At 67.1% G+C, this 114,480-nt stretch carries 99 protein-coding genes, 3 rRNA genes and 1 pseudogene (2 of these 103 only partly in view); 40 read left to right on the top strand and 63 right to left on the bottom strand.

What is annotated here, in order from left to right; all coding sequences use genetic code 11:
• Positions 1-1,170, bottom strand: partial view of an MFS transporter gene (locus ABDC25_RS01570; RefSeq protein ID WP_167253539.1) — the 5' portion only. 54 nt of this gene lie to the left of the window's left edge; only the first 1,170 of its 1,224 coding nucleotides appear in the window; it begins with the start codon at positions 1,168-1,170; its stop codon lies off the left edge, out of view.
• Positions 1,171-1,328: 158 nt separating this feature from the next.
• Between ABDC25_RS01570 and ABDC25_RS01565 the strand changes: the two genes are divergently transcribed.
• Entirely contained in the window at positions 1,329-2,945 is a 1,617-nt protein-coding gene (locus ABDC25_RS01565; RefSeq protein WP_347124486.1) for an SDR family oxidoreductase, read from the top strand.
• Between the two features lie 26 nt (positions 2,946-2,971).
• On the opposite strand, the gene ABDC25_RS01560 is transcribed toward ABDC25_RS01565, so the two are convergent.
• From ABDC25_RS01560 to map, 5 genes are all read right to left on the bottom strand, one after another.
• On the bottom strand, positions 2,972-4,972 hold the full coding sequence (locus ABDC25_RS01560) for a BCCT family transporter (protein WP_347124484.1): 2,001 nt from the start codon (positions 4,970-4,972) through the stop codon (positions 2,972-2,974).
• Between the two features lie 134 nt (positions 4,973-5,106).
• Positions 5,107-6,801: an AarF/UbiB family protein gene (locus tag ABDC25_RS01555; RefSeq protein ID WP_347124482.1), complete on the bottom strand. Its 1,695-nt coding sequence runs from the start codon at positions 6,799-6,801 to the stop codon at positions 5,107-5,109.
• A 45-nt stretch (positions 6,802-6,846) separates the two neighbouring features.
• Positions 6,847-7,482 carry a PadR family transcriptional regulator gene (locus ABDC25_RS01550; RefSeq protein ID WP_021198429.1) on the bottom strand — a complete coding sequence of 212 codons (636 nt, stop codon included), beginning with the start codon at positions 7,480-7,482 and terminating at the stop codon, positions 6,847-6,849.
• Between the two features lie 43 nt (positions 7,483-7,525).
• On the bottom strand, positions 7,526-8,044 hold the full coding sequence (locus ABDC25_RS01545; protein ID WP_347124479.1) for a hypothetical protein: 519 nt from the start codon (positions 8,042-8,044) through the stop codon (positions 7,526-7,528).
• 44 nt (positions 8,045-8,088) lie between these two features.
• Positions 8,089-8,862: a type I methionyl aminopeptidase gene (map, locus tag ABDC25_RS01540; protein WP_347124477.1), complete on the bottom strand. Its 774-nt coding sequence runs from the start codon at positions 8,860-8,862 to the stop codon at positions 8,089-8,091.
• A gap of 87 nt (positions 8,863-8,949) precedes the next feature.
• Here map and ABDC25_RS01535 point away from each other — a divergent pair, with 87 nt between their 5' ends.
• Both ABDC25_RS01535 and ABDC25_RS01530 read left to right on the top strand, forming a co-directional pair.
• Positions 8,950-9,228: a helix-turn-helix transcriptional regulator gene (locus ABDC25_RS01535; RefSeq protein ID WP_029260145.1), complete on the top strand. Its 279-nt coding sequence runs from the start codon at positions 8,950-8,952 to the stop codon at positions 9,226-9,228.
• Between the two features lie 187 nt (positions 9,229-9,415).
• Complete coding sequence (locus ABDC25_RS01530) at positions 9,416-11,104, top strand: glycosyltransferase family A protein (protein ID WP_347124475.1); 1,689 nt, start codon at positions 9,416-9,418, stop codon at positions 11,102-11,104.
• Between the two features lie 83 nt (positions 11,105-11,187).
• Here ABDC25_RS01530 and ABDC25_RS01525 read toward each other — a convergent pair whose 3' ends face one another.
• From ABDC25_RS01525 to ABDC25_RS01510, 4 genes are all read right to left on the bottom strand, one after another.
• Positions 11,188-12,456, bottom strand: coding sequence for a hypothetical protein (locus ABDC25_RS01525; protein ID WP_347124473.1), 1,269 nt, complete (start codon positions 12,454-12,456; stop codon positions 11,188-11,190).
• A 127-nt stretch (positions 12,457-12,583) separates the two neighbouring features.
• Positions 12,584-13,453: a 3-methyl-2-oxobutanoate hydroxymethyltransferase gene (gene panB, locus ABDC25_RS01520; RefSeq protein WP_021198435.1), complete on the bottom strand. Its 870-nt coding sequence runs from the start codon at positions 13,451-13,453 to the stop codon at positions 12,584-12,586.
• Positions 13,450-14,349, bottom strand: coding sequence for a pantoate--beta-alanine ligase (gene panC, locus ABDC25_RS01515; RefSeq protein ID WP_347124471.1), 900 nt, complete (start codon positions 14,347-14,349; stop codon positions 13,450-13,452). Before panC ends, panB begins: the two co-directional genes overlap by 4 nt.
• The gene (locus ABDC25_RS01510) at positions 14,346-15,122 is read right to left on the bottom strand and encodes a Rossmann-like and DUF2520 domain-containing protein (protein WP_021198437.1); all 777 of its coding nucleotides are present in this window, start codon (positions 15,120-15,122) and stop codon (positions 14,346-14,348) included. Before ABDC25_RS01510 ends, panC begins: the two co-directional genes overlap by 4 nt.
• A 535-nt stretch (positions 15,123-15,657) precedes the next feature.
• On the opposite strand from ABDC25_RS01510, the gene ABDC25_RS01505 reads away from it, so the two are divergent.
• A complete protein-coding gene (locus ABDC25_RS01505) occupies positions 15,658-15,786 on the top strand; it encodes a hypothetical protein (RefSeq protein ID WP_021198439.1) in 129 nt (42 codons plus the stop codon).
• A gap of 15 nt (positions 15,787-15,801) precedes the next feature.
• On the opposite strand, the gene ABDC25_RS01500 is transcribed toward ABDC25_RS01505, so the two are convergent.
• Complete coding sequence (locus tag ABDC25_RS01500) at positions 15,802-16,806, bottom strand: LacI family DNA-binding transcriptional regulator (protein WP_021198440.1); 1,005 nt, start codon at positions 16,804-16,806, stop codon at positions 15,802-15,804.
• Positions 16,807-16,956: 150 nt separating this feature from the next.
• Here ABDC25_RS01500 and ABDC25_RS01495 point away from each other — a divergent pair, with 150 nt between their 5' ends.
• From ABDC25_RS01495 to ABDC25_RS01480, 4 genes are read left to right on the top strand one after another with little or no spacing between them, the layout of a single operon-like run.
• On the top strand, positions 16,957-18,207 hold the full coding sequence (locus tag ABDC25_RS01495; protein ID WP_347124468.1) for an extracellular solute-binding protein: 1,251 nt from the start codon (positions 16,957-16,959) through the stop codon (positions 18,205-18,207).
• 2 nt (positions 18,208-18,209) lie between these two features.
• The gene (locus ABDC25_RS01490) at positions 18,210-19,319 is read left to right on the top strand and encodes a sugar ABC transporter permease (RefSeq protein WP_347124466.1); all 1,110 of its coding nucleotides are present in this window, start codon (positions 18,210-18,212) and stop codon (positions 19,317-19,319) included.
• Entirely contained in the window at positions 19,316-20,158 is an 843-nt protein-coding gene (locus tag ABDC25_RS01485; RefSeq protein ID WP_021198443.1) for a carbohydrate ABC transporter permease, read from the top strand. The genes ABDC25_RS01490 and ABDC25_RS01485 overlap by 4 nt, the downstream gene beginning before the upstream one ends.
• Positions 20,155-22,020: a glycogen debranching N-terminal domain-containing protein gene (locus ABDC25_RS01480; protein WP_347124464.1), complete on the top strand. Its 1,866-nt coding sequence runs from the start codon at positions 20,155-20,157 to the stop codon at positions 22,018-22,020. The genes ABDC25_RS01485 and ABDC25_RS01480 overlap by 4 nt, the downstream gene beginning before the upstream one ends.
• An 86-nt stretch (positions 22,021-22,106) precedes the next feature.
• On the opposite strand, the gene hutI is transcribed toward ABDC25_RS01480, so the two are convergent.
• From hutI to hutH, 3 genes are read right to left on the bottom strand one after another with little or no spacing between them, the layout of a single operon-like run.
• Positions 22,107-23,270: an imidazolonepropionase gene (hutI, locus tag ABDC25_RS01475; protein WP_347124462.1), complete on the bottom strand. Its 1,164-nt coding sequence runs from the start codon at positions 23,268-23,270 to the stop codon at positions 22,107-22,109.
• Positions 23,271-23,282: 12 nt separating this feature from the next.
• On the bottom strand, positions 23,283-24,992 hold the full coding sequence (gene hutU / locus ABDC25_RS01470; protein ID WP_347124460.1) for a urocanate hydratase: 1,710 nt from the start codon (positions 24,990-24,992) through the stop codon (positions 23,283-23,285).
• Positions 24,985-26,526 (bottom strand): histidine ammonia-lyase, encoded by a 1,542-nt coding sequence (gene hutH, locus ABDC25_RS01465; protein ID WP_347124458.1) that lies wholly within the window; start codon positions 26,524-26,526, stop codon positions 24,985-24,987. Before hutH ends, hutU begins: the two co-directional genes overlap by 8 nt.
• A gap of 163 nt (positions 26,527-26,689) precedes the next feature.
• Between hutH and ABDC25_RS01460 the strand changes: the two genes are divergently transcribed.
• Positions 26,690-27,427: an IclR family transcriptional regulator gene (locus ABDC25_RS01460; protein ID WP_292777204.1), complete on the top strand. Its 738-nt coding sequence runs from the start codon at positions 26,690-26,692 to the stop codon at positions 27,425-27,427.
• 123 nt (positions 27,428-27,550) lie between these two features.
• Here the strand turns inward: ABDC25_RS01460 and rrf are convergent.
• The 4 genes from rrf to ABDC25_RS01440 all read right to left on the bottom strand — a co-directional run bounded on the left by rrf (position 27,551) and on the right by ABDC25_RS01440 (position 33,856).
• Positions 27,551-27,667, bottom strand: a 5S ribosomal RNA gene (gene rrf / locus ABDC25_RS01455).
• Positions 27,668-27,775: 108 nt separating this feature from the next.
• Positions 27,776-30,880 (bottom strand): 23S ribosomal RNA (locus ABDC25_RS01450).
• 414 nt (positions 30,881-31,294) lie between these two features.
• Positions 31,295-32,818 (bottom strand): 16S ribosomal RNA (locus tag ABDC25_RS01445).
• Together the 16S, 23S and 5S rRNA genes form the textbook arrangement of a ribosomal RNA operon.
• A 531-nt stretch (positions 32,819-33,349) precedes the next feature.
• Positions 33,350-33,856: a hypothetical protein gene (locus ABDC25_RS01440; protein ID WP_347124456.1), complete on the bottom strand. Its 507-nt coding sequence runs from the start codon at positions 33,854-33,856 to the stop codon at positions 33,350-33,352.
• A gap of 154 nt (positions 33,857-34,010) precedes the next feature.
• Between ABDC25_RS01440 and ABDC25_RS01435 the strand changes: the two genes are divergently transcribed.
• The 3 genes and pseudogenes from ABDC25_RS01435 (at position 34,011) to ABDC25_RS01425 (ending at position 37,792) form a co-directional block, all read left to right on the top strand.
• Positions 34,011-34,949 carry a G5 domain-containing protein gene (locus tag ABDC25_RS01435; protein ID WP_347124454.1) on the top strand — a complete coding sequence of 313 codons (939 nt, stop codon included), beginning with the start codon at positions 34,011-34,013 and terminating at the stop codon, positions 34,947-34,949.
• 95 nt (positions 34,950-35,044) lie between these two features.
• Positions 35,045-36,175 (top strand): GTPase, encoded by a 1,131-nt coding sequence (locus ABDC25_RS01430; RefSeq protein WP_347124452.1) that lies wholly within the window; start codon positions 35,045-35,047, stop codon positions 36,173-36,175.
• Positions 36,176-36,287: 112 nt separating this feature from the next.
• Positions 36,288-37,792: pseudogene (locus ABDC25_RS01425) on the top strand (SulP family inorganic anion transporter).
• Positions 37,793-38,225: 433 nt separating this feature from the next.
• Here ABDC25_RS01425 and ABDC25_RS01420 read toward each other — a convergent pair.
• The 9 genes from ABDC25_RS01420 to ABDC25_RS01380 form a co-directional block, all read right to left on the bottom strand.
• On the bottom strand, positions 38,226-38,645 hold the full coding sequence (locus tag ABDC25_RS01420) for a hypothetical protein (protein WP_347124450.1): 420 nt from the start codon (positions 38,643-38,645) through the stop codon (positions 38,226-38,228).
• Entirely contained in the window at positions 38,638-39,603 is a 966-nt protein-coding gene (locus ABDC25_RS01415) for a hypothetical protein (protein ID WP_347124448.1), read from the bottom strand. Before ABDC25_RS01415 ends, ABDC25_RS01420 begins: the two co-directional genes overlap by 8 nt.
• Positions 39,604-39,681: 78 nt before the next feature.
• Entirely contained in the window at positions 39,682-41,829 is a 2,148-nt protein-coding gene (brxL, locus tag ABDC25_RS01410) for a BREX system Lon protease-like protein BrxL (protein WP_347124446.1), read from the bottom strand.
• On the bottom strand, positions 41,829-44,333 hold the full coding sequence (gene pglZ / locus ABDC25_RS01405) for a BREX-1 system phosphatase PglZ type A (protein WP_347124444.1): 2,505 nt from the start codon (positions 44,331-44,333) through the stop codon (positions 41,829-41,831). Before pglZ ends, brxL begins: the two co-directional genes overlap by 1 nt.
• An 84-nt stretch (positions 44,334-44,417) precedes the next feature.
• Positions 44,418-47,864, bottom strand: a complete 3,447-nt coding sequence (pglX, locus tag ABDC25_RS01400; RefSeq protein ID WP_347124442.1) for a BREX-1 system adenine-specific DNA-methyltransferase PglX — start codon at positions 47,862-47,864, stop codon at positions 44,418-44,420.
• Positions 47,865-47,873: 9 nt separating this feature from the next.
• On the bottom strand, positions 47,874-51,422 hold the full coding sequence (gene brxC, locus ABDC25_RS01395; protein ID WP_347124440.1) for a BREX system P-loop protein BrxC: 3,549 nt from the start codon (positions 51,420-51,422) through the stop codon (positions 47,874-47,876).
• A complete protein-coding gene (locus tag ABDC25_RS01390; RefSeq protein ID WP_347124438.1) occupies positions 51,419-52,006 on the bottom strand; it encodes a DUF1788 domain-containing protein in 588 nt (195 codons plus the stop codon). The genes brxC and ABDC25_RS01390 overlap by 4 nt, the downstream gene beginning before the upstream one ends.
• Positions 52,007-52,023: 17 nt before the next feature.
• A complete protein-coding gene (locus ABDC25_RS01385) occupies positions 52,024-52,626 on the bottom strand; it encodes a DUF1819 family protein (RefSeq protein ID WP_347124436.1) in 603 nt (200 codons plus the stop codon).
• A 225-nt stretch (positions 52,627-52,851) separates the two neighbouring features.
• A complete protein-coding gene (locus ABDC25_RS01380) occupies positions 52,852-53,466 on the bottom strand; it encodes a MerR family transcriptional regulator (RefSeq protein WP_347124434.1) in 615 nt (204 codons plus the stop codon).
• A gap of 70 nt (positions 53,467-53,536) precedes the next feature.
• On the opposite strand from ABDC25_RS01380, the gene ABDC25_RS01375 reads away from it, so the two are divergent.
• From ABDC25_RS01375 to ABDC25_RS01355, 5 genes are all read left to right on the top strand, one after another.
• A complete protein-coding gene (locus tag ABDC25_RS01375; RefSeq protein ID WP_347124432.1) occupies positions 53,537-54,052 on the top strand; it encodes a DUF4188 domain-containing protein in 516 nt (171 codons plus the stop codon).
• 212 nt (positions 54,053-54,264) lie between these two features.
• A complete protein-coding gene (locus ABDC25_RS01370; RefSeq protein WP_021200269.1) occupies positions 54,265-54,480 on the top strand; it encodes a hypothetical protein in 216 nt (71 codons plus the stop codon).
• A 37-nt stretch (positions 54,481-54,517) separates the two neighbouring features.
• Positions 54,518-54,946 carry a polynucleotide kinase gene (locus tag ABDC25_RS01365; protein WP_347124430.1) on the top strand — a complete coding sequence of 143 codons (429 nt, stop codon included), beginning with the start codon at positions 54,518-54,520 and terminating at the stop codon, positions 54,944-54,946.
• 125 nt (positions 54,947-55,071) lie between these two features.
• The gene (locus ABDC25_RS01360) at positions 55,072-55,413 is read left to right on the top strand and encodes a YciI family protein (protein WP_017202934.1); all 342 of its coding nucleotides are present in this window, start codon (positions 55,072-55,074) and stop codon (positions 55,411-55,413) included.
• A complete protein-coding gene (locus tag ABDC25_RS01355; protein WP_347124428.1) occupies positions 55,410-56,699 on the top strand; it encodes a DUF6596 domain-containing protein in 1,290 nt (429 codons plus the stop codon). Before ABDC25_RS01360 ends, ABDC25_RS01355 begins: the two co-directional genes overlap by 4 nt.
• On the opposite strand, the gene ABDC25_RS01350 is transcribed toward ABDC25_RS01355, so the two are convergent.
• From ABDC25_RS01350 to ABDC25_RS01340, 3 genes are all read right to left on the bottom strand, one after another.
• Positions 56,696-57,061 (bottom strand): hypothetical protein, encoded by a 366-nt coding sequence (locus tag ABDC25_RS01350; RefSeq protein WP_152525905.1) that lies wholly within the window; start codon positions 57,059-57,061, stop codon positions 56,696-56,698. The two genes, ABDC25_RS01355 and ABDC25_RS01350, sit on opposite strands and share 4 nt — an antisense overlap.
• 16 nt (positions 57,062-57,077) lie before the next feature.
• Complete coding sequence (locus ABDC25_RS01345; protein ID WP_347124426.1) at positions 57,078-58,010, bottom strand: hypothetical protein; 933 nt, start codon at positions 58,008-58,010, stop codon at positions 57,078-57,080.
• 193 nt (positions 58,011-58,203) lie between these two features.
• Positions 58,204-58,782: a TetR/AcrR family transcriptional regulator gene (locus tag ABDC25_RS01340; protein WP_347124424.1), complete on the bottom strand. Its 579-nt coding sequence runs from the start codon at positions 58,780-58,782 to the stop codon at positions 58,204-58,206.
• Between the two features lie 86 nt (positions 58,783-58,868).
• Here ABDC25_RS01340 and ABDC25_RS01335 point away from each other — a divergent pair, with 86 nt between their 5' ends.
• The 4 genes from ABDC25_RS01335 to ABDC25_RS01320 all read left to right on the top strand — a co-directional run bounded on the left by ABDC25_RS01335 (position 58,869) and on the right by ABDC25_RS01320 (position 61,812).
• Positions 58,869-59,870: an SDR family NAD(P)-dependent oxidoreductase gene (locus tag ABDC25_RS01335; protein WP_347124422.1), complete on the top strand. Its 1,002-nt coding sequence runs from the start codon at positions 58,869-58,871 to the stop codon at positions 59,868-59,870.
• A gap of 259 nt (positions 59,871-60,129) precedes the next feature.
• Complete coding sequence (locus ABDC25_RS01330) at positions 60,130-60,963, top strand: hypothetical protein (protein WP_347124420.1); 834 nt, start codon at positions 60,130-60,132, stop codon at positions 60,961-60,963.
• A 24-nt stretch (positions 60,964-60,987) separates the two neighbouring features.
• Positions 60,988-61,296 carry a hypothetical protein gene (locus tag ABDC25_RS01325; RefSeq protein ID WP_347124418.1) on the top strand — a complete coding sequence of 103 codons (309 nt, stop codon included), beginning with the start codon at positions 60,988-60,990 and terminating at the stop codon, positions 61,294-61,296.
• 135 nt (positions 61,297-61,431) lie between these two features.
• The gene (locus tag ABDC25_RS01320) at positions 61,432-61,812 is read left to right on the top strand and encodes a VOC family protein (RefSeq protein WP_347124416.1); all 381 of its coding nucleotides are present in this window, start codon (positions 61,432-61,434) and stop codon (positions 61,810-61,812) included.
• A gap of 52 nt (positions 61,813-61,864) precedes the next feature.
• Here ABDC25_RS01320 and ABDC25_RS01315 read toward each other — a convergent pair whose 3' ends face one another.
• Positions 61,865-62,470, bottom strand: a complete 606-nt coding sequence (locus tag ABDC25_RS01315; RefSeq protein ID WP_167256309.1) for a flavin reductase family protein — start codon at positions 62,468-62,470, stop codon at positions 61,865-61,867.
• 12 nt (positions 62,471-62,482) lie between these two features.
• Between ABDC25_RS01315 and ABDC25_RS01310 the strand changes: the two genes are divergently transcribed.
• Positions 62,483-63,226, top strand: a complete 744-nt coding sequence (locus tag ABDC25_RS01310; RefSeq protein WP_208323972.1) for a winged helix-turn-helix domain-containing protein — start codon at positions 62,483-62,485, stop codon at positions 63,224-63,226.
• 9 nt (positions 63,227-63,235) lie between these two features.
• Here ABDC25_RS01310 and ABDC25_RS01305 read toward each other — a convergent pair whose 3' ends face one another.
• From ABDC25_RS01305 to ABDC25_RS01280, 6 genes are all read right to left on the bottom strand, one after another.
• Positions 63,236-63,682: an NUDIX domain-containing protein gene (locus tag ABDC25_RS01305; protein ID WP_021200256.1), complete on the bottom strand. Its 447-nt coding sequence runs from the start codon at positions 63,680-63,682 to the stop codon at positions 63,236-63,238.
• 37 nt (positions 63,683-63,719) lie between these two features.
• Positions 63,720-63,878 carry a hypothetical protein gene (locus ABDC25_RS01300; RefSeq protein WP_021200255.1) on the bottom strand — a complete coding sequence of 53 codons (159 nt, stop codon included), beginning with the start codon at positions 63,876-63,878 and terminating at the stop codon, positions 63,720-63,722.
• 35 nt (positions 63,879-63,913) lie between these two features.
• Entirely contained in the window at positions 63,914-64,675 is a 762-nt protein-coding gene (locus ABDC25_RS01295) for a 3-keto-5-aminohexanoate cleavage protein (protein ID WP_235045232.1), read from the bottom strand.
• Between the two features lie 5 nt (positions 64,676-64,680).
• Entirely contained in the window at positions 64,681-64,911 is a 231-nt protein-coding gene (locus tag ABDC25_RS01290) for a DUF2188 domain-containing protein (RefSeq protein WP_021200253.1), read from the bottom strand.
• A gap of 96 nt (positions 64,912-65,007) precedes the next feature.
• Positions 65,008-66,204 (bottom strand): aminotransferase class I/II-fold pyridoxal phosphate-dependent enzyme, encoded by a 1,197-nt coding sequence (locus ABDC25_RS01285; protein WP_021200252.1) that lies wholly within the window; start codon positions 66,202-66,204, stop codon positions 65,008-65,010.
• A 317-nt stretch (positions 66,205-66,521) separates the two neighbouring features.
• Positions 66,522-66,860, bottom strand: a complete 339-nt coding sequence (locus ABDC25_RS01280) for a hypothetical protein (RefSeq protein ID WP_021200251.1) — start codon at positions 66,858-66,860, stop codon at positions 66,522-66,524.
• A gap of 195 nt (positions 66,861-67,055) precedes the next feature.
• Between ABDC25_RS01280 and purL the strand changes: the two genes are divergently transcribed.
• Both purL and ABDC25_RS01270 read left to right on the top strand, forming a co-directional pair.
• Entirely contained in the window at positions 67,056-69,389 is a 2,334-nt protein-coding gene (gene purL, locus ABDC25_RS01275; RefSeq protein ID WP_021200250.1) for a phosphoribosylformylglycinamidine synthase subunit PurL, read from the top strand.
• Positions 69,386-69,541 (top strand): hypothetical protein, encoded by a 156-nt coding sequence (locus ABDC25_RS01270; RefSeq protein WP_021200249.1) that lies wholly within the window; start codon positions 69,386-69,388, stop codon positions 69,539-69,541. The genes purL and ABDC25_RS01270 overlap by 4 nt, the downstream gene beginning before the upstream one ends.
• Before the next feature lie 22 nt (positions 69,542-69,563).
• On the opposite strand, the gene ABDC25_RS01265 is transcribed toward ABDC25_RS01270, so the two are convergent.
• The gene (locus ABDC25_RS01265) at positions 69,564-70,136 is read right to left on the bottom strand and encodes a TetR/AcrR family transcriptional regulator (protein WP_021200248.1); all 573 of its coding nucleotides are present in this window, start codon (positions 70,134-70,136) and stop codon (positions 69,564-69,566) included.
• 69 nt (positions 70,137-70,205) lie between these two features.
• Here ABDC25_RS01265 and ABDC25_RS01260 point away from each other — a divergent pair, with 69 nt between their 5' ends.
• From ABDC25_RS01260 to ABDC25_RS01250, 3 genes are all read left to right on the top strand, one after another.
• On the top strand, positions 70,206-72,752 hold the full coding sequence (locus ABDC25_RS01260; RefSeq protein ID WP_021200247.1) for an MMPL family transporter: 2,547 nt from the start codon (positions 70,206-70,208) through the stop codon (positions 72,750-72,752).
• 191 nt (positions 72,753-72,943) lie between these two features.
• Entirely contained in the window at positions 72,944-73,294 is a 351-nt protein-coding gene (locus ABDC25_RS01255) for a TraR/DksA C4-type zinc finger protein (RefSeq protein WP_167256318.1), read from the top strand.
• Between the two features lie 38 nt (positions 73,295-73,332).
• Positions 73,333-73,770 (top strand): VOC family protein, encoded by a 438-nt coding sequence (locus tag ABDC25_RS01250; protein WP_029263104.1) that lies wholly within the window; start codon positions 73,333-73,335, stop codon positions 73,768-73,770.
• Between the two features lie 4 nt (positions 73,771-73,774).
• Here ABDC25_RS01250 and ABDC25_RS01245 read toward each other — a convergent pair whose 3' ends face one another.
• Positions 73,775-74,137 (bottom strand): DUF4440 domain-containing protein, encoded by a 363-nt coding sequence (locus ABDC25_RS01245; RefSeq protein ID WP_021200244.1) that lies wholly within the window; start codon positions 74,135-74,137, stop codon positions 73,775-73,777.
• 58 nt (positions 74,138-74,195) lie between these two features.
• On the opposite strand from ABDC25_RS01245, the gene ABDC25_RS01240 reads away from it, so the two are divergent.
• Together ABDC25_RS01240 and ABDC25_RS01235 are read left to right on the top strand one after the other, a co-directional pair.
• On the top strand, positions 74,196-75,047 hold the full coding sequence (locus ABDC25_RS01240; RefSeq protein ID WP_021200243.1) for a hypothetical protein: 852 nt from the start codon (positions 74,196-74,198) through the stop codon (positions 75,045-75,047).
• The gene (locus ABDC25_RS01235) at positions 75,044-75,892 is read left to right on the top strand and encodes an SMP-30/gluconolactonase/LRE family protein (protein ID WP_021200242.1); all 849 of its coding nucleotides are present in this window, start codon (positions 75,044-75,046) and stop codon (positions 75,890-75,892) included. Before ABDC25_RS01240 ends, ABDC25_RS01235 begins: the two co-directional genes overlap by 4 nt.
• A 94-nt stretch (positions 75,893-75,986) precedes the next feature.
• Here ABDC25_RS01235 and ABDC25_RS01230 read toward each other — a convergent pair whose 3' ends face one another.
• Positions 75,987-76,841, bottom strand: a complete 855-nt coding sequence (locus tag ABDC25_RS01230) for a fumarylacetoacetate hydrolase family protein (protein WP_021200241.1) — start codon at positions 76,839-76,841, stop codon at positions 75,987-75,989.
• A 13-nt stretch (positions 76,842-76,854) separates the two neighbouring features.
• Complete coding sequence (locus ABDC25_RS01225; protein ID WP_021200240.1) at positions 76,855-77,829, bottom strand: C-terminal binding protein; 975 nt, start codon at positions 77,827-77,829, stop codon at positions 76,855-76,857.
• Between the two features lie 227 nt (positions 77,830-78,056).
• Here ABDC25_RS01225 and ABDC25_RS01220 point away from each other — a divergent pair, with 227 nt between their 5' ends.
• On the top strand, positions 78,057-78,803 hold the full coding sequence (locus tag ABDC25_RS01220) for an SDR family oxidoreductase (RefSeq protein WP_021200239.1): 747 nt from the start codon (positions 78,057-78,059) through the stop codon (positions 78,801-78,803).
• Positions 78,796-79,146, top strand: a complete 351-nt coding sequence (locus tag ABDC25_RS01215; protein ID WP_347124408.1) for a nuclear transport factor 2 family protein — start codon at positions 78,796-78,798, stop codon at positions 79,144-79,146. Before ABDC25_RS01220 ends, ABDC25_RS01215 begins: the two co-directional genes overlap by 8 nt.
• 98 nt (positions 79,147-79,244) lie before the next feature.
• Here ABDC25_RS01215 and dinB read toward each other — a convergent pair whose 3' ends face one another.
• Positions 79,245-80,441, bottom strand: coding sequence for a DNA polymerase IV (dinB, locus tag ABDC25_RS01210; protein ID WP_347124406.1), 1,197 nt, complete (start codon positions 80,439-80,441; stop codon positions 79,245-79,247).
• 117 nt (positions 80,442-80,558) lie between these two features.
• On the opposite strand from dinB, the gene ABDC25_RS01205 reads away from it, so the two are divergent.
• Positions 80,559-81,389 (top strand): zinc-ribbon domain-containing protein, encoded by an 831-nt coding sequence (locus ABDC25_RS01205; protein ID WP_347124404.1) that lies wholly within the window; start codon positions 80,559-80,561, stop codon positions 81,387-81,389.
• Positions 81,390-81,546: 157 nt separating this feature from the next.
• Here the strand turns inward: ABDC25_RS01205 and ABDC25_RS01200 are convergent, their stop codons facing one another.
• Genes ABDC25_RS01200 through ABDC25_RS01175 form a run of 6 tightly spaced genes read right to left on the bottom strand, consistent with a single transcriptional unit; the run spans position 81,547 to position 89,267 of the window.
• Entirely contained in the window at positions 81,547-82,398 is an 852-nt protein-coding gene (locus ABDC25_RS01200; RefSeq protein WP_347124402.1) for an SDR family oxidoreductase, read from the bottom strand.
• 1 nt (position 82,399) lies between these two features.
• A complete protein-coding gene (locus ABDC25_RS01195) occupies positions 82,400-83,476 on the bottom strand; it encodes an enolase C-terminal domain-like protein (protein WP_347124400.1) in 1,077 nt (358 codons plus the stop codon).
• Entirely contained in the window at positions 83,473-84,243 is a 771-nt protein-coding gene (locus ABDC25_RS01190) for an SDR family oxidoreductase (RefSeq protein WP_347124398.1), read from the bottom strand. Before ABDC25_RS01190 ends, ABDC25_RS01195 begins: the two co-directional genes overlap by 4 nt.
• Positions 84,244-84,293: 50 nt before the next feature.
• Positions 84,294-85,685 carry a hypothetical protein gene (locus ABDC25_RS01185; protein WP_347124396.1) on the bottom strand — a complete coding sequence of 464 codons (1,392 nt, stop codon included), beginning with the start codon at positions 85,683-85,685 and terminating at the stop codon, positions 84,294-84,296.
• Between the two features lie 34 nt (positions 85,686-85,719).
• Positions 85,720-87,903 carry a peptidase C14 gene (locus ABDC25_RS01180; RefSeq protein ID WP_347124394.1) on the bottom strand — a complete coding sequence of 728 codons (2,184 nt, stop codon included), beginning with the start codon at positions 87,901-87,903 and terminating at the stop codon, positions 85,720-85,722.
• Positions 87,903-89,267, bottom strand: a complete 1,365-nt coding sequence (locus ABDC25_RS01175; protein ID WP_347124392.1) for an MFS transporter — start codon at positions 89,265-89,267, stop codon at positions 87,903-87,905. The genes ABDC25_RS01180 and ABDC25_RS01175 overlap by 1 nt, the downstream gene beginning before the upstream one ends.
• 149 nt (positions 89,268-89,416) lie before the next feature.
• Here ABDC25_RS01175 and ABDC25_RS01170 point away from each other — a divergent pair, with 149 nt between their 5' ends.
• The 4 genes from ABDC25_RS01170 to ABDC25_RS01155 all read left to right on the top strand — a co-directional run bounded on the left by ABDC25_RS01170 (position 89,417) and on the right by ABDC25_RS01155 (position 92,489).
• A complete protein-coding gene (locus tag ABDC25_RS01170) occupies positions 89,417-90,079 on the top strand; it encodes a GntR family transcriptional regulator (RefSeq protein WP_021200229.1) in 663 nt (220 codons plus the stop codon).
• Positions 90,076-90,918: an SDR family NAD(P)-dependent oxidoreductase gene (locus ABDC25_RS01165; protein WP_347124389.1), complete on the top strand. Its 843-nt coding sequence runs from the start codon at positions 90,076-90,078 to the stop codon at positions 90,916-90,918. The genes ABDC25_RS01170 and ABDC25_RS01165 overlap by 4 nt, the downstream gene beginning before the upstream one ends.
• A 144-nt stretch (positions 90,919-91,062) precedes the next feature.
• A complete protein-coding gene (locus ABDC25_RS01160; protein WP_029258875.1) occupies positions 91,063-91,506 on the top strand; it encodes a MarR family winged helix-turn-helix transcriptional regulator in 444 nt (147 codons plus the stop codon).
• On the top strand, positions 91,503-92,489 hold the full coding sequence (locus ABDC25_RS01155; RefSeq protein ID WP_021200226.1) for a zinc-binding alcohol dehydrogenase family protein: 987 nt from the start codon (positions 91,503-91,505) through the stop codon (positions 92,487-92,489). Before ABDC25_RS01160 ends, ABDC25_RS01155 begins: the two co-directional genes overlap by 4 nt.
• Positions 92,490-92,626: 137 nt before the next feature.
• Here ABDC25_RS01155 and ABDC25_RS01150 read toward each other — a convergent pair whose 3' ends face one another.
• From ABDC25_RS01150 to ABDC25_RS01110, 9 genes are all read right to left on the bottom strand, one after another.
• Positions 92,627-94,804 (bottom strand): peptidase C14, encoded by a 2,178-nt coding sequence (locus tag ABDC25_RS01150; RefSeq protein ID WP_347124387.1) that lies wholly within the window; start codon positions 94,802-94,804, stop codon positions 92,627-92,629.
• Positions 94,805-94,911: 107 nt separating this feature from the next.
• Positions 94,912-95,832 (bottom strand): GNAT family N-acetyltransferase, encoded by a 921-nt coding sequence (locus ABDC25_RS01145; protein ID WP_347124385.1) that lies wholly within the window; start codon positions 95,830-95,832, stop codon positions 94,912-94,914.
• Positions 95,829-96,803: a hypothetical protein gene (locus ABDC25_RS01140; RefSeq protein WP_347124383.1), complete on the bottom strand. Its 975-nt coding sequence runs from the start codon at positions 96,801-96,803 to the stop codon at positions 95,829-95,831. The genes ABDC25_RS01145 and ABDC25_RS01140 overlap by 4 nt, the downstream gene beginning before the upstream one ends.
• Positions 96,800-97,801 carry a hydroxyacid dehydrogenase gene (locus ABDC25_RS01135; protein ID WP_347124381.1) on the bottom strand — a complete coding sequence of 334 codons (1,002 nt, stop codon included), beginning with the start codon at positions 97,799-97,801 and terminating at the stop codon, positions 96,800-96,802. The genes ABDC25_RS01140 and ABDC25_RS01135 overlap by 4 nt, the downstream gene beginning before the upstream one ends.
• A 32-nt stretch (positions 97,802-97,833) precedes the next feature.
• On the bottom strand, positions 97,834-98,895 hold the full coding sequence (locus ABDC25_RS01130; protein ID WP_347124380.1) for a dihydrodipicolinate synthase family protein: 1,062 nt from the start codon (positions 98,893-98,895) through the stop codon (positions 97,834-97,836).
• On the bottom strand, positions 98,895-99,929 hold the full coding sequence (locus tag ABDC25_RS01125; protein ID WP_021200220.1) for an NAD(P)-dependent oxidoreductase: 1,035 nt from the start codon (positions 99,927-99,929) through the stop codon (positions 98,895-98,897). The genes ABDC25_RS01130 and ABDC25_RS01125 overlap by 1 nt, the downstream gene beginning before the upstream one ends.
• Positions 99,930-99,948: 19 nt before the next feature.
• On the bottom strand, positions 99,949-100,854 hold the full coding sequence (locus ABDC25_RS01120; RefSeq protein WP_021200219.1) for an ABC transporter permease subunit: 906 nt from the start codon (positions 100,852-100,854) through the stop codon (positions 99,949-99,951).
• Positions 100,851-101,756 (bottom strand): sugar ABC transporter permease, encoded by a 906-nt coding sequence (locus ABDC25_RS01115; protein WP_021200218.1) that lies wholly within the window; start codon positions 101,754-101,756, stop codon positions 100,851-100,853. The genes ABDC25_RS01120 and ABDC25_RS01115 overlap by 4 nt, the downstream gene beginning before the upstream one ends.
• Positions 101,757-101,831: 75 nt before the next feature.
• The gene (locus ABDC25_RS01110) at positions 101,832-103,073 is read right to left on the bottom strand and encodes a sugar ABC transporter substrate-binding protein (RefSeq protein WP_021200217.1); all 1,242 of its coding nucleotides are present in this window, start codon (positions 103,071-103,073) and stop codon (positions 101,832-101,834) included.
• A 189-nt stretch (positions 103,074-103,262) separates the two neighbouring features.
• Between ABDC25_RS01110 and ABDC25_RS01105 the strand changes: the two genes are divergently transcribed.
• The 3 genes from ABDC25_RS01105 to ABDC25_RS01095 are packed head-to-tail and all read left to right on the top strand — an operon-like array spanning position 103,263 to position 106,491.
• Entirely contained in the window at positions 103,263-104,447 is a 1,185-nt protein-coding gene (locus ABDC25_RS01105; RefSeq protein ID WP_347124376.1) for an ROK family transcriptional regulator, read from the top strand.
• Positions 104,444-105,472, top strand: a complete 1,029-nt coding sequence (locus tag ABDC25_RS01100) for a Gfo/Idh/MocA family oxidoreductase (RefSeq protein ID WP_029258868.1) — start codon at positions 104,444-104,446, stop codon at positions 105,470-105,472. The genes ABDC25_RS01105 and ABDC25_RS01100 overlap by 4 nt, the downstream gene beginning before the upstream one ends.
• Positions 105,469-106,491 carry a Gfo/Idh/MocA family oxidoreductase gene (locus ABDC25_RS01095; RefSeq protein WP_292768266.1) on the top strand — a complete coding sequence of 341 codons (1,023 nt, stop codon included), beginning with the start codon at positions 105,469-105,471 and terminating at the stop codon, positions 106,489-106,491. Before ABDC25_RS01100 ends, ABDC25_RS01095 begins: the two co-directional genes overlap by 4 nt.
• 138 nt (positions 106,492-106,629) lie before the next feature.
• Here ABDC25_RS01095 and ABDC25_RS01090 read toward each other — a convergent pair whose 3' ends face one another.
• Together ABDC25_RS01090 and ABDC25_RS01085 are read right to left on the bottom strand one after the other, a co-directional pair.
• The gene (locus ABDC25_RS01090; RefSeq protein ID WP_347124375.1) at positions 106,630-107,085 is read right to left on the bottom strand and encodes a hypothetical protein; all 456 of its coding nucleotides are present in this window, start codon (positions 107,083-107,085) and stop codon (positions 106,630-106,632) included.
• Between the two features lie 199 nt (positions 107,086-107,284).
• Entirely contained in the window at positions 107,285-109,393 is a 2,109-nt protein-coding gene (locus ABDC25_RS01085) for a hypothetical protein (protein ID WP_347124374.1), read from the bottom strand.
• 459 nt (positions 109,394-109,852) lie between these two features.
• Here ABDC25_RS01085 and ABDC25_RS01080 point away from each other — a divergent pair, with 459 nt between their 5' ends.
• Positions 109,853-110,857: a magnesium and cobalt transport protein CorA gene (locus ABDC25_RS01080; RefSeq protein ID WP_029258864.1), complete on the top strand. Its 1,005-nt coding sequence runs from the start codon at positions 109,853-109,855 to the stop codon at positions 110,855-110,857.
• A 10-nt stretch (positions 110,858-110,867) separates the two neighbouring features.
• Here the strand turns inward: ABDC25_RS01080 and ABDC25_RS01075 are convergent, their stop codons facing one another.
• The 4 genes in view from ABDC25_RS01075 to ABDC25_RS01060 are tightly spaced (at most 55 nt apart) and all read right to left on the bottom strand, a layout consistent with a single transcriptional unit that may run on beyond the window.
• On the bottom strand, positions 110,868-111,335 hold the full coding sequence (locus ABDC25_RS01075; protein WP_021200210.1) for a hypothetical protein: 468 nt from the start codon (positions 111,333-111,335) through the stop codon (positions 110,868-110,870).
• The gene (locus tag ABDC25_RS01070; protein WP_021200209.1) at positions 111,332-112,240 is read right to left on the bottom strand and encodes an LssY C-terminal domain-containing protein; all 909 of its coding nucleotides are present in this window, start codon (positions 112,238-112,240) and stop codon (positions 111,332-111,334) included. The genes ABDC25_RS01075 and ABDC25_RS01070 overlap by 4 nt, the downstream gene beginning before the upstream one ends.
• A 55-nt stretch (positions 112,241-112,295) precedes the next feature.
• Positions 112,296-114,119, bottom strand: a complete 1,824-nt coding sequence (locus tag ABDC25_RS01065) for a glycoside hydrolase family 15 protein (RefSeq protein ID WP_021200208.1) — start codon at positions 114,117-114,119, stop codon at positions 112,296-112,298.
• Between the two features lie 6 nt (positions 114,120-114,125).
• Positions 114,126-114,480, bottom strand: partial view of a hypothetical protein gene (locus tag ABDC25_RS01060; protein ID WP_347124371.1) — the 3' portion only. It continues 995 nt past the right edge of the window; 355 of the gene's 1,350 nt are visible here — the last part of the coding sequence; its start codon lies beyond the right edge, outside the window; the stop codon is at positions 114,126-114,128.

Raw genomic sequence — 114,480 nt, 5'->3', positions numbered from 1 at the left:
AGCGGCGACCGGGGCGACGAGGAGCCCGGCGCGCAGGCTCTCGTTCTCGGCGATGTATCCCACGAACGGCGGGGACAGCAGGAAACCGAGGCGCAGCAGCCACGAGACGACCGTGAGCCCCACGCCGGGCCGCAGCCCCGGCAGCTCGTCCGCGGCATGCATGGCCGCGGGGATCAGAGTGGCGATGCCGAATCCGACGGCAGCGAAACCCAGGATCGTACCGGGCACGGTGGGGAACGCGAGCGCAAGCGTCATGCCGGCCGCGGCGATGAGACCGCCGACCCTGGCGACCCACCGCTGCCCGAAGCGATCCGTGAGCGGATCGCCGATGATCCGGCCGACGAACTGCGCGCCGACCAGGGCGATGAAGCCGAGCGGCGCGATCGCCGCGGCGGCCCCGAGCGAATCGGCGAGGTACAGCGTCGCCCACGAGTTCCCCGCATCCTCGGCGACGGCACCCGCCATCGCGATGAGGGTCAGCGCGATGATCGCGATCACGGTACGCGGGGTCACGCCGCGGCGCACCGCACCAGCGAGGTCGACGGGCTCCACTGCCGCCTCATCGGCGACCTCGTCGTCACGGCCAGGGAGGCAGAACCGCAGGGCGACGAGAGCGACCGTGGCGAAGACGGCCGTGGAGATGCCCAGGTGCACACCGAGCGGCAGCTGCAACGCGATCGCGACTGCGGCCATCGCGCCACCCAGGACCGCACCGATCGACCAGATCGCGTGGAAGCCGTTGATGATCGAGCGCCCGTAGCGCCGCTGCACCCGCAGGCCATGGGCGTTCTGCGCGACGTCGGTGATGGCGTCGGATGCTCCACCGAGGAAGAGCGCGACGGCGAACAGCACCCCGGACGGCGCGAGAGCCGCCGACAGCAACCCGAGGCTCGTGAGCACGGTGCCGATGACGGCGATGCGCGCCGACCCGAAGCGCCGGATCAGCACCGCCGCGAAGAGCCCGGCAGCGATGGCGCCGGCAGGGAAGGCGGCGATCGCGAAGCCGTAGCCGAGGTTGTCCAACCCGAGCGCGGACTTGATCTCCGGGTAACGCGGCAGGATGTTCGCGAACAGGGCCCCGTTCGTGAGGAACAGCGCGGAGACGGCGATGCGGGCGCGCCGGGACGCCTGATCCGGCACGGATCGTCGAATCGATTCGATTGAAGCCATGTCTACGATCGTACGGGGCGACGAGGGGCTCTGCCCACACGGATTCCGCGCCCGGCTCCACGGACGCCGACGGCCGCCTGCGCACCGCCCTCCTACAGACCGCCGCCGCACCCCGCAACCCCGTTCCGCGCGTCGGACGCCCGGCCTACGCTCGGGACATGCCCGAACTCACCCAGCCCACCGGTCGCGAAGAGACGCTGCGCGCCATCCCCCGCGACGACGGCTCCGCGCCGCGCGCCCTCGTCCTCGGTGCGACCGGATACATCGGAGGGCGGCTGACCCCGCGCCTGCTGAACGCCGGATACCGCGTGCGCGCGCTGGTACGGGATGCGGCGCGGGCGGCATCCTTCCCCTGGGGTCCGGACTGCGAGATCGTCGAGGGGTCGGCGGATGACGCGGACGCCGTCGCCGCGGCCATGGACGACGTCGACGTCGTGTACTACCTGATCCACTCGATGTCTGCGGGCAAGGGCTTCGAGGAGAGCGACGAGCGAGCCGCGACGACGGTCGCCGAGACGGCGGCCCGCGCGGGCGTGCGTCGGATCGTCTACCTCGGCGGCCTGCATCCGGACGACGCGAAGCTCTCACCGCACCTGCGCTCGCGCGTGCACGTGGGCGAGATCTTCCTGCGATCCGGCGTGCCGACGCTCGTGCTGCAAGCGGGCGTCGTGATCGGATCGGGCTCGGCGTCCTTCGAGATGATCCGTCATCTCACCGACGTGCTGCCGTATATGCCCGCGCCGAAGTGGGTGCGCAACCGCATCCAGCCGATCGCTGTGCGCGACGTGCTGCACTACCTGCTCGGAGCGGCGCGGGTCGACCCCGACGTGAATCGTGCGGTCGACATCGGTGGCCCCGACGTGCTGCGCTACGGACAGATGATGAACGGCTATGCGGTCGAGGCCGGGCTCCGGCAGCGTGCGATCGCAGCCCTCCCGGTGCTGACCCCCGGCCTCGCATCGCACTGGGTGAATCTGGTGACCCCGGTGCCGCGGTCGATCGCCCGCCCGCTCGTCGCGTCACTGCAGAACGAGTGCATCATGAAGGACCACGACGTCGACGAGCTCATCCCCCGCCCGGAAGGCGGGCTGACTCCCTACCGCCGCGCGGTCGATCTGGCGCTCGGTCGAGTCCGGGGCGACACGATCGAGACGAGCTGGCAGGACTCCGAGGTCTCCGGCGCGCCCAGCGACCCCCTGCCGAGTGATCCGGAATGGGCCGGACGCACGGTCTTCACCGACTCCCGCTCGGTCACCACGAGCGCCTCCCCGGCGGAGCTGTGGCGCGTGATCCTCGGCATCGGCGGCGAGAACGGCTGGTACTCCTCACCGCTGCTGTGGGCGGTGCGGGGGTGGATGGACCGCATCGTCGGCGGCGTGGGCCTCAGCCGCGGACGCCGGAGCCGCACCGCCGCCCGCGTGGGTGACGCGATCGACTTCTGGCGCGTCGAGGCCGTCGAGACGACGGATGCCGGATCGCTCCTGCGCCTGCGCGCCGAGATGAAGGTGCCGGGCGAGGCGTGGCTGGAGTTGCGTGCCGTGCCCGACGACGAAGGCGCCCGCTACGAGCAGCGCGCGATCTTCTTCCCCCGCGGCCTGACGGGTCGGCTGTACTGGCTCGCCGTCCTGCCGTTCCACGGCGCCATCTTCGCCGGCATGGCCGCACGCATCACGGCCGCTGCCGAAGAGGCGAGAGAGGCGCAGGCATCCGTCGCGGCGACCGGCGATCCCGCTGATTCCGGCCGGCCCTCTGAGAAGGTGCCTGGTCCGGCGTGATCGCCTGATCTCCGCGCCGCTCCGCTTCAGTCCGCGCGAGGCTGCTCCGAAGCGACCGCGGCATCCGGAGAGACGGGGCCGTCCTCCAGCGCCGCGTCGACGACCGCATCCACCTCGGCCGGCGGGATGATGTCGATCGCCTCGGTCGCGGCCTCGTACACCTCGGCGAGCGAGTCGTCGACGGTCGACTCGTCGATCCAGTCGAGATCGTCCTCGGAGTGGTCGTACGCGACGGGCACCAGCGCGAAGTCGTCGCCGTACTCCTCGAGTCCCGCCATGACGCTGTGCCGCACCGCGGCCTTGGCGTAGCGCTCGCGCAGGATCAGAGGATCACGCCGCAGGTCCTTCATGAACGCGACCATCATGAAGGCCATGATGATCGCGAACGGCAGCGCGGCGATGATGGTCACGTTCTGCAGAGACTTCAGACCGCTCCCCTCCTCGCCGGTCACGAGCAGCACGGCGGCGATCACACCCACCAGCACACCCCAGACCACTGCGACCCAACGCGCCGGCTCCGGCCTCCCCTGCTGCGAAAGGGTGCCCATCACGAGCGACGCGGAGTCCGCTCCGGTGACGAAGAAGATCGCGATCAGCAGGATGAGCACGACGCTGGTGATCATCGAGAACGGGAGGTTCTCGAGCACGCCGAACAGCACCTCTTCCGGCGGATCGACCGTGAGGTTCGCTCCGCCCATCTGCTGCTGGATCGCCGTGGTTCCGAAGATCGCGAACCAGACGAGCGAGATGGCGGACGGGACCACGATGACGACCGACACGAACTGGCGCAGTGTGCGTCCGCGCGAGATCTTGGCGATGAACATGCCCACGAAGGGCGACCACGAGATCCACCAGGCCCAGTAGAAGATCGTCCAGCTCGACAGGAACGTCTGAGCAGCCTCGCCCTGCGAGGCCGAGCGACCGATCATCTGCGGAAGGTCGCCGATGAACTGCACGGCCACCGAGGGGATCACATTCAGGATGAGGAGGGTCGGTCCGACGAAGAAGACGAAGAACGCCAGCAGGAGCGCCACGACGGCGTTGATGTTCGACAGCGCACGGATGCCCTTCGAGACGCCCGACACGGCGGAGGCGATGAAGCAGGCGGTGAGCACGGCGATCGCCGCGATCAGCACGCCGTTGCCGAGCGGCCCCGCGCCGCTGACGATCTCGACACCGTGTCCGATCTGCAGGGCGCCGAGTCCGAGCGATGCGGCGGTGCCGAACAGCGTCACGATGATCGAGAAGATATCGATCGTGCGTCCGAGGGGCCCGGTCGTGCGTCCTTCGCCGAGCAGCGGGGCGAAGATCGAGGAGATGAGCGGGGTGCGACCGCGACGGAAGGCCCCGTACGCGATGGCGCCGCCGACGAGCGCGTAGAACGCCCATGCCTGCGGGCCCCAGTGGTAGAGCACCTGGGTCTGGGCCGTGTGCATCGCGTCGAGGGTGTTCGCCTCGACGGTGCCGGGCGGCGGGTTCTCGAAGAAGTTCAGCGGCTCTGCGGCGCCCCAGAAGACGAGACCGATCCCCATGCCCGCGGCGAACAGCATCGAGATCCACGAGAACATCGAGAACTCGGGCTCTTCGTCGTCACGACCGAGCGGGATGCGTCCGTAGCGGCTGAAGCCGACGAACAGCATGAAGACCAGGATGACCGTGGCGATGGTCGTGAAGAAGAAGCCGAAGTACTCCACCACCCAGTCGAGCACGGTGCGGGTCGTGCCGGCGAGGTTGTCGCCCGCGAAGACTCCCCACGCGATGAAGGCGAGGGTGAGGGCGACCGCGACGCCGAACACGAGCGGGTCGGTGCGATAGGTGCGCCCGGTCTCCTCGACCGAGACACCGGGCACGAGCGCCGGGTGCACGCTGCGGGGAGGGACGGCGGCGATGTCGCGGACGATCTTCCGTGCCGTCTCGGTGGCCTTGGCGGGGAGGCGGTTCGCTCCCGTACCGACGGCATCCGTGCGGGGGCGCGGAGGATTGTGTCCTGCGGAGCGTTCGTCGGGCTTCTCGTCAGGGGTCTCCATGGCATCCCATCCTGTCACGTGAGGTGGCCACGCACGGAGGCGAAAACCCAGACGACCCTCGCGATCCGCGGCGTGTCGGCGCACGGCACGCCGGACGGATGCCGGATGACCTGGGTTTCCCGGGCGTGCCGTTTCTACCGCGAGCGGCGCCCGCCGAACACGGAGTGCAGCAGCGGAAGCGCCGAGACGCAGATCAGGGTGATGCCCAACGGCGCGATCGAGGGGACGAGCAGCGCGCCACCGATGAGCATCGCGGCGAAGAGCACTCCCGAGGCGATGCGGCGGGCGATGCCTTCGAGCCGATCGAGTCGGCGTTCCAGACGGGAGGTGTCGAACGACACATTGCCGTCGTCGATGCGCGTGATGATCTTGTCGATCCGGCCGGGCAGATTCCACGTGGTGGCCATCGTGCCCATCGCCTGGTTCGCGAAGGCCTGCACGATGTTCCCGCTCTCGTCGCGCAGCAGACGACCGGCATAGGGTTCGGCGGCATCCCAGACGTTGAAGGCGGGATCGAGCCCGCTGCACATGCCCGACGTCAGCGAGACGGCACGGATCAACAGCAGCATGTTCTCGGGCAGCTGCAGCGGAAGCGAGCGCACCATGTCGCCGAACTCCTCCGCGAAATCGCGGAACTCGCGCGGATCGACCTTGCTCAGCTCGGCGAAACCCATGCCGCCGAAGCGGGCGAACAGCGTGCTCAGAGCCCGTTCGAGTTCGGCGGTGTCGGCGGAGGGCAGCAGCACGCCGATCTCCTGAGCCGCGGCGACGAGGCCGCGACTGTCACGCCCGGCGACCGCGATCAGGAGTGTGCGCAGCCCGTCGCGGAGACTCGCCGGGATCTCGGCCATCATGCCGAAGTCGATGAACGTGAGGCGGAATCCCGGCCCCGGCTCTCCGTCGATCGACGGCGCCGGAGTGACGAAGATGTTGCCCGGGTGGGGATCGGCGTGCACGAAGCTGTGCGTGAACACCTGGTCGAACATGACCTCGGCGAACACCGCGGCGACCTGCGCCGGATCGATGCCGGCCGCGCGGAGGGCGTCGGTGTCGTTGATCTTGATGGCCGTGACATCCGACAGCGTGAGCACCCGACGGGTCGACCGCTCCCACACGATCTCCGGGGTATCGACGCGAGGGTCGTCGGCGAAGTTCTCGCGGAAGCGTTCGGCACTCGCCGCCTCGTGCAGGTAGTCGATCTCCTCGAGGCTGGTCTCGGCGAACTCCTCGACGAGCGCGGGGGCGTCCACCCGGTCGGCGACGATGCGCACGCGGGTCAACCAGCGAGCGACGCGCCGCAGCGCCGCGAGGTCGACGGCGACGATCTCGTCGATACCCGGCCGCTGCACCTTGACCACGACCGCTCCGAGACCGGTGTCGGCGGCGTCGAGGGCCGAGAGCCTGGCGCGGTGCACCTGCCCGAGCGAGGCGGCGGCGAGCGGCGTGTCATCGAACCAGGCATACGCGCGCTCGAGAGGGATGCCCAGTTCGGCTTCGGCGAGAGCGCGGATCGCCGGCGTGGGCACGGGTGGGACCTCGTCCTGCAGCCCTTCGAGTTCCTTCGTGATCTCGGGCGGCAGCACATCGAGGCGCGACGACATGAACTGGCCGACCTTGATCATGAGCCCGCCGAGCTCGACCGCGAGCACATGGAAGCGCCGTGCGAAGGTCTGCATCCGCTGGCCACGGGTGCGCTCCGCGATCCTGCTCATCCCGAAACGCGGGAGGACGAGCTCGAACCACCAGATCTTGAGGAATTCCCGGCCCGCGAACGCCAGGATGCGACGGTACCTGGCGCGGTGAACGCCCTGTGCCGCAGCATCCGTCATCGCGTGGCTCCTTCGCAGGTCCCCGCTCGATGCCGCACTGCGCGGTCAGTCCTGCGCGAGGATCGAGTACAGCCTACGGCGGGCCTCGTCGAGGACCTCGATCGTCTGCTGCACCTGCTCGGGCGAACCGCTCCGGCCGACCTGGGCTGCGGCGGCGGCGAGGTCGACGCCCGCCTTCGGCAGAGCGTTGAAACGGGCGCTGTCGCGGTGCCCGTCCTTGCCGGACGACGACTCCCACGGAGCAGGGGTCTCGGAGTTCTCCTCGGACACGGCACGGCCGGCCTCGGTGAGGGAGTATGTCTTGCGACCGTTCTGCTCTTCGGCCTCGATGAGTCCTTCATCGGCGAGCAGCTGCAACGTGGGGTACACGGAACCGGCGCTCGGCTTCCAGGTGCCGCCGCTGCGCTCGGCGATCTCGTTGATGATCTGGTAACCGTGCATCGGCTTCTCGCCGAGCAGGGAGAGCACCGCCGCGCGGACATCGCCGCGGGCCATGCGCGAGCCGCCGGAGGGGCGGGACTCGAACGACTTGCGGAGCTGGTCCATGGCTTCGAAGATCGCGGATGCCGGGCCGCCGGGGCCCGTGCCGAAGCCGGATCCGCCGAAGAGTCCGCCGGGTCCGCCGTTGCTCCCGGGGCCGCTGTTGCCGCCGAACGGGTTGGAGGGGAATGCGTTGTTCATGATGACCTCCTGCTGTGGTGAACGATACTCAACGATATATCGTTCACCCTGAGGGTGGGGTGGGAGTTTCCGATGCGTCGACCCCGTGGATGACAGCCCATGTCTTCGTCTTCGCATCGATGAGAACGGGCAGCTCGGCGTTCGGCGCTGCACGCCCGGCGGCGATGCATCGGCGGTCGCCGCACGCGTGCACCAGGTATTCGCGGCCCTGCTCGGGCTCCGGAAGACGCAGCTGCAGCTGGTACCGCACAGCTTCGTCGGTCGTCTCGAACGCCCCGACGACCGGCAGCTCGACACGGACCCCCGACTCCTTCAGTGTGACGGTCTCGTCCGCGTTCGCACTCGCGTTGATCCAGAGCCCGATGCCCAGCAGCACCATGAGCAGGCACCCGAAGCCGAGGAGGGCCAGCTCCCACCACCACGCAGACAGTGAGGGGAAGCTCAGAGCGAAGCCGATCACTCCCGACGCGACCAGCAGGCCGGCCGTGATGCGCTGACCCCAGGCGCCGCGACGGCTCGTGAGATCCACCTGAGTCCAGTCCAGAGACGCCGCGTCGCGCATGGCACCCACTGTAGGGGCCGGGCCCCCGTCAGCGCGACGGCCGGTCAGCGCGAGGGGAGGGTGAGGATCTCCGCGCCGTGCTCGGTGATCGCGATCGTGTGCTCGCTGTGGGCCGTGCGGCATCCGGTCGCACTGCGCAGAGTCCACCCGTCCGCATCCGTGCGGAGTTCGTCGGTGTCGGCCATGACCCAGGGCTCGAGGGCGAGCAGGAGCCCCGGGCGGAGCGTGTAGCCGCGGCCCGGACGCCCATCGTTCGCGACGTGCGGATCCTGATGCATGGTGGAGCCGATGCCGTGACCTCCGAACTCGAGGTTGATCGGGTAGCCCTCGGCACTCAGGACCGAGCCGATGGCGTACGAGAGATCGCCGATGCGCGCCCCCGGGCGTGCGGCGGCGATGGCTGCGGCGAGCGCGCGCTCGGTCGTCGCGATCATCGCGAGGTCTTCGACTGCGGAGCTATCGCCGACCACGAAGCTGACGGCGGCATCGGCGGAGACTCCACGGAGCGTGAGGGTCAGGTCGAGCGTGAGCAGGTCGCCGTCGGCGAGTCGATAGTCGTGAGGCATGCCGTGCAGAACGGCGTCGTTCACAGCCGTGCAGACGTAGTGCCCGAAGGGGCCCCGCCCGAACGACGGCGCGTAGTCGACGTAGCAGGATTCGGCGCCGGCCTCCTCGATCATCTCGCGGGTCCATCGGTCGAGGTCGAGCAGATTCACGCCGACCTCGGCGCGGGTCTTCAGCGCCTGCAAGATGTCGCCGACGAGCGCACCGGCGGCCCTGGCGCGGACGAGCTCCTCGGCGTTCAGGATCTCGATCATGGGTGTTCCTCCGTGTCGTTCGATGCGGCTTCGCGGATCCAATAACTATCCCGGTAATACTATCCCGGTATTAGAATGGGCGTCATGATGGTCCGCATGCCTCTGAGCCCGGCCGACGTCGAACGCGGCGAGCGTCTGGGAGCGTTGCTGCGCCGCGCACGCGGTGAACGATCGATGCTGGCGGTCGCGCTGGATGCCGGCATCTCCCCCGAGACGCTGCGGAAGATCGAGTCCGGCCGCGTGGCCACGCCGGCCTTCTCGACCATCGCGGCAGTGGCCGATGTACTGTGCCTCTCGTTGGATGCGGTGTGGGCCGAGGTCGGCTCGCGCTCCGCAGACTCGGGCGCGCAGAGAATCGCCTCCTGAGCTCCGGATGAGCACGGGCTTTCGTCCCCTCCTCTGCTCCAATTCTCCGTCGCGGCCGCCCGTCGTTCGATCCCCCTTCCTCGTGTCGCGTGAACCGCGCACACGCCCGGCCGTCGCGCAAGCCCGGTGACGCACACAGGAAGTCGTGTTTAGCTCGGGGGATTGTCGACTTGGGGGAGTGAGACGTTTGTCACAGAGTGATCGGCCGGAGAAGAGCAAGGCATCCGCGGACAACATCCGCGTGAGCGTGATCGTCCCGGTGTACCGGCCCGGGCCCTCGTTCGACGACCTCATCGCGTCGCTCGATCGACAGACCCTCGGCACAGCCTCGCTCGAGGTGCTCCTGTGCGACGACGGCTCGGGCGAGCCCACTGGTGCACGTCTGGCAGCCATCGCCCGCGACCGCCCCCATGTGCGGGTGCTGTCGCTGGAGCACTCCGGCTGGCCCGGCATGCCTCGCAACCACGGCGTCGACGCTGCTCGCGGAACGTATGTGCAGTTCGTCGACCAGGACGACTACCTGTTCGACGGTGCGCTCGAGAAGCTGTGCGATTATGCCGACCAGCACTCGTCCGATGTGATCGTGGGCAAGGAGGTGGGCATCGGGCGTCGTCTGCCGAGCCGGATCTTCAGCCACGACGTCCCCGACGCGGTCCTCGGAACCGACCCGCTCCTGGAGATGCTCACCCCGCACAAGATGTTCCGCACCTCCTTCCTCCGGGCGAACGGCATCCGCTTCCCCGAAGGAAAGGTGCGCCTCGAGGATCACCTGTTCGTGATGCAGGCGTACTTCGCCGCGTCGACGATCTCGATCCTCGCGAGCGAACCCTGCTATGCCTGGGTCAAAGAACCGGGCAGCGCGAGCTCTTCTCGCATCGACCCGGAATCGTACTTCCCCCATCTCGAGACGGTGCTCGATCTCGTCGAGGCGCACACCGAACCCGGAAAGCTCCGCGATCGGCTTCTGCGGCACTGGTTCCGCGGCAAGATCCTGAAGCGGCTCTCCGGTCGACAGATGGCCCGCTATCCGGACGACTACCGCGACCGCCTGCTCGACGTCGTCACTCCCCTGGTGCAGAAGAAGTTCGGGCCGGGCGTCGATGCCGGTCTCGGCCTGCCGCATCGGATCCGCGCGAGCCTGCTCCGGGCCGATCGACGCGAAGACCTGTTGGCGCTTGCGCAGTTCGAGGCCGGGATCACCTGTCACGCGGCGGTGACCGAGGCACGCTGGTCTCGTGGAGGCGGCCTGCACCTGACGCTGCGTGTGACCCTCACGAGCGAAGGGCATGATGCCTTCGTCTTCGAAACCACGGTCGTCGAAGTTCCTGTGGCGGAATCCCCCGACCCGGACCCCCGGGCATCCGTCTCCCAGAACTCCGTCCCCCGGAACTCCGTCTCCAAGAAGAAGAAGAAGGTGACGCGCCTGACCTCGCTTCCCGTCTCGACGATCGACGGCCTTCCGGAGACGCTTCTCGTCGCCGACCGCGAGCTTCGCAATGATCGGGTCGACCTCTTCCTCACCGACGGTGAGACCGGTGCCGAGCGCCGCATCGGAGGCCGCCACCCTCGCAACCTCGACGCCGCCCGCGTATCGATCGACCCTGTGAGGGTCTTCGGCCCGGACGACGAATCGCGTGGAGGCGCTCTGACCGTGAAGGTCCGGCGCGCGGGATGGACCTTCGAGACGCCACTCGTCGCCGCCCCGGCGGTGCTCGCCCGCGCGGGAAAGTCGCCCCTGCTTGCCGGCCGAAGCTGCACGCTCACGGCCAGGGATGACGGCACGGTCGAGCTTCGCCGCGAATGGCCGGGCGGTCGCGTCAAGGACTTCGCCGGACGCGCTGTCCGTCGGGTCCGAGCACTCGCGCAGCGCCGCTGACACCACCCCACTCCGGCGCTCTCCTTCACCATCCCCGCATCGGCGCGCCTGCCCGCCACCAGCCCTGCCCGCCACCAGCGGAGTCACCGCAGAGCCGCTCGTGCGACGACGCGCATCGCTGGAGTGATCGAGCCGAACGCTCCCGGCGATGAGAGTGCGCACAGGATCTCGATCACCCGCCCCGCCGCGTCTCGGTGATCGAAACGGCGGTCCGCACCGTCCTCCTGACGCGATCGCAGCGACCATTCGAAGCCCCATGCTCCGCCTCGTCGCCCCTCCGCTACGGCCGCCTCACCGCGTTCGATGAACTCGGGAAGCTCATCGAACGTGGCGACCGAGCCATCGGCGACGGCCAGCAGCGCCAGGGTCACCGTGCGCGGCTGCCCGCTGGGGAACATCGCCTCTCTTCCGATCGCGCGTACGGCCTCGACGATCCGCGCGAATGCACCCAGCCCGCCCTTCGCCAGTGCCTGCCCGCGGTGAGTGACCATGACGCGCCCGCGAAACCGGCGGACCGCCTTCGTGCGACGTGCGAGCAGCACCAGGGACTCCGCGGGGTCGGGCCGGCCGGGAGGCGCCGCGTCCGGCCAGCCGAGGGCCTCGACGGCGCGGGCTGCGACCGTGCGGGGCAGCCATCCGTCCGCCGCATCCTGCTCGACCCCGTCGGCACCGATCTGCGCCATCAGCGCCCGCACCCCCTCCGTCGCGGTCTCCACCGTCACCGAACCAGCCGTCACCGAATCACCCGTCACCGAATCGGGCGGTGCGGCGTCGATCAGCCCTGTGTCTTCGAGGTGCGCGAGAAGAGCCAGTCGACGCACCGGACTCAACGACTCGCACAGCGACGCCAGCGGTGAGGGGTCGCGCAGGGCGTCGCCGACCACTCCCCCCATCGACGGGTCGAGGCGCGGCTGCACGAGTCCGAAGCGCTGTGCGAGCTCGAACTCCACATGCTCCGCCCGGAACGGCGGTCGTCGCGTCTGCCAGTCCCCCGGAACCCGCTCATCCTCGTCAGCAGGGCCCGCATCGACGACGGTGACCCGCGGATCGCCCATACGGGTCTCGAACGGACCGGTGATCGTCACGTCGACCGACTCGGCGACGCCGGGGATCGACACCTGCTGCGTGCGACATCGCCAGGGCAGGAGATCGATGAGGGGTGGCGGGTCGGCTTCCTCCTCGCTCTCCGGGACGTCGGGTTCGCGCCCGAGACTGAGGCGGTACGCCTCCACGACCCAGTAGGAGGGGGCGTCGCGTGGCACGCGGATGACTCGGGTGAGTTCAGGACGATCGGCGACAGACAACCCGACGTGAAGTGCCCACGTCACGTGCACATGCTCAGAGAGGTTCATCCGCGCAACGCTAGAGCGCCACCGACTGCACTCCCCGCCCCGGAAGCACGAGGTGTCGACAACTCGTCGAACACGGAGGCTGTGCAGGAGAGCCGCAACGACGAGCAGCCGCGCGGCCGCACGCGATCTACCGTTCGGCGAGCAGTTCGACGAGACGCGCCGCCTCGCCCTCCGGCATCCGGTACCCATGCTCCGTTGCCGGGTAGATGCCAGCGCGCACCTCGGCCGTATACGCCTCGACACCCGTGATCGCGGCGGCGCGCAGATCGGCGTAGCGCTTCACGAACTTGGCGGCCCCGCCGTCGTAGAGACCGAGCAGGTCGTGGAAGACGAGTACCTGCCCATCGGCATCCGCACCGGCGCCGATGCCGATCACCGGGATGTCGAGCCGCGGCACGAGGGCGGCGGTCACCTCGGAGGGCACCGCCTCGACCACGAGCATCGAGCACCCGGCCGCCTGCAGCGCGAGGGCGTCGTCGATCACGGTCAGCGCGGTCTCGGCGGTGCGCCCCTGAGCACGGTATCCACCGAGCGCGGTGGCGGTCTGCGGCGTGAGCCCGACATGTCCGACGACCGGGATCCCCGCCTGCACGAGCGCACGCGCCCGGTCGACGGTCGTGCCGCCACGTTCGATCTTGACGAGGTCGCAGCCGGCCTCTTTGACGAAGCGCTGCGCGGTCGCGATGGCGATCTCGTCGGAGGCCTCGTACGATCCGAACGGCAGATCGCCGACGAGCAGCGGAGAAGTGAGTCCGCGCCGCACAGCCGCGGTCAGCATGAGCATCTCGTCGACCGTGACCGGCACCGTGCTGTCGTAGCCGAGCACGGTCATCGCCGCGGAGTCGCCCACGAGCACGATATCGACGCCGGCGGCCTCGACGATCTGCGCACTCGGGTGGTCGTAGGCGGTGACCATGACGATGGGTTCACGAGCCGACCTCTTCGCGGCGAGGGTCGCGAGGGTGACGCGGGGGCGGGGATCGGCGTGAGCACTCATGCGCGAGTCTCCGTCTCGGTGGGATTCGTGTCGATGGATTCCGCGGCATCGGCGACGCGCAGGACGTGGTTGTCGATCAGACGGGCGGCGCCCACGTGCGCGGCGACCGCGAGAAGGGCGTCACGGTCGACACGAGCGAGGGGGCGGAGCGTCTCGGCGTCTCGGAGTTCGAGGTACTCGGGGTCGATCTCCGCCTCGCCGAGCACGTCGCGCGCGGCGGAGAGGATGCTGCCCGCGTCGCGGTCACCCGCCTCGAGTATCGCGAGCCCGGCGTCGAGGGCGCGGTTCAGCGCCACCGCCTGTGCACGAGCGGCGGAGTCGAGGTAGACGTTCCGCGAGCTCATGGCGAGTCCGTCCGCCTCCCGCACGATGGGGCACGCCACGATCCGCACATCGAGATCGAGGTCGCGCGCGACGCGACGCACGACGAGCACCTGCTGCGCATCCTTCTGCCCGAAATAGGCGGTGTCGGGACGGACGATGCCGAACAGCTTCGTGACGACCGTGGCGACGCCGTCGAAGTGGTGCGCCCCACGGCTCGCGCCGTCGAGAACGTCGGTGAGACCTGCGACGTGGATGTTCGTCGCGAACCCGTCGGGATAGATCTCGGACGCGTCCGGAGCGAAGAGGATGTCGACCCCCTCGGCTTCGGCGAGCGCGGCATCGCGAGCCTCATCGCGCGGATACGCACCGAGGTCTTCGGTGGCGCTGAACTGGGTCGGGTTGACGAAGAGCGAGACGACGACGAGGTCAGATCCTTCGCGCGCGGTGCGCATGAGGGAGAGATGACCGTCGTGGAAGGCGCCCATGGTGGGAACGAGGCCGACCGTCTTGCTCTCGGATCTGGCGTCGCGGATCGCGGCCCGGACCTCGGGGATCGTGCGGAGGATTCTCATGCGTGCGACTCCTCGGTTTTCGTGATGGGGGTGCTGGCAGCAGGGCGCGCGGCGATCGCACGCGTGGCTGCAGCGAGCGCGTCGAACAGATCGGAGAGGTCGAGCTCTTCGGCGGCAGCGCGTTGGCGCGCGACCGTCGCCTCGTCGCCGCGGGCGATGGGCCCGGTCAGGACAGGTGCGGCGCCGTTCGTCGCCCAGTTCTCGACCGTCCGGCGGACCAGCGGGGCCAGGAGCGCCCGCGCTTCGTCGTGGGGGATGCCTGCCGCCGAGGCCAGGCCTTCCGCGGCGTCGAGCACGGTGAGGACGAAGTTCGAGGCGAAGGACGCGGCCGCGTGATAGCTCGCGCGCTGCGCGTCGTCGACCGCGAACGGACGCGCACCGAGGGCGACGGCGAGCTGTTCCCCGATGCGACGCGCTTCTGGTGTGCGGCCGGCGATCGCGGCACCGATGCCACGGAACACCTCGGGGCCCTCCGCGCCGGTGAAGGTCTGCAGCGGATGGAGGCTGAAGTCCACATCCGTGAGCGCAGTCGCGCCGGAGACGTGTCCGAGGAAGCGCGTGTGGGACCGGGCCACGGCCGCAGCCTCGGCAATGACCGCATCAGGGACGCACAGGAGCACGATATCCGCATCCGGGATCCGTTCGTCGCGTCCGATCGGGCCGAGCACCTCGATCTCCGCCGCCCGTAGAGCCCGCACGAGTACGCGTCCGAGACGGCCGGCGCCGACGATGGCGATGGTCGTCCCTGGTGCGAGAGAGGCGGATGCGTGCATGTCGATTCCCCGGCCGGATCACGCGGTTCGGGTGCCAGAAGTATCCGCCTCGCGCAGCATCCAATCCAAATCGGGGAGCAGAACGACAACACTTTCACGGAGGAAGGTTGTTCATCTGCGCGATAAATTCGCTCGAAGATTGGCTTTTCGCCCTCCGTGGGATCGACGGCGCCAGAGGCGCAGGAAGAGCGATCGCTACTTCCGGCTCCTTCGCCTCATGACGATGGAGATGGCACTGAGCACCGCGAGAAAGATCAGCGTGAACCACATGATTTCCACGGTTCCACCATACGCACGCCTCTCAATCGCGCGGCACCGAGTCGAGCAACCCGGGAAGAGCGCGTCGAGGTCGTCACGCCGCAGCGTCAGCATCCGGCCGATCCCTGCCGTTCTATCTCGTCGCGGCTGCCGTGACGGGCATGGGATTCGGCACGGCGTTCTCGGGAGTCGTGGCGTCGCTGGCACCGCGGATCCCGGCGACGCAGCGCGCCGACACGTTCGCCGTGATCTACCTGCTGGCCGCCTCGCGTTCGGAGTGCCGGCGGTCATCGCCGGCTCGCTGGTCGGAGTCGTCGGCCTCGAAACGGTGTGCGTGGGGTACGGGATCGTCGTGATCGCACTGGCCGGGATCGCCTTCGCGCTGCGTATGCGCCGCGCGGCATAGAAGCTCGGGCGCCGCTCAGCGCACGACGAGCTCGGGGGTGATCAGTGCGTGCGCCGACCCCGCCTGCAGGGTGCGCGGGGCGACGATCTCGCCCGTCGGCCCCATCAGGAGTTCGAGGACCGCCGTCGCCACATCCTCCGGACGCTGCTCGACGCTCGAGAAGCCCAGCGCCTCGGCGGTCGGCGTGTTGTCGAAGCCGATCACCGGCAGCGAGAGCCCCGCGGCGGCGACCGCCAGCAGCGCGCCCACGGCGAGCGAGTCGCTGGCGCACACCAGGGCATCCGGTGCCGGCCCCGCGGCGAGCGCCGCATCGACGACGGCGCGGGCGAACGGAACCCCCTCCTCCGCCGTCAACCGCGCGCCCTGGACTCCTGCCGCGGCCATCGCCTCGCGCCAGCCGCGCTCCCGGTCGTCACCCGTGCCCGATCCCGTCGGCCATCCGAGGAACGCGACGCTGCTGCCGTGGGTCAGCGCGTGCTCGGTCGCGGCGCGCGTTCCCGCGGCGCCGTCGACATCGACCCAGAGGTGGCGCGGGTCGGCGATGTCGTCCTCCCCCCACGGCCGACCGAACGAGATGAAGGGCAGCCCGTCCTGATCGAGGCTGCGCACGCGCGGATCGTCGCGCGAGGTGCCGGTGATGATCGCAGCGTCGATCTCCGACCCCTCCCAGAGCTCCGACAGTCTCTGGATCTCTTCTTCCCGGGTGCGTGCGGCATAGACGAGCATCCGCATCCCCCGCTCGCTCGCGCGCTCGGTGATCGCGTGCACGAAGCGGTCGAGGACGACGCCGGAGATCCCGCCGAGGTACGGATCGAGGCGGATGCCGATCGTCGAGCTGCGCCGCAACCGCAGCTGTCGCGCGGCCGCGTGACGTCGGTAGCCGAGCTCGTGGATCGCCGCGATGACACGCTCTCTGGTCGCCGGGCGGACGATGTCGGGAGTGTTGAGCACGTTCGAGACCGTCTGCCGGGAGACGCCCGCGCGCTCGGCGACGTCTTCGACGGTCGGCGCCTTCGCCATCGCACCTCCTCGTTCACGCCCGGGTTGACACTTCCCGCGACTCCCGCTTAGCCTATTCCACGCAGAGTTTGATCGTTCAAATTTCTGCGACGAACCCGCACGGTCCTCCCGAGGCCGTCGCCCGCAGTGACTCATCAAAGGAGAGAGACCATGACACGGCACACCACTCGCGCAGTCCTCGGCACCGGGGCGGTGCTGCTCACGAGCGCGCTCGTGCTCACCGGCTGCGGCTCCGGTTTCGCCGGAGACGACACCAAGGCCGACGGCGAGGGGCTCACCTCCTCCGACGACGCGCTCACGGTGCTGATCGGCTCGTCCGGTGACGCCGAGACATCCGCTGTGCAGTCCGCCGTCGACGCCTGGTCGGCCGAATCCGGCATCAAGGCGAAGGTGCAGACCGCGACCAACCTCGACCAGGAGCTGTCGCAGGGCTTCGCCGCCGGCGACCCGGCCGACCTGTTCTACCTCTCCGCCGACCAGGCCTCGGGCTACGCGGCCAACGGATCGCTCAAGGCCTACGGCGACGAACTCGCCAACAAGGACGACTTCTACCCGTCGCTCGTCGAGAACTTCACGGTCGACGGCACGTTCTACTGCGCGCCCAAGGACTTCTCCACCCTGTCGCTCATCATCAACACGCAGATGTGGACCGACGCCGGGCTCACCGACGCCGACCTCCCCAAGACCTGGGACGACCTCGCCGCGGTGGCGCAGAAGCTCACGACCGCGGATCACGTCGGTCTCGCCTTCGGCGCCGAGTACCAGCGCGTGGGCGTCTTCATGGCACAGGCGGGCGGCGGTCTCGTCGACGACGGCACGGTCATCGCCGACGATGCCGCCAACGTCGAGGCCCTGGACTACGTGAAGTCGCACCTCGTCGACGGCACGTTCGCGTACGCCAAGGATGTCGGGGCCGGATGGGGCGGCGAAGCGCTCGGCAAGCAGTCCGCCGCCATGGTGATCGAGGGCAACTGGATCACCGGAGCGCTCTCGAACGACTACAGCAGCCTGCAGTACACGGTCGCCGAGCTTCCCGAGGGCGCCGCCGGCAAGGGCACACTGCAGTTCACGAACTGCTGGGGCATGGCTGCCGACAGCCCGAACCAGCAGGCCGCCCTCGACCTGGTCGAGTACCTGACGAGCGCCGACAGCCAGCTCGCCTTCTCGAAGGCATTCGGCCCGATGCCGTCCATCAAGTCCGCCGCCGCGGACTGGACCTCGGCGAACCCCGAGCTGGAGCCGTTCCTCGCAGGCGCGGAGTACGCGCAGTTCCCGCCGAACCAGGCCGGGACCGCCGACGTCATCGCCGACTTCAACTCGCAGCTCGAGTCGCTGAAGACGTCCGACCCGAAGACGATCCTCGACTCCGTCCAGTCGAACCTCGAAGCGGTCGTCAAGTAGCCATGGCGATCAAGGCAGCGCCTCGCCGCGGCAGGGCCTCCGGGCTCCGCCGCGGCGAGGCGGCAGCCGGATGGCTGTTCACGGCGCCGGTGATCGTGATCCTCGGCGTCTTCCTCCTCATCCCCGTCCTCATGGCGCTCTGGGTGAGCGTCTCGGACTGGGGCGGTCGCGGCAGCCCCCTCTCCGGCTCGGTCTCGTTCGTCGGCGCCGACAACTTCGCTGCCGTCCTCACCGACGGCGGTCTCGCGACCAAGGATTTCGGCACGTCGCTGCGCAACAACGCCTGGTACGTGCTGCTCGTCGTCCCGCTGCAGACCGCGCTCGCACTGTTCCTTGCGATCCTCGTGAACCGCGCCATGCTCCGTGGCCGGGGATTCTTCCGCACCGCCTATTACTTCCCCTCCGTGACCAGCACCGTCGCGATCACCGTGCTGTGGATGTTCCTGTTCACCTCGAGCGGAGCCGTCAACGATGTGCTCTCCTGGTTCGGCATCAACGGCCCCAACTGGTTCAACGATCCACGCGGCATCCTGCATCTGGCGCTCGGCACGGTCGGCGTCGATGCCGGCCCCGCGGCCCTCACCCAGGGCGGCACGCTCGGAGTGTCGTGGTGGGAATGGCTCGCCGGCCCCTCTGTCGCGATGAGCGCGTACATCCTGATGGCGATCTTCACGACCTCCGGAACGTTCATGCTCATCTTCCTCGCCGGTCTTCAGAACCTCGGCGCCGACGTTGACGAGGCCGCCATGATGGACGGCGCGAACGGCTGGCAGCGGTTCTGGCGCATCACGTTGCCCCAGCTGCGCCCGACCCTGTTCACCGTGCTCACCCTCGGCCTCATCGGCTGCTGGCAGGTGTTCGACCAGATCTACACGGGCACCAGGGGAGCACCGAGCAAGACCACGCTCACCCCGGCCTACCTCTCGTACCAGACCGCGTTCCAGAACCAGGAGTGGGGGCAGGGAGCGGCTATCGCGTTCATCCTGTTCGTCATCATCGTGATCTTCACGCTCCTGCAGCGATGGGTGCTGCGTGATCGGCCGGTCTCGAAGCGTCGCATCCGCGCGTACGCGTCCTCGTCATCGTCCTCGTCGAAGGGAGCCTCGTCATGAGGCGGCTCTCGTCGAAGCAGCTGACCTGGCAGATCGCGCTCTACGCGCTGCTGATCATCCTCGCGGTCATCTACATCTATCCCTTCCTGATCCAGGTCGCGACGAGCTTCAAGACCGATGAGGATGCCGCGTCCAGTGGGATCACGCTCATCCCCGACGTGTGGACGTTCGCCGCGTACGAGCGCCTGTTCCGCAACTCCGACTTCCCCTCGTGGTTCGTGAACAGCGCGATCGTGACGATCTTCGTCACGGCCGGGCGCGTGTTCTTCAACTCGCTCGCCGGGTACGCACTGGCTCGACTCCGCTTCCGCGGGCGGGGTGTCGTCTTCGCCGCCCTGGTCGCCGTGATGTCGGTGCCGACCGTCGTGCTGCTGATCCCCAAGTTCCTCGTGATCAACCAGCTCGGCATCTTCAACTCGTATGCCGGGATGATCCTGCCGCTGCTCGTCGACGCGGCAGGGGTGTTCATCATGAAGAACTTCTTCGAGTCGATCCCCGAGTCGGTCGAGGAGCAGGCCCGCATCGACGGTGCCGGCACGTTCCGGCTGTTCTGGTCGGTGGTGCTGCCGATGGCGACGCCGGCGCTCGTGACGATTGTGATCCTGTCGTTCCAGGGCTCCTGGAACGAGCTCAGCCACTTCATCGTGTCCACCAACGACCCCGCCCTGACGACCCTGACCAAGGGCGTCGCATCCCTGGCCAGCGGCGGACTCAGCCAGGGCACCCAGTACCCGCTCAAGCTGGCGGCCGCACTCATCATGACGATCCCCGTCGCCGTGATGTTCTTCGTCTTCCAGCGCCGCATCATGAACTCCACAGAAGGAGCCGTCAAGGAATGACCCCCACCCCGCCCCTCCAGCCGCTGCTGGACGACGCCGTGATCATGCTCGAGGCACCGACCCAGGCATGGTCCGACGATGTCGGCCGCATGGGCACCGCTCCGATCCACGGCATCTACCACGGCGACGTGCGACACATCCGGAGCATCGAGACCACGGTCGACGGCACCGCGCTCGAATCCATCGGATGCACGTCGCCGGTGCCGCAGCAGGCGCTCCTGACGGATCTGCTCCGCGGGCTCGACGACGAATCGGCCGATCCGAAGGTGCGGATGGATCGCGACCGGCGGGTCGCCGCCGGTGCCTTCTCCGAGCGGATCACGGTCGCGTCGCACCTCGGCACCCCGGTTCCGATGACCCTCACCGTGCGCATGGTCCCGGGCTTCGCGCCGATGCAGCAGGTCAAGGCCGGGCTCGCCGCCGATGCGGCCTGGACCTGGGACGGATCCGTCTGCCGCGCGGGAGAGGCGTCGTTCGCGCTCACCGCCCCCGAGGCCACGGTGGCCGAGGACGGAGACGCCCTGGTGCTGCGGTGGGATGTGGTGGTCCCACCGCGAGGCTCTGCCGCCGTGGTCTGGACGGTTGACCTCGACGACCCCTCCCTCGTCGTCACCGCCGCGCTGCCGTCGCGCGCGCCGCAGCCGACCGTTCCCGCCGACTCGCGCGCGGCGCGCTGGATGAAGCAGGCGGCCGCGGATCTCTCCGCGCTCCGCCTCGCCCTGCCCGCGCACCCGGAGGACGCGTTCTACGCCGCCGGAGCGCCCTGGTTCTTCACGCTGTTCGGACGGGACTCGCTCTGGGCCGCACGGCTCGCGCTCGCGATCGACCCCGACATGGCGGCCTCCACCCTGCGCGTGCTGGCGCGCCTGCAGGGCACCGCGCACGATGCGTCGACGGCCGAGGCTCCGGGCAAGATCGCGCACGAGCTGCGGAGCGGCGCCCTCTCGCTGCCCAACGAGGGCGTGCATCTGCCGCCGCTGTACTACGGCACCGTCGACGCGACTCCGCTCTGGGTCTGCCTGCTCGCCGACGCCCATGCCGAGGGGATGTCCGAGCGCGAGGTGCGGGCATTGCTCCCGGCTCTTCGGGCGGCGCTCACCTGGATGACGGTGCACGGCGACGCGTCGGGCAGCGGCTTCATCGACTATGCGGACGAGTCGGGCCACGGCCTCGCGAACCAGGGGTGGAAGGACTCTGGCGACTCGATCCAGTGGCGCGACGGGCGCCTGGCCGAGGGCCCCATCGCGCTGAGCGAGGTGCAGGGCTACGCCTACGAAGCCGCCATCCGTGGTGCCGACCTGCTCGACACGTTCGGTGAACCCGGCGCGGCCGAGCTCCGTACGTGGGCCGCAGATCTTCGCTCACGCTTCCGCGCCGCCTACTGGGTGACCACGCCCGAGGGCCGCTACCCGGCCATCGCCCTCGACGCGCACGGCGCCCCTGTCGACACCCTCACGAGCAACATCGGACACCTGATCGGCACCGGCATCCTCGACCCGGAGGAGGAACAGGCCTGTGCGGCGCTGCTGACCGCACCGAGCATGTCGAGCGGCTACGGCATCCGCACGATGTCGACCGAAGCCGCCGGCTACTGGCCGCTGAGCTATCACGGCGGCAGCGTCTGGGCACATGACACCGCGATCGCCGTGCACGGCATGATGCGCGCCGGGCTCGACACCGACGCGCGGATGGTCGCCGAGCAGCTGCTCGACCTCGCGGAGGGCTTCGAGTACCGCGTTCCCGAGCTGCACGCGGGCGATGCCCTCGTTCCCGGTGGCGCGCCCCTTCCCTATCCCGCGGCCTGCCGCCCGCAGGCATGGTCGGCCGCAGCCGCGGTCGTCGTCGCGCAGGCTCTGGGCTAAAGCGGGTCGATCGGCTGAGCGGGGCGATCGGCTGAGCGGTCGGCGGTTGGGCGGTCGGTGGTTGGGCGGTCGGCGGGGGTTCGGTCTCAGCCGATCGTCCGGCCGTCCTTCCAGACGGTGCGCACGAGCGGCACTCCCGGACGGTAGGCGAGGTGGATGCGCGTCGGTGCGTCCAGCAGCACGAGGTCGGCCCTGGCACCGGGCGCGATCACGCCGATGTCGTCCCGACGCAGCGCCTTCGCGCCGCCGGCGGTCGCCGCCCACACGGCTTCGGCCGGGGTCATCCCCATGTCGCGCACGGCGACCGCGATGCAGAACGGCATCGATGAGGTGAAGCTCGAGCCCGGGTTCGTGTCGCACGCCAGCGCCACGGTCACTCCCGCGTCGATCAGACGGCGCGCGTCCGGATACGGCTGCCGCGTCGAGAACTCGACTCCCGGCAGCAGCGTGAGCACGGTGTCGGATCCGGCGAGGGCGTCGATGTCGGCATCCGTCAGGTACGTGCCGTGGTCGATGGATGCCGCGCCGAGCTCGACGGCCAGCCGCACGCCCTCGCCCGGGCCGAGCTGGCTCGCGTGCACGCGGGGCGCGAGTCCGCGCGCGATGCCGGCCTCCAGCACGCGCCGCGACTGCTCCACCGTGAACGCACCGGTCTCGCAGAAGACGTCGATCCACTTCGCGTACGCAGCGCAGGCGTCGAGCATGGGACCCGTGACCAGATCGACGTACTCGTCGGCGCGGTCGGCGTACTCCGCCGGGACGACGTGCGCCCCGAGGAATGTCACCTCGGGCGTCACCTCGGCGGCCAGGCGCACCAGGCGCTCCTCGTCGGCGACGCTCAGCCCGTAGCCGCTCTTGATCTCGACCGTCGTGGTGCCCTGTGCGAGCATCTCGTCGAGGAAGCCCCGCAGACGTGCGCGCAGCTCGTCATCGCTCGCGGCGCGGGTGGCGGCGACGGTGGAGCGGATGCCGCCGGCGGCGTACTTCTGCCCCGCCATGCGCGCCTCGAACTCGGAGGCACGATCGCCCCCGAAGACGAGGTGGCTGTGGCTGTCGACGAATCCGGGGGTCATCGCACGCTCCCCGGCGTCCACGACCTCGTCGGCGGTCGGCGCCTCCGCGGCGGCGCCGACCCACGCGATCCGCTCGCCCTCGATCAGCACCGCGGCATCGGTGAGGGTCCCGGTGGGGTCGTCACCCGTAGCGACGTTCGTGGTCAGTTCCGCGATGTTCGTGATGAGCGTTGCCATGTCCTGAGCCTCTCAGAGCATCGGCACCTTGAGGCCGCGCTCGCGGGCGACCTCGCGGGCGTGCTCATAGCCGGCGTCGACGTGACGCATCACGCCGGTGCCGGGGTCGTTCGTCAGCACGCGCTCCAGCTTCTCGGCCGCGAGTTGCGTGCCGTCGGCGACGGTGACCTGACCGGCGTGGATGGAACGGCCGATGCCGACACCGCCACCGTGGTGCAGCGACACCCAGGACGCGCCGGATGCCGTGTTGAGCAGGGCGTTCAGCAGCGGCCAGTCGGCGATCGCGTCGGAGCCGTCCTTCATCGCCTCGGTCTCGCGGTACGGCGATGCCACCGAGCCGGAGTCGAGGTGGTCGCGACCGATCACGATCGGAGCTGACAGCTCGCCCGACGCGACCATCTCGTTGAACTTGAGTCCGGCGAGGTGGCGCTCCTTGTAGCCGAGCCAGCAGATGCGGGCGGGCAGCCCCTCGAAGTGCACCTTCTCGCCGGCCTTCTCGAGCCAGCGATGCAGGGCGGCGTCTTCGGGGAAGAGCTCGGCGATCGCGCGGTCGGTCTTGTAGATGTCTTCCGGGTCGCCGGAGAGCGCTGCCCAGCGGAACGGTCCGCGTCCTTCCTCGAACTGCGGGCGGATGTACGCCGGCACGAATCCGGGGAACTCGAACGCACGGGCGAAACCGCCCAGCTGCGCTTCGGCACGGATCGAGTTGCCGTAGTCGAACACCGCGGCCCCCGCATCCTGGAACGCCACCATCGCCTCGACGTGAGCGGCCATCGACGCACGCGAGCGGCGGGTGAACTCCTCGGGGTCGCGCTCGGCTTCCGCCTTCCAGTCCGCCACGGCGATGCCGAGCGGGAGGTAGGCGAGCGGGTCGTGGGCGCTGGTCTGGTCGGTCACGATGTCGATCGGCACACCGCGACGCCGCAGCTCGGGGAACACCTCGGCCGCGTTGCCGACCACGCCGACCGAGAGGGCCTCCGCTGCATCCTTGGCGGCGAGCACTCGGGCGACGGCCGCATCGAGGTCGGTCGTGTACTCGTCGAGGTAGCCGTGCTCCACGCGACGGACGAGACGCGACTCGTCGACGTCGACGATCAGCACCACCCCGTCGTTCATGGTCACCGCCAGCGGCTGGGCACCGCCCATCCCGCCGGCTCCGCCCGTGAGGGTGAGCGTGCCACGGAGCGAGTCACGGCCGAGCGAGCGGGCGACGGCGGCGAACGTCTCGTAGGTGCCCTGCAGGATGCCCTGCGTGCCGATGTAGATCCAGGATCCGGCGGTCATCTGCCCGTACATGATGAGGCCGAGCTCTTCGAGCTTGCGGAACTCCGGCCAGGTCGCCCAGTCGCCGACCAGGTTCGAGTTGGCGATGAGTACACGCGGTGCCCACTCGTGCGTGCGGAAGACGCCGACCGGCTTGCCCGACTGCACCAGCAAGGTCTCGTCGGGCTCGAGCTCGTCGAGGGTGCGCACGATCACGTCGTAGGCGTCCCAGCTGCGGGCGGCCTTGCCGGTGCCGCCGTATACCACCAGGTCTTCGGGGTGCTCGGCCACCTCGGGGTCGAGGTTGTTCATCAGCATGCGCTTGGCGGCTTCCGCGCCCCAGCTCTTCGCGGTCCGCTGGTTGCCCCTGGCGGCCCGGACGACGCGGGGTCCGGAGACCGGAGCGGCGGATGCGGTGGTGTCGGATGCGGTGGTGTCGGATGCGGTGGACTCAGCCATGAGTGTGCTCCTTTGCGATGCGGGCGACGTCGCCCGACTGGACGAGGGCGGTGACGGCTTCCATCTCCGGCGAGAGGAAGCGGTCGGGTCCGGGGCCGTCGGCCACGGTGCGGACCAGGTCGCGCACGGCTCCGGTCGCGGGTCCGGCCTGCAGCTGGGCGCGCAGGTCGAGGGCGCGGGCGCCGGTGAGGATCTCGATCGCGAGCACGCGGCCGAGGCCGTCGATCGCCCGGCGCAGTTTGCGGGCGGCCGCCCATCCCATGGAGACGTGATCCTCCTGCATCGCGGAAGAGGGGATCGAGTCGACGGATGCCGGCACCGCGAGGCGCTTGAGCTCGGAGACGATTCCGGCGGCCGCGTACTGCGCGATCATGAGGCCGGAGTCGACACCGACCTCGTCTGCGAGGAAGGGCGGAAGCCCGTGGCTGCGGGCCGGATCCAGCGCGCGATCCGTGCGACGCTCGGAGACCGAGGCGACGTCGGCGACCGAGATCGCGAGGAAGTCGAGGACCGCCGCGACCGGAGCGCCGTGGAAGTTGCCGTTCGACTCGATGCGTCCGTCGAGGGTGATGACGGGGTTGTCGATGACACTGGCGAGCTCGCGTCCGGCGATCAGTGTCGCATGGGCGAGGGTGTCGCGCGCGGCACCATGCACCTGGGGCGAGCAGCGCAGTGAGTAGGCATCCTGCACGCGGCCGTCGTCCGGCCCCTTGTGGCTCGCGACCATCGGGGAGTCGCCGAGGAACCCGCGCAGGTTGGCGGCGGATTCGGCCTGACCCGTCTGCGCACGAAGCGCCATCAGGTCGGCCGCGAACACCGCGTCGGTGCCGAGCTGCGACTCGACCGACATTGCCGCGGCGAGGTCGGCGGTGAGCAGGAGCGTCTCGAGGTCGTGGAGTGCGAGCACCAGCATGCCGAGCATGCCGTCGGTGCCGTTGATGAGCGCGAGCCCCTCCTTCTCGACGAGGGTGAGCGGCTCGATGCCGGCGGCGGCGAGGGCCTCGGTGGCGGGGAGCAGTGCGCCGGATGCATCGCGGACCTCGCCCTCCCCCATCGCAGCCAGGGCGATGTGGGCGAGAGGTGCGAGGTCGCCAGAGCAGCCGAGCGAGCCGTACTCGCGGACGACAGGCGTGATGCCCTCGTTGAGCAGCGCGGCGTAGGTCTCGACGACGACCGGACGCACGCCGGTGCGGCCGGAGGCGAGGGTCTGCAGCCGCAGGAGCTGGAGTCCGCGCACGACCTCGCGCTCGACCTCGGCCCCGGTGCCCGCGGCGTGCGAGCGGATCAGGCTGGCCTGGAGCTGCATGCGACGGTCGGGGGCGATGAAGGTGGTCGCGAGAGCGCCGAACCCGGTGGAGACGCCGTAGTGCGGGTTCGGGTCCGCCGCGAGGCCGTCGATCACGCGACGGGTGTCGGCGACGCGCGCGAGCGCATCCGCGTCGAGCTGCACTGGTGCGTTGCGACGGACGACGGCGACGACATCGGCGGGAGACAGCGGGGCCGCTCCGACCAGCACGGGGGCGAGTTCAGTCATGGTTCGATTCCACACCCGACGTGTGGCCGGGGACACCCGTTCGTGCGATGCTGTGTCTGTGATCCCAGACAACGCGAAGAGCACTCAGGTGCCGGAGGTGGAGGTGCCGGCGGTGGAGGTGCCGGCGGTGGAAGCACTGGCCGCGCAGCAGCCGACCGCGCAGGTGCCTGCGGCGGAGAACACGCTCCGCATCCTGAGCTATCTCGCCGGACGGCCCGCACCCGTGGCGGCGTCGGCGATCGCGCGCGAGCTCGAACTGCCCCGGTCCACGGTCTATCACCTGCTCACCACCCTGGCCGCTCACGGATTCGTGCTGCACCTGCGCGAGGAGAGACGCTGGGGGCTCGGCACCTCGGCTTTCGAGCTCGCCGGCGGCTACACGCGCCAACAGCCTTTGGCGCGAAGGGGCCGGCCTCTGGTGGCTGCGCTCTCGGACCGGTTGGGGGAGAGCGCGCACCTGGCGGTGATGAGCGGTGGGGATGTGCTGTACATCGTCGAGGAACGCGCACCTCGGAGGCCGGCGTTGGTGACGGATGTGGGAGTGCGGCTTCCCGCGCACCTCACGGCTTCGGGCCGCGCGATGCTGGCGGCGCTCCCCCGCGAGCAGGTGCGGGCGCTCTATCCGGACGTCTCGGCGTTCCCCGATCGCACGGGACTCGGACCTCGCACGCCGCGCGAACTGCGCGAACTGCTCCGCGATGTGCGGACGAGGGGATATGCGACGGAGAACAGTGAGATCGCGGACGGGCTGCGCAGTGTGGGCGCCGCAGTTCTCGATGCTGCCGGCTGGCCGGTTGCCGCGGTGGCGGTGACGTGGGGCCGTGCGGATCTAGATGAGGACCTGCTCGCTGCCGCTGTGCAGGAGTGCGCGGCCATGCTCGAGGCACGCTTGAAGCGCTGAACTGCGTTGCGACGGTCGTGTTAACGCAGAAGAGCCACCCCACGAGGGATGGCTCTTCGTGCTCTCCTCGAGCACAACGCAAGAAAGCCACCCAGCATTGGGTGGCTTTCTTGTCTAAAAGGAGTCCGGCGGTGTCCTACTCTCCCACAGGGTCCCCCCTGCAGTACCATCGGCGCTGTGAGGCTTAGCTTCCGGGTTCGGAATGTAACCGGGCGTTTCCCTCACGCTATGGCCGCCGAAACACTATTGATGTTTCAATCAAACACATAACAAAGTCATTGTTGTTATGCGGTTCTCGACCGTACATCGAGAACCACTCAGTGGACGCGTAGCACCAACAAACGGTGTGTTATCAAGTCATCGGCTTATTAGTACCAGTCAGCTGCATGCATTACTGCACTTCCACATCTGGCCTATCAACCCAGTAGTCTGGCTGGGAGCCTCTCACCCGAAGGTATGGAAATCTCATCTTGAGGCCGGCTTCCCGCTTAGATGCTTTCAGCGGTTATCCATCCCGAACGTAGCTAATCAGCGGTGCTCCTGGCGGAACAACTGACACACCAGAGGTTCGTCCAACCCGGTCCTCTCGTACTAGGGTCAGATCCTCTCAAATTTCCTACGCGCGCAGCGGATAGGGACCGAACTGTCTCACGACGTTCTAAACCCAGCTCGCGTACCGCTTTAATGGGCGAACAGCCCAACCCTTGGGACCTACTCCAGCCCCAGGATGCGACGAGCCGACATCGAGGTGCCAAACCATGCCGTCGATATGGACTCTTGGGCAAGATCAGCCTGTTATCCCCGAGGTACCTTTTATCCGTTGAGCGACAGCGCTTCCACAAGCCACTGCCGGATCACTAGTCCCGACTTTCGTCCCTGCTCGACCTGTCAGTCTCACAGTCAAGCTCCCTTGTGCACTTACACTCGACACCTGATTGCCAACCAGGTTGAGGGAACCTTTGGGCGCCTCCGTTACTTTTTGGGAGGCAACCGCCCCAGTTAAACTACCCACCAGGCACTGTCCCTGAACCGGATTACGGTTCGAAGTTAGATATCCAGAGTGACCAGAGTGGTATTTCAACAATGACTCCACACGAACTAGCGTCCATGCTTCAAAGTCTCCCACCTATCCTACACAAGCCACACCGAACACCAATACCAAGCTGTAGTAAAGGTCACGGGGTCTTTCCGTCCTGCTGCGCGTAACGAGCATCTTTACTCGTAATGCAATTTCGCCGAGTTCGCGGTTGAGACAGTTGGGAAGTCGTTACGCCATTCGTGCAGGTCGGAACTTACCCGACAAGGAATTTCGCTACCTTAGGATGGTTATAGTTACCACCGCCGTTTACTGGGGCTTAAATTCTCAGCTTCGCCTTGCGGCTAACCGGTCCTCTTAACCTTCCAGCACCGGGCAGGCGTCAGTCCGTATACATCGTCTTGCGACTTGGCACGGACCTGTGTTTTTAGTAAACAGTCGCTACCCACTAGTCTCTGCGGCCTCCAAACGCTTTCGGGAGTAAATCCCTATACGCCGAAGGCCCCCCTTCTCCCGAAGTTACGGGGGCATTTTGCCGAGTTCCTTAACCACGATTCTCTCGATCTCCTTGGTATTCTCTACCTGACCACCTGAGTCGGTTTGGGGTACGGGCGGCTAGAACCTCGCGTCGATGCTTTTCTTGGCAGCATAGGATCACCCACTTTTTATCCGCATCGTGTCTCAGCCTATGTGAATCGCGGATTTGCCTACGACTCGGCCTACGCACTTGCACCAGGACAACCATCGCCTGGCTTGGGCTACCTTCCTGCGTCACACCTGTTAATACGCTAACCGCACCAGAATGGGGTCGTGCGCTAGGCCCAGAGCGTCACCCCTAAGGGATCAGTCACTGGGATTCAGACACTTAGCACTCCTGGATTAGCTTGGGCGGTTCTTCGCCGGTACGGGAATATCAACCCGTTGTCCATCGACTACGCCTGTCGGCCTCGCCTTAGGTCCCGACTTACCCAGGGAAGATTAGCTTGACCCTGGAACCCTTGGTCTTTCGGAGGACGTGTTTCTCACACGTCATTCGCTACTCATGCCTGCATTCTCACTCGTGTAGCCTCCACGGCTGGTTTACACCGCCGCTTCGCTGGCCACACGACGCTCTCCTACCCATCAACACGGCTGGACCACGAAGGCCTACCAATAATGTCAATGCCACAACTTCGGTGGCGTGCTTGAGCCCCGTTACATTGTCGGCGCGGAATCACTTGACCAGTGAGCTATTACGCACTCTTTCAAGGGTGGCTGCTTCTAAGCCAACCTCCTGGTTGTCAAGGCAACTCCACATCCTTTCCCACTTAGCACGCGCTTTGGGACCTTAGTTGGTGGTCTGGGTTGTTTCCCTCTCGACTATGAAGCTTATCCCCCACAGTCTCACTGCTGCGCTCTCACTTACCGGCATTCGGAGTTTGGCTGACGTCAGTAACCTTGTAGGGCCCATCGGCCATCCAGTAGCTCTACCTCCGGCAAGAAACACGCAACGCTGCACCTAAATGCATTTCGGAGAGAACCAGCTATCACGAAGTTTGATTGGCCTTTCACCCCTATCCACAGCTCATCCCCTCAGTTTTCAACCTAAGTGGGTTCGGTCCTCCACGACGTCTTACCGTCGCTTCAACCTGGCCATGGATAGATCACTTCGCTTCGGGTCTAGGACATGCGACTGAATCGCCCTATTCAGACTCGCTTTCGCTACGGCTACCCCACACGGGTTAACCTCGCCACATATCGCTAACTCGCAGGCTCATTCTTCAAAAGGCACGCTGTCACCCCTACTAAGGAGGCTCCAACGGTTTGTAAGCAAACGGTTTCAGGTACTATTTCACTCCCCTCCCGGGGTACTTTTCACCTTTCCCTCACGGTACTTGTCCGCTATCGGTCATCTGGGAGTATTTAGGCTTATCAGGTGGTCCTGACAGATTCACACGGGATTTCACGGGCCCCGTGCTACTTGGGATACTCTTCGCGCCAAGAGAGGCATTTCGACTACGGGGTTGGCACCCTCTATGACCGGCCTTTCAAGACCGTTCGTCTATACCTTCTTGTAACGCCGCCACCTCGGCAGAGATGACTGAAAAGTCCCACAACCCCCAACGTGCAACGCCTGCCGGCTATCACACACGCTAGGTTTAGCCTGTTCCGGTTTCGCTCGCCACTACTAACGGAATCGCGGTTGCTTTCTCTTCCTGTGGGTACTGAGATGTTTCACTTCCCCACGTTCCCTCTACCCGCCCTATATATTCAGGCGGGAGTCACTAGGTCGGCACGCCGCCCAGCGGGGTTTCCCCATTCGGACACCCTCGGATCAAAACTTGCTTATCAGTTCCCCGAGGCTTATCGCAGATTGCTACGTCCTTCTTCGGCTCCAGATGCCAAGGCATCCACCGTTTGCTCTTAAAGACTTGAAATCACATGAGTTTGAATCAAAAACTCGACCCCATCCGAAGATGGAATCTGAAATTGACTAATGATCTTTAAGATCATCTTGTGCAACTGACCGAAGCCAGCTGCAAGATGCTCGCGTCCACTGTGTAGTTCTCAAAGTACGGGCGGTGCCCCTATCCACAACCCCACACGGGGGAAACAGAAAGAGGCCCAGAGGTTCAGACCAGATCCCGAAAGATCCGCATCCGGTCCCTCAGGACCCAACAGCGTGCAGGTGCGACATCCGCCACCCTCCCCGTTCCAACCACCGAAGTGGCGTACTGGAGAAGAACAACATCCTTCGCACCATGTCAAATGTTCCACCCATGAGCTCCCAGCGAGAAACGAACGTTCTCGATCTGGGTTCTGGACACCCGAAAGTGTCAGATGCTCCTTAGAAAGGAGGTGATCCAGCCGCACCTTCCGGTACGGCTACCTTGTTACGACTTAGTCCTAATTACCGATCCCACCTTCGACGGCTCCCTCCACAAGGGTTAGGCCACCGGCTTCAGGTGTTACCGACTTTCATGACTTGACGGGCGGTGTGTACAAGACCCGGGAACGTATTCACCGCAGCGTTGCTGATCTGCGATTACTAGCGACTCCGACTTCATGAGGTCGAGTTGCAGACCTCAATCCGAACTGGGACCGGCTTTTTGGGATTCGCTCCACCTCGCGGTATTGCAGCCCTTTGTACCGGCCATTGTAGCATGCGTGAAGCCCAAGACATAAGGGGCATGATGATTTGACGTCATCCCCACCTTCCTCCGAGTTGACCCCGGCAGTATCCCATGAGTTCCCACCATTACGTGCTGGCAACATAGAACGAGGGTTGCGCTCGTTGCGGGACTTAACCCAACATCTCACGACACGAGCTGACGACAACCATGCACCACCTGTTTACGAGTGTCCAAAGAGTTGACCATTTCTGGCCCGTTCTCGTATATGTCAAGCCTTGGTAAGGTTCTTCGCGTTGCATCGAATTAATCCGCATGCTCCGCCGCTTGTGCGGGTCCCCGTCAATTCCTTTGAGTTTTAGCCTTGCGGCCGTACTCCCCAGGCGGGGAACTTAATGCGTTAGCTGCGTCACGGAATCCGTGGAATGGACCCCACAACTAGTTCCCAACGTTTACGGGGTGGACTACCAGGGTATCTAAGCCTGTTTGCTCCCCACCCTTTCGCTCCTCAGCGTCAGTTACGGCCCAGAGATCTGCCTTCGCCATCGGTGTTCCTCCTGATATCTGCGCATTCCACCGCTACACCAGGAATTCCAATCTCCCCTACCGCACTCTAGTCTGCCCGTACCCACTGCAGGCCGGAGGTTGAGCCTCCGGATTTCACAGCAGACGCGACAAACCGCCTACGAGCTCTTTACGCCCAATAATTCCGGATAACGCTTGCGCCCTACGTATTACCGCGGCTGCTGGCACGTAGTTAGCCGGCGCTTTTTCTGCAGGTACCGTCACTTTCGCTTCTTCCCTGCTAAAAGAGGTTTACAACCCGAAGGCCGTCGTCCCTCACGCGGCGTTGCTGCATCAGGCTTGCGCCCATTGTGCAATATTCCCCACTGCTGCCTCCCGTAGGAGTCTGGGCCGTGTCTCAGTCCCAGTGTGGCCGGTCACCCTCTCAGGCCGGCTACCCGTCGACGCCTTGGTGAGCCATTACCTCACCAACAAGCTGATAGGCCGCGAGCCCATCCCCAACCGAAATTCTTTCCAGACGCAGACCATGCGGTCACGTCACATATCCAGTATTAGACGCCGTTTCCAGCGCTTATCCCAGAGTCAGGGGCAGGTTGCTCACGTGTTACTCACCCGTTCGCCACTGATCCCACAGAGCAAGCTCCGTGTTCACCGTTCGACTTGCATGTGTTAAGCACGCCGCCAGCGTTCATCCTGAGCCAGGATCAAACTCTCCGTAAAAAAGAAATGCATACCCCACCGGGAAAACGGTGACGCAGCGAGTTTGATGCTGACCAAAGAGACAAATTCATTGCTGACTTCATCCATTGCCAACCCCCCGGAAGGAGTTGGTCTTTGATCCAAAGGAATTCTCAACTAGCCGAAGCTAGACGAGGATAATTTGGCATTTGACAAGTGCACGCTGTTGAGTTCTCAAGGATCGGATGCTCCCACGACCCAGCCATCACAGCCAGGCCCGAAGGGCAACTTCTCTATCTTACCGATCTCGTTTCCGTTGTCAAGTCCGAGTTTTTCTCGGCCTGACCGTGGGAACGGATCAGCACCTTCATCCTGTTCACTCAGTGAGTGTCTGGGATTCGGGAGGTGTTAGCTGCTTGACGGGAGCCGGTCCGAGGACCTCCGCTCAACCGTTTGGGGCGAACAAGTAATAAGTTACGCGGATCCCGGGGATCGGGCAAATCTAGGCCGACCGCCGGGCGTGTCGCACTCCTGGCCCGACGGTTCCCTGCACTCTCCTGGCCTTGCGGTGCGTCACTCGACGGTCAGCGGCGTCGTCGTGACGTCGATGGTGCCGAAGGGGAACGGGCTGAATACCGTCCAGGAGCCGGAGGTGAACTCCTCCATGGGGATCAGGAAGAACCAGACGAGGGAGACGACGATCGCGAGGACCACGAGTGCCGCTACTCCGATCGACGCGCGGTTCAGTGTCTTGAGGGCCGAGCGTTCGTCGCTCGCCTTCATCACACGTCCGAGAGTGATCAGCACGATCGCGGCGATGGCGATGTAGACCAGGGGGCTGGGGCGGAGCATCAGATCGATGCACACGGGCGCTTCGTCGGTCGGCTGTCCCGATGAGTCGATGAAGCCACCACTGCCGTCGACGCCACCGGGGCAGTAGCTCCGGCTCGCGACGGTGAGTGTGGAGTAGACGAAGACGGCGACTAGGGCCGTGATCAGGACGCGTCGGATCTCCGCGATGACCGCGACCCCGGGGAGGCCGGTGGCGGCGGTTGCCGGCGTGGTCGATGCGAGCGACAAGAGGGCCTCCTTGGTGGGTGGTCGTCTCATGATGGCGCAGGGGGTCGGGGGGGGGAGGGAAGAGTGCACCTGCTGGCTGCCGTGATCGGACTCTCCCCTACACGCTGGAATATCGGTAGTGTTCGGCCAGAGCCTGAGCAGAAGGATGGCAAAGATGCCTGCAGCACCCCAGGGTTGGTACGCCGACCCGGAGCACCCCGCACAGCAGCAGCGCTGGTGGGACGGCACTCAATGGACGGTGCACACCGCACCCCTGGGGCAAGCGCCGACTGCGGCTGTCGCCGTGACCCCCGTCGATGCCGCTCCCGCCCAGGTGAAGTCCTCTCGGATGAAGGTCGTCCTCATAGTGGGAGCGGTGGTGCTCGCGATCCTCCTCCTCACCCGCAGCCTGGGCGTGATCATGATGCTCGCCGGGTTGGTGCTCTTCTTCGTCGCCATCTATGGGATCGTGCGTGGCTCGGCGAAGCTCTTTCGCGTGCGCTCGCGCGGAGCGGCATGGGCAGCTCTGGGGATCGCGTTCGTTCTGATGTTCGCGGGGTCCGGAGCGAACGCTGCCCTCGGCGGCCCTGGTTCGGACACCACGAGCTCAGGGTCGTCGGAGGCCAAGCCGTTCGCGTCCGCACAGACAGAGAAGCCGACCCCCTCTCCCAAGCCCCCTACCTTCGAGGAGGTCGAAGAGTCGACGGTCGTTCCTTTCGAGCGGACGACGGCCGACGATCCGCAGCTCGACGTCGGACAGACCGCCATCACGACAGTCGGTGTCGACGGAACCAAGGTCACCACCTACCGCGTGACGTACGTCGATGGTGTGGAAGTGTCGCGCGAAGTCCTCGGCGAGGTCGTCACCGTCGCGCCGGTGAACGAGGTCACCTCGAACGGAACGCGACAGCCTGCGCCGGCACCGGTGCCTCTGGTGCAGCCTGCGGCCGAGTGCCACTCGAGCTATGCCGGGGTGTGCGTGCCGATCGCGTCCGATGTGGACTGCGCGGGTGGGAGCGGGAACGGGCCGGCGTACGTGCGCGGGCCGCTGCAGGTGATCGGGCCGGATGTGTACGACCTCGACCGCGACGGTGACGGGATCGCCTGCGACTGAGACAGGGCCCGCGCTACCGCCTCTCGATACGCTAGTCGTCAGCGAGGGGCGGGACGCCTCGGTGACCGGGGCCACGGCCTCAGAGGGAGTGCGCAATGACGGGTGAGACCTTCTCTGAAGACGAGTTCCGCAGTCAGTGGAAAGAGCAGGCGGACGAGATCGGCCGCTTCAACCTCGCCATCTTCGGCAAGACCGGCGTCGGGAAGTCGACACTGATCAACGCGATCTTCGGCGAAGAAGTCGCTCCCACCGGAGTCGGCGAGCCCGTCACCATGGACGAGCATCTCTACATCCATCGTTCCGGCTTCCTCGGTCTGCTCGACACCCGTGGGCTCGAGATCGGCAAGGACACCGATGAGCTGATCAGCGAACTCGGCGAGTACCTGAAGAAGATGCGCCGGCAGCCGCTCTCTGAGCAGACCCACGTCGCCTGGTACTGCGTCCGGGCGACGGACCGGCGGTTCGAGGACACCGAGGCGGAGTTCATCCGTCGCCTGCACGAGCTCGGCCTGCCCGTCGTCGCCGTCCTGACGCAGGTGCCGTCGCGGAACGGCGAGTATCACGCCGATGCTCTGACCCTGGCGGACCACATCGCCGGGCTCGACCTGCCGATCGTGGGCGGTCGCCCGATCCTGGTGATGTCGACGGCGGATGAGTTCACCGGCCAGGTTCAGCACGGGCTCACGGAGCTCGTGGATGCCACGTTTCGCGCTGCTCCCGAGGGTGTTGAAGCAGCGTTCGCTGCCGCCCAGAAAGTCGATCTGGCACGAAAGCGCAAGCAAGCTCAAACAGCTGTCCGCGCGGCTGCCACGGCGGCGCTGACAGTGGGAGCTATCCCGATTCCGGTTGCCGATGCCGGTGTGCTCATCCCCATTCAGCTCGGAATGATGGCCAGGGTCGCGGCGATCTACGGCGTGAGGGTCGAGACCGCCACGATCGCGGCGACCGCGGCAACTGTCGCCGTCTCGGCGGCAGGGCGAAGCGCCGTCGCCGGCCTCCTGAAGTTCATCCCCGGAGCGGGAACCATTATCGGCGGTGCGATCTCGGGCACCGTCGCCAGCACCTTCACCCTGGCGATCGGATACGCATGGGCAGTGGTCTGCGGTGAGCTCACGCAGGGTCGACTGCGAGGTGTCGACGGCGCACTCGACAGCGACCTGGTGCGCGAGCTGTTCCAGACGCAGGTCGGCGTGTGGTTCAAGAAGGTGAGTGGCGGGCGGGGCTGAACGGAGTTTCGCCGGTTGCGCCTGATCTCCCCGGGTAGATCAGGCGTAGTTCAACACCGCCCTACGCTGGAGCGTCTGCCTCTTTCTCTGAGGCGCCTTCCCCTGGAGCTCCATGTCTGCAACGACGGTCGATGATCGTGCCCGCTATCGGGCGAACCCCTCAGTTCTGACGGCGCTGAAGAGTCCGCGGATGCTGACCCGCGAGGTGCTGGCAGGTCTCGTCGTGGGACTTGCCCTCATTCCGGAGGCGATCGCGTTCTCGGTGATCGCGGGCGTCGACCCGAAGGTGGGGCTGTTCTCCTCGTTCATCATGGCGGTGTCGATCGCGTTCCTCGGCGGGCGACCGGCGATGGTGACCGCGGCGACCGGAGCCGTGGCGCTCGTGATCGCACCGGTCGCGCCGATGTACGGACTGGACTACTTCATCGCGACCGTCATCCTCGCCGGCATCTTCCAGGTGATCCTCGGGGTGCTCGGCGTCGCGAAGCTCATGCGGTTCATCCCCAGGAGCGTCATGGTCGGGTTCGTGAACGCGCTGGCGATCTTCGTGTTCAGCTCGCAGTTCCCGCAGCTGATCGACGTGCCGTGGCTGGTGTATCCGCTGGTGGCGCTCGGGATCTTCGTGATGCTGGTGATGCCGAAGCTCACCAAGGTCGTGCCTGCACCTCTCGTGTCGGTGATCATCGTTACGGGCGTCGTGCTCGCCTTCGGGATCACGGTGCCGACGGTCGGCGATCAGGGTGAGCTGCCGCGGAGCTTGCCCTCGCTGTTCATCCCGAACGTGCCGCTGACGTGGGAGACGTTCACGATCATTGCGCCGTTTGCGCTCGGGGTCGCGGTGGTCGGGCTGCTGGAGTCGCTGCTCACCGCGAAGCTCGTCGACGAGATCACCGACACCCGCTCGAACAAGACGCGCGAGTCGTGGGGGCAAGGTGTGGCGAACGTGCTGTCGGGAATGTTCGGCGGCATGGGCGGGTGCGCGGTGATCGGTCAGACCATGATCAACGTGAAGGCCTCGGGCGCGCGCGGACCCGCATCTCCACGTTCTGCGCCGGGATCTTCCTGTTCCTGTTGGTGGTCGTGTTCGGCGACTTCGTCGGGACGATCCCGATGGCGGCGCTGGTAGCCGTGATGATCATGGTCGCGATCGGGGCGTTCGACTGGCACAGCGTGCGTCCGTCGACGTTGAAGCGGATGCCGAAGAGCGAGACGTTCGTGATGGTCGCGACGGTGGCGCTGGTGCTGATCACGCACAACCTGGCGGTCGGGGTTGTGGGTGGGGTGCTGGTCGCGTCGGTGCTGTTCGTGCGGCGGGTGGCGCACTTTGTTTCGGTTCGTCGAGAGCTGGGACCGGCTGGCGATGTGGTGACGTATGCCGTGGAGGGGGAGTTGTTCTTCGCGTCGAGCAATGATCTGACGACGTTGTTCTCTTATACGGACGCTCCGGATCGGGTCGTGGTTGACCTGTCGGGGTCGCATGTGTGGGATGCGTCGACCGTGGCGGCGTTGGATGCGATCGAGACGAAGTACGCCGCGTTGGGGAAGGCGGTGGAGATCGTCGGGATGAATGACTCGAGCGCGACGACGCACGGGCGGCTGACGGGCGGGTTCGAGTAGCGACGAAGCTGGACGGGACGCAAATCGTCAGATCGAGATCGAGATCGAGATCGGATCCAGCCGAAGCGGGTTAGGAGACCGGTGACAAACGCGTTCGCCGCGCAAGTAGACCCTAGCTAGAAATCAATCCCGCCCCGGTCCACCCCCGGTTGGGGCGGTCACGGGCAAGAAGCGGCGGTTCCCTCTCATGAACTCCCCAAGTCGCGCGGTGCGCGCGGATGCCGGTCGCGGACGACGTGAGGTTCGCGAAAAGCGCCGCGTCTCAGGTTGCGGCCCGCGATGCGCGATCACCGGCCGTCGAGCGCGCGGAATCTGCGATAAGCGAGGCGACCGGGCAGCTCGATGTGCTCGGCCCGGCTCGTCTCTCGCGATCGCTGCCAGTTCGAACAGCGGCCCCTCCTCGACCGCAATCTCCTGCGACGCTTGCTGTTGCTCAGAGGTCGAACACTGCGTCCGGGTCCTCCATCGCGCGCTTCAGCTCGGCGATGTCGCCGATACCAGCGAGCGGAGAGGTGCGGGCGACCTCGACGATGCCTCCGACGATCGTCTGCAACGCGGAGCTGTCACCGCTCTCAAGCGCGACGTCCAATCCTGCGAAGAGCTTTCGATGGGTTTCTGCGCGCTCGGCGAAGATCTGATCGAAGTACTGCTTAAGCATCCTCTCGGATGACTTGATACGTCTAACCTCGGTCTCCCGGTAGGTACGGAGCTGCTCGCGCTTGGTGCTTTCGGTCTCATGGATCTGGATCGACTCTCGCGTAGCGGTGACAAGTTGGTTCAGCGCCGTCAGGGCGTCCGCCCCTGTGATCTCGCCTGCCATCCGGGCGAGAGTGCTCTTCTTGGAATCAGCCATCGGTCGGCTCCTCATAGATGTTGCGGTAGGTAAAGATCAGGCTCTGAGTTCCTGCATCGATGTTCCCCTCCTCGTCGGCGACGGGCGCCGTGGCAACCTCGCGCACTGACTTCACAAGAACGAGTGCAGTCTGTAGGAGCTCGGCATGAAGGGACATGTCGAACGGCTCGGATTCTAGGCGGTCGAGTGCATCCTCGGCGCGTGCAACCATGCGACCAATGAGGACTTGGAGCTCTTGTGCCCGCTCCTGCACCCCGCGAAGCAACTGGTCACGTGTGTCGAGCGCGGCGATCGAAACTTCGACTTCGGTCTTGTGTCGCTCTGCTTCCGTACGAGCCTTTGTTCCCTGGTTCTTGACGGCGACGCCAGCGAGGAGCACTGCCGGACCGATCGCGGCGAGGCCTCCAGCCGTCTTGCCGAGCTTCACCCCTCCTCCGCCGCTTTGCAGGCTCCCTCCACCCAGAAACGCCAGGCGCGCATTTTTCGCCGCTGCGCCGCTAAGAGTAGAGATCGGTGTGCCTGTGCTTGCACTCGCATACTTCACGACCACGGCACTCAGAGCGAACGGCATCGTCGCGCCTGCACTCGCCGCGCCGACGACCCCCCTGACCCAGCCGGCAAGGTCCGAATCCATCGGCGACAAGCTGAACACCCGCAAGTTTGCGCCGTCAACTCCGTTGAGAATGAGGTGCTCGTGGGTTCGGACTTGCTTTGCGTGCCGTACGAGGAAGTCGCGCATCCGATGGATGATCACCCGTTGAGCATGAGTCTGCGTGTCTCCGAGCATCCGGAGGGCAACGTTGGTCTGGTCAACCATCTGGAGATGAACTTCGAGGCGCGCGTCGTGCTTCGAGGCTTGCATTTTGATGCGCTTCTGGGCCCGCCCGATCTGCACACCGCCGACGGTTCCAGCGGCTACGCCCCCCATCGCCGCGGCGCCGCCGCCGATGATGAGCACTACGGGGACGGCTCTGCTAGACATGCTGGCGCCGTACTTGCAGCAGATCGAATGCTGTCACGGTCGTTTTTTCCACATTCATCGTCCTTCCGCGTCCCGCATGTAGGTGATCCCAAATGCACGGACCTGGCGGAACTCCTGTCGGCTGCCGCCGAAATCGAACCAGCCGCTGTCGGACTTCTGGAAGATGTCGAGTCCCCGGCCAAGGTTTATGCGCCACCCGGTGTCGGTTCGGATCCACCGATCATGACCGCCAGGGTCCTTGGCGAGATTGACCTTGACTCCTTGTTTGGCGGCGCCCTGCACGATGTCGTTGAGCATCCGAAGTTGCTTGGCCTGATACTCGGGAACCTCATCGAGCACGGTGAAGAGATTCACAACAACCTCATCCGCTGGATCCTTCTCTGCGGCGAGGAGAGCGAGCAGTTCAACGAGGTTGCGCCCCTGGTGGCCCTGGCGAATGTACGGGTCGTGCAGTTCGATGTCGGTCGCGCCACGCAGATACGGGCCGAGCAGCATCTCGAAGGAGATGCCTCGCTGGTTCTCCGTGTAGTCGCGGTGGCCCTCGAACAGTACCGCCGACACGGCAGCGGCCTTAGGACCGGTTGATGAAGCTTCAGGCGAAGAAGCATCCTCTGTCACTGTTGGGAGCGTCGGGCTCGGAGCGCTGGGGCGACCGCGATAGTAATGCGTCGGGTACTCTTCTTCCTCGAGCGTCGTCACCGCTGACCAGCCACGACCCGCGGTGTTGTAGCCGAAGTCCACCCCCGCCATCGTCGAGTCGATCCGAAGGATCTGGTCCTTTACACGCTTACGGCCCTCGATTGCGAATCGCAGGATCTCCTCGATCTCCTCGGGCGTCGCCTGCTCGTGTGGGTAGAGCAGCTTTATGAGACCGGAGAAGGTCTTGTGAATGGCATCACGATCACGTGTCGAGATATCTGAGCCGAGCGTGAAGTATCGCTGATACCTGTCGGAATAGTCCAGGTTCCGCATCGACTTGAACACCTCGGCGATGTAGTCGACGACGAATCCGTAGCCGCTGGAGAACATCTCGCTTCGAATCGTGTCGATCTCCCAGCCCGGGATGTAGAAGTGCAGTCGATCGAGGTACGCCGAGTCGTGGTAGCTCTCGGGCAGTTCGTCGAACAGGTCGGAGTGCTTGAGCATGTAGGGCACCGTGTGCGACGTATTGCCCACGAACACCATTGACGCCTCAGCGCCCAACGTCTCGACACCTCGCGAGAACGACTTGTTCGCCATGTAGTTCTTCATGATGTCGACGAGCGCCTTGTCGGTGCGCTTCTTCTTGCCCGCGAACTCGTCAAATGCCACGACGTCCCAGTACCCAACAAGGCCGAGGCGACCATTGGCGTTGCTGACGAACAGCTTGGGTACGGTGACCTCGCCGCCGGAGATCAGCATGCCGTGTGGCGAGAACTCCGAGTAGATGTGCGACTTACCAGTGCCCTTCGGACCGAGCTCAACGAGGTTGTAGTTGCGCTCGACGAAAGGGATGAGACGGATGAGCTGCAACAGTTTGGCACGTCGCCCGAACATCTCGGGGTTGAAGCCGATCGACTGGATGAGCAAGTCGATCCACTCGTCGGTGGTGAACTTCGCACGGGACTCGAGGTAACCCTGGTAGTCGAAGTTTGACATCTGGATCGGCTTCAGGCTTCCCAGAACCCACGGCACGACACGGGCATCTTCGTTGTGGAAGTACTCGATGTCGCAGAGGCACCACACCCCACCAACCAAGAGCTTCTGATTCGCGTTGACGATGCTCGCCTCGACGATCACACCGGTGATGCCGAGGCTGCCGAACGACGCCTGGTAGACGTCGTCCTTCTCGTTCAGCGTGACGCTTACCTTGTCGATGATCCGGAAGCGACCCTTCTCGCGGATCTTCGACTTGACCAGTTCCGACTCGTTGCGGTGCACGTAGTGCTGGGCGAGGATGCCCCGCACCTTGTCGATGCCCGCTTGGATCGTCGCCTCGTCGTCGGATGCCGCGTATTGACCGAGCAGGTATTCCAGCACGTACGACGGCACGATCGCGTTGCCCTTGACGGCCTTAACGAGATCCTTGCGAACAACGGCGCCAGCAAAATGCTCGTTTGCCTTGCGGTCTAGCTCGTTCTGCTCGATAGGCTCGTGAGCACTCGGCTCCTGCCCACCCTGCTCAAAGTAGGGGGCCTCTGTCAGATCGATATCGTCGCTCATCAGAAGTCCCATCCGTCGTCACTCGCGAAGGCGCGCTTTACCGTATATGGCACACCCCTATACTTCTTCCACTGGTCGGTGCCTTCGATCGGTTCCGACAACCGGAACTCAACGCTCTGATTGTTCGCGCTGTCGGCATCTTTGCTCAGCAACAGGGTCACACTTTGGAACCGGTCGCGTCCCTCAACGCTGTCCGAGTCGAAGGTCATCTCTTGCTCGTTCGAGATCAATTGGTCCCCGAAGTAGAGCCCAGCGCGCAGCCGCCGTGCGGGCCGGTTCGGCTCCACCTTGGTCGACTGATACAGCTTCACCACGACCTGTCCGGTCGTGATCTTGTCAGACTCCGGATGGATCTCAACATTGACGGACTCGACTGTGTCGCTGCGGCCCTTTTTGATCGAGATGACGGGTACGACGATCTCCTGCAGTGACGCTCCCCCATGCACGAACTGGAACCCCGCACCGGGCTGCACGATGCGCTGAATCGAGTTGGGGATCTGCACCTCGAGGTCGCTCGAAAGCCCGATCTGCTCCGGCTGGAATGTCCGGAATGCTGGATCTTGCTTCAGACCCCGGCCGAGCACGTAGCGACGCTTTTCAGCCACGATCGTCTCGCCCTGCGGCTTCACAGTGAGGTTGAACTGCGGCGCCAACTTCGACCGCTGGTACAAGAAGCCGTGGTCTGCGGTTACGAAGATGTTCGTCGCGTTCGCGCTCGCGAGCTTCTTGACGATGTCGAGCAGCTCGCGGATCGCGTCCGCTGCGGCAGCGAATGTGCGATGCTCTGACACCGCCTTGTCACCGGTGGCATCGATCGTGTCGTGGTAGACGTACAGCACCTGGTGGGATGCGTACAGATCTCGGCGATCGCCCGGCTTCATCTCGAGGAAGGTTTTTGCTTGGATCGCTGCTCCACCAACAGAGCTAAGAATCTTCGTCCGGTTCGCGGTGCCGTCCGACTTCTGTCCGTCCACGAGCACGGGATCGCCGTGTGGCGAATGTGCCAGCGTCTGGTTCGGCAGCAGAGATGCCATTCCCAGTTGGGTGTAGCTCGGGAGCACGCCCAGCATCGCTTCGATCTTGGCTTCGAACTTGTTCTCGCCGCGGATGCTCAAAGTGAGCTCTTCAGCGACCTCGTAGCGCAGAGCATCCGAGATGACGACGACCGCCTTCTTACGACCCTTGAGGATCTTGGCGACGTAGTGCTCGTAAAACGATGACTGCGATGGGACATTCAGGGTGCGCCAGCGCTCTACCCCGTCGACCTGCGCCTGCCAGCTCACACCGAGTTTCGCCAGGAAGTCGGTAACGTACGCGCTCTCCACGAGGTCACCCAACGCTTCGAGCGGCTGTTTGAACTCCGCAGTCAGGTACGCATGGGTGAACATTCGGTAGAGCTGATCGATGCGGAACCATTCGTCGCGATACCGCGTCAGCCCGTCGTCGAAGGATGCGATCTCGAGTTTCGCAGTCCGGATCGCAGGGATTAGCTCTGCCGCCGAGCTCAGTCCGTCGTAAAGTGTCGCGTAGTCGTCGGACCAGAAGCTTTCGCGGCGTCGAGCGCTGATCGTATCGAGGACGTCTCGCGTCGACATTCTCTGCGACACGATGCTCTCGACGAGACGGTGGATGACTTCACGCTCGGATGCTTCGAAGACGTCTGTGTCTTGGATCGTCTCCCAGGGCAGCTGCGCAGCGACCTCCTTATAGCTGAGGTCGTCTTCAATCTTCCGAGCAAGTACCTTCATGGCGTATGCGCTCCGCTTTGAATCGCGGAAACTGCGGAAATCGATTGCGAGATTTCGAGCCTTGTTTGATGAAGCGGTATCGAAGCCCTCTGCGGCGCGCTGGAACATCCACAACGCGAAGCCCGCAACGGTCGGGGCGGCCGTTGCATAGCCGTAGATGTGCTCGGCGCCGCCCCAATGGAAGTCGGCAAGCTCATGCTCTTGGATGGCATCGACCCCGGCAGCGCTGCCGTCTGCATACTGGATTAGCAGCGTGCGAGTGAGCTCGGAGAAGCTGTGCTCCTTCTGTCCCAGCAGGGCCGCGCACATCTTCGCACGCACGACAGTCGGGTCATCTCCGGGCGAGAGTAGTGCTCGGAACCTAGACACCAACCTGCTGTCCCCGAAGAACCTGGGATACTGCGCAACGAGCTCGGCGGCACCCGGTCCGGTCAGGCCGAGGGTCGCCCCCATGAGCGCGCTGCGGTCTGCGGTGAAGATCGGGCCGTTCGCGAGCTCAATGTCCAGCAGCCAGTTCCCCACACCCTCAGGCACGCTGCCGGTTCGATACACCAGGAACTTCGACACCTTGTCCTCGCGCAGGATTCGATGTTTGAGGGCAAACTCGTTGTCGGCAACGCGCAGCACCGTGACGCCCACGGGCAACTGACCGTCCAGCTCGTCGGCATAACTGCCGTCAGCGTCGTGCCACACGACGATGCGCGCGCCCTCGAATCGGGCCGCGAGATGTTCGGCGATGGTCGGTGTCTTACTCATCCGAGGTCCTCGTCGTGGGGGGCACTACGGAGATCACGGCGCAGGGCGATCTCCAGCAGTAACTTGTGGGTGCGCTCACGGTCGCTACTCGATTGCTTCCAGGCCCGCGATCTTCTTCACCGCGGGGTAGAACTTCGGGTAGTTCGCCTTCACACCATCATCAAGATCGATCGCGATCTGCTGGGTTGCGAGCGGGTAGAGCACATCGTGTTCGTAGTCCCGCAGCTCTGCGAGCACCTTGCGGAGCCGGTCGGCTTCTTTTTGGTCCTTCGCTGACCCGCCACCGACAACGGACAATTCAGCCTGTTGGAGAGCGACGGTGAGCTTGGCCTCGTACTCGCGCAGGTATTCGTTGAGGACCGTTGAGACCGTCGAAGGCGTGTAGCGATGCAGATAGATCAGTGCGTTAAATGACCCCTTCGGGCTCGAGAACATCCAGTAAATCGGACGCTTCTTATAGCGCTGCACATGATCGTCATAGAATCTCGACTTGCCCGCCTTCGTAACGAAATAATCGCGCAACGTCTTGACGCCCAGCGACTCTTCTACAAAGCGAAGGTTCTCTTCAAGCCCCTCTGCGCCGAACGCGACACGCAAGAATTGCCGGAGCCGCTCGACGATGTCATCCTGGAACCACCCATCATCCACGAATGGGATTACGTTATCGGCGTCGGGCGGGAACGACGGAGATTGCACGACAGCAAAATAATCCTGAGCCGTTTGACCAGGTTTAGCCAAAATCAGCCCTCCCTTGTCGAGGCTGTAGCGACCAAACATACAACCCACTGCGTAGGAGATAAGTTCCTCGATGATGGCACGCGACGCGGCTGGTGAATCGCTTAGTGCATAGTTGCGGATGAGTGCAACATCGGCAATCTGGACCTCTGACGCAATTCCTTCAGGCACGGGATAAAGAGCGATCATTTCCCGGTTGTTCTGCTCTTCCATATAGCGCAGACGCTCCGTAACAGCTGCCCATGCGCCTAGCGTCTCCGACACGGACTCACTCAAGCTCCCGGATTCGACCTTGAGGACGTCAAGCCCTTCGAATTCCCAGGACATCTCACTCGAATCCCAGTCGCGTTTTGCGATAGCAACACATTCGTCAACAACACTGCCGCCCTGGAGAAGCTCTGCGACCACCGGGATCCTGTCGATGTCGCCAGGCTGGGTATTGAGTGTCGGTGCGAGCAGTTCGAGGTAGCGGTCGGCCACTCGACTGTTGAGCAAGCCCAATATCGGACTCACGTGCGAATCCGCGAAGAGGCAGCTCCCCGCGTTGTCAAATATTGAGTCCCCGGGCGTAAGGCGCGCTGAGAACCTTCCGATGGTGATTCGGCTCCACGTTACCCCGCGGCGAAAGAAGTACCTCTCACCAGAGATCCGTGACTTATTGCGTGTCCACGTCTCGCGCGCTCGGATGTCTCGCCCGTCTCCTGCCCAATCGACGACGTATTCCCGATTCCCATACCACCGACGGAACTCGCCACCCTTCTCGATCGGTACCCACTTCCGGTTGATGTCCTCCGGGGAGTCACGCAGTTGATCACGCGAGACCTCGAACCACCGTCTGAAGAACGTCTCGTTGTCGCTTGTCTGAATGCCCGTCACGGTCGTTGCCATCTCCCTCAGCACCGCCCCTCGGGCGTAAAGATGGAACTCGTCCGGCGTCAGCCAGTACGCAATGGGTGCGTTTGGCACGGCGAGGAAGTCTGCTTGACGTGCGAGGTAGCGTCGATCAGCAGATTCGAGAAAACGATCTCGAATGAAATCGCTCGAACGAACCTGCACGTGCTTGTCGAAGAGGCGGCGGTAGTCCCCCCGTTCGTTGGAGCCGCCCGCACGGTTGACGAGCACGAACGCAACTGAGCCGAAGTCAGATCCGAAGACCCCCCGACCGAGATGAGCGAGTTGCGCGAAGAACGTGCGACTGATCAGCTTTACCCTCAGCTTCGCGAAGGAGCTTATGAACATCCATGACGGAAGATTGATCATCGCCATCACTCCTCGAGGCAAGAGCAGCTGTAGGCCTCTTTCCATGAAGGCTGTCATCAAATCAGCCTTGCTATCTGGATACGTGAACGTCAGGTGCGCGACCAGTGGCCCCGACATGTTCTTGGCGCCCATGTATGGAGGGTTGGCAACAATCGCTGCGTATTTTTGCTCGAGATACTTTGCCTGCTGGCAGACCCGACGGGCACGTTCAGCGACGCTCGCGACGACCAAGTCCGCGCCGACCTCGGCTGCCGCAAGGTGAGCATCCAGAACTTCCGAAAGACCCGCGGTCGGCGCGACCAACGCACCGACCGTATCAGCGTGCGCGAACTGGCTCCAGAACTCCCGCTCTGCTCGCTCGTCGCCCCCCTCAGTGAACAGCACCTCCAGCTCGGCGGCATCAAATGCAATCCGTTCGACCACGCAGATGCGAGGCCGGATGCCATTGCGGAAGAAGTTGCGCTGCCTGGCGCGCGCCTTCATAACGAGCGCAAACGCTGCAAGAGATCCGGCGCGCGCATCGATCTCAGTGCCGTGAAGATTGTAACTGAGTATCAAGCCAGGGATGTCGGAAGGCGCGTAGCCTTCCTCTTCGTAAATCGCGTAGAGGAGATCAAAGGCGTAGGTAAGAATATGACCCGAGCCGCAGGCTGGGTCGATCACTGTCAATTCTTCCGGCCCGGAGAGTTTCAGGAAGTCCGTCTCTACGTCGACGGGCGCGATGTAGTAGTCCATGCGATCGACGAGTCGGGAGTCTGGCCGATTGAGCATCCACAGCCTGCCGATTGAGTTCTCGACCAGGTAGCGGACGATCCAGTGCGGGGTGAAGAGCTGGGTCGCAGCAGGGATCTCGTCGGCTCCGGCCTTCTTGTTCTTCTTAAACCCGGCGAATACCTCGTCTTTCCGCTCGGAGATGTAGAACTGATAGAGCCAGCCGATGACCTCGACGTCGGCACAGACCTCTTCGCTTAGCACATTACGTGCGCGGGTCACTATGCCGTCATCGGCAAGCAAGCCCGCGGGGACGAGCAGTTCGGTGTAGTCACCTTCGCGTTCGAACATGAACGGCATCGACTTGTGCCAGTACCGGCAGTACTCGGTGAGTAGCAGCGCGTACGCTTCGCCCTCCGCATCGGTGCTGCGGCGAGTGCCATCAAGCAGTCCGAGAATGGAACCCCGCATGGCGGAACTCGTGACGACATCGGCATCGATGTCTCCGCGCTTCGCATCGGCCAGAATCTCGGGCTGGCCGTACGCTTGGCCTTGCGCTGGCGAAACGACCCCACTGGCTGTGTAGCCCTTAGCGTCCATGAACCGCAGTGCGATGAGTCGGTTGAACCAGGTGTACGCGACCTTATCGATCACGTGCTCGTGGCCGTGCACTGCGATCTCGGTTTCGAGTCGACGCACCGTCTCCGCTCGCTCAGTTCGTGCGACGGATCCGAGGGCGAGCACTGCCGACGCCTGCGCCGCGACCGCAGCGATCAGTTCGCGGCGAGCAGCTTTCGCAAAGTTCTCCAGGGCTTTCGTGTCCATGCCTATTCCTTAGAGCGTGATGCGCTTGTTGTCGTTGATCGTGTTGACGAGCAGCGAGCGGAGTTCGCCGAGGTACGCATTGATGTCGTCCTCGGTTTCGAGCAATCCACCGGCCATCGGAAGCGAGAGCTTCTTGATCGAGATGCTCTGCTTCAACAGTTGCTTCGGAGGGACGGCACCATCCGGTATCGATTCGGTGTCGGGTTCCACAGAAGGAACTGGGCCCAGCGGGGGCTGTCCCGTCGATTCCAGCTCGTCCAGGATGGCCGGGTAGATCGTGTCGGCGAATTGCGCTGCGAGATTGCGGATCGCCGGGATCTGCGTCTCGTGTTTCACCCGCTCGAGCACGGCCTCTACTTTGCGAGTCACGGACTCCCGAGAGGCCTCGGTCGCACGCTCAAACGCTGCGCTGACCGGCACCTGCTTCCAGTAGTCGTTGATCGACCCGATGGCAGCGTCGCGCTCCGTGGAGACGATGCCGCCCAGCTGCGCCTGCAGTTCGGTGATCGCAGCCCCAAGCTGGGTCGTCCTGCTGCCACTGAAGATCTGCGCATCTTCGAGTGCGATCTCGATTCCATCGGAGATGCTGGGCGTCAAGAAGCCAAGGTTCGTGCGGTTGAGCTGCATGAACGTTGTTGCGTTGTCATAAATGCTGCGTTGGTTGCCATTGAGGAACGCCTTGATCGGATCGATCGCGTTGTCCTTCGCGTCCAGCAGCTCGTCCGCAGTCGTGTCAGCATCGTTGAAATGCTCCAGGAACCAGTCCGAGTTGTTTGCCGCCAGTTCACCAAGCAGCCGGATAGGTTCGTCCAGTTGATCAATGAACGGATATGCGGCAGCACCGGACCGCAATGCCTTGAGCTCGACGAGCTTCGACTCAAGGCGCTCCTTCCCAATACGGCCAAGTTCAGCCGCATCCTTCGTGAGGCTTCCGTCGTCGGTAAACTCGATGACAAACTTGCGGAAAGCGTTCACGATCTTCTGGTCATAGACCCGCTGCGGAGCGACGACGAGGTTCGGGTATCGCTGGGTGTTGCGCAGCGTCCCGGTGATCTCAGTGCGAGCGAGTGTCTTGCCGTCGAGCTGCAACTCGCTCTTCGACTGTCCCGCGAGGTGAGCCACCACCGCAGCGATCGACCATTGGTCCCAGCCGAAAGGCTTAGCGGAGTACCGGTCAACGAGCTGCTTCATCGTGACCATCTCATGCCGCTTGCCGCGCATCTCCAGGTGCCCGAGCACATCTTCGGCGGGCACCTCCAGGATGCTGAGGCTCTCCTCGAAGATCCCGTCGGCCGGGTTTACCAGTCCGTTGAGATCCTGCTCGCTGAAAGTCATGCCGCCCAGCATGCTCAGGTTGGTGTACGTGGCCGCGATAACCTTCGCGAAGCCGTCGTTGATTCGGGTCTGTGCGTCGCTGGCGGTGACGTCGATCACTGCGGCATTGTGGATCAGCGTCGCGCTGCCGACCGCAGTGCGGAGCCTTTCGACGATCTCCTTCTCGCGCTCGGCGTTCTGGGTGCCCTTCTCTCCGAGGATGCGGGTCTCGATCGCAGTGCGACTCGAACCCTGTGCACGCTTGACGTACTTCTCGGTCTTCAGCAACAAGCGAAGATCCGCGAGGATCCGATTCGCCTCGGGCGGGAGAACAACGCGCAGCTCATCGAGCCCCGCGCTGTGCGCCTTGATCTGATCCATGCTGAACTCGGTCTCGGGACTGGTGAAGTGCAGCGCCAGCTCGTGCTGCTTGCCATACGGAGTGCCATCGAGCTTGTAGCCGAACGGGAAGTTCTGTCCGTTCTTCGCAACCGTCTTCGTCGTCTTCACAACCGACTCAGCGAGAAGCTTGTTGAGCTTCGCGGAGACCTCGGAGTTGTCGATTTCGACGTCCTTGATCTCCTGCTCAATCTTTTGCTCTTCGTTCGTCAGGTAGTCGTACAGGTCGCCGTTGCGCTGAATGTAGGTCTGGGCCTCGAGCGCGTTGAGGGCTTCGTTGACGTCCTTGCCGAGCTGGATGAGATCCGTACCGAAGCGGTCGTATACCAAGATCGTGAGGTTGCGGGCCGTGGCCTTGAAGCTGTCGACGTACTTGACCAAGAACAGCGCCTTCAGGAGGCGTACCGCGAGCGCGCTAAGCTTGCCGCTGCCGGTGGCGCTCTCGGCGTTGATGATCGCCCGCTGATTTGCGGATTTCAGTGAGGCGCGGATGCCCTCGAACATCTGGTCGAACGATGCCAACGATCCGAGCGGCCGATCGGCGAGGCGAGTTGCAACCTGCTGCACGACACCGAGCATCGACCGCTCACCGACGGAGCTATTACGTCCTTCGAAGATGTTGTGGTCGCTGATGCCCTCGATCGCGGCTTGGAAAAGTGGGAACTGGTACGTCACAAACGGGTACGTACCAAGGAAATGTGACTCGTCACGATAGTTCGGATAGTGGCGACCCTCAACGAAGTCGAACAGCGTCTTGAAGTTCGCGTGCTCGGCGTCGTACACCGCGGCGAGCGCACCGGCGGCGGCATCCGTCTTCGCGAGAAGACGCTTGCGGATGACCTCTTCGACGTCCTGGCTGGTGAGCTTGAGCCGGTTCTTGAAGCGAGCCTGGATCTTGGAGAAGTCGTTCGACTGCTGCTTGGTCCGGTCGCCGCCGACCTTCTCCATGTCTTCCTGCGAGGTTACGAAGATCCACGCCCGCCCGTTGCATTTCGTGGCAAGTGACTCGGCGATGGTTTGCAGGTTCAGCATGAGCTGCGTGTTCGTGCCGATGAACTGACCGACCTCGTCGACGAAGAAGTTCAGCCGGAAGCCGGCTGGTTGCTTCTCGAGCCACGCCGCGACCTCTTCGGCGAAGTCTTCGATCGACACCGAGTAACTGGCGCTGTATTGACGGATGATGCCCGGGCTCTCCGAGCCGTTCACCTTAGCAAAAGCCTTGTCGATGTTCCCTGCTTCGAGCGCCGCCTGCTCGCGCCCCCGCGCCCATTCGATTCCCGCAGCGCGCGCGAACACCTCTTTGAAGTCGTCATACTGGCCGCGCGAATCAAGGTCGCGCTCGAATCGGGCGATGTGGCCCTGGTTACCGTAGTACCCCCGCGCTTCGTCGAAGATCTTCACGAACACCTTCAGCAGGGCGTCGTTCTGATCCTTGGAGATCAGGGTTGCCTTCTGATCGATGTTGAACAGGAGACTGCGCGACTGGATCCGATCGGCCTTCGCGATCAGTGCGGGCAGGAACGCGTCGTCAGCTTTGGCGCGGAACTGCTCCGACACGAGGGCCCGTGGGTAGTCATGGCCTTCGATGTCCCCCAGCAGGTGCGCCAGCATCTTCAGCAGGTGCGACTTACCGGATCCGAAAAAGCCCGAGATCCACACGCCGTTGGCGTTCGTGTAGTTGGTGTATGCCTCAAGCACATGCTCAAGTCCCTTGGCCGCCTCGTTCGTGAGGACGTACTCCTCGACTTCGATCGCGAGATGCGAGGTGTCATCTGCCTTGATGACACCCTCGATAGCGCGGCCGATCGGCTTTGCGAAAATCTCATTGATCACGGTCGCGCTCATGCTTCTTGCTCCAGAATGTCTTTGGCCCGGTAGTAACTGTCACTAGCGCTGAGATTCAATGCGCGCAACTGATGGCCAGCTGTCTGTGTGAACTCGTACGTGCCAGGGAACCACGCAAGCATCGGCTCCCCCACCACAACGCTTTGCAGGTTTTCCAGCACCGTGTGGGTGCGGATGAAGGGGAAGACCTCGCCCAGCCCAGTGAGGAAGAGGATGTCGCTCGACTGGTCCTGCAAGCGAGCACGGATGGCGGGCGCGATGTGATCGTGCGGGTCAAGCATCCCCTGCAGCACCTCACGGAACTCGCCCTTGTCCATCGTCGACTCCAGCTCGATGACTCGCTCCCAGACGCCTCGCGCGGTGAGGAGCTCAACGGCGAGATCGTACAAATCGACCTGGGCGACAGTGAGACCGTCGTCACTCTGGAGCTTCGTCCTTATCCGGTCCCGCATGCTTTCGACGTCGTGCGTCCACGCGGGCGGGAAGTGGTAGATAAAGAAGGGGACCTCCTTCGAGAGACCCTCCATTTTCAGGAATCGTTCGCTTCGGAGTACGTCGTAGACGTGCCTCTCGTCAGTCTGCACGCTGCGTTTAGTCGGTGTCACTGTACTGCCCCTGCGGATGTTGTCGTCGGGAAGAAACGGATATCGCTCGGGGCACGGTCGCTGAGGGCCTCGACGACTCTCGCTGACATGATCGCGGGGATGATGTCTCCAGAGTCACTGTGGAGTCCTGCCTCGCGAAGCATGCGGAATACGTTCTGGCGCAATTTCTTAGCCGTCGAGGGTTTTATCTCGCCGAGTTCTGGATGCCACAAGCTCTTGCCAAGGATAAATTGGTCGAAGTCGTCGCCGCTCACGATAGGACGCATCAATAGAAAGCGCTCGCGGACGACCTCTTCGGCAAAATCCGCGATCAGTGTGTACTTGCGGCATGCGGCGGCCCACATCAGGTGTCGCCCCTCTGTTGGGCTCCCGTCGGACATGAGCTCAATCTCACGATCGCTCAGCGTGCGCAGACGCTGCAGAGTTTCACGGACAACGCGAGTGCTGGACGAACTCGTACGAGCCTGAAGGATGTTCCGCTCACGCACAGTCTGAGAGACGCCATCCCAGCGGCCTAGCTCTAGATAGATCTGAGCGACTCTCGATGCTTCGCGCGATAACAGACCACCCGTGGTGAAAGACAGCGCGTACCGCTCCATCACCGCTACCTCCAACGCCGCCAAGCCGTCTAGCCAAGTGGGTCAGAATATCGCGGACCCCCCGACATCGGATGCACTGCCCCTCTCGCAGCGTATCGGACTCCCTCCTAGGTTGAGCGAGGGCGGTACGGTGTCGATCGTGGCCCACTGTACGTGACGCTTCTGGACTATGCGTATCGTGCCCGCGTCTGATGCCGACGGCCCGGGACAGGCGGCAGCAACGGACTAGTCAAGCGCCACCCCAAACCTCTCCCCCGAGCTCACCTGCTGCGCCACCCGGCGCAACGCCAACAGCAACGGCTCCACGAGCACCGACCCCAGCACCACGTACCGCACCGCAGCCTCCGCAGACTCCTCCGGCACCCCCGCGATCTCCGCATCCGCGATCCGCCGCATGCTCGCGAGGTACTCGTCCATCGCTGCATCCGGAACGGTGAACCCGACGCGCTCCAGCCCCTGCAGCGCCCGCGCGACCGCGTGCAGCACCGCCACGTCGCACATCCCCGGCTTCCACCCGAGTCCTGCGACAAGAGCCTCAGCGTCCGCCAGATCCAAAGACTCATCCACCGGCGGAGTGATCGCCGCGTGCGCCGTCCCGAGCAGGTCGTGCGCACTCGCCGGAGGATCGTCCAGCGCCCCCAGCACCCGCCGCGTCTCGGCAATGCTCACCCCCGCGTCGAGCAGCGCCCGGATCACCCGCAGCCGCTCCACGTGCTTCTCGCCGTACGCGGCCTGAGTCGCGGACGACCTCTCGCCCTCGGGCAGCAGCCCCTCACGCAGGTAGTACTTGATCGTCGGCACGGTCACGCCGGTCTGGGCTGACAGTTCGGAAATTCTCATGGCCACCTCTTGACTTCGATAGTAGCGCTATCCATTATGGATAGTGACACTATCCAACTAGGGAGCCATCATGTCAAAAGTCATCACGGGCCGCATGACCCACCGCCACGAGGGCGAGCTCGTCGTGTTCCACATCGGGATGCAGATCAACCGCTGGTGGCGCCCCGACCTGTGGATGCCGGCCTTCTTCGCCATGCCGGGAATGCTGCGCGAGCTCAGCGCCGACCCCGACTCGGGCATGCTCGGCTACCACCTGCTCCTCGGATCGGGCGGACCCTACGTCGTGCAGTACTGGTCGTCCGTCGACAAGCTCTACGCCTACGCGTCCAGCCCGAACCAGCAGCACCGCCCCGCCTGGACCGCCTTCAACCGCGCAGCCCGCAAGGCTCCGGGAGCGGTGGGTGTGTGGCACGAGACCTTCCGCGTCGACACCGCCGAGAGCGTGTACGTCTCGACGAAGCCGATGGGGCTGCCGAAGGCCACGGAGCTCGTGCCCGTCGGTAAGCGTCATGACCGGGCCCAGGCACGGTTCGCGGATGGGCGGACGGATGCAGCGAAGCCTCTCGCCTCGCCCCCTTCCCCCTGACCCCCGCCCCATACACCTGAGCGCACCTGCCAACCCCGCTTCCGCCGCGCCCTCCGCCGGACTGGTCGAAGCCAGACGGCGTGCGCAGCAGGAGTAACGTCTTACACGACGGCGGGGATGGTCAGTGAAGGAGCAGTGATGAAGATCGCAGAACTCAGAGATCAGCCGAGAACGGGCACAGCCGGCCAGCACACAGCGAACGAGACGGTCTCGTGACGGCTGAACGCGCCCGCGGCACGTCGCGCGAGCGAGCCACCGTCGTGGCGATGATCCTCATCAGCGCCGCGCTCCCGGTGGTCGCCAACCTGCCGGTGTTCCAGAACCTGGTGTGGGCCTTCTGGCTCGCAGCCCTCGCCCTCATCATCGGTGCGTCGGCGTTGCTCGTGAGCGTCGCCCGGCGTGAACGACGACGTTCCGACGAGTCCTGAACCTCGTCACCACCGAAGAAACCACTACCCTCGCACCATGCCCACCGATCGCCCGCGCGCCTGGATCTTCGACGTCGACGGCACCCTCGCCCTCATCGGCGACCGCTCCCCGTACGACATGCGCAACGTGTCGATCGACACCCCGAACCATCCGGTCGTCGTCGCAGCACAGGCCTTCGCCGCCCACCCCGACGTCGACGCACTCATCGTGGTCTCAGGCCGCGACGAGACCGCCCGTCGCGCCACCGAGGCCTGGCTGACGTTCAACGAGATCCCGTTCGACCGCCTCCTGCTCCGCCGCACGGGCGACCAGCGCGCCGACGACATCGTCAAGGCCGAGATCTACGACGCCCACATCGAACCGCACTTCACTGTGATCGGCGTGGTCGACGACCGCCGCAGCGTGGTCGAGATGTGGCGGTCTCGCGGACTGGTCTGCTTCCAGGTGGCCGAAGGGGACTTCTGAGGTGCACCCGGTCGGAGTACAGCGACTTCGGCGCGGTCCATCATTTTCCGGATCAGTGTCCTGTGCGCTGGTGGTCGTCCGTCGTCTGGGTAAGTAGATGTAGAAAGACCTTGAGGAGAACACACATGCGCTACGTACTTTTCATCTGCACAGACCCGACCGCTGAGCCCTATGTCGAAGCCGAGGACAACGCCGGGGAGTGGGTGGCGTCGCTGCAGGACAGCGGCTCCTACGTCTTGGGCGACCGTCTGCGGCCCGTCGAAGACGCCACGACCGTGCGCGTCCGAGCCGGCGAGCGGATCGTGGCCGACGGACCGTTCACTGAGAGCCGCGAATGGATCGCCGGGTTCGACGTGATCGACGCCGACGACCTCGACGCCGCGATCGAGATCGCCGCCGCGCACCCGATGGCCCGGTTCGGCCTGGTGGAAGTGCGCCCCGTGTGGCCGCTCGGGTCGACGATGTGACCACACCGGAGGAGCCGGCGAGCACGCTTTCGGATGCCATGGCCGCCGTCCGGCACGTGGCATCCATCGAGTACGGCCGCGTGGTCGCGAGCGTGATCGGCACAGTCCACGACTGGACTCTCGCCGAAGACGCCGTGCAAGACGCACTGGCTCGAGCCGTCGAGCGGTGGCCAGGCGGCGGGGTTCCGGCGAACCCCGCCGCCTGGGTCACGACCGTCGCCCGCCGCCGCGCGATCGACCTCGTCCGACATGCGGACGCCGAGCGCCGGGCGGCGGCCCGCCTGGAGCACGAGCCGCACGATGGCACCGACGCCCACGAGGCCGACGACGCATTCCCACATGGGGACGAGCGGCTGAAGCTGATCTTCACCGCCTGCCACCCCGCGTTGACCCTGGAAGCCCGCGCGGCGCTGACGCTCCGCACCGTCTTGAACGTGTCGATCGAACAGCTCGCCGGGATCTTCGCGGTCGCACCCGCGACGATGGAGAAGAGACTCGTGCGGGCGCGGGCCAAAATCGCGCACGCGAACATCCCGTACCGCGTTCCGGATGCCGCGCAGCTCGACAGTCGAAGCGCGAGCGTCTGCGAGGTCCTGTCCGCCCTGTTCACCATCGGCTACTCCGATCCAACACTCCAGCCCGACCCCGGCGCCGAGGCCATCCGGCTTGCTCGGCTGTGCCGACAGCTGCTCCCCTCGGATTCCCCGGCTCGACTCGAGTTCACGGGGCTGCTCTCCCTCCTTCTTCTTCAGCACTCCCGCCGCGCGGCACGCACGACCGCCGACGGGTTGTCCGTGCCGTTCGACGAACAGGACCGGGGACTGTGGGATATCTCCGAGATCGAGGAGGGGCTGCGACTTCTCGACGACGCCGTCGAGAAGGCAGCACGGGCGGGCATCCATGGCGGGCGGCACCTCATCCGCGCCACCGTCGCGGCCGAGTACGTCCGCCCCGCCCCGGGGATGGAGATCGACCACGCCCGCATCGCCGACATCTACGGGGTGCTGGAGCAGGTGGATGCATCGCCGTTCGTTCGCCTGAACCGTGCGGTCGCCGTCGCGAACGCGGGACGACCGCACGAAGCCCTCGCGCTGGCGGAGGCGCTCGAGAGCTCGCTGGGAGGACACCACCTCTACTCAGCAGTGCGGGGAGATCTCCTGCAGCGCCTCAAGCGCGACGAAGAAGCGTCGTCTGCGTTTCGCGATGCCGCACGCGCCGCCCCGACAGAACGCGAGCGGCTGTCGTATGCCCAGCACGCTGACGACATCGCCTCGGCGTCGACCTAGCCTGCTGCGGGATCAAGCGCGTTCGCATTCTCAATGATGCGAATTCGTCGAGGGGAGAACACCAACACGGCTCGGTGTACGAATGATTCCTCACTCAACGCCGGGAGACGAGCCAGCTCCATTGCCCCCGTCACCACCCTCATCACCAGGGCCGCGAACACAAAGATCGGTCCAATCCATGGCGCCTCGGATCCGAACATGAATCCCACAGCGACAACGCCGCCCACGATGACCACGTTGACGATCGCTACGACTACGCCCAGTCCTCGAGGGAGGGTCATCCCGGAACTGATACCGATACTGACCCCCAGGGCACAGATGACGAGGTAGACAGCGAGCTCGCCGCCGATCTCCAAGATCATTGCCATCGCTCCTTCGTCAGCATGTCACCCTCATGATGACCCCTGGCACCGGCGCGGCAGTGAAGAACAAGCAGGTCTTAGGGTTGTCTCCCTGAGCGATATGCGCCTGAGCCACAATGTATGAGCCAAGGACGGCGCACGCCTGGAACACCTTCGGCAGCGCCTTTGCGAAGATTCCACACATCCCGACCGCAGCCGTGTAGTCCCGGACCCGCGAGGTTTCAGCACGCGTGAGCTTCATTCCCCAGATCGGGCCGTTCCAGATCCAGCTCGGATCAGCCACCACCGGGTACGCGGTTGTGGCGCTCGGGGTCACAACCTGGAACAGCTCATCCCCTCGCACCTCGTACCGCGTTTCCACCGCGGCACCATTCGCGTCAGTCGCCCACGGGGCCTCAACGGGCACATAATCCCCGGACTCGTCCAAGAAGATCACTTCACCGGTGTCACTCTGGTACGGCTGATAGCCATCCATGCGGTATCCGAATTCGCGTGGGCTCTCGGCACCGCCCAACACGGTCTGGATGCGCGTCGATCCGTCGGCGAGCGTCTGCACAGCAACTGCATCACCCGAACTGTCGTCGGCAGTGAAGACGACGGTGCCATCCTCAGCCACCACACCATCGCTGATGGGGATTTCGTCAGGCAGCTCGATGGCCCGACTTTCCGTCTGGGTGCCTCCATCAATCGGCACACTCACAACGACGTTCTCTTCAGCCGAAAGCGGTACTGCCGCTGAAATCTCCCCTACCGTCGTGCTCAACTGGCCGCCCTGGACCATCCCCGGCTGGGACAGAGTCGTTGTCGGGGTCGCCGCCTCAATCGTGGCCGCGACAGACTCCGCGCCATCGACGTCGCTGTCCGACGCATGAGCCGGCAAAGCCATCGTTATCGTGAGGGCAATGGTGGCGGCTATCGCCACGAGGAGTTCGCGCGTTCTTTGCATCATCTCTGGGGTCCATTCACTCGTAGCGGCCCGCCGATAGTTGGCCTCGCCTGTCAAGCTTGGCCATATGAGCAATGAAAGCATACATATGAGGACGTTACTGACATGCTGCGTTCGGTCAAGCCGCCTACGCCACCCGTCACGTGGCCGCGAGCGCCTCACGCCTCATCGAGCACACGCCGACAAACGCAGTGCCTCAGCGACCAGAAACCGCAATCCCCCGCAGCAACCGCACCACGGTCTCCTCCACCCGCTCCGCACTCAACGGCCGCCCGATCAGCGCAGAATACGACGCCATCGCGATGAACTGGTCCGCGATCGCGGCCGCATCCACATCCGCCCGTACGTCGCCGTCGGCACGCCCGCGCGACACCCGCTCGGCGACCCACTCCCGAATCGGCGCCGCCAGCCGCTCGTTCAACACCAACCCCAGCTCGGGATCGGCCGCGGTCACCTCGATCAGCGCCCGCGCCAGCGCCACACCCTCGGGCCGAGCGAGCCCGTCGGACATCGCGGAGAACCACGCCCGCAGATCCGCTCCGAGGTCTGCCGTCATCGGCACCGACACCTCGGCTCCCGGCAGCGCCCCCTCGAGCAGCGCCTCCCCGAGGATCGCGGCCTTCGACGGCCACCACCGATAGATCGTCTGCTTCGAGACCTCCGCTTCGGCGGCGAGACCCTCGATCGTCACGGCCTCGTACCCGTCTGCGGCGAGCGCACGCCGCATCGCCTCCAGCACGGATCGACGGGCTTTCTCACTTCGAGGACGGGGCACCTTTCGAGCGTACCCAGGCGTACACTGGAACATAAGTAGACGCACCGTTGCGAAACCTGCACGGGACCCGAACAAGGAGAAAGAGCATGGCCCTCACCGCACACTCCACCATCGGCGACTGGATGAACGACCCGACCGGCGGGCCTCTCATCCGCGGACTCTTCGAGAAGACGGGCGCCGACCCCGAGCTCCTCACCCCCGTGCTCGGACTCCCCCTGCTGCAGCTCGTCGCGATGAGCCAGGGCCAGCTTCCCCAGTCGGTCGTGGACGACCTCGTGCGCGCGGCCAACGGCGGCGAGATCCCCGAAGACGACGCCTCCGAGGGTTGGACCGAGAAGCCCACGTCCGGCCGCTTCGCCGGCAAGACCGTGATCGTGACGGGCGCCGCCTCCGGTATCGGCAAGGCCACCGCCTCCCGCATCGCCCGGGAAAGCGGACGCGTGATCGCCAGCGACATCGCCGCCGAGAAGCTCGACGCCCTGAAGTCCGAGCTTCCGGATGCGGACATCGTCACGGTCGCGGGCGACCTCACGAAGCAGGATGCGATCGACGCCGTCCTCGCCGCCGCGGGCGACCGCATCGACGGCCTCGCGAACGTCGCCGGCATCAACGATGACTTCTCCCCCGCAGGCGAGACCCCGGATGCCGTCTGGGACCGCGTCATCGCGATCAACCTGACCGCTCCGTTCAAGCTCATGCGCGCGGTCATCCCCGTCATGGAGGCGGCCGGGCGCGGCGCGATCCTCAACGTCTCGAGCGAGGCGGGCCTGCGCGGCAACGCCTCGGGCAACGCCTACACGGCCAGCAAGCACGGCATCATCGGCGTCACCAAGTCGGCGGCCTTCATGTACGGGCCGAAGGGCATCCGCGTGAACTCCGTCGCCCCGGGCGGCGTCGCCACCGGCATCCCGATGCCCCCGCACATGTCCGAATACGGCTCGGGCCGCCTCGCCCCGTTCCAGCAGGCCATCCCGACCGTGGCGACCGCCGAGCACCTCGCGGCATCGATCACGTTCCTGCTGTCGGACGACGCCGTGAACATCAACGGCGCCATCCTCGCCTCGGACGGCGGATGGTCGGTGCAGTAAGCCCGCACCCGCGAGATCAACGCCCCGCCGACCCGAACGGCGGGGCGTTTCGCATGTCCACGCGGCACTCGCCTCACGATCAGTTTTGACTCGCAACTTCACCTACGAATACGTCGACGAATATATCACTATCGTCCTCATATGTATGCTTGTATCAGCTTCAAGTCGTCGACATAGAAGTCAGGAGGACCCCATGGGCCCGAGTTTCCGCACTACACGCATGCGGCCCCACGAGCGCAAGCGGCTTTTCATATCCGCAGTGACCGCGTCTGCATTAGTCCTCGGAGCTATCGCCCTTCCCGCCACAGCATCGTGGGCGGATGCCGCGCAAGATGGAGACCAGACGACAGCAGGGCACGAGATCGCCGCTGCTCTGGAACACATGGAAGGCGGCCTGGTCCGCGACTTCGCTCCTTCTGAGATCAAAGATGGGCAAGATGGCAAGACAGCTCAGGTCGGCGTCAGTGTCGAGGTTTCGAACGACGCCACAGATGGCGTACAGATTTCGGCAGGGAGCTTCGTTCTTGGCATCGACCTCCCGCACGCGGACGCAGCCATCGCCGGCGAGGACCTTCCGAAAGGTGGAGTGGCCTATCCCTCCACGATGGACAGTGCGAATGCCGTCATCCCCGTAGACGGCGGGGCTCAGCTCCTCACTGTCATCGCGAACGACGCAGCACCCGAACGCTTTGACTACGGGCTCACAATGCCACCCGAGAACCGCCTGGAGGAGACTGCCGATGGCGGCGCCCAGATCGTCGACTCGACCGGAGAGGCAGTCGTCATCTTCGAACCAGCCTGGGCTCGCGACTCGAGCGGAAGGAGCCTCCCGACTCATTACTCCGTTCAAGGGAACGTCCTGACCCAGACCGTCGCACACAAGAGCCTGAGCGGCATCTCGTATCCGATCGTCGCCGATCCGCTTCCTGTCGTCGTCATCGTCATCACAGCGGCGGCAGCGATCGTGGTTGCAGCAGCAGCCCTTGGAGTCGCCACCTGGATTGTCATCAGTTGGTGGAACACCTGTCGCGCCCAGGGAAAGTACCCCGAGCTCTCCACCCGAAACGGCTTCACCGCCAGGTGCGTGCGGTAGCGCGACAGTAATGAGGGTTTCCTGATGTCTCCCAAGCGGCTCTTCACAGTTGACCGCATCTTCGTGATGGTGTGCTCCCTCTGCACCTCCATCGGGCTTGTGGTCGTCGCCGGGTTGTCGTTCGCAAGCTACGCATTCGCGAACAGCATCACGATTATGGTCCCCTGGATCGCCCGCTTCGAGGGGTACGTAGATGTGGACGGATCGCCCGCTGTCACCATCAGCGGATCGTGGAGCGCAGTCATGGCAACGACAGCAATCGTCGCGTCCTCGCTCTTGCTTGTCGCCCTGAGCAGCGAGCGGTCCTCACATTCACGAGACAGGCGTGTGTGACACTCGCCCAGACGTCGGGCGCCATCTCGTCACACTCGAGAGGTGGCGTCCGGCAGCTGGTCGCGACCTGCGGCGTGACATCTCGCCTATCGATCACTGGGCGGAACAACCCTCCAGCGGTCATACACTCGCTCCATGCTGAAGCTCGTGTCGGTCGTGATCCGCGTGAACGACCTCCCTGCGCAGTCCGCGTTCTGGAAGGCAGCCCTGGACTACGTCGAACGCGATCCGGCCGAAGACGACTGGGGGGTATTGAAGCCGCGCGACGCCGACGCTCCCTGCATCGCGCTCGACGCCCACCACTCCGAGCGCATACTGCCTCCGCGCATCCACCTCGATATCTACGCGGAGGACCAGACGGCCGAAGTGCGACGGCTCCTCGACCTGGGCGCACGCGAGGTGCACTGGGACGGCCGCCCGGCCGACGCCGACTACGTGATCATGGAAGATCCCGAAGGCAACCGCTTCTGCATCGTCGACCGGCCCGACTGGTCGGGCTGGGGCGGCAGACGTTGAATCGGGCCTCGGGCCATCCGCGCGACCTGTCGCACATTCCGGACCGAACGATTCACTGCTCCGCGCGAAAGCTGACCCCGACCCTCTCGCCTTGCGAGAAGTAGTGCCGGAACGTGTAATACACCGGGTTCCAGGCGTCCAGGTCGATGTGCGAGGTTCCCGGCACCGTCAGCGCCTGATGCACGTGCGTGCGCAGGACCTTCGCGTGGACGATGGTGGCGTCTCCGTCCTCACCCAACGGCGTCATGTTCGTGACCCGGGCCTCCATCTGAACGGGGCATTCGGCGATCCGCGGGGGCAGAACCACCCCGCTCGGCCGTGGAGTGAATCTGCCGAGCGTCCACTTGTCCGGCTCATACCTGTACTTCTCACGCTTGTGGCGCGGGACTTCGGCAACCCCGGTGGTGTCGGCGATCCTCTCGATCGACTCCCACAGCGCGGCGTCGGGCAGGTTGATGACCAGCTCACCGTTCTCGCGGAGATTGCGCATCGCCCGGCCCGAATTGCTCAACCCCAAGACATAGGTGTCATCCAGAGCCCAGGCTGAGGAGATGGGAGTGATGTTCGCTGTTTCGTCTCCCGGCATCAGCGTGCTGAGCAGGGCGACGGGGGTCCCGAAGTAGAACACGGAGGGTTCGATTGCCAGAGTCGGGTTCATGAGGTCCAGTCTGTGGCGGGAACGTTTCGGGCTGGACCGAACAATGCCGGCGATAAAGTTCTTGCGATGAAAGGAACGAGTAGTCCGGAACTGGCGGCGACGGCCGCCGTCTTCGCCAACGACGCCCGCGCGTCGATGCTGCTCCTGATGCTCGATGGAAGGGCATGGACGCTCACTGAACTGTCCAAGACCGCCGACATCGCTCGGTCGTCAGCGAGCGAGCACGCCGACAGGCTGCTGGACGCCGGGCTGGTCGAGGAGATGCGGCAGGGACGGCACCGCTACCTCCGGCTCGCCGGCACCCGCGCCGCTGAACTGGTCGAGTCGCTCGCAGCATTCTCCGGTCGCGTCCGGCCCGCCAAGCAGTCACTCGACGCCCAACACCGTGACCGCGCCATCAGGGAGGCTCGTACCTGTTACCGCCACCTCGCGGGCAGACTCGGCATCGCACTCACCGACGGTATGCACGCGGAGGGCTTGATCGAGTCGGATTTCTCACTCACCCCGCCGGGACTAGCCTGGCTGACGTCGCTCGGCATCGACCTGCCGAAGCATCCGAAGCGCACTCTCACCCGTCCGTGCCTCGACTGGACCGAACGCCGCGAACACCTGGCCGGGCTCGCCGCAGACATGCTCCTCGCGACGTTCAAGAACAAGGCATGGATCGAACACGTTCCATCCAGCACCCGCGCGGTGCGGCTCACCGCCGCGGGACGGGAAGGTCTCGCGGACCTGCTTCCGACAGACCGCTTCTGACGGCACGCCCTAGTGGGCCCCGGCCAACATCCGGTCGACCCAGAGCGGATGCGGCAGCTCGGCGACTTCGGCGCGCGTAAACCATCCGACCTCGACGACCTCGTCTTGATCGGGCACAGGCGGATCAAGCAGTTCGCACGCGAACGCAGTCGACACGTACGACACGCGATCCCCGTTCGGATACGTCACGACGAGCGATTCGCCACCGAAGGCGCCGACGATCCCCGTGACGCGGATGCGGGCGCCGATCTCCTCCTGCACCTCTCGGGCGATCGCCTCGTCCGGATCCTCCCCCGGCTCGACCCCACCACCGATCAGACCCCATTGCTCCGAACTCGCCGCGCGCGCGAGAAGGAAACGATCGCCCTCGCGGATCACCGCGGTCACACCCGGCAGCAGCAGAAGATCATGACCGATCCGCGCGCGGATGGACTGGACGTAGTCGGAGAACGGCATGGCGGGAGTCTAGGTGGCGGTGCTCGACGCTCTCCGGTCACACCTGACCGGGCCGCCCGTCTCTCGCCATCGCCTGACGGTGCGATGTCAGCGCCGCGCGCACGGCCGAATAGATCACCAGCCAGGAGACGAGGATCCCGATGAGGATGTACGCGAGGTTCATGAGGATGAAGGGTACGAGCGAGTCGGAGAACATCGCCCCAGGATGCCGCACCCCGTGCACCTGCCCGGTCAGACTCCCCGCATCCGCGCCACGGCCGCCCGCACCAGCGCGGCGTTCCCGGGCGCGGGCGCACCGTCGGGGAGCAGCAGAGTGTCTTCCAACCCGATGCGCGACGCCAGCCCGAGCTCGACCGCGAGGTCGAACACCGGCCAGGTCGACCCCTCTTCGCCATGGAGCAGAACCGGCAGGTCGGGCTCTTCGAGCTCGACGTGCGCGATCATCCCCTCGGCGTGGTCGCGCAGCAGCTCGGTCGGTTCATCGGGAAGCTCGATCAGCACCCGTAGGCACTCACCTCTCACCGGCGAACGTTTCCACACCTCGAAACCGGCCGCGTCCCACAGACCGGCCTCGACCGCGACTCCACGCTTCAGCAGCAGGGCGGCCACCTCGTCGGCACCGGCCTCGTGCCAATTGACCGATGCGTGATCGGGCAGCTCCGTCCACGACTCGATCGCGGCGAGACGACGCGCGACATCGGGCTCGGCCCACGCCCCCGTGGTCACGCCGACCGGCGCACCGGGAATCGCGGTCCGCACCGCCCGCACCCACCGCGCGACATCATCGGCGGCGAGACTGTCACGACCCGCCGCATCCTTCGGGTGCACGTGCACCTCCTGCGCTCCCGCAGCCACCGCACGCGCGGCGTCGTCGGCCACGACCGAGGCATCCGCGCTCAGCCACGGGTGCTCGACCGCATCACGGGCGCCGTTGACACATACCTGCAACTGCATCCGACGCGCAGACCGGGCAGGAGGGTCTGAGTCCGACACCACCGTCATCGGCCGATCAACTCGCGCGGGTGCAGGTCGTACGCGGAGGAGTCGGCCGACGGGCCCTCTTCCGTCCGCACCGTGTGCTCGACCTGACGTGCGACCGCCGCGCTGCGACCGACCTTGACCGCCTCGGCTTCACTCTCGAAACTGCTCCCCAACGTCTGCGATTCCCCTTCGATGCGGTTGAACCAGATGCCGTTGCGGTGGAACGTCTCGATGTCGCCTGCAGCCATGGCGGGATCCCTTCTCTCGTATCCCTTTCTACGTGAGACCACCGACACGACAGAGGGGCTTGACAGCATCCACGGCGCCGCCCGAGCACCCCCGGCTCAGACCGTGAGACCCGCCAGGCGCACGGCATCACCCATCGCCACGAACGCCTCTTCGAGGATCGGACGCGGTGTCGCGAAGACCACCCGAACATGACCCTCGGCGCCACGCCCGAGCAGCCGCCCCTCGGTCAGCACGACCCCGGCCCGCTCACGAAAGAACTCGGCTGGCGGCTCAGGGATCCCCAGCGCGGAGGTGTCGATCCACCCGATGTACGTCGCCTCGGGCACGCGATACACAGCCCCGGGAAGATGCTCGTCCACCAGCCGCGCGAGCTCGTGCCGCGATCCGTCGAGGTACGCGATCACCTCCGTCAGCCACGGCTTTCCCGCCCGATACGCCGCCGTCGAGGCCACCACGCCAAGGGTCGCCGCGCCATGCTGCACCGCGAACCCGAACCGCTTGTACAGCTGCTGGTCGGCATCGTTCGAGGTGATCAGCTGCGCAGTCTTCAGCCCCGGGATGTTCCACGCCTTCGACGCGCTCGTCCCCGTGACCGTGTGCGCGGCCGTCGCCGCCGACACCGACGCGTAGGGCACGAACGGCGCACCGTCGTAACGCAGCGGCGCGTGGATCTCGTCCGCGAAAACCCGCCCGCCGTGCCGCTCGACGATCTCGGCGATCGCCTCCAGCTCCTCACGTCCGACGATCGTGCCGGTCGGGTTGTGCGGATTGCAGAGCACGAGCGTCCGCGCCCCTGCAGCGAACGCCTCGTCGATGCGCTGCAGATCGTGCTGCCAGCGCCCGTCGATCTCGACGCCGGGGACCTCGATCACCGGATGCCCGATCGCCGGCAGGTATGTCAGGAACGGCATGTACGCCGGAGTCGGCACGATCACGGGCGACCCCGCGGGCGCATACTCCTGCACCGCGACACCGAGCGCCGCCATCACGTCCGAGACCGGATGCACACGCTCGGGGTCGACCGCCCAGCCGTACTCATCCTGCATCCACTCGGCCGTCGCCTCCCCCAGCTCCGCGGCCTGCGGAGGGGAGAGGTAGCCGAGATTCTCGTCGTCGATCGCGCGATGCAGTGCCTCGGCGATCTCGGGAGCGACCCCGAAATCCATCTCCGCCACCCATGCCCCAATGCGACCGGGATGCAGACTCCACTTGCGACTCTGCGGCCGATCGAGGAAGAGACGGGTGCGCGCATCGAAGGGATGCGACGGTTGCGAGGAACGGTCCGTGGTCATGATCTGGGTGCCCGCCGGCTCAGCCGACGGCGTCGATACAGGACGCGTGCAGGACGCGGATCTCGGACACGGGGACTCCATTCGCAACGGCTCCGACCAATCTACGGACACCGCTGCGCCGTCGCATTTCGCGTTTCCATACGTGACGCGATTCCGGGCCCCGCCGAGAGACGGCCAGCCGACGGGGCCCCGGCCGGGGCGTGAACAACTCCGGAGACTCGCCCCGCAGATGGCTCGAATCCCCTCCCAGAGTCGAATCTGCAGAACTTCTCCTGAGTTGTGCACGCGACTCCCGGGACAGTGTCCGGAACCGAGGCTCAACCGGCGACGTCGAGCACCCAGGTCACGCCGAAGCGGTCGGTGAGCATGCCGAAGCCGGACGACCACGCCGACGCGGCCAACGGCTCGACGATTGTCGCGCCCTCGGAGAGCCCGTCCCAGTACCCCTGGACCTCGTCGGGGGAGTCTGCCCGCAGCGACTGGAAGAAGGTGCGGTCGGTGATGGTCGCTCCGTTCTCACGGCGCGTGGTCCCGGCCGTCGCCGCCGGGTCCTGGTCATCCTGGCCCGGGATGTCGTAGGCCATCAGGCGGATGCCCGCGGGGGAATCGAGCTGCCCGAACACGATCTTGTCGAAGCCGGGGACACCCTCGTGCACGCCGAACTGTGACCCGTGCCTCGTCTTCTACACCGACGACCCTGATGCTGTACGAGTGCACCGCGTGCTTCACACGCGGAGAGACATCGCCGCCGTCCTCATCGACCGACTCTGACTCCGCATCCCGCGGAAGAGCGGCCCCACCCACGCCGGTAGACTGGACCTGCCCCGCCGGCCCCTTCCTTTGGAGTGCGCGTGACCACCGCCCCTGCACCTTCCCACCAGCACGTCCCCGACTCCGTCGAGAACGCGATCGCGACGCCCGAGAAGGAGCAGCCGTACGCGGCCCTCGGACTCAAGCCCGACGAGTACGCGCGCATCAAGGAGATCCTCGGACGCCGCCCGACCTCGGGCGAGCTGGCGATGTACTCCGTCATGTGGAGCGAGCACTGCTCCTACAAGTCGTCGAAGAACTACCTGCGCCGCTTCGGCCAGAAGGTCAGCGACGAGATGAAGGAACGCCTGATGGTGGGCATGGGCCAGAACGCGGGCGTCGTCGACGTCGGCGAGGGCTGGGCCGTCACCTTCAAGGCCGAGTCGCACAACCACCCGTCGTTCATCGAGCCCTTCCAGGGTGCGGCGACCGGCGTCGGCGGCATCGTCCGCGACATCATCTCGATGGGCGCCCGCCCGGTCGCAGTCATGGACGCCCTGCGCTTCGGTGCAGTCGACCACCCCGACACCGCCCGCGTCGTGCACGGCGTGACCAGCGGCATCAGCTTCTACGGCAACTGCCTGGGACTCCCGAACATCGGCGGCGAGACGGTCTTCGACGCCGTCTACCAGGCCAACCCGCTCGTGAACGCCCTCGCGGTGGGCGTGCTGCGTCATGAAGACCTCAAGCTCGCGAACGCGACCGGCGTCGGCAACAAGGTCGTCCTGTTCGGTGCGCGCACGGGTGGCGACGGCATCGGCGGCGCGAGCATCCTCGCGTCCGACTCCTTCGACTCGACCGGCCCGACCAAGCGCCCCGCGGTGCAGGTGGGCGACCCGTTCGCCGAGAAGGTGCTCATCGAGTGCTGCCTCGAGCTGTACCGCGGCGAGCTCGTCGAGGCGATCCAGGACCTCGGTGCCGCCGGCATCTCGTGCGCGACCAGCGAGCTCGCGGCCAACGGCAACAGCGGCATGAAGGTCTCGCTCGACAACGTGCTGCTGCGCGACCCCACGCTCACGGCCGAGGAGATCCTCATGTCGGAGTCGCAGGAGCGCATGATGGCGATCGTCGCGCCCGAGAAGCTCGATGCCTTCCTCGAGGTCGTGAACAAGTGGGAGGTCGAGACCTCCGTGCTCGGCGAGGTCACCGGTGACGGACGCCTCATCATCGACTGGCAGGGCGAGCGCATCGTCGACGTCGACCCCTCGACGGTCGCGGTCGACGGCCCCGTCTACGACCGCCCGGTCGCCTACCCGACGTGGATCGACGCCCTCCAGGCGGATGCCGCCGAGAACCTGCCCCGCGCGACCGACCCGGAGACGCTGCGCGAGCAGTTCCTGAACCTCGTCGCCTCACCGAACCTCGCAGACACGAGCTGGATCACCAACCAGTACGACTACTACGTGCTCGGCAACACGGCCCTCTCGTTCCCCGACGACGCCGGCATGATCCGCGTCGACGAGGAATCGGGTCTCGGCTTCGCGGTCTCGACCGATGCCAACGGCCGCTACTGCCAGCTCGACCCGTACGCGGGCGCACAGCTGGCCCTGGCCGAGGCGTACCGCAACGTCGCCGTCACCGGCGCCGTGCCGACCGCGATCACCGACTGCCTGAACTTCGGCTCTCCCGAGAACCCCGAGGTCATGTGGCAGTTCGGCCAGACGGTCGACGGCCTGGCCGACGGCTGCTACGAGCTGGGCACCCCGGTCACCGGCGGCAACGTCTCGTTCTACAACCAGACCGGCGACGTGCCGATCCACCCGACCCCGCTGGTCGGCGTGCTCGGCATCATCGACGACGTCTCGCGCCGCATCCCCTCCGGATGGCAGGACGAGGGCCAGAACATCTACCTGCTCGGCACCACCTCGACCGAGCTCTCCGGCTCGGCATGGGCAGAGGTCGTGCACCAGCACCTGGGCGGTCTGCCCCCGAAGGTCGACCTCGCGGGCGAGAAGCGCCTCGCCGGTCTGCTGTCGGCAGCCCGCGACGAATGGCTGATCTCCTCGGCGCACGACCTCTCCGAGGGAGGCCTCGCGCAGGCGCTCGCCGAGGGCGTCATGCGCTTCGGCGTCGGAGCTCGCGTCTGGTTGAACGAGATCATCGAGCGCGACGGAGTGGACGCCGCAACCGCCCTGTTCTCCGAGTCGACCGGCCGCGTGATCGTGACCGTGCCCCGTGAGGATGACGTGAAGTTCCGCGGCCTCTGCGAAGGACGCGACTACCCGGTGATGCGCATCGGCGTGACCGACAGCGAGGGCGCGAAGCTCGAGGTGCAGGGCGTCTTCACCGTGTCGGCCGCCGAGCTGCGTGAGCGCTCGCAGGCCACCCTCCCGTCGTACTTCGGCCCGACCGTCACGGAGCAGGTCAGCGCATGAGCGAGGTCAGCCGCCAGAACCCGAACGACGAGGACTACGGCGACCTCGGCGAGAAGCGCAACCGGCGCATCCGCATCGTCGCCTGGACCGTCATCATCGCGCTCATCCTCGGCGGTGGCGGCGCGACCGTGCTGACCCTGCTCCTCGGCTGAGACACGGGACAGCACCTGCCGCTCAGCGGGTGAAGAGGTACCTCGTCAGCTCGATGATCCCGTCGGGTCCGTGGCTCTCCCGTCCGAGCGACTCCACGATGATCGCGCCGAGGATCGCCCGACCGATCTGCGCGATCGGTGCATCTTCCGGCAACTGACCGTCGCGGATCCCGCCCCTCAAGCGCTCAGACAGGTGCTGCTCGACGCCCAGGCTTCCACCGAGGTGCGCACCGACCGCAGCATCTTCGGCGGCAGCCGCGACCAGCGACTGCAGCAGAGCCTGACCCTGCGCGCTCGCGAGGATCGTGAAGACCGACTGCAACCACGTCTCGACGTCGGCGAACAGGTCGCCCGTGTCGGGCACGACGAAGTCCACCGGGATGAGACGTCCGTCCACGAGACAGTCGGCGATCAGCGCGCCGCGCGACGGCCACCAGCGGTAGATCGTCTGCTTGCCGACCCCGGCTTCCTTCGCGATGCCCTCGATCGTGAGCCGGTCGTACCCCTGCGCATGGAACAGTCGGGAGGTCGCATCGAGGATCGCCTCGCGCGCCGCCGTGCTGCGCACGGGCCCGCTCCGGTGCTCGTTGACCATGGATTCAGGATAGCCACAGATCTCTAGACGAGACGTGCCGTATGATCTTCGAGTCTGAAGGAGACCACTGTGGCATCACTGCTGTACCGTCTGGGTTCGTTCGCTGCACGCAAGGCGTGGACGGTGATCGTCTCGTGGGTCCTGATCCTCGGTATCGGCGTGGGAGCCTTCCTGACCCTCGGCGGCACGCTGAGCAACAGCTTCGACATCCCCGGCACCGCCTCGGGCGCGGTCACCGACGAGCTCGCCGACAAGCTGCCCGACACGGCCGGCGGCACCGGCACGGTGGTCTACCGGACCGAAGACGGGTCTCCGTTCACCGACGACCAGAAGAAGGAGATCTCCGACCTCGCCGCGAGCGCCGAGGATCTCGACGGCGTCGCCGGGGTGATCGATCCGTTCGACGCGCAGAAGCAGCAGGACGAGCAGGCGCAGCAGCTCGCCGACGGCCAGACCCAGATCACCGACGGCCGCGCGCAGCTGGATGCCGCCCAGACCCAGCTCGACGACGGACGCGCGCAGCTCGAAGCCGGGCTCACACAGCTCACGGCGGCCCGCACCCAGGCCGAGCAGTCCGGTGCCGGGTCCGCACAGCTCGCCGCCCTCGACGCGCAGATCGCCGCGGTGAACGCCCAGCTGGCGCAGGTCGCGGCCCAGAACGCCGAGCTCGACCAGTCGCGCATCACCCTCGACGACAACGCCGATCAGGTGGAGCTGGGCTCGACCCTCCTCGATCTGGCCGACGGCATCGGCGTGGTCTCCGAAGACGGATCGACCGCCATCGTCAACATCTCGTTCGTCGACCCGCGCCTCGAACTCTCCGAAGAGGTGAAGCAGGGCGCGATCGACCACTTCGCATCTTCCCCCGTCGACGGTGTCGAGGTCGACTTCGGCACCGACATCGCACAGGGCGTCCCGGAGATCTTCGGCATCGGCGAGGCGGTCGGCCTCGCATTCGCGGCGATCGTCCTCATCGTGATGCTCGGCTCCCTCATCGCCGCCGCCCTCCCGATCGTCACCGCCATCGTGGGTGTGGGCGTCGGCGTCACGGCATCCCTCGCCTTCTCCGGCGTGGTGAACATGGCCTCGGTGACCCCGGTGCTGGGTGTGATGCTCGGGCTCGCGGTCGGCATCGACTACTCGCTGTTCATCGTCAACAGACACCGCAAACAGCTGCTCGCCGGGGTGCCGGTGCGTGAATCCATCGGCCTCGCCACGGGCACCTCCGGCACGGCCGTCGTGTTCGCCGGCACGACCGTGATCGTCGCACTGCTCGCCCTCAACGTGACCGGCGTGCCCTTCCTCGGCCTCATGGGCACAGTCGGCGCGGTCTGCGTCGCGGTGGCCGTGCTCGTCGCGATCACCCTCGCCCCCGCCATCCTCGGCCTCGTCGGCACGCGCCTGCTCAGCCGACGAGCGCGGGGAACGATCGGCCAGGAGCACGCGGCAGGCAAGCCCGTGAAGCGCATGTCGACCCTCCGCGCCGTCGTCACCGCGCTCGTGAGCGTGGTCGCCCTGCTGATCATCGCCATCCCCGCCATGTCGATGCGCCTCGGGCTGCCCGACGGATCGAGCGAACCGAGCGACTCGACCAGCTACCGCGCGTTCCAGACCGTCGACGAGCAGTTCGGCGAGGGCGCGAACGGACCGCTGCTGGTCACCGCGACCCTCGACGATGCCGTCAGCGACGACGACCTGCTCTCCACGCAGGTCACGATCGCCCAGGCCATCGCCGACCAGGACGACGTGGTGGCCGTCGCGCCGATCGCGACGTCCGACGACAACACGCTGCTCGCGTTCCAGGTCGTGCCGAAGGAGGGACCGAACAGCGCCTCGACCGAGAAGCTCGTGCAGGACCTGCGCTCGATGCCCGCGATCGGCGACGGCATCACTCTGGGCGTCGCCGGACAGGCCGCGATCAACATCGACATCTCCGAGGCGCTGGCCGGAGTCCTGCCGCTCTACCTCGTGGTCGTGGTCGGGCTCTCGCTGCTCATCATGATCGTGGTGTTCCGGTCGCTGCTCGTGCCCATCATCGCAACCGGCGGGTTCGTGCTGTCGCTCTTCGCGACGTACGGCCTGATCGTGGCGGTGTTCCAGTTCGGCTGGGGCGCCGAGATCATCGGACTGCACAGCACCGGGCCGATCCTCAGCTTCCTTCCCGTGATCCTCGTCGGCATCCTGTTCGGACTCGCGATGGACTACCAGCTGTTCCTCGCCTCCGGCATGCGCGAGGCGTACGTGCACGGCGCCTCGGCGCGGGATGCCGTCGCCCAGGGCTTCCGCGCCGGCCGCTCGGTCGTGATCGCCGCCGCCCTCATCATGGTGTCGGTGTTCGGCGGGTTCATCTTCTCGGAGTCGACGATCATCCGCTCCATCGGCTTCGGTCTCGCGTTCGGCGTGCTGCTCGACGCGTTCGTGGTGCGCATGCTGCTGATGCCCGCGCTCATGCACCTGCTCGGACGCTCGGCCTGGTGGCTGCCGCGCTGGCTCGACCGCATCCTGCCGAACGTCGACATGGAAGGAGCGGCGCTCGAACGCGACCACCCCGGCATGAAGGCCGTGGCCGTTCCGACCACGACCGACTCGGTGCCGACGCGGGAGACATCCGCCTGATCGGGAGTCGGAGACACCTCGCCCGGCGGAGTTCTCCGTGTCGGGAGGAGGGTTCGGGGCGAAGCTTCCGCCCGACACGGAGTTCTCCGCCCGACAAGGTGCCCCGACAGGGTGCCCCGACAGGGAGCCCCGACACAGTGCCCCGCACGGAGCACGACCCCGACGTCAGAGGCCATGCCTAGAGTGGGCGCATGACCGCCGACGCCCGGGAACGACTGCTCGCGCTGCGCGCCCAGGCCGAGGCGCGGGTGCAGGCGACAGCGGCGACCCTCGATGAACTCACCCACGACCGTGCGGGCTCGAACGACGACGACGAGCACGACCCCGAGGGCGTCACCCTGTCGTCGGAGTGGTCTCGCCTGACCGGGCTCGCCGAGGCAGCAGCATCCGAGCTGCACCAGGTCGACGAGGCGCTGGCGCGGCTGGATGCCGGCACCTACGGCCTCTGCGCGAACTGCGGAAGACCGATCCCGGCCGGCCGCCTCGAAGCCCGCCCCTTCGCGGAGTACTGCGTCTCCTGCGCCGAAAAGCTCGGACGGTAGCCCTGACGCGAGGGTCGATCGCGAGTAGCATCCCACCCATGCCCATCACACTCGAGAACGTCGGCATCGCCGTCCGCGATCTGGAAGCCACCATCTCCTTCTTCACCGACCTGGGCCTCACGGTGCTCGGCCGCGACGAGGTCAGCGGAGAGTGGGCGGCGACCGCGGTCGGACTCGACGGCAACCACGCCAAGATCGCGGTGCTGCAGACTCCGGACGGACGCGGCCAGATCGAGCTGTTCGAGTACATCCACCCCGACGCGATCGAGACCGAGCCGACCCTGCCGAACGAGATCGGCATGCACCGGATCGCCTTCTCGGTCGACGACATCGACGAGTCGCTCGCGATCGCCGCCCGCCACGGCTACCACCCGCTCCGCGGCGTCGCGAACTACCAGGACGTGTACAAGCTCACGTATCTGCGCGGCCCGAGCGGGATCCTGGTGATGTTCGCGCAGGACCTCACGAAGAGCTGACCCGTCACCCGGGGATGACCGTCCCCTGATGAAAGCGCAGAACGGGCCCGGAATCGGACAGCTGCCAGATCGATGACCGCCGGCTCTCCCGCCCCTCGGCGATCAGGCGATAGTTCACGAGGACGATGCCGGGGGACAGCTCGTTGAAGAGCCAATCCGCGGTCTCGGGTACGGCCCTGCTGTCCTCGTTCGAAAGCTCGACGACGGTTTCCGTCCGCAGCCATCGCCGCCCCGATGCCCCGATCTCCGCGAAATCGGGGGCGAGCAGGGCCTGTACCCGGTCTGCGTCGGTCCGTACCTCCGAGGAGAGGAGCGCGATTTCGGCAGCGACCACGACGGCATACCGGTCCGCGTCGTCATCCCACATGCGTAAACGGTACCTCCGCCCTCTCGGGGAGCCCGCTGAGAAGTAGGCTGAACGCATCATGCAAGAGTTCTTCCAGTGGGCGGGCAACTTCTGGTGGCTCATCTTCCCGATCATGGGAATGGCCGGCGGGGCCGCGAAGGCGTGGGAGCGGGGCTCCAAGCGCCGTCACGAGCGACGCCTCGAGACGCTCAAGGTCAAGGCGCAGCTGAAGACCGCCGAGATCGAGGCGCGCGCGCTGACCCAGCAGGCCAAGCGCCGCGGACCCTCGGTCGTCGACACCACGGCATCCGTCGCGCCGAACGATCTGGTCGCACGCCTTTTCACCGAGCACGATGAGATCACCGCCCGCTGGCTCGACTACGAACTCGACGTCGCGAAGCTCATCGCCTTCCCCGCCATGAGCGACGGGCGCCAGCCCCTGACCGCCGCGTTCCTGCGCGCGAAGAAGACGGCGGATGCGTTGCGTCCCTCCTCTGCCGACGCCAAGGTGTCCGAGCAGCAGGTCACCGAGTACCTGCAGGCCGTCGGCGACTACGCGGTCGCGTTCGAGATCGCCGAGAAGGATGCCCGGCGTCTGCGCGACTCCACCTTCACCGAGCCGGAGCGCAAGAGACTCGAACGCGCACAGCAGCTCCTGAAGGTCGCGGTGGACGAATCGGCGACGCAGGCCGAGCGCAACGTCGCGTACAAGCGGGTGCGCGAAGAGCTCGATGGGCTCATCCTGCTCTCCGACGATGCGGTCACGGTGCTCGAGAAGCAGGTGGCCCGGGAGCTGCCGGCCCAGGCGAGCACCTCCACCGACGCATCGACCGATGCGGCCCCCGCCCCCGCGGCGGAGGCCCAGCCGTTGCCGATCACCGATCCCCTGCGCCCGGCACCACCGCGGACGCTGCCGCGCGAAGACGCATGACCCCGGAGAACATCACCGGACCCGTCGCGCACCATGCCGAAGGCCCCGTCTGGTGGCCGGGCTGGGGTGGACTGCGCTGGGTCGACGGGACCGCGGGCGACCTGCTCACGCTGCGCCCCGACGGCGTGACCCGCCAGCACATCGACGACGAGTACCTCGCCTTCGCCCGCCCCCGTTCCGGCGGAGGGCTCGTGGCCGTCGGCGCCCGCACGCTCTATCTCGCGGATGACGTCGACGGCGGGACCAGGGCCGTCGCCGGGCTGGGCGACGACCCCCGTGTGCGCATGAACGACGGGTGCTGCGACCCCCGCGGTCGCCTGCTGGCCGGATCGATGGCCTACGACGCGACAGCGGATGCCGGAACCGTCCTGCGAATCGATGCCTCCCTGTCGGTGACGACGGTGCTGCCGCAGACGACGGTGTCGAACGGCATCGGCTTCTCTCCCGACGGCAGGCGGGCCTACTACGTCGACACCCTGACCCATCGCGTCGACGTGTTCGATGTGGTCGAGGGGGAGCTGCGAGGACGCCGCGCCTTCGTGCGCTTCCCCGAGGGGCAGGGAATGCCGGACGGGCTCACCGTGGCATCCGACGGCAGCGTCTGGGTGGCCCTGTGGGACGGGAGCGCTGTGCACGGTTACGACGCGACCGGCGCCGTGATCGCGCGCATCGAGCTGCCGGTGCCGAAGGTGACCGCCTGCACGTTCGGTGACGACGACCTCGGCACGCTCTACATCACGACGTCGGCACAGGACCTCTCGCCCGACCACGGCACCGAGGCAGGTTCGCTCTTCGCCGTGCGACCGGGCGTGCGCGGCATGCCCGTCACGCCGTTCGCCGGCTGAGACCCCGCAAAACCGACGGCCTCTGCCCGAGGCACGGTGCACTCAGCGAAAGGAACCGTGCCCCGGACACAGGCCGCCGGGTGGATGACGCAGGTCAGCGCAGGTGAACCCGCTCGGTGCGCTGGTGCTGGCGTCCCAGCCCCTCGATCTCGATGGTCATCTCATCGCCGTCCTGCAGGTACGGGAACCTGCCCGACAGCGCGACGCCCTGCGGGGTGCCGGTGTTGATCACGTCGCCGGGCTCGAGCACCAGGTAGTGGCTCAGCTCGTGCACGATGTGCAGCACGGAGAAGATCATGTCGGCAGTCGAGGAGTCCTGCCGCGGCTCGCCGTTCACGAAGGACCGCAGCCGCAGCGCCTGCGGATCGAGCTCGTCGGCGGGGACGAGCGCCGGCCCGAGCGGGTTGAACGTCTCGGAGCACTTGCCCTTCGACCACTGTCCGCCCGAGACGTCGAGCTGGTACGCGCGCTCCGAGACATCGTTCGAGATCGTGTAGCCGGCGATGACATCGCGTGCGGCCTCCGGTGACGACAGGTAGCGCGCCGCCTTGCCGATCACGATCGCCAGCTCGACCTCCCAGTCGACCTTCTCGGCACCGGGTGGCAGCAGCACGACGTCATTCGGCCCGACGACCGTGTTCGGGTGCTTGAAGAAGATCACCGGATGCTCGGGCGGCTCCGATCCGGACTCGGCCGCGTGGGCTGCGTAGTTCTGGCCGACGCAGACCACCGCGGTCGGGCGGGCGACCGGGGCGCCGAAGCGCAGACCGTCGACATCGGCGGTGGGGAGCTCGCCGCGGCCGAGGGCTTCGCGCACGCGAGCGATGCCGTCAGCGGCGAGGAAGGCGCCGTCGATCTCAGTGGTGAGGGGCGCGAGGTCGTAGACGACGTCGCCCTCACGGACGTAGGGGCGTTCGTGGCCGGTGGGGCCGAGTCGCAGGAGTTCCACGTCGATCCTTCGGTCAGCGCGCGTCGGCGTAGGTCGGGTTGACGATCGGCACGGATTCCCCGGCCAGGTACCGGATGATGTTCTCGGCCGCGTGCACGGGAAGATCCGCCAGCGCCTCGGGCGAGTACCAGGCGGCGTGCGGGGTGAGCAGCACGCTGTCGAGATCGCGCAGCGGGGAGTCGGCGGCGAGCGGCTCCCCCGCGAACACGTCGAGGGCGGCGGCTCCCAGGTGTCCGGAGCGGAGTGAGGCGGCGAGCGCCCCCTCGTCGATGAGCGGACCTCGGCAGGTGTTCACCACGACCGCTCCCGGCTTCATGGTCGCGAGCGCAGCGGCATCGATCAGGTGGCGGGTGTCGTCGCTCAGCGGGACGTGGAGGGTGAGGATGTCGGCCTGCGCCACGGCATCCGGGATCTCGACGAGTTCACAGTCAGCCTCGCGCACCGCGTCGCCGGAGGCGTACGGGTCGGCGACGAGCACGCGGAACCCCAGCGCGCGGCAACCGCGGGCCACCATCGAGCCGATGCGGCCGAAGCCGAGCACCGAGACCGTGGTGGCCGAGGGGCGCACGGCGAGCGGGCGGGCGTCGACGGCCTTCCACGTGCCGGCGCGCACGGCGCGGTCGTAGGCGGGGAGGCCGCGGCCCTGGGTCATGATCATCGCGATGGTGTGCGCGGCGACCTCTTCGATGCAGTAGCTCGGGGTGTTCGCGACGGCGATGCCGCGGGCGGTGGCCGCCTCGACGTCGACCATGTCGTAGCCGATGCCGACGCGGCTGATGATGCGGAGGTTCGGCATGCGGTCCATCACCTCGCCGCTGATCTGCGCCCACTGCACGACCAGTCCTTCGGCGTCGGCGCCGTGAGCGGCGATGTCGTCGAGGCTGCCGGAAGCTGCGCGCTCGGCACGCAGCCCCGCCTGTCGGAGGGTGTCTTCGATGACGGTTCCCGGCAGGTCGCAGTCGCTGACGAGGATGAATGGCGCGGTCATGGATGCGATGCTATAGCATCTAGCAAGCGGCTGCACCCCTCCAGGCGCGGGGCGCGGGGCTCGGGGCGCGGGGCGCGGGGGCGCGTGCGAAAACCCAGACGAACTGCTCCGGCTCGGGCGCGCCTCGCTACAACACGCCGCAGGCGACGCGAGTGGTCTCCGTTTTCGCCTCGGCGCTCTGGGCACGCCTGCTCGACAGGCGCAAGATTTGCTATAGCATCGACCCCATGACTCGTCGCGCACTGATCACGGGGGCCAGTTCCGGTATCGGGACGGCCGCCGCCCTCGAACTCGCCCGCGAGGGTGCCGCTCTCTGGATCACGTATGCCGGACGCGAGGCGGAGGCCCTCCGCGTCGCCGACGAATGCCGTGCGGCTGGGGCGCCCGAGGTGCACGTGTCGCGCCTCGACCTGCGCGAGCGCGAGTCGATCGACGCGCTGGTCGGTGAGATCACGGACGCGTGGGGATCGCTCCACGTGCTCGTCAACAATGGCGGCGTCTGCCCGTACACCCCGTACGACGACATCGAGTTCGATGAGTGGGACATGGTCCTCGAGACCAACGCTCGCGGTACCTTCTTCCTGACTCGCGGCGCTCTCCCGCTGCTCCGGGCCGCCGAGGGCGACCGCTCGGTGATCAACATCGCCTCGATCGCCGGCCAGGTCGGCGCGCTGCAGACCGGCATCCACTACGCCGCGAGCAAAGGCGCGATCCTCGCGATCACCCGCAGCTTCGCGCGGCACCTCGCGTCCGAGGGCATCCGCGTCAACGCCGTCACCCCCGGACCGGTCGCGAGCGCGATCACCGACCAGCTGCAGGGCGCGGGGCGCGAGAAGCTCGAAGCCGGCATCCCGCTCGGCGCGTTCGGACAGCCGGAAGACGTCGCCTGGATCATCGCATCACTCGCGTCGGAGCGCGCCCGGTTCATCACCGGCGCCACCTACGACGTCAACGGAGGAGTTCGCATTGACTGACCGCACCGCACTCGACCGCACCGCACTCGACACCGTCCAGGCACAACTCGACGCGTTCAACGCACACGACCTCGACGCGTTCGTCGCGACCTATGCCGCGGATGCCGTGATCACCGGGGTCGCGCCCGAACCCGTGGTCGGATCGGCCGCCATCCGCGCGTTCTACGAGCCTCGGCTGCAGAACCCCGAGCTGTCGTGCGTCATCGAGACCAGCGTGCTGTTCGGCACGCGGTGGGTCGTCGCACAGGAGCAGGTCATCAACGCGGGCGTCGCGACCGAGACCATCGCGACGTTCGACATCGTCGACGGGCTGATCGCTCGCGCGTCGATGCTCAAGGCCTGAGGCGCGGCAGCCTCCCGGGAGGAGCACTCCCTGTGGGGAGGAGCTTTCCTGCTCAGGAGTCCTCCCGACAGGGAGTTGTCCTCCCCACGCGGTGCGGCTCACTCGTGCTCGGGCAGGATCGGGGACGACCAGCCCGGATCACGACCCAGCTGAGCCGCCCGCGACACCGAAGTCGAACCGTAGCGGTCGCGCAGGGTGTCGAGCACGGTGTCGAGGCGGGCTTCATCGCCCCAGTCGATCGGCAGTTCGGGCTGCACGCGATCGGCGCGGTCGAGCTGCGACAGCGAGATGCCGATCAAGGTGGTGCCGCGGTCGGTGATTTCGCTCTGCGCCGCGGCGAGCAGCGTGCGTGCGAGGGTGAGCAGGACGGCGGTGCGGTCGGTAGGAGCGCGGAGTGAGCGGGAGCGGGTGGCCTTCGAGAAGTCGCCGAAGCGCAGACGCAGCACGACGGTGCGGCAGACACGGTCGCCATCGCGGAGTCGGCGACCGAGCCGGTCGACGATCTGGGTGAGAATGAGGTCGAGTTCCTCGGGCGAGCGAGGGCGGTTGCCGAGAGCACGCTGCGAGCCGATCGACCCGCGGCGGCGGGTGGTGTCGACCGGCCGCGGATCCCGTAGACGAGCGAGCGCGTGCACGTGCGCCCCCGTCGCCTTGCCCAGCATACGCTCGGCTGTCGCGGCCTCGAGCTCGGCCAGCTCTCCGACCGTGCGGATACCGTAGCGGTGCAGCTTCTCGGCCGTGACCGCCCCCACACCCCACAGGCGCTCGACCGGGAGGGGAAGCAGGAACTCCTCCTCGCGTTCGGGCTCGACGACCAGCAGCCCGTCGGGCTTGCTCACGGCACTGGCGACCTTGGCGAGGAACTTGGTGCGCGCGACCCCGACCGAGATCGCGAGTCCCGCCTCGGCACGCACGCGTTCGCGCAGCCGTGCCGCGATCTGCTCGGGGCTGCCGGCGATCCGCCTCAGACCCCCGACTTCGAGGAACGCCTCGTCGATCGACAGCCCCTCCACGAGCGGGGTGGTGTCGCGGAAGATCGCGAACACGTTCTTGCTGGCGGCCGAGTACGCCTCCATGCGCGGCGGGACGACCACGGCATCGGGGCAGAGCTCCCGCGCCTGCCGGCCGCCCATCGCGGTGCGGACGCCGCGGGCCTTCGCCTCGTAGCTCGCGGCCAAGACGACCCCGCCGCCCACGATGACGGGTCGCCCGCGCAACTCCGGTGCATCACGCTGCTCGACCGACGCGTAGAACGCATCGAGGTCGGCGTGCAGCACCGTCGCTTCCCCACGCATCCCGTTCTCCTGTCGACGTGCGGATCGTCGCACGGACCGGGGACATCGGGATGGGTGGCGACTTCGACCTCTCGCCCGGGATGTCGCGGTGTCGGTGCTCACGGATATCGTCGGCGCGTGCCGGAACCGGTGAAGCAGTGGTGGGCGCGACGGCAGTTCTCCCGCGGTCGCGCTGTCCCGTATGAGGTGGGCACCTACCGTGCCGGGTGGGCGGCATATCCGGAGCTGATCCGGCAGTACCACCCCGAGCTGAACCACGGCATCGTGCTGTCGCAGATCCCGCTCGCGGCCGACGTGCTCCTGTGCTGGGAGTGCGCGGTCGGGCACCGGTTCGCGGCGACTCCGACCGAGCAGCGCGAGCGTCCTGGACAGGTGCGGCGCCGCTCCGCATGGTGCCCCGAGTGCTCTGCGCTCGCCCGTCCGCAGCCGGTCGTGCTCGGCGAAGCCCGCGCCCTCCCCCGTAAACCCCGTCGCCCAGCCCCCGCGCTCTGCACGAAGACGCCCGACCTTCCCGCAGGCTCCGCGTTCGTCAGCGAGTGCGCCCCGAAGCCCGCATCCGCGACCGAGGGCCGCCTGCGAACGGAGCTCGGGGCGGCAATCGCCTTCGACCCGTCCGTGAACGCCGTGAAAGTGTCGCGCCCGTTCTTCCGCCACACCGAGGTCTGGCCCGACATCGTGTTTCCGGAGCTGCGGGTCGCACTCGAATACGACACCGTCGGTCGCCACGGACTCGAGCACGTCGGCAAGCGGCAAGATGCCGATCTGCGCAAAGACCGCGCCCTCCGTGCCGCGGGCTGGGAGGTCATCCGCATCCGCACCGGGAAGCTCGAACCCCTCGGTCCGCACGACCTGGCGCTGTCGTCGGTGAGCGCGAAGAGCATCGCCCGGATCATCGACGAGCTGCGGGCCATCCGCGGGGCGCTGTTCGTGGACGCGTACCTGCGGTGACGAGCGCCACGGTCGCGTCGGGGGCACACCCCGACGGGAGGAAGACCCGGTGTCGGGAGGAGAATCCTGCGCGGATCTTCCGCCCGAGGCAGAGTTCTCCGCCCGTGCCGAGCGCCGGAGATGCCTGCTCGCGTGCCCCTGCACCTATCGAGGTGCCTCAGGCGTCGAAGCGCTCCCGCAACCCCGGGTCGAGCGCGATATCCCCGAAGGATGCCGTCCACGCCCCGTCGACCGCGATGGACTGACCCGACAGGTACGGAGCCTCATCCGACAGCAGGAACGCCGTGACGGACGCCACCTCTTCGGCGCGGGCGATGCGCCCCATCGGCGGCCCCTCCGCGAGCGCACGCTCTTCGGCCTCGGGGTCGGCCGCGCGCGCGATCTGGGCTTCGAGGTGCGGGGTGCGCACGCCACCAGGAGCGACGGTGTTGGCGCGGATACCGAGGGCCCCGTACGACACGGCCACACTGCGGGTGAGGGCGTCGATGCCGCCCTTGGTGAACTCGTAGGCCGCGTGGTCTGTGAAGGACGCGCGGCCGTGGATCGAGCCGATGTTCACGATCGCGCCCGGTACACCCTGGTCGACGAAGGCCGAGACCGCGGTCGAGCAGCCCCAGATGTAGCCGAAGCCGTTGATGTCGAGCACCTCGCGCACGGTGTCTTCATCGAGCTCGTGCAGCGGTGTGCGCTTGGTGATGCCGGCGTTGTTCACCCAGCCGGCGAGGGGCGCTCGGGCGCGGGCGGCAGCGGCAGCGCGCTCATGCGTCGCGCGATCGGCGGCGTCGCCGAGCACGACCTCGGCCACGATGCCGTCTTCGACCGTGCCGGATCCCGGAGAGCGCTCGAGCCCGACCACGATCCACCCGTCGGCGGTGAGACGTTCGGCGATGGCGCGACCGATGCCCTTTCCGCTGCCGGTCACGACCACGCTGCGCTGCACGGCGCTGAGGTTCACGGCATTGCGGTCCACAGAGTTGCGGTCCACAGAACTGCGCGGGGAGTCTGTCATCTCAGTCCCTCTCGAATCGGAAGACGGTGGGGTCGAGCACGAAGCCGAGGCCCGCCGCGCCCGTCGGCCGCACCCTGCCGTCGAACGACGGACCGCCGAGGATGAACGATGGCGCGGGATCGTACGGGTTGACTCCCCGGGCGAACGTCTCCACACCGATGCCCAGGTGCGCGGTGACCTCAGGATAGACATGCCCCGACACGGGCACACCGCGCGAGGCTGCCCACGCGATTATCTCGCGGGCAGGGGTGACGCCGCCGATCGCGACGACGTCGAGTCGCAGCACGTCGACACCGCCGACATCGACCAGCGCCTTCAGCACGGCGGGGTCGGTGACCTCATCGCCCACGGACACGGGGAGTCCCGACTCCCGGCGGATGCGCGCGACCCCCTCGGCGTCTTCGGGGAGCAGGGGGTCTTCGAGCCACGCGAGCTGCGGGTCGCCCCACTGCTCGATCTCGGCCAGCGCGGAGTCGGCGTCCGGCCAGCCGAGGCCGACATCCACGACCAGACCGGTCGCATCGGGAAGCTCGGCGTTCAGCAGGGCGAGCAGTTCACGCATATATGCCGGATCCGGAATGCGGGAGATCTTCACGTTCGTCCAGCCCTCCGCCTGCGCGAGAACCTCATCGGCCACCTCGCGGGGAGTCCGCTCGGCAGACGGGTACGCGGCGACGAGCATCGACTCCCGCGGGGCGTCACCCGTGCCGAGCAGCGTCCACAGCGGCACGCCCGCACGACGCGCGGCGATGTCCCACAGCGCGATGTCGACGAGCCCGATCGCGCGCCGCACCAGGCCCACCCGTCCGACGATGGCGCTGCCGCGCAGCATCCGCTCCCAGGTCGCCGCGGGGTCGTCGGCATCCGCACCCATCGCGTGCACGGCGACGAGGCGGTCGACGATCTCGGCCATCGGCGCCTCCCGCGAGAGGCAGTAGGCCACCCCGGTCGTGCCGTCGTCAGCCGTCGCCTGCACGGCGCTGTACTCGCGGCGGGTCACCGTCATCGCCCCCAGGTGCAACGGTGCCGGGAGCGGCAGCACGGCCGTGGCCGTGTCGATGCGGGCGATCGCGCTCATTCGGGCTTCTTCGCCAGCGGCACGCCGTAGTCGACCATGAAGCCGCCGTCGACGTAGAGGGTCTGTCCGTTCATGTAGCGCGACTGGTCGGAGACGAGGAAGCTGACCGCCGCGGCGATCTCGCTCGCCTCGGCCAGGCGCTTCGCGGGGATGCGCGACAGGATCGTGTCGAGGCTGAGGGTGCCCGCCTCGACGCCCTGACGGAAGACACCGGTGTCGACGTAGCCGGGCGCGACCGCGTTGACCCGCACGCCGCGCGACGCCCACTCGGCACCCGCGGTCGAGGTCAGTCCGATCACCGCGGCCTTGGTCGTGGCATAGGGCGCACGACCGGCCGAGCCGCGCGACGAGATGGAGGAGATGTTGACGATGCGCCCATCGCCGCGCTCCAGCATCCGCTTCCCTGCCGCCTGCAGCGCCGAGAACACCCCGTGCAGGTTGACGTCGACCACGGCCGACCATTCGTCCCAACTGAGGTCTTCGATGCCGCGATGGCGCTGGATGCCGGCGTTGTTGACGAGCACCTCGATCGGCCCGAGCTCGGCTTCGATCTCTCCGAACACACGGTCGACGCCGGCATGATCGGTGACATCGAGCTCGCGCCACAGGATGCCGGCGGGGTTGTCGTCGGCGGTGAGGCCCGGCACCCGGTCGGCGGCGACGACGAGGTAGCCGTCTGCGGCGAGGCGCTGGCCGATCTCCCATCCGATCCCGGCGGATCCTCCGGTGACGACGGCGACGGAGCCGGCAGGGGTGGGGGCGGTCATTGCTCTCCTCAGGTTCGAGTTTTGCTATAGCAAGTGTATCGGGGGCGCCGTCAGTGGTCGAGTAGCTCCGCCACGACCGCCACCGCATGCGTCTCGAGCAGGTCGAGCGCGCCCGGCGCCAGGGGCGTCTGCCACGCCTGATACGCCCCGCGGTCGTAGGCATCGCGCGTCGGCAGGTACACGAACCCCGGGCCGTTCGTGAGGTTCATCACCACGATCGGCGTCGCGGGGAACCGCGCGCGCAGCGTGGTCTGCAGCCGCGAGTACGCCTCACCCGGATGCCCCACGATCACGGCATCGCCGAGCCTCCAGGCCCAGACAGGGTGCTGCACGGTCGGACCGTCGATGTATCCGTCACGCAGATTGCGCGCGCGACCGAGACGCTCCTCCCGCGAGCGCGGGTCGATGTCCTTCCACTCCTCGGCGAGCGCGTCGAGCGTCGGCAGGTCGCGCAGCGGAAGCTCGACGCTCGTGACCGAACCCGCCGCATCCTCCCCGCCGTCCGCCGTCCGGCCCGTCCAGATCGCGAGCGGTGCACCGGACTCGACGATGCCGTCGAGCGTCAGCTCTTCTCCGGGAACGGGAAGCGCGTCCAACGCCGCGAGCACCGCGTGCCCGAGCGAGCGTCCGTGTCGATCGGCGACCGCGACGTCGCCGGTGTACTGTTCGCGCGGAGCCAACTCTCCCGATGCCCCCTGCACGAACAGGCAGGGCGCCCCCGTGGCCGACTCGATGACCTCGCGCATCGCCCCGACGTAGTCCGGCGACACCTCACGGCTCTGCCAGGCGAGCGTGGTCGGGTGGCACGCGTAGTTCACGAGCGTGCCTCGCACCGCACCGTCGACACTGAGGCGCCCGATCGTGACGGTGTCGTCGGCCGTGGCCGCGGGGTTGTACCCCACCAACGCCCGCCCATCCACGTCGAGCTCCCGATCGGCGGCCAGGGTGCAGGTGCCGGTCGTCCACTCGATCAGGCCGGGGACCGCACCGTCGAGCGCCTCGCGCCCGGCGGCGACCCCTGCGGCAGCGAGCGCCTCGAGATACCCCGGGATCAGCTCTCCCCCCGGCAGATGCGCATCCGCGGCACAGAGCACGGCGCCCGCGTGGGTGTGCGAGAGCGAGAGCATCAGCTGATCGGGGTCGAGGCCGAGAGCGTCGAGGATCGTTCCGCGCACACCCTGCTCATCCGCGACGCGACGCCACCAGGTACCGTCCACCGCGAGCAGCACGCGCGGGCGGTCGTCGGCGGCGATCACGGCGAGCGCGGTCAGCTCGAACGGACGATGCGCCCCCTCGGATCGCTCCCAGTCGGCGGGTCCCCAGTTCTTGGCACGGATGCCGACCGGCGGCGTGATGTCGCGTCGGGCGATACCGATGCGCGCCCGCGTGCGGGGGATGCGGATGCGGGCGCCGAGGCGTGTGGCCGGTGCCGTGTCGTTCAAACCTGGTCCTCCATGTTCTCCATGATGCCGCCGCTCAGGCGATCGTCAGCACGTCGGCGATCAGCACACGTGCTCCAGCCTCGGGAAGAGTCACCTCGACGCCGCGCTCGACGCCGTCGCTGTAGAGCAGCGTGGAGGGTGCGGCGAAGCCCTCGGCCAGCCGCATCCGTCCTCCCACGAACTGACTCCCGGTGATGCGAGCGTGGTTGACCCCCACGCCGATGTCGAGGTGGGCAGCACCCTTCGGCACGGTCGATGTCACGCCACCCACCCGCCAGGTCACGACGCCGGCACCGGCGGCCCTGCTCAGCAGAGCGCTGTCGGTGCGCTCGGTCGACAGCTCGACCCCCTCGACAGCGATGGCCTGGTCCCGCACCGCGGTCACGGTGAGCTGCACATCGCGCACCGTGCCGCCCCGGATGGTCACCCTCGACGCACCGAGCTCTGCCGGGGCACCTGTTGCCGGACCGCTCAGCCGGCAGTCGACGAACTCGACGGCTCCGGCGCCTCGTGCCTTCATCCCGTCGATTCCGGTGATCGTGCATCGCACGAAGCTGACGGGCACCGAGACCGGCGTCTGGATCAGCACCTGATCCTTCGGGAGGGCGAAGGTGCAGTCCTCGATCACCGTCGGCCGCGATGATCGCGCCGATCGCTGGCCGATCGCCAGCAGCCCGGCGGTGCAGCCGCGCAGCTGAGCCCCGTCGGCATTGATCGTCATGGTCGCCTGCGGATCGAACGTCGATCGTCCGATCACCCGGACGTTCTCGAGCGTCAGGTCGCTGATCTTCGTGCCGGCGACGAACCACGAGCAGACGTGGTCGCGCACCGTGATGCGCTTCGCGGCGGTGCCCCATTGCGCCCCGGAGTTGGCGATGTCCATCAGCCCCGAGTTGCCGATGAAGGTGAGATCGTGCTCGTACTGCCCGTGCGTGGTGAAGGGGTTCCCGCCCTGATCGTCGCCGTCTCCGTGGCAGTTCTCGACGATGCAGTAGGCGCTGGCCGTCAGATCGTTCAGGTGCCGCGCGTTCGACGACGTGCAGTCGCTCACGCGACCGTACAGGCTGTAGATCTGCTGCGTGAGATAGCCCGCACCGCCGTAGAAGACCGTGGGCGGGTTCTCGACCGAGCAGCGTTCGGTCGTGAAGTGGGTGTTCCATCTGCGCATGATGACGGGCCACCAGGTGCGGCTGGCGTGCACGTCGGCGACATCGCAGTGGATCGCGTACTCGAAGGCGATCGGGTGCGATCCGGTGAGCTCGCGAGAGTCCGGGAAGGAGCCGTCCGTCGGTCCGTCGAAGGGCCCGGCCCCGAGGAACCGCATGTTCGAGATGCGCACCCCCGCGACCGGATCCACCTGCCGCCAGACGAGCTTTCGCCCCTTGTCGAGCGGCCAGCCGTTGAGGTAGTCGATCCGGATGTGGGTGCCGTCGATCTGCTGCGTCACCTGGACGAATCGCTGAAGCTCGCGCTCATCGGCTCCACCGCCGGCGACCGGATCGCACTGCACCGCCCACCAGGTGTCGACGGCGAACTTCGACGCATCGGGCACGGCGACCGCATCCGTCAGCTCCGGCCAGGCTTCCGCCAGGGCGTGCTCGACGGTGACGTCGCGGGACACCCCGGTGAAGAACATCACCGCACCGAACGGGTTGTCGTGGGTGTTCGCCTCGATGCCCTCCGTGGTGATGACATGACCGCCGAAGTCGATCTCGAGATGGGAACGGGTGAAGCAGTGCCGCCGCTGGAAGAGCAGATCGGTGCTCGCCTCGATCCGCCGGACGCGGAGGTCGTTCACCAGGGCGTCGAGCGCGTCATCGGCCGCCGTCTCGGGCCCGGTGATGCCGAAGACCCGGAAGTCGACCGTGCCGTCATGCTGCAGCAGCCACGTGGTGCCGCGCTTTCCGGCGATCACCGTGCCGCCGTTGGCCGCGACGTCGGCCCCGCCGCAGCCTACGTAGACGAGCAGCCCGGCGTCGCCGGGGGTCCGGTAACCGGCGACGATGGCCACCTCGCCGTCGCGTGCCCGCAACCGGGACAGGTCGGAGACCGTCTCCGCGCGGAGGATGTCCTTCGCACCGGCCGCGACGGGAGCGGCCTGAGCGGCCGTCGCACCGGCGAGAGAGCCGGCAGCGCCGAGGGCGACCGCACCGAGTCCGGTCATGACGGCGCGGCGACCCGCCGATCGCACACTCGCATCCAGTTCGGCGCGGGACATCACCGCACCCCGGACGTGGCGTCCGCTTTCAACTGCACCTCGGCCGGAACCGTGAAGTCCGCCCGTCGACTCAGCACGAACGCGATGCTCGCGCCGAGCAGGGTGAGTCCGGCGATGAGGAGCAGACCCCAGATCGCCGATCCGGTGGTCTCGCTGATCCAGCCGATCGCATACGGACCGGCGAAACCGGCCAGGTTGCCGACCGAGTTGATGAAGGCCAGCCCGGCAGCAGCCGCCGTGCCCGTGAGCACCATGGGCGGCAGGCTCCAGAACAGCGGTGTCGTCGAGAACAGGGCCGACATGCCGACGCACAGGGCGGCGAGCGCGAGGATCGGCGTGCCCTGGGCCGCGACCGCCGCGATGAGCGAGAGCGCGGTGATCGTGAGCGTGATGCCGATCTGCAGGGGGATGTTGCCCTGCTTCCTGGCTGCGCGCTCCCAGGGGAGCATCACGAGCGCGGCGCACAGGTTCGGCAGGGCGACGAGCCATCCGGTGGTGGAGTTGGAGAAGTCGCCCATGCTCTTCACGATCGTCGGCAGCCACATGCCCAGCCCGTACGCGCCGAACACGACGCCGAAGAAGAGCACGATCAGGGTCCACAGACGCCCGTTGCTGAACACCTCGCGCAGGCGCAGCCGCCCGTGCTTCTGCTCGGTGGCCGCGATCTCGGCGGCCAGGGTGTCGTTGATCCACCGCTGTTCGGTCGGGTCGAGCCAGCGGGCGTCCTGCGGGCGGTCGGGCAGCCAGAAGAAGACGACGAAGGCGAGGATCACCGCGGGGATGCCCTGCAGCAGGAAGACCAGCTGCCAGCCGTCGAGGCCCCACATCCCGTGCAGTTCGAGCATCCAGCCCGACAGCGGTGCCGCGACCGCGTTCGCGATCGGGTTCGACAAGACGAACACCGCGAGCACCTGCGTGCGGTACTGCCGCGGGAACCAGAGCGTGAGGTACAGGAGCACGCCGGGGAAGAAGCCGGCTTCGGCGATGCCCAGCACGAAGCGTGCGATGGCGAACTGGGTCGCATCCTGCACGAAGGCCGTCAGGGCGGCGACCAGGCCCCAGGAGACCATGATGCGCGCGATCCACTTGCGCGCACCGAAGCGCTCGAGAAGCAGGTTGCTGGGCACTTCGAACAGCAGGTACCCGATGAAGAAGATGCCGGCGGCGAATCCGAAGGCCGCTTCGGTAATCTGCAGCGCCGCCGTCATCTCCAGCTTGGCGAAGCCCGCGTTGTTGCGGTCCATGTAGGCGACGAGATAGAGCAGCCCGAGGAACGGGCCGAGGCGCCAGATCGCCTTCTTCATGGCGGAGGCCCCGACCTCCTCTGACGTGCGCGTATCGGGGGCGATTCCGTTCCCGGACATGACAACTCCTTCGTCATCGATGGACTGGCTTGCTATAGCATCTAGCAAAACCCTCGCCGTGTCCACTCATCCGGAAAATGCCATAGCATCGAGCGAACGAATGCGCGCCCGCTCGACGAGACGGAACCGCGGATCGAGAAGGGCACCGAATGCGCAGCGTCTCGGATCAGAACATCGCCGAACAGGTCGCAGACGAGCTGCGTGCGGCCATCCATTCCGGAGAACTCGCCCCCGGTGAACGCCTCGTCGAACGCAAGCTCGCCGACCGGCTGGGCGTCAGCCACATCCCGGTACGCGAGGCACTGACCCGTCTCGCCGAGGAGCGCCTCATCACCCGGGAGCCCCGCCGCGGCGCCCGCGTCGCCCAGCTGAGCGCACAAGACCTCCAGGAGATCTCGAGCCTGCGGATCGTGCTCGAGCAGTTCATGGCGATCCGCGTGCAGGAGCGGTGGAACGAGGAATCCGCCGCCCGACTCGGTGCCATCATCCAGGCGATGGCGGATGCGGCACCCGGCGACATCGACGAGGTGCTGCGCCAGGACCGCTTGTTCCACGAGACGCTCGCCGACCTCGCCGAGCACCGCTTCCTCGACGAGTTGAGCGGCCAGCTGCGCGGACGCATCACCGGTTTCCTGCATGCCGCCAACGCCGCTCTCGACCCTGCCGAGCAGGAAGAGCATGTGCGCAGCCACCAACAGATCGTCGATGCCATCGCGAGCGGTGACCCGGAGCAGGCGCAGGCCGTGATCGCCGCGCACGTGACCAGGGCGGTCGAGCGCATCACCCCGTCGACCGACGCGGACACCCCGTGACCGCGCGCACGATCGTCCTCACCGGAGCCTCCGACGGGATCGGCGCGGCAGCCGCCCGCCAGCTCGCGTCGTCCCCGCATCGGCTCATCCTGGTGGGACGCTCGGAGGAGAAGACCCGTGCGGTCGCCGCGGAGACGGGCGCTGCGTGGTTCACCGCCGACTTCGCACGCCTCGACGACGTGCGGGCGCTCGCCACGAAGATCGTGGAGGGGGTCGGCGACGGCGGCATCCACGTGCTGGCGAACAACGCCGGTGGCATCTTCGGCGATCAGACCCCCACGGTCGACGGCTTCGAGAAGACCATGCAGGTCAACCACCTGGCGCCGTTCCTGCTCACGAACCTGTTGCGGCCTCAGCTGTTGAAGGCCGAGGGCGCAGTCATCAACACCTCCAGCATCGCGCACCGCCTGTTCGGCCACCTCGATGTGGACGACCTCGACAATCACCGCCGCTTCAGCGCGAACAAGGCCTACGGCGATGCGAAGCTCGCCAACGTGCTGTTCGCCAAGAGCCTGCACACGAAGTTCCACGCCGACGGGCTGAGTGCGGTCGCGTTCCACCCCGGCACCGTGCAGACGAACTTCGCTTCGGACTCGTCGAGCATCATGCGCCTGCTCTACCGCACACCGCTCAAGCGCCTCATGCTCGTCGGCGCCGACAAGGGTGGCGCGACCCTGCGCTGGTTCATCGAGGGCACCCCTGATGAGACATGGTTCTCCGGCGCCTACTACGACGAGCGTCAGCTGACCGCGAAGGTCAATCCGCAGGTGGATGACGCGGCCCTGGCCGAGGCGCTCTGGCAGCGCAGCGCCGAGCTCGTCGGCATCCCCTCCACCTAGTCCCGCCTCCTCCCGCCGCCTCGCTCCGGCACCTCTCCCGCCGCCTCCCCCGCCGGTGAGATTCGCCCTTCTCGCGCCCGGTCCACCGAATCGCCCATATACTTGCCACGGAAAGTAAGTCAGTGCTCGTGGAAAGGACGCGCCGTGGACCTGCATCGACTCTTCGATGATGTGATCCGCTTCGAGATGGAGATCTGGGAGGCGGTCGACCGACGCCTCCGCGCCGAGCATTCCCTGCCGCTGAGCTGGTTCGAGCCCATGCGGGCCATCGACCGGATCGAGAACTGCCGGGCCTCCGACATCGCGACCGAGCTCTCGATCACCGAGGGCGGCACCAGCAAGCTGGTCGCTCGCATCGAAGCAGCGGGCTATTGCGAGCGCACACCGAACCCCGACGACCGACGGGCTTCGTTCATCACGCTCACGCCGGCGGGCGAGGACATGTTGACGATCGCGACCCAGACCTTCGGCAGAGAACTGGAGCCGTGGTTCCAGAGCGTCTCCGCCGACGACCTTCAGCACTTCGCCACCACTCTCGCCACCCTTCGGGTGCGCAAGCCCATACCGACGACAGGAGTCACCCCATGACCGAGATGATGCGCGCGATCGTGCTCGACGCACCCGGCCCCGTTGAGGCCCTCACCATCCGCGAGCTGCCGATCCCGACACCGAGTGAGGGCTGGGTGCTGATCCAGGTGAAGGCGTTCGGCTTGAACCGCTCCGAACTCCACACCCGACTCGGCCTGGCGGAGGGCGTCACCTTTCCCCGCGTGCTCGGCATCGAGGCGACCGGAGTCGTCGTCGAGGCGCCCGGGGGCGAATTCACCCCCGGCCAGCAGGTCGTGGCGGTGATGGGCGGGATGGGACGCGCGTACGACGGCGGATACGCGGAGTACACCTGCGTTCCCGCGACCCAGGTGATCGCTTTCGAGAGCGACCTCGACTGGGGCACCCTCGGCGCCCTGCCCGAGATGCTGCAGACCTCGTACGGATCGCTCACCGTGGGGCTCGACGCTCAGCCGGGCCAGTCGATCCTGATCCGCGGCGGCACCTCGTCGATCGGGATGGCGACCGCGGTGCTCGCGAAGCAGCGCGGGATGACGGTCTTCTCGACCACACGCAACCCCCGCAAGGCCGAGGCGCTCACCCGCATCGGCGTCGACCACGTGCTCATCGACGACGGCGACGTGCAGGCGCAGGTCAGAGCGATCCTGCCCGAGGGCGTCGACACGGCTCTCGAGCTGGTCGGCACGCCGACCCTGCCGGACACCCTCCGCTCGACGCGCGTGCACGGCGTGGTCTGCTTCACCGGGATGCTCTCGAACGAGTGGACCGTGAAGGACTTCTACCCCATCGAGTACATCCCCCGCGGCGTGCGCCTCAGCGCGTACGGCGGAGGCGCGGCCGACCTGCCGCCGGCTGTGCTCCAGGGCTTCCTCGATGCGGTCGCGGCCGGCGAGGCCACCGTGCCGATCGACCGCGTCTATGCCTTCGACCAGATCGCCGAGGCGCACACCGCGATGGAACAGGGCACCGCCGTCGGCAAGCTGGTCGTCGTCACCGGCCTCTGACCCCACGCCCCACGCCCCGCCGAGTGCACGGGTGCTCACCGAGCGCACGGCTTCTTCACGTCGAGAAGCCGTGCACTCGGCAGCATCCCGTGCGCTCGGCGGCATCCGCGGCACTCGCGCCAGGAAGCGCGCCCGGCTCAGACCCTGAGGTTCGCCGTGTCGACGACGCGCGGGCCCTCGGCGGGGAAGGCCGTGCGCGTGACGCCCGACTCGACGTTGCCGGTGTGCACCAACGTGGACGAGGCGCCGAACGCGGCGTCCGCCAGCTCCAGCGCCCCGCCCTCGAAGCGGTTGCCGACCGCGCGGTAGTGAGTCGCGCCCTTCGTGACCGCGACGTGCGTCGCCGCCCCCTCCGCGCGGAAGGTGCTGTCGGAGAGCGTCAGATGCAGCTCGCCGTCGCCGGTCCGGGAGACGCCGGTGCCGCCCTTGACCGCCACGTCCGATCCCGCGATCTCGACGGCCTGCCGCTCTCCTCTGGCCGCGGCGATACGGGCGTTGCGGAGTGTCGATCCCTCGAACCGCAGACGCTCCGACGACGAGGCGATCGGCGCGGCATCGTCAGCCGCCGTGAGCGTCGATCCCCGGAACGTGACCGCTCCGGCTCCCGCGATCTTCATGCCGCCGACCCGGTCGAGCACCGTGTCGACGAACGTGACGGGTGTCTTCACCGTGGCGTTGGTGAGTTCTCCCGGCGCGACGAACGTGAAGTGCGAGTCGGCGATCACCGTCGGCCGTGCGGAATTGTCGGACGCCTGCGTGATCACGAGGGTGTCGGATGCCGTGCACCCGCGCAGCTGCGCGCCGTCGGCGTTGATCCACAGCATGCCGGAGCCGGCGAGCGAGGGCTTGCCGATCACCTGCACGTCTTCGAGCGTGAGGTCGGTGATGCGCACACGGGCGACGAACCACGAGCACACGTGCTTGCGCACCGTGATGCGCTTGGCCGCGGAGCCCCAGGCCGCACCGGAGTTCGCGAACGTCATGAGACCGGAATTGCCGGTGTACGTGAGGTCGTGCTCGTACTGCCCGTGGGTGACGAACGGACCCTGGTCGTCACCGTCGCCGTGGCAGTTCTCGACCAGGCAGTAGGCGCTCGCGGTGAAGTCGTTCAGGTGCCGGGCGTTCGCGGTGTGGCAGTTGGCGACGTATCCGTAGAGGCAGTAGATCTGCTGCGTCAGGTAGCCGGCCCCACCCCAGGTGACCGAGGTCGGGTTCTTGAGCGTGCAGCTCACGGTCGAGTAGTAGGTGTTCCACCGGCGCTGGATGAGCGGCCAGAAGGTCCCCGTGCCGTCGATGTGGTCGACGTCGCAGCGCACCGCGTACTCGAACGCCAGCGGGTGCGATCCCGTGTACTCGTCGGTACCGGTGCCGAGGAACTTCAGGTTCGACACCGTCACGTCCTGCACCGGCACGACCCGGCGCCAGGTCATCGTGCGGTCCTTGCCCAGCGGCCAGCCGTTCTTGTAGTTGATGCGGATGTGCGTGCCGTCCACGATCTGCGTGACCTGCACCATGCGCTGCAGCTCGCGCTCCCAACGACCCGACAGCGCGTTCACCTCTGCCGCGTACCACTCGCCGACAGCGAAGAACGACGAATCGGCGACCGGGAAGACGTCGCCGAGATCCGGCACCACCTCGCCGAGCTTCGCCTCCTGCACCGCATCGGTCACCTCGCCGCGGAAGAACATGACCGCCGCGAACGGATCGTCTTTGCCGGCGTTCTCGATGCCGACCGTGGTCATGAGGTGTCCCCCGAAGTCGAAGGCGATGTTCGACCGTGAGAACCTGTGGCGGCGCACGAAGTTGAGGGGGCTGTGCCCCTCGATGCGGTGGATGCTCGCGTCGTTCACCATGGCGTCGAGGGCGTCGTCGGCGTTCACGCTCGCATCCATGATCCCGAACATCCGGAAGTCCACGATCCCGCCGTGCACGAGCAGCCACGCTCCGCCCTTCGGGGCCGCCAGCACGGTGCCGCCGTTCGCCGCCGGAGCGTCCTTCTTCACGAAGCGGTACAGCCCGGCACCCCCGTCGCCGGCTGCGGCGTAACCGGTCGTGCGGACCAGATCACCGTCCTTGCCCTTGCGCTTCACGAGCGTGGTCGCCGTGCCGCCGTTCGCCACCGACGACGATCCCGAATCGCCCTGCGTCACGATGGGGCCGGCAGCCTGCGCCGGAGTCTGCGCGCTGACGGCCGCCACGCCTCCGATCGCCGCCGCGCCGAAGCCGGCGAGCAGCATGCGCCTGCTGCGCAGGGTCGCGGTCGGGCTCTCGAGAGCGGCCGTCTCCTTCTGGGTCGTGCTCATCTTCTGGGTCATGCTCATCCTCCTTGCGGCGTCATCGCCGCGGTCAGGCGTCCGGTCCTTCGGCCGGGCCGCATCATCCGATCGATCCCCCGTCCCCAGCGCTTTTCCGAGCGAGGCGCTCAGAAGTAGTCGCCCGCCGTGAAATGGCGGATGCCGTCGAGCCGCGGCGCACGCCGCAGCGCACGGATCATCCCGGTGCGGTCGTCCTGCCGCACGGCCTCGGGGGCAAAGGCGCGAAGTGCGCGATCCTCCTCGGGCAGGGCGGGAACGGCGAGCTCGCACGATGTCACCCCGGCGGAGTGCCAGTCGACGGCGATGGCGGAGAGCAGCTCATCGCGCACCTCGTCGCCGTCCATTCCCGGGAGCACAGCGCTCTCCAGGAGCGTGCCGATCCCGCCGCGACGCTCGGCGACCGCGTAGCCGAGCACCGTCGACCCCTCGGTCCGGCAGTACAGCGTCGCACCCCGCATCCGCACCTCCGCCATCGCCCTGTCGCGGTCACCACGCACCGGGGCGAGCACGACCCTGCCCGCACGTGAGCACTCGTAGACCTCGCACAGCGGGCGGAAGCTCCCGAGTCCGACGGTCGCGCGCTCGACTCGCGCATCGGTCCCGGCCGACACCGGTGCCGTCCAGGAGCCGGCCAGAGTGCGCGCCATGGAGAAGGTGTCGAAGCCGCTGGACCGATACACCTCCGGGGTGCCGGTGAACAGCAATGCCCAGTCGGCGTCGCCGCCCGTCTGCAGGGTCGCCGCCACGAGTCGACGGGCGAGGCCCTGTCCTCGCGCCCGCTCGGCCACCGCGACGCTGCCGATCGCGTGCACCTCGGCGACGCCATCGGACTCGCGCAGCTGCTTGGGCAGACCGTATATCGAACCGCACAGGCCGTCATCGTCCTCGGCGACGAGTGTGTGCGCGAGCCGCTCCTGATCGATGAGCCACTGGTCGGGGGCGAGCGGCGGCGTGAACGCCTGCGCCCACAGCGCGGTGAGCGTGGTCTGATCCTCGGCCCGAGCCGCACGGATGATCGGTGCACTCATGCGTCGCTCCGGGCGATCTCGGCCGCGCGGACCGTGTTCGCCACGACCACCCGCGACTCGCCCCAGGGAGCCACGGTCGCCCCGCGCGGTGCCGCATCGAGCAACGCGTGGATCAGGTCACGGAACCCCAGCGTCTCGTTCGGCCCCTCACCCTGATCGCCCACCGCGTCCTGATCGCCGTCCACGTCGAGCGAGACCGAACGGATACCGGCGGCCGTCACCACCTCCGCTCCGTACGCATCCGCGCCCGGCGTCCCCGTGACGAGCACCTGCACCGGCACTTCGCGCTCCGCGCCGGGAACCCGCAGCAGACCCTCGATGCCCGCAGCATCCTCCGACGCGCTCGTCGATCCGGGGCGCGTGCGCGTCCAGCCGGACCCCGAGACGAGAGCCGCCCCGGGCAGCAGCACATCGACCATCTCCCAGGCGTGCACCCCGACCGTCACGGCCGTACCGCCACCGCGCCGCGGGTCGTCCTGCCACGCCCGGTCCGGCAGTTGGAAGGCGGCATTGTCGTGCTGTGCGTGCACGCGGAGCGCGAGCACATCCTCGCCCCCGATCTGCCCGGCCAGCGCGACGAGCGCCGGAGCGAAGCGCAGGACGGAGCTCGTGCCGACGGGGGCCGACGATGCCGTCAGCACGCGGTCGATCTCGGCGAATCGAGCCCCGGTGGGGGCGATCACCTTGTTCACGAACACCGGAGCGTCTCGGCTGCCGAGCAGGTGCAGAAAGCCCCGGACATCGTGCGGGCGCGGTGTCGCGATGACCAGGTCGGGACGCAGCGCCGTCAGCAGATCGACCGAGGCCACCGCCGCGCCACCGAAACGCAGGGCGAACTCCTCGGCCGCCCCCGCATCCGCATCGTGCACCCCGACGACTTCGGCACCGAGCGCGCGAACGTTCGCCGCGTCGCTGTAGGGGTGCGAGTGCGCGAGTCCGGCGAAGGCCACACGCAGCGGCGTGCCGGTCATGCCATCGACGACAGCTGGTCGCGGGAGACGGCGTGCGCGAGGGGACGCCCCGCGGCGAAGGCCTCGACCTCGTCGGCGACGATCCGCCCCTGACGCCGTCGCCCCTGGGTCGTCCCGGCGGCGCGGTGCGGGGTGACCAGCACTCCGGGAAGCGCGCGGAACGGACTGTCCGCGGCGAGCGGCTCCTCGTCGAACACGTCGATCGCGGCGCTCAGCCGTCCCCGCTGCAGCTCGTCGATCAGCGCCGCCTCATCGACGATCCAGGAGCGCGCGGTGTTCACGAGCCCCGCGCCGTGGGGCATCAGCGCGAGCTCCCGCCGACCGATCAGGTGGTGGGTCTCGGGCAGGGTGGGGGCATGCACCGCGACGATCCGGGCACGCTGGAGTGCCTCGTCGAGCGGGACGAGTGCGGCTCCGAGAGCGGTGGCCGCCTCCGCATCGATGGTCGGGTCGACCAGCAGCGGCTCGGCGCCGAGCACCCGGATCAGTTCGAGGTAGGCCCGCCCGGTGCGGGACGCCCCGATCACCGCGATGGGGGTGCCGAGGATCTCGCGCTGCACGCCCACGGCATCCGCGTCGTACCAGCCGTCGCCGGCGCGCAGGGCGTTGTGCATCTCGGGCACCCGGTGCAGCAGGGCGAGCGTGAACGTGAGCGACACCTCGGCGACCGGCCGCGCCATGCCCGCACCCGCCTGGGTCACGACGACACCGCGGTCGAACAGCTCATCGGTCGCGAAGGGCTTGATCGTCGCACCGGTGTGCGCGATCAGTTCGAGCTTCGGCAGCGCCGCGAGCACGGCCGCGTCGAAGGGGCCGACGCCCCAGCTCGTGATGACGATGCGTGCGGCGCCGAGCTCTGCCTCTGCGAGTCGATCGACCCGTGCGAACCCGCCGCCCAGACCCGCGGCGACCGCACGCAGGCGTTCGGCATCCGCGTCGGAGAAGAACTCCGTGAAGAGCGCCTCCGAGACGACCGCGACCACGGTCGGCGCACTCATGCCCACGCTCATCTCGACACTCACCTCAACACTCACCTCAACCAGGTCTCGAGGTTCTCGGCGATGAAGGCGTCGTCGTTCAGATCGGGATACGCGAGACGCACCCGCGCGATCTCCTCCGCCTGCCCCGGCGAGAGACCCTCGGCGGGGTCGAGGCACCAGGTGCCATCGAGCAGCCCCTGCTGGCGGAGCATCTCGTGCACGCCGGCGATGACGCCGTGGAAGTCGTTGCCCGGATCGAACACCGCCTGGTTCACGTCGACCATGTCGGAGGCGATGAGGCCCAGCTCGCGGTAGGCGTCCTCGTCTCCCCCCATCGCCCGCTGCGCGCGTTCGAGCAGCGAGACGGCGGCACGCGTGCCCACGGCCCACTGGCCGAGCAGCCCACCGACGAACCGCAGGGTGCGCGGACCGGTCGGCGAATCCACGTGGAACTCGGAGAGCAGGTCGGCCACGATCGCGTCGTCGTTGCCGGTGTAGAGAGCGATCTCGTCGGCACGGCCGGAGGCGGCGACCCCGCGCACCAGCTCCAGCGTGCGGTAGCGGTCGAAGGGAGCGGCCTTGACGGCGACGACGGCCGGGATCGAGGCGAACTCGCGCCAGAAGTCGCGATCGAGCACAGGTCCGCCGATCGCCGTCTGCAGGTAGAAGCCGACCACCGGCAGCACCTCGCCCACCGCGCGGGCGCGTTCGAGCAGAGCCCGCTCGTCGGCACCGGCGACGCGAGGGCTCACGAGCACGGCGTCGTAGCCCAGGTCACGGGCGAGCTCGGCTTCGGCGACCGCCTGGGCCGTGCCACCGGCGACACCGGCGATGCGCACCACGTCGGCATCCGCGCGGGCATCCAGCTCCTCCGCGGCGAGCGCGAGGACCGGTTCGAACAGGGCGTGCTCCGGATCGCGGATCTCGAACTGGGTCGTGTGCACCCCGACCGCGATGCCTCCGGCTCCGGCGTCGAGGTAGTAGCGGGTGAGCGCGCGCTGACGGCGTTCATCGATGCGTCGCTCGGCAGTGAGGGCGAGCGGATGCGCCGGGATCACGGCGCCACGGGCGAGGGTCGCCGCGGCCTCCGGGCGCAGAGGGGGAACGGTCATCAGAACTTCCCGTCCCGCACGGCCCACTTGGTCGGCTTGGCGATCATCGGCAGCTCCTTCTCGATCCAGTCGGCCTGCAGGCCGATCAGGGTCTCGGCGGAGACCGCCGGGTAACCGAACAGCGCCATGCACCGGCGGGCGTCGCTGAGCAGCGCGGTGGGCTGCGGCTCGTCGACGATCTCGACCTCGCGGTCGAACAGGGTGCCGAAGCGACGGGCGATCGATTCCACGCTCAGCAGCTCCGGGCCGGTGAGGTTGATCGTGAAGGGGTCGGTCGAGGCGTGCACGAGGCTGCGGAGCACGACCTCGTTCGCGTAACCCTGCCAGATCACGTTGACGTTGGCGGTGGCGACCGACACGGGCTGTCCCGCATGCACGGCGCTGCCGATATCGGCGAGCACGCCGTAACGCAGGTCGACCGCGTAGTTCAGGCGGATGATGGCGACCCTGGTGCCGCGCTCCTGCGCCCCGAACTCGAAGACGCGCTCACGTCCCAGGCACGACTGCGCATACTCGCCGATGGGTGCGGGCTGCACCTCTTCAGACGCTCCACCCGAAGCCGCAGGAAGGAATGGGTAGACGTTGCCGGTCGAGAGCACCGAGATCGCGCTGTCGCGGTAGCGGCGGGCGACGCGGTCGGGCAGCGCGGCGTTGACTTCCCACGCCCACGACGCGTTGGTCGCGGCGCCGAACTTCGCACCGACCATGAACACCACGTTCGGGGCATCCGGGAGGGATGCGAAGTCGTCGTTCTCGATCAGGTCGAACGGGACGACCTTCACCCCGGCGCTCTCCAGGCGCTCACGGATCGCGGCGTCTCCGAAGCGGGAGACGGCGTAGACCGTGTCGCCCTGGCGTCCGGCGGCATCCATCCCGCGGCGCGCGAGCATCGCCAGGGTCGGACCCATCTTGCCGCCGGCGCCGAGGATCACGAGGTCGCCCGCACCGCGTGCGAGATCGGCGATCAGCGCGGCGCTCGGTGTCGCGAGCGCCTCCTCGAGTTCCGCCTCGGAAGTGAACTGGTGCTGAGTCATGTGGTGCTTTCCCTTCTTCTCAGCCCTTGATGCCCGTACCGGCCACGCCCTCCTGCACGTACCGCTGAGCGATGAGGTACGCGAGGAAGATGGGCAGCAGTGCCACGACGGATCCGGCGAGCATGGTACTCAGCGGCACGTTCTGCTGCTGCAGCGACGAGATGCCGACGGTGAGTGTGAACATCGCGTTGGACTTCGCGATGATGAGCGGCCACAGGAAGTCGTTCCAGTGCCACAGGAAGACGAAGATGCCGAGCGTCGCCAGGATCGGCTTGCACAGCGGCAGCACGATCCGCAGGAAGATGCGGAACTCCCCGGCGCCGTCGATGCGTGCGGCCTCGAACAACTCGTCCGGCAGCCCCTGGATGAACTGCCGCATCAGGAACACGGCCTGTGCGTTCGCGAGCGACGGCAGGATCAGGCCCCAGTACGTGTCGACGCCACCGAGGTTCGCCATCAGGATGAACGTCGGGATGAGGGTGACATGGAACGGCACCATCACCATCGCGAGGAACGACCAGAACATCACCTCCTTGCCGCGGAAGCGCTTCTTGGCGAACGCGTAGCCGGCGAGCGCCGAGAGGAACAGCACCGCGACGACCGAGACGAGCGAGTAGATGAGGGTGTTGCCGAGCCAGCCGAGGATGTTCTGCCCGGCGAGCACCTGCTCGTAGGCGTCGAACGAGATGTCCTGGAAAGGCAGCAGGGAACCCGGGAGCTCGACGACCATGCCGGGCTTCAGGCTCAGCACGACCATCGCGTAGAAGGGGAAGAAGCTGAGGATGCCGGCCAGGCTCAGCCAGATCCATCGCCCCACGATCCCCCAGCCGGTGGGCTGCAGCGCGCGGTAGGCGCGGCGCTGCTTCGTCGACGTCTTCGGCGGCGTCGCCGGGGTCTGGGTCGGCGGCTGCAACAGAGCGGTCATTTCTGCTTTCCGATCACCAGGCGCTGGATGAGCGCGACGACGAGGGTCATGACGAACAGGGCCACACCGATCGCGGCCGCGTAGCCGTAGTCGAAGTAGCGGAAGCCCTGGTCGTAGAGCATGTAGACGAGCGAGTAGCTGGCGTTCGCCGGCCCGCCCTGGGTCATCACGTAGATGACGTCGAACACCTGGAACGCGGCGGTCGTCTCGATCACCGCCAGGAAGAAGAACGTCGGCCGCAGCACCGGGAGGATCACGTAGCGGAAGCGCTGCCAGGCGTTGGCGCCGTCCATCAGCGCCGCCTCTTCGAGCTCGCGCGGCACGTCCTGCAGCGCGGCGATGAGGATCATCATCCCGTAGCCGAATCGCGACCAGACGCCGACGACGACGATCGCGGGGATCACCAGGACGGTGCTGCCGAGCCAGGATCCGCCGAGACCGAGGGGCGCCATCAGCGCCGACCAGGGTCCGTTCGCGGAGAAGATCCAGACGAAGATCGACCCGGCCAGCACGAGCGAGGTGATGACGGGGAGGAAGAAGATCGAGCGGAAGAAGCGTGCGCCGCGGAAGGCCCGACGCACGCCGAGGGCCATCACGGTCGAGAGCACCAGCGCGATCGGCACGGCGCACACCGTGTAGATGAGCGTGGTGCCCATCGCCCGCCAGAACAGCGGGTCGGCGATCATGCGCTGGAAGTGGTCGAGACCCCGCCACGAGATCTCACCGGTGATGTCGTAGTCGAAGAAGCTCAGCGCGACTCCGGCGATGCTCGGGCCGAAGCGGAAGGCGATGAACAGGAGGAAGGCGGGGAGCACGAACAGGAACGCGATCCGCGCCTCTCGTCGTGCGAGCACCCGCGTGACTCGCCCTGCGGGCTTCTTCGCCGTGGTTGCCGTCGTCATCAGTGGTACCTCACGTGGGGGGAGTGAAGGGGTGCGGGGGCGTGCAGAGTTCGGGCTCCGCACGCCCCCGAGGTGTTACTTCTTGACCAGCGGCGCCGCGGCGGTCGCGGCATCCTTCAACGCGTCCTCCGGCGACTTGTCGCCGAGGAGCGCTGCCTGGATCTCCGGGGCGAGCACGCCCATCAGCGCACGGGACGAGGCGTTGAGCTCGCCGACCGTGGTGTCGGGAACATACTTCTCGACCTCGCCGAGCAGCGGGTCGTCCGCGTACAGCGGCTCGGTGGTGCTGAGTGCGGAGAAGTAGCCGGCGGCCTTGAGGTACGGCTCGACGACGTCGGCGCCGGTGGCGTACTCGACGAACTTCGCCGCCGCGTCCTGCGCCTTGGAGCCCTTGAGCACCGAGAGCGATCCGACCGTGCCGTAGGCCACGGACTCCTTCTCGGTCAGCGGCGCCATGACCTTGACGTTCTCCTCGCCCCAGAAGGGCACGACCTCGTTGACCGCGTTGTTCCACGTGCACGCGACCTTGCCCTGGGCGACGGCGGTCTGCTCGAGCGGGACGTTGGTGGTGAGCGCCTCGGGGTCGAGAGCACCCGCCTCGGCCAGGTCGGTGAGGAAGGTGAGCGCCTGCACGCCTTCCTTGCTGTCGAAGCCGACGTCGCCGTCCTTCGTGTAGACCTCGCCACCGGCCTGCCACAGCAGCGGGTAGTAGGTGAGGTTGAGGGTGTTCTCCGCGGATGCCGGGTAGTTCAGGGCGTACATGCCCTTCTCGGTGAACCGGGGGGCCATCGCGGTGACGTCGTCCCAGGTCTCGGGGTACTCGGTGACGCCCGCGGCCTCGAACGCGGCGGCGTTGCAGATGAGCGGCTGCGCGCTGGTGAGGATCGGGGCTCCGAGGATGTCGCCGTCGAGCGTGACCGACTTCTTCACGTTGGGCAGCAGGTCGTCCTGACGCTCCGTGCTCAGCAGGTCGTTGAGCGGGGCGATCGACTTCTGGTACGCCGCGAGCTGATCGGGGATCAGGTAGACCACGTCGGGCCCCTTGCCGGCCGCGATCGCGGTCTGGAGAGCCTCGTCGCGGTTCGCCCACGGGAAGATCTCGTACTTCACGTTGATGTTCTCGTTCTGCTTCTCGAAGTCGGCGATCGTCGAGTCCCAGAAGTCCTTGTGCACCGCCTCGTCGGCGATGACCGGGTAGAGCCAGACGGTGATGTCCTGCTCTCCCTCTGCGGTGTTGCCTCCGCCGGCCGAACATCCGGCCAACAGGGTGGCGGCCGCGATTCCCGCGACGACGCCGGTGATCTTGCTGACGCGCATGGTGCTCCTTTGCTTATACCGTGCTGAGTACGGTTCATTATGACACTGCAATGGGATAATTCGTCAAGTACAAGTTCTCAGAGCCATGTTTCCGCCGTGTTTCCCGTTCGAGAACATCAAAGCTTGATCTGAGAATTGGGTGTGCTAATTTGATCGCACCCGACGACGGAGATGAGGAAAGGACCGCACATGGCCGTGAACAGCCCGCTCTCGATCGTCGCGCGATCCGCTCTGCAGCTGCGCGACTCGGGGCCCGCGACCGTGAACGATCTGTCCCGCTCGCTCGAGATCTCGCGCACGTCGGTCGAGAACGCGGTGACCGTGCTGGCCGACTCGGGCCTGATCGTCGACGCCCCCGCCCAGAACGGCGGCGGTGCCGGTCGCCCCGCCCGTCGCTATTCGTTCCACGGTGCCGCCGGGACCGTCGTGGGCGTCGACATCGGTGTCGCGAGCGTTCGCGTCGTGCTCGCCGATCTGTCAGGGGTCGTGATCGCGCAGCGCAGCTACTCCGGTGTGGCCGAGCAGCTCGACGGCGCAGCCAAGCTCGCGGCCGTGATCGACGACGTGCGCCGCACCCTCTCGGTCGTGTCGATCCCCGCATCGAAGGTACGAGCGGTCGGGGTCTCGCTCCCCGGCATCGTCGACGATGCGGGACGCGTGACCACCTCGGTCGTGATCCCGGAATGGTCGGGCATCGACATCGGCTCGCAGCTGCGGCACGCGTTCGGCTGCCCCGTCGCGGTCGACAACGGGGTGCGGCTCGCGGCCGTCGCCGAGCACCATCTCGGGGTCGCGCAACTCGTCGACGACGTGATCTACCTGTCCGTCGGCAACCGGATCGCGATGGGACTGATCCTCGGCGGACGACCGCGCCGCGGCATCCACAACGCCGCGGGCGACATCGGCCGCCTCGCCTTCCGCGGGCTGAACACCGAGACGGGCCAGATCACGTGGCGCACCGCCCCGACCGCCGCCGAGGTGTTCGCTCTGGTCCGCGGGGGCGATCACGCCGCGCAGCAGGAGCTCGACGCCTTCATCGACGAGCTCGCGCACGGCATCGCCACCCTGACCATGACGGTCGACCCCGCCATGATCGTGATCGGCGGCGGGCTCTCCGCCGCGCACGAGCAGCTGCTCGATCCGCTCCGGGCGGCCCTGCCCGGCCACCTGGGCCTGCCCTTCCAGGTGCCGATCGCCGAAGCACGGCTGGGCGCCGAAGCCGCCGCGCACGGAGCCGTCGTGCATGCGTTCCAACGGCACGCCGCCGAGATCTACGGCATCGAGGACATGCCGGCGCCGCCCATCACCCCGCGGCCGCTCGAACCGGTGGGGGCGGAAGGCCCCGTCATCGACACAACCGAGGAGAAGCAGTGAGCACGTTGAAGGTCGGACTCATCGGCGCGGGCGGCATCTCCCGCGTGCATGCCGACGCCTGGCGGGCGCTCGGGGCGGAGGGGTACGTCACCTCTCTCGTCGGAGCGGAGGAGATCGCCGAGGAGTACGGATTCGAGCTCGTACCCGACGTCGACACACTCATCGGGCTGGTCGACATCGTCGACATCGTGACCCCCAGCAGCACCCACGCCGACTTCGCGCAGCGCGCCATCGCCCGAGGACTCGACGTGATCTGCGAGAAGCCGCTCGCGGCGACGGCCGAAGCCGCGGCGACCGTGGCCCGATCCGCCGAAGAGGCCGGGGTACGGCTCTTCCCGGCCCACGTCGTGCGGTACATGGGCGAATACGCCCAGATCAAGGCCGGCATCGACGCCGGTCGCATCGGCACGCTCGCCGTGCAGCGGTTCAGCCGTGCCGGCTCCGCCCCGCAGACGCCGTGGTTCTTCTCCGAACGCGCGGGCGGGGGCGTCATCCGCGACCTGATGATCCACGACATCGACCAGGCCGTCTGGTTCGCCGGTCCCGTCGCGAGCGTCTACGCAGTGCAGAACCCGCCGACGATCGACGACCGCGTTCCCGCCCCCGTCACGTCGCACGTGGTGCTCACGCACCGCAGCGGCGTCATCAGCCACATCCACGGCAGCTGGGTCGCTCCGGGCATGCCGTTCCGCACGAGCGTCGAGGTGTCGGGCTCCGAGGGGCGCCTCCGCTACGACAGCGCCGAGGACCATGCGCTGCGCACCGACGCCGTGCTCCCCGCGGGCGACGCCGACTACCTGCCGCCGATGTCTCCGCAGGAGAGTCCGTACTACGCCGAGATCGCCGACTTCGTCGCCGCGCTGCGCGAGGGGCGGGAGGCGAGGGTCAGCCCTGCGGACGGCATCGAGGCGGTCGCCGTCGCCGAGGCCGCATACGCGTCGATCGCTTCCGGCGCCCCCGTGGCGCTGTCCGAACACCGCGCTCCTGAACATTTCGCGCCCGATGCCGAGGAGGCCGCCCGATGACCGCTTCCGCCCCGCTGCGCATCGCCGTGCTCTCGTTCGCGCACACGCATGCCCTCAGTTATGTGCACGCGCTGCAGACGATGCCGGGAGTGGAGCTGATCGCGGCCGACCCCGACGGCGCTTCGGCTCCCGACGACGCCCCTCGCGGCGCAGACCTCGCGTCCGAGCTGGGCGTCGCCTACGTCGAGACCTACGACGAAGCCTTCGCCTGGAAACCGGATGCGGTCGTGATCGCCGCCGAGAACTCCCGGCATCGTGCCCTCGTCGAGCGCGCGGCCGCGGCCGGGGTGCACGTACTCTGCGAGAAGCCGCTGGCCACGACGGTCGCCGACGCGATCGCGATGCGCGAGGCGTGCGACCGCGCCGGCGTGATCCTGATGGTCGCCTACCCGGTGCGGTTCGCGCCGAGCGTGCGCGAGGCGATCGCCGAGCTGCGCAGCGGCCGTCTCGGCACGATCCTCGGTGTCACCGGCATCAACAACGGCAAGCTGCCGCAGGATCGTGCCTGGTTCACCGATCCGGAGCTGGCCGGAGGCGGCGCACTGGTCGACCACGTCGTGCACTGCGCCGACCTGCTCGACGAGCTGCTGGGTGAGCGCGCCCAGTCGGTCCGCGCCGTGTCCAACAGCATCCTGCACGCGCAGAGCGAACTCGACGTCGAGACCGGCGGACTCGTGACCATCCGGTACCCGAGCGGGGTCATCGCCACGATCGACTGCTCCTGGAGCTGGCCGATGAGCTCGGCCACCTGGGGTGGACTCACCCTGCAGGTCGTCGCCGAGCGCGGCACGGTCACGGTCAGTCCCTTCGCCAAGGGGGTCGCCGGGCACGATGCGCACGGCGAGACCTGGAGCCCGGTCGGCGCCGACCTCGACGCGCTGCTGCTCGACGAGTTCGTGCGCGCCGTGAGCGAGGGGCGCCAACCGCAGCCCGACGCCGGCGTGGGCATCCGCACGGTCGAGATCGCCACGGCCGCGCAGGCCTCCGCCGCCCGCGGCGGCGCGGTCATCGCCCTCTGACGCGCCTCGCGACGGACGATAACCACAGCCGCGGACACAGCCGTCACGAGCTCACCCGAACCGAGCGGTGAGCTCGTGAACCTGGTCACGGTTGATCGTGCAGGTCCCGGCGTGCGACAGCACTCCGTCTGGCGTCGTCTACTCCTTGCAGAAGTAGGCGACGTCGGAGGCGAACGCGGTCCCGCGCTCCGCAAGCTCCTGGGATGTCTTCGTCGCATCCGCCCCGGCCGGCAGCGCCCTGATATCCACCGCGTACCCGTCCATGGCTGTCGCGTAGTCGGGAGTCAGACCGGAGTCCGCATCCTCTTGTCCGCTGATGAACCTCTCGCGGATCTTGTCGACCAGCGAAGCCGCAGCTGCGGGGTCGGACTTGACGAGTTCGGAAGCCCTCTCGAGATCAGGCACCACGTCGGCGGCGACCTTCTTGAGAGCCGTGCACATGGCGAGCTCCGCAGTGCTGAAGGTGCTCGCCGACGTGCTCGTCGGTGCCCCCGTGGGCGACCCTGCGGGTGCACCCGAGGGACTGGTGCACGCGGCAAGCAGACCCGCAGCCAGAACCAGTCCACCGAGAGCTGCTGCTGTCTTCGTCTTCATGAGATGACCTCCGGTCCTCGACGTTCGCATCATCCGGATGGACACTCACTGAGCGTGATGCGTAACGTGTTACGCGATCATCCCTGAACCGGACTATGCATCTGCCGAGGCCGCGAGCGAACGGCCGGTCGGAGCGCTCCCGACCGGCCTTCCTCGACGCTCCCGCCTCGGTCCGCGTCAGCTCACGTGTCCGTTCAGATCAGCTCACGTCGTGGCGAGCCCCGCGGCGCCCGCGGAGGACGAGCCCTGCACCGACGGCGATGACCAGCACGGCGCCCACGATGCCGCCGATCGCGACTCCGCCTCCCGTGGTCGCAAGGCCGGCAGCGGGGGGCGGGACCCAGTCGTGCGTGGTCGTGCAGGCGGTGCTGCACCCCGGGCTGGTGACCGTGTTGACGAGGTCACCGTCACCGCGCGTTCCCACGGTCACCGAATACGTGATCGTGACCACGTCGCCCGCTGCCAGGTCGCCTCTCCACGAGAGCGTCCCCGCGGCCGCGTCGAAGGATGCGGCACCGGCAGAAGCGGAGACATCACCGTTGTAGGCGGCATCGTCCAGCACCTCGGCGAGATCATCCTCGAGCACCGCTCCGGGAACGGCCGCCAGGCCGCGTTGGGTCACCGTGAGCGTGTAGGCGATGACGGAACCCGCCGCCACCGAGCTGCCAGACCGGGGGTCCGACCCCTTGGTCACGGTGTAGCCGCCGACCGGTGTCTCCGTGGTGTCCGGAGGGGTGATGACAGGGGGCTTACCCGGGGGCGTGCCTGTCCCCGTCGCCGTGTTGACCACCGCGCCCGCGGCGAGATCGGCCGGCGTGATCGTATAGGGCCGGTCCGCCGTGCACACCACCGACTCCGCCGGGGCGAGCGCGTCCGGATCGCAGGTGATGCCGATACCTGCAGCAGCGAGCCTGTCGTCGTCGATCGTGAGTCCCGCGAGCGGAGTCTCGCCGGTGTTGGTGAGTTCGAACTCCCACGTGATCCGGTCGCCCACATCGTCGTAGCCGTTTCCATTGGCGTCGATGACTCCGGTGACCCTCTTGTCGAGGCTCATCCCGGGCACGAGCGGCTCGTTGAACACGGTGCAGACCACGGCGACGCCGGCGATCTGCGGAATCGTGACGCTCCCCGACGGACCGGTGCCGGAGCCGATCGTGGCCCCCGCGGGTCCCTGCGCATCGACGCACTCCCAGCGGGATCCGTAGTCCGCGAGATTCGTCGTTCCCGCGGCGGTCTCGCCGAAGTCGTAGGTGGCGTTCGGCTGCACGATCACCGATCCGGCGGTCTCGGCCGGAGACTGCGTCTGCAGCCCGGGCTCCGCACCCTCGGTGACCCCGATGCTGCCTGGTCCCGGCACGATGCCGCCGCCGGTGATCGAGAGGGCGAACTGATCGGTGGGCTGCACCCGCCCCGCCACGTTCTTCTGCACCGTCAGGGTCGGCGGCGCACCACAGGTCGCGAAGTCCGTCATGTTCGAGGCGACGGCCCCCGAGACCGGCACGTTCCCGACCAATGCCCCGGTGGTGGCGTTCACCCGGAGGATCGGTCCCGCGCCTCCACCGATGTACACCTCGCCGGTCCCACCGAAGGCGATGGCGGCATAGGTCACACCGGCGACGGGCTCGATCCTCGTGAGCAGCGACGAGGTGAGTGCGGAGTTCGACCCCGTCGAGGGGATCGAACCGTCGACGCGGATCAGCGCACCACCGGTCGGTGTACTGCCCACGATGTACATCTGACCGAGGGTGTCGAACGCGAAGTCGCTGTTGGTGAGCGCGATGCCGTCGGGCAGACGGATCGTCGAGGCGACGCCTCGATTCGTGTTCGTCACGGGGTCGTAGACGGCGATCTGGTACTCGGTGCCGCCGGCGCCGATGCCCCCGTAGTAGTAGAGCCCGCTCGTCGGGCTCACCGCCCCGCCGACGGCCGAGTAGCCCGTGAGCACCTGGGCCGGTGTGGAGTCGAAGGAGTCGGTCGCGAGCGTGTAGTCGTACACGGTCCCCGCCTTGGTGAACAGGAAGTTCCCCCCTCCCGGCGCGATGCCCAGCTGATTGACGACGTTGTCACCGGGAAGGTCGACCAGCGCAGTCGCCGCCCCCGTCGTCGCATCGATCTGCCAGAGATCGCCGTCACCCGCACCCTGGTTGGTGACGTAGACCGTCGGCCCCGTGCACTGCAGGACCGGCGCCGCCTGAGCGGCGGGTGCGGTGGCGATGGAGGCCCCGACGAGCCCGGCCGACACCATCAGCACGGCGGCGATCCCACCCCGCAGACCGCGGGCTCGAGGACGACTGAGGGCAGCGGACATGGAGTCTCCTTCGTGCGGCGCATCGTCCGCACACACCGGGCGCACGAAGAGGCTGCGCCGGGAGCGGACGGATCGATGCGGAAAGGGGCGACGCCGGACTCTCCGCATCGCTTCGAGGTCCGATGCTACTAGCAGGTAACGTGCTACTCCACCTCTCGGCGAGCAGAATACTGCTCTGATCGGGGCAGGAGCCCGACCGGGAATCCTCACAGCAGACAGGAGTATGCTGACGTGTTGGGTCGTTCGGCCCGAAGAGTCTCGAAAGGCGGTGATGGCGATGTCCGGTGATAGTTACGACGCCGCCTTCGCTGCGTCGCGACTCCCTGCGCTCGCGCGTTGACCTTCCGGTCCGCTTTCGCACGTCCTTCTCCGCAGCCGTCGGCGGCGTCATCCGCCCCCTGACGAAACCCGCGCACGGAGCTCTCTGCTGCCGTGCACCTGCGAGAACGGAGCCGCATGATGGCGCTCATCGACAACGGCGTGTACGTCCACGGACGTCGCGTGGAGACCCCCAAGAACCTGGACGAGACCTACCGGATGCTGGACGCCGCCGGGGGCATCGCCTGGATCGGCCTGTACCGGCCCAGCCCCGAAGAGGTGGCGTCCGTCGCGCGCGAGTTCGACCTGCATCCCCTCGCCGTCGAGGATGCGCTCTCAGGCCACCAGCGCTCGAAGGTGGAGCGCTACGGCGATACCCTGTTCGCCGTGCTGCGCCCCGCGCGCTACCGCGACGAGCAGGAGTCGATCGAGTTCGGCGAGCTGCACCTGTTCGTCGGCCCCGACTTCGTGGTGACGATCCGGCACGCCGAGTCGCCCAACCTCGCCGCCGTGCGCGCCCGCATGGAGGCGAACCCCGAACTGCTCGCGATGGGGCCGGAGGCCGTGCTCTACGCGATTCTCGATGAGGTCGTCGACGGCTACGAGCCGATCGTGGCGGGTCTGCTGAACGACATCGACGAGATCGAGGACCAGCTCTTCGGCGACGGCGACGACGACAGCGCGCTCTCCCGCCGCATCTACGAGCTGTCCCGCGAGGTCATCAACTTCCAGCGCGCCGTGCACCCGCTGAACGGGATGCTGGAGTGGCTGCGTCGGGGATCGGCGAAGTACCGCATCGACGAGGAGCTGCAGCGTTCGCTGCGCGACGTGCTCGACCACACGATCCGCGTCAACGAGAAGATCGACTCGTTCCGGGCGATCCTCGAGAACGCGCTCACCGTGCACTCCGCGCTGGTCGCACGCCGCCAGACCGAAGCCGGGCTCGCGCAGAACGACGAGATCAAGAAGATCTCCTCCTGGGCGGCGATCATCTTCGCCCCGACGCTGGTCGGCACGGTGTACGGGATGAACTTCGACGTGATGCCCGAGCTGCACTGGGCCTTCGGCTACCCGATGGCCATCGGCGCGATGGTCGCGTTCGCCGTCGGCCTGTTCGGGGTGTTCAAGTACAAGAAGTGGCTCTGAACCGACCGCCTCAGGCGAGCGGCTCTCCCGTGCTGATGAAGCGGGGGTCGTTGCGCCGGGCGAAGCTCCGGGCGCTCTGCGCCGACAGGGCGAGCAGCACGAGGATGTCGAGCGCGACGCTCGCGAGCGAGGTGCGGAACGTGACGGGGATGCCGGCGTTCCACCAGTCGAGGAAGACGACGATGATGCTGAGCGAGGCGAAGCTCATCGCCACGATGCGTGCCCAGTTCGACCCGGTGAACACCAGGCCGGCGAGCACACCGTAGAACAGGTACCAGACGCCGAGCGCGCTGAACCCGACGATGAGGAGGATGTCGGCGACATCCGGTGGAACCAGCACGGTGCCGTCGCCGGTGGAGAAGATCTCCTCCCTGATCGCCGTCCAGTTCAGCACGTAGACGAGGATCGAGACGAACCCCCAGATCACCCGGAGCGACATCAGCACCGCGCCGAGGCCGGTGGCCAGAGGCCGCTTCACGACAGACCTCGCAGCTCGGTGACCGGCGCCTCTTCGACGGCCTCCTCCGCGGCATCCGCCGACCGCGCCTGCACCACGCGGCGGAGATCGACCACGGGCAGATCGCCATCGGTGTGGATGCTGTCGCCCCCGCCGTTCCGGGAGTGGTATCCCGTGGAGAAGTCACGGATGATGACGATGCGCACCCCGGTGTGCGCCTCGCGGAGCGTGCCGACGATGTGATCGCGTTCGATGTCGATGTCCGCATCGATCTTGTGGGTGATCTGCAGGGTGAACAGCGAGAACCCGACTGCACGGTCGAACGTTCCGGCGGCCACCCAGTCGACACGGTGCCCACCTGGCAGCATCCAGCCGTCAGGGCAGCGCCAGAATCTGACATGGTGCCGCTTGGCCGGGTTGCCCTCGACCTCCTGCTGATAGGCGAGATCCTGCCGTCTCCCGAACAGGAAGAGCGGGCTGACCGGTGCCTCGTCGTAGCTGCGCCTGAGCATGGTCGACGACACGATGCGCCAGGTCGATGCGGCGGTGATGTCATCGGCGCGTGTCCACCCGGCCTCGGCCATGCACCGGGTGAGCTGCTCCTCGGTGCCGAGGACGGCGAGGTTCACCGGGTCTCCGAGCAGGCCGTCGCTCGTTCGCGCCCGCCCAATGAAGTAGCTGGGCACGTAGATGCGCGTGAGGATGGAGTGCAGTCTCGGCAGCACGAGGTAGGCGAGGATCAGCCAGAACGCCACCGCGAACCCGATGGCCCACCAGCCCCACGAGAACGCCTCCGTGATGATGAGATACGCGAGCCAGATCGCGGCGAGACCGGCGAACACGAAGAAGACGTCGTCGAGAGCCGCGTTGACGGAGAACCGTCGGCGCGGGACCAGAGGGTCCCGCCGCTTAATCGGTTCCGTCATGTCCACATCCTAGGAACTGCGCGCTCGGGTGAGAAGACGCCGAGGGACCGCCCCCTCAGCGCGACCTCTCCTCTGCCGAGCCGAGATCCGCCAGGGCCAGCGCATCCGCTGCTCGCACGAGCGCGAGGTGCGAGAAGGCCTGCGGAGTGTTGCCGAGTTGCCGCCCCGCCACCGGGTCATACTCCTCCGACAGCATCCCCACGTCGTTCGCGAGCCCGCACAACCGCTCCATGAGGGCATGCCCATCCGCACGCCGCCCCGTCAACGCGTACTGCTCGACCAGCCAGAACGAGCACGCCAGGAAAGCACCTTCCGAGCCCGAGAGTCCGTCGACCCCCGTGCCGGTGCGATACCGACGCACGAGCCCGTCGGACATCAGCGTCTGCTCGATGCGTGCGACCGTCGCCAGCATCCGGGGATCATCCGGCCGGCAGTACCCCACCTGCGGAAGGAGGAGCAGCGAGGCGTCGACCTCGGTGGTCGCGTAGTGCTGCACGAAGTGACCGTCGACGACACCGTCGCGATCGATCTCCTCGCGCATCCGATCCCGCAGCCCGCGCCAGCGCTCCACGGGGCCTTCGAGCCCGTGCTCCTCGACAGCGCGCACCGCGCGGTCGAACGCCGCCCACATCATCACCCGTGAGTGCGTGAAGAGACGGGGCTCACCCCGGATCTCCCACAGTCCCTGATCCGGGCGCTCGATCTGCTCGGAGGCGAATCGGACCAACTCGCGCTCCAGCGGCCAGGAGAAGCCCGACTCGTTGAGTCCCGCCGCCCGCGCGGCCGACAGCGTCACCAGCACCTCGCCCACGACGTCGGCCTGATACTGGTCCGCCGCACCGTTGCCGATCCGCACCGGTGCGGAACCCTCGTATCCCGGGAGATTCGTCAGCACGCGCTCCACGAGATCTCTCTCCCCCGCCGGGCCGTACATGATCTGGAGGTCGGCAGGATCCCCGGCGACGGCCCGCAGCAGCCATTCCCGCCACTGCCCCGCCACCCCGAGGAACCCGTGGGCGAGCAGCGCTTCGAGGGTGAGGGCGGCATCGCGCAGCCAGACATAGCGGTAGTCCCAGTTGCGCACGCCCCCGATCTCCTCCGGCAGGGCCATGGTCGCCGCGGCGGCGATCCCGCCCGTCTCGTGGTTGGTGAGTGCCCGCAGGATCAGCAGCGACCGGACCACCTCGTCCCGGTGCGGGCCGTCGTGCGAGATCCGATCGGCCCAGTCCTGCCACCAGGCCTTCGTGGCGTCCAGCTCGTTCTGCACGTCGAGCGCATGGGGGAGGTCGAGGTGCGAGGGGAACCACGTCAGCTGCAGGTCACGCACCTCTCCGGCGTCGACCGCCAGCTCGCCCCGGTGCTGATGGTCGATCGGCTTCAGCGGTGCACCGCGCAGGGCGAGGGCATCCGGGCCACCCATCGCGACCAGACATGGGTCTCCCTCCGGCCCGACCTGGCGCACCCAGGGCATCACCCTGGCGTAGTCGAAGCGGATGCTCAGCCGCTGCTCGAAGACCATGGAGCCGCGCACTCCCACGATCCGGCGGACCAGATCGGTCCGCCGGATCGCCGCATCGGGATCGAGTCCCATCGGCATGAAGTCGTGCACCTCGGCGACCGCATCGCCGCTCTCCCATCGGGTGACCAGCACGAAGGTCTCCCGGTCGTAGCGTCGCGTGCTCGTCGCAGCGGGGTCGGTCGGATGCAGCAGCCACCGCCCGTGGGACTCGTCGCCGAGGATCGCCGCGAACGTCGATGCCGAGTCCAGCCGCGGCAGGCACAGCCAGTCGATGCTGCCCGCGCACGACACCAGCGCCGCCGTGCGGCAGTTGCTCAGCAGCGCGTAGTCCTCGATGCGGACGCCCGCCTCATCCCCCACGGCGCCTCAACCCCTCGGGCCGGACGATCGGAGGACGATGTCGGCGATGTCGATGTCCGCGATGTCGATGTCCGCGATGTCGATGTCCGCACTGTCGAGCAGCGACACGGCCCTCGAGCCCGCTCCCGTGGCGCGGACGCCACCGGCTATCGACACCTCGCCCACACGTCCCCCCACTTCCAGTGTGACCACGTTAGCCCCCGCGGTGACGAGCCGTCCGCCGATGCGGAGCGCGTCGACGGATCCGGTCCCCGTCACGCTCAGCGCGATCGCCGGGAGCATCATCTGCACGCCTTTGACGAGGCTCAGCCCCTCACCGCCGCTCGTCGTGACATCGCCATCCACCGCAAGCCTCCCCATC

Source organism: Microbacterium sp. SY138, assembly GCF_039729145.1.
Classification (GTDB): Bacteria; Actinomycetota; Actinomycetes; order Actinomycetales; family Microbacteriaceae; genus Microbacterium; species Microbacterium maritypicum_A.
Note: the sequence above shows the minus strand (reverse complement) of the source record. Positions and strands in the feature narration are given on the sequence as shown.

Excerpts from the sequence above, each read along its gene's own strand:
- ABDC25_RS01155 (WP_021200226.1), top strand. The coding sequence starts at position 91,503 with ATGACCGAGATGATGCGCGCGATCGTGCTCGACGCACCCGGCCCCGTT.
- ABDC25_RS01115 (WP_021200218.1), bottom strand. The coding sequence starts at position 101,756 with ATGACGACGGCAACCACGGCGAAGAAGCCCGCAGGGCGAGTCACGCGG.
- hutI (WP_347124462.1), bottom strand. The coding sequence starts at position 23,270 with ATGGCAACGCTCATCACGAACATCGCGGAACTGACCACGAACGTCGCT.
- ABDC25_RS01085 (WP_347124374.1), bottom strand. The coding sequence starts at position 109,393 with ATGTCCGCTGCCCTCAGTCGTCCTCGAGCCCGCGGTCTGCGGGGTGGG.
- ABDC25_RS01565 (WP_347124486.1), top strand. The coding sequence starts at position 1,329 with ATGCCCGAACTCACCCAGCCCACCGGTCGCGAAGAGACGCTGCGCGCC.
- ABDC25_RS01095 (WP_292768266.1), top strand. The coding sequence starts at position 105,469 with ATGACCGCTTCCGCCCCGCTGCGCATCGCCGTGCTCTCGTTCGCGCAC.
- ABDC25_RS01300 (WP_021200255.1), bottom strand. The coding sequence starts at position 63,878 with ATGTTCTCCGACTCGCTCGTACCCTTCATCCTCATGAACCTCGCGTAC.
- ABDC25_RS01240 (WP_021200243.1), top strand. The coding sequence starts at position 74,196 with ATGCAAGAGTTCTTCCAGTGGGCGGGCAACTTCTGGTGGCTCATCTTC.
- ABDC25_RS01510 (WP_021198437.1), bottom strand. The coding sequence starts at position 15,122 with ATGCACGCATCCGCCTCTCTCGCACCAGGGACGACCATCGCCATCGTC.
- panC (WP_347124471.1), bottom strand. The coding sequence starts at position 14,349 with ATGAGAATCCTCCGCACGATCCCCGAGGTCCGGGCCGCGATCCGCGAC.
- ABDC25_RS01495 (WP_347124468.1), top strand. The coding sequence starts at position 16,957 with ATGACACGGCACACCACTCGCGCAGTCCTCGGCACCGGGGCGGTGCTG.
- ABDC25_RS01145 (WP_347124385.1), bottom strand. The coding sequence starts at position 95,832 with ATGAGTGCACCGATCATCCGTGCGGCTCGGGCCGAGGATCAGACCACG.
- ABDC25_RS01380 (WP_347124434.1), bottom strand. The coding sequence starts at position 53,466 with ATGAGAATTTCCGAACTGTCAGCCCAGACCGGCGTGACCGTGCCGACG.
- ABDC25_RS01375 (WP_347124432.1), top strand. The coding sequence starts at position 53,537 with ATGTCAAAAGTCATCACGGGCCGCATGACCCACCGCCACGAGGGCGAG.
- ABDC25_RS01125 (WP_021200220.1), bottom strand. The coding sequence starts at position 99,929 with ATGACTCAGCACCAGTTCACTTCCGAGGCGGAACTCGAGGAGGCGCTC.
- ABDC25_RS01325 (WP_347124418.1), top strand. The coding sequence starts at position 60,988 with ATGTCTCCCAAGCGGCTCTTCACAGTTGACCGCATCTTCGTGATGGTG.
- ABDC25_RS01140 (WP_347124383.1), bottom strand. The coding sequence starts at position 96,803 with ATGACCGGCACGCCGCTGCGTGTGGCCTTCGCCGGACTCGCGCACTCG.
- ABDC25_RS01290 (WP_021200253.1), bottom strand. The coding sequence starts at position 64,911 with ATGGCTGCAGGCGACATCGAGACGTTCCACCGCAACGGCATCTGGTTC.
- ABDC25_RS01105 (WP_347124376.1), top strand. The coding sequence starts at position 103,263 with ATGGCCGTGAACAGCCCGCTCTCGATCGTCGCGCGATCCGCTCTGCAG.
- ABDC25_RS01130 (WP_347124380.1), bottom strand. The coding sequence starts at position 98,895 with ATGACCGTTCCCCCTCTGCGCCCGGAGGCCGCGGCGACCCTCGCCCGT.
- ABDC25_RS01235 (WP_021200242.1), top strand. The coding sequence starts at position 75,044 with ATGACCCCGGAGAACATCACCGGACCCGTCGCGCACCATGCCGAAGGC.
- ABDC25_RS01190 (WP_347124398.1), bottom strand. The coding sequence starts at position 84,243 with ATGACCGCCCCCACCCCTGCCGGCTCCGTCGCCGTCGTCACCGGAGGA.
- ABDC25_RS01270 (WP_021200249.1), top strand. The coding sequence starts at position 69,386 with ATGAGCGAGGTCAGCCGCCAGAACCCGAACGACGAGGACTACGGCGAC.
- ABDC25_RS01120 (WP_021200219.1), bottom strand. The coding sequence starts at position 100,854 with ATGACCGCTCTGTTGCAGCCGCCGACCCAGACCCCGGCGACGCCGCCG.
- hutU (WP_347124460.1), bottom strand. The coding sequence starts at position 24,992 with ATGGCTGAGTCCACCGCATCCGACACCACCGCATCCGACACCACCGCA.
- ABDC25_RS01255 (WP_167256318.1), top strand. The coding sequence starts at position 72,944 with ATGACCGCCGACGCCCGGGAACGACTGCTCGCGCTGCGCGCCCAGGCC.
- ABDC25_RS01430 (WP_347124452.1), top strand. The coding sequence starts at position 35,045 with ATGACGGGTGAGACCTTCTCTGAAGACGAGTTCCGCAGTCAGTGGAAA.
- ABDC25_RS01560 (WP_347124484.1), bottom strand. The coding sequence starts at position 4,972 with ATGGAGACCCCTGACGAGAAGCCCGACGAACGCTCCGCAGGACACAAT.
- ABDC25_RS01490 (WP_347124466.1), top strand. The coding sequence starts at position 18,210 with ATGGCGATCAAGGCAGCGCCTCGCCGCGGCAGGGCCTCCGGGCTCCGC.
- ABDC25_RS01250 (WP_029263104.1), top strand. The coding sequence starts at position 73,333 with ATGCCCATCACACTCGAGAACGTCGGCATCGCCGTCCGCGATCTGGAA.
- brxL (WP_347124446.1), bottom strand. The coding sequence starts at position 41,829 with ATGAGCGACGATATCGATCTGACAGAGGCCCCCTACTTTGAGCAGGGT.
- ABDC25_RS01225 (WP_021200240.1), bottom strand. The coding sequence starts at position 77,829 with ATGACCGCGCCATTCATCCTCGTCAGCGACTGCGACCTGCCGGGAACC.
- ABDC25_RS01245 (WP_021200244.1), bottom strand. The coding sequence starts at position 74,137 with ATGTGGGATGACGACGCGGACCGGTATGCCGTCGTGGTCGCTGCCGAA.
- ABDC25_RS01525 (WP_347124473.1), bottom strand. The coding sequence starts at position 12,456 with ATGAACCTCTCTGAGCATGTGCACGTGACGTGGGCACTTCACGTCGGG.
- ABDC25_RS01195 (WP_347124400.1), bottom strand. The coding sequence starts at position 83,476 with ATGAGCGCGATCGCCCGCATCGACACGGCCACGGCCGTGCTGCCGCTC.
- ABDC25_RS01080 (WP_029258864.1), top strand. The coding sequence starts at position 109,853 with ATGGCGCTCATCGACAACGGCGTGTACGTCCACGGACGTCGCGTGGAG.
- ABDC25_RS01535 (WP_029260145.1), top strand. The coding sequence starts at position 8,950 with ATGGTCCGCATGCCTCTGAGCCCGGCCGACGTCGAACGCGGCGAGCGT.
- ABDC25_RS01485 (WP_021198443.1), top strand. The coding sequence starts at position 19,316 with ATGAGGCGGCTCTCGTCGAAGCAGCTGACCTGGCAGATCGCGCTCTAC.
- ABDC25_RS01265 (WP_021200248.1), bottom strand. The coding sequence starts at position 70,136 with ATGGTCAACGAGCACCGGAGCGGGCCCGTGCGCAGCACGGCGGCGCGC.
- ABDC25_RS01480 (WP_347124464.1), top strand. The coding sequence starts at position 20,155 with ATGACCCCCACCCCGCCCCTCCAGCCGCTGCTGGACGACGCCGTGATC.
- ABDC25_RS01345 (WP_347124426.1), bottom strand. The coding sequence starts at position 58,010 with ATGATGCAAAGAACGCGCGAACTCCTCGTGGCGATAGCCGCCACCATT.
- ABDC25_RS01175 (WP_347124392.1), bottom strand. The coding sequence starts at position 89,267 with ATGTCCGGGAACGGAATCGCCCCCGATACGCGCACGTCAGAGGAGGTC.
- ABDC25_RS01500 (WP_021198440.1), bottom strand. The coding sequence starts at position 16,806 with ATGGCGAAGGCGCCGACCGTCGAAGACGTCGCCGAGCGCGCGGGCGTC.
- panB (WP_021198435.1), bottom strand. The coding sequence starts at position 13,453 with ATGAGTGCTCACGCCGATCCCCGCCCCCGCGTCACCCTCGCGACCCTC.
- ABDC25_RS01435 (WP_347124454.1), top strand. The coding sequence starts at position 34,011 with ATGCCTGCAGCACCCCAGGGTTGGTACGCCGACCCGGAGCACCCCGCA.
- ABDC25_RS01545 (WP_347124479.1), bottom strand. The coding sequence starts at position 8,044 with ATGCGCGACGCGGCGTCTCTGGACTGGACTCAGGTGGATCTCACGAGC.
- ABDC25_RS01315 (WP_167256309.1), bottom strand. The coding sequence starts at position 62,470 with ATGAACCCGACTCTGGCAATCGAACCCTCCGTGTTCTACTTCGGGACC.
- ABDC25_RS01420 (WP_347124450.1), bottom strand. The coding sequence starts at position 38,645 with ATGGCTGATTCCAAGAAGAGCACTCTCGCCCGGATGGCAGGCGAGATC.
- ABDC25_RS01555 (WP_347124482.1), bottom strand. The coding sequence starts at position 6,801 with ATGACGGATGCTGCGGCACAGGGCGTTCACCGCGCCAGGTACCGTCGC.
- ABDC25_RS01135 (WP_347124381.1), bottom strand. The coding sequence starts at position 97,801 with ATGAGTGCGCCGACCGTGGTCGCGGTCGTCTCGGAGGCGCTCTTCACG.
- ABDC25_RS01170 (WP_021200229.1), top strand. The coding sequence starts at position 89,417 with ATGCGCAGCGTCTCGGATCAGAACATCGCCGAACAGGTCGCAGACGAG.
- ABDC25_RS01090 (WP_347124375.1), bottom strand. The coding sequence starts at position 107,085 with ATGAAGACGAAGACAGCAGCAGCTCTCGGTGGACTGGTTCTGGCTGCG.
- ABDC25_RS01220 (WP_021200239.1), top strand. The coding sequence starts at position 78,057 with ATGACTCGTCGCGCACTGATCACGGGGGCCAGTTCCGGTATCGGGACG.
- brxC (WP_347124440.1), bottom strand. The coding sequence starts at position 51,422 with ATGAGCGCGACCGTGATCAATGAGATTTTCGCAAAGCCGATCGGCCGC.
- ABDC25_RS01285 (WP_021200252.1), bottom strand. The coding sequence starts at position 66,204 with ATGACCACGGACCGTTCCTCGCAACCGTCGCATCCCTTCGATGCGCGC.
- ABDC25_RS01320 (WP_347124416.1), top strand. The coding sequence starts at position 61,432 with ATGCTGAAGCTCGTGTCGGTCGTGATCCGCGTGAACGACCTCCCTGCG.
- ABDC25_RS01200 (WP_347124402.1), bottom strand. The coding sequence starts at position 82,398 with ATGACAGACTCCCCGCGCAGTTCTGTGGACCGCAACTCTGTGGACCGC.
- ABDC25_RS01550 (WP_021198429.1), bottom strand. The coding sequence starts at position 7,482 with ATGAACAACGCATTCCCCTCCAACCCGTTCGGCGGCAACAGCGGCCCC.
- dinB (WP_347124406.1), bottom strand. The coding sequence starts at position 80,441 with ATGCGTGGGGAAGCGACGGTGCTGCACGCCGACCTCGATGCGTTCTAC.
- ABDC25_RS01350 (WP_152525905.1), bottom strand. The coding sequence starts at position 57,061 with ATGATCTTGGAGATCGGCGGCGAGCTCGCTGTCTACCTCGTCATCTGT.
- hutH (WP_347124458.1), bottom strand. The coding sequence starts at position 26,526 with ATGACTGAACTCGCCCCCGTGCTGGTCGGAGCGGCCCCGCTGTCTCCC.
- map (WP_347124477.1), bottom strand. The coding sequence starts at position 8,862 with ATGATCGAGATCCTGAACGCCGAGGAGCTCGTCCGCGCCAGGGCCGCC.
- ABDC25_RS01110 (WP_021200217.1), bottom strand. The coding sequence starts at position 103,073 with ATGCGCGTCAGCAAGATCACCGGCGTCGTCGCGGGAATCGCGGCCGCC.
- ABDC25_RS01385 (WP_347124436.1), bottom strand. The coding sequence starts at position 52,626 with ATGGAGCGGTACGCGCTGTCTTTCACCACGGGTGGTCTGTTATCGCGC.
- pglX (WP_347124442.1), bottom strand. The coding sequence starts at position 47,864 with ATGGACACGAAAGCCCTGGAGAACTTTGCGAAAGCTGCTCGCCGCGAA.
- ABDC25_RS01070 (WP_021200209.1), bottom strand. The coding sequence starts at position 112,240 with ATGACGGAACCGATTAAGCGGCGGGACCCTCTGGTCCCGCGCCGACGG.
- ABDC25_RS01360 (WP_017202934.1), top strand. The coding sequence starts at position 55,072 with ATGCGCTACGTACTTTTCATCTGCACAGACCCGACCGCTGAGCCCTAT.
- pglZ (WP_347124444.1), bottom strand. The coding sequence starts at position 44,333 with ATGAGTAAGACACCGACCATCGCCGAACATCTCGCGGCCCGATTCGAG.
- ABDC25_RS01335 (WP_347124422.1), top strand. The coding sequence starts at position 58,869 with ATGGCCCTCACCGCACACTCCACCATCGGCGACTGGATGAACGACCCG.
- ABDC25_RS01365 (WP_347124430.1), top strand. The coding sequence starts at position 54,518 with ATGCCCACCGATCGCCCGCGCGCCTGGATCTTCGACGTCGACGGCACC.
- ABDC25_RS01150 (WP_347124387.1), bottom strand. The coding sequence starts at position 94,804 with ATGACCCAGAAGATGAGCACGACCCAGAAGGAGACGGCCGCTCTCGAG.
- ABDC25_RS01180 (WP_347124394.1), bottom strand. The coding sequence starts at position 87,903 with ATGTCCCGCGCCGAACTGGATGCGAGTGTGCGATCGGCGGGTCGCCGC.
- ABDC25_RS01305 (WP_021200256.1), bottom strand. The coding sequence starts at position 63,682 with ATGCCGTTCTCCGACTACGTCCAGTCCATCCGCGCGCGGATCGGTCAT.